Raw genomic sequence first — 112,459 nt, forward strand, 5'->3', positions numbered from 1 at the left:
GTTGATCGAAACGATCACCGCCATCTCGCCTTCGGAAGTCTGGGTGACGCATGGGCGCGAAGAGGCGCTGGTTCGCTGGTGCGAGTTGAACGGTATCCGCGCTCGCCCGTTACATCTGGTCGGATACGAAGACGAGGCTGAGTGATGATTGCCAGACTTTTAGGAACGACCGCAGTTCTGCTCGCGGCCTGCCTGCAACCGGTGTCGGCAGCGTCTCCGGACGCCTGGGCCGAATTCGCCGAGACCGTGGACGAGAAGTGCCGCGCGCTGGCCGAGGGCGAGATGGAGATCGAGGCGGTTCGGGTCGACCCGTTCGGCAGCGAAACGTACGGCCTTGCAATCGTTTCCGGCCGGGTTGGCGAGGCGGCGGTCGAACGCATCTGCGTGATGGACAAGCAGAGCGAGGAGGCCGAACTTGGCGGTGAATTGCCGATGACTGCGGCAACCGGCGACGCTCTTGGTTTTTTGGCGAGCGAGGATCGGGCCGACCTCGACACGATGCGGGCGGCTGCGGAGCGGACATTGGCCGAGATCGAGTCGAGCGGCGAGCCGCTCGATGCCGGCGCCATGGACGCTGCTGACAACGCCTTGACCGGGCTGAACGACACCTTCTCGGCGATCGCATTGGCCCCGGGCGCCTATGCCTGCACGGTCTACTGGTACGGTTTCTTGGACCAGGGCGCGCGCCGGGTTGGCGACCATCGCTGCCGGGTCACCGAAGCCGAGATCGGGACAATCGTCGAGAAGATTTCGGGTGAGCGCCTCGCCGCCAATCTCGTGGCAGATGGTGACCGGACGGTCTATGTCGGCCGCACGTTTCTCGAAGGCCAGAGCGAAAACGCTTACGACGCGGCCAACCCCGCCAATGCGGGCAATTCCAATTTCGGCAACAAGGTGGGCCTGGCGGCGCAACTCGGCGACAGCGTCTATCTGATTTCGACGCAGGCGCGGGGCATGGAGCCGAAGGACGAGACGTTCTTTGAAATCATCGCCCTGACGCCCGCGCCGTGATCCGATGAAACGCTTCGCCGAACTGCTCGACCGCCTGCTCCTGACCCCGTCGCGCAACGGCAAGCTCACGCTGCTCGTGGATTACTTCACGACAGTGCCGGATCCTGAGCGGGGGCTGGCCCTTGCCGCGATTACGCGCGACCTGTCGATCGCATCTGTAAAGCCAGCCATGCTGCGGGCGCTGGTGGAGGAGCGGATCGATCCGATCCTGTTCGGATATTCCTATGATTATGTCGGCGATCTGGCCGAGACGATCGCACTGATTTGGCCGACCGAGGCGAGCGCGCTCGACCGGCGGAACGACGTGCCGACGCTGTCGGAAGTGGTGCAGACGCTGGATGCGACGAGCCGGGCGAAGGCGCCGGCGGTCATGGCGGACTGGCTCGATCGCCTCGATGCATCAGGCCGGTATGCGCTGATCAAGCTCGCGACCGGAGGCTTGCGCATCGGCGTCTCCTCGCGGCTCGCCAAGCAGGCGCTCGCCGATTTCGGCAAGGTCGACGTGGTCGAGATCGAGGAGCTCTGGCACGGGCTGACGCTGCCCTATCTGGAGCTTTTTGCATGGTTGGAAGGTCATGCGCCGAAGCCCGAGAGCCTTGCGGCCGCGCCGTTTCGGCCGGTGATGCTGGCAACCGCCATCGAGGATGGCGATCTCGACAAGCTGGACCCTGCCGATTACGCCGCCGAATGGAAATGGGACGGCATCCGAGTACAGGCGACATCGGAGCGCGGTGTGCGCCGGCTTTATACGCGCACCGGCGACGACATCTCCGGCACATTTCCCGATATTCTCGAGGCGCTCGATTTCGAAGGCGCGATGGACGGCGAACTGCTCGTCGGCCACAGCCCCGACCTGACAGCAGGCAAGCAGGGCCCGGTCGAAATCGGCACCTTCGGCGACCTGCAGCAGCGATTGAACCGCAAGGCCGTCACCGCGAAGACGATGGAGGCCTATCCGGCCTTCATCCGCGCCTATGATCTCATGCAGGATGGCAGCGAAGACCTTCGTGCGGCGCCTTTTCGCGAGCGACGGGCGCGCCTGGAAGCTTTCGTGCTCGGGCTCGATCCGACGCGCTTCGATATCTCCCGGCTCGTCGAATTCACCGACTGGCAGCAGATCGTCGACTTCCGCACCGAGCCACCGCATCCGATCATCGAAGGGCTGATGCTGAAGCGGTGGGACAGCCCTTACGTGCCCGGCCGACCGCGCGGCCCGTGGTTCAAATGGAAGCGTGAGCCGTTCACCATCGACGCGGTGCTGATGTATGCGCAGCGCGGCCATGGAAAGCGGTCGAGCTTCTATTCCGATTACACATTCGGGGTCTGGAAGGGCGACACGCCGGAAACCGGTGAATTGGTGCCCGTTGGCAAGGCTTATTTCGGCTTTACGGATGACGAATTGAAGCTGATCGACAAATTCGTGCGCGACAACACGATCGACCGCTACGGCCCGGTCCGTTCCGTCAAGGCGACGCCCGAGGTGGGGCTGGTGTTGGAAATCGCGTTCGAGGGGCTGAACCGCTCCGCCCGGCACAAATCGGGCGTCGCGATGCGTTTTCCGCGCATATCGCGGCTGCGCTGGGACAAGCCGGCGCGCGAGGCCGATCGCCTGGAGACACTGGAACGGATGCTGGACTGACGGGGCGCCTTGCCAAAGCCGCAAAGGCTTCCTACCTCGCCAACTTTAAGACGCGCTGACAGCTTCGGAAAGGCACCAATGTCGGGCAGGGTGACACGGTTTTTGGGCGATACGCCGGGACGGACGCTGGTCAAGCTTCTCGTCGTCTCCTTCATCGTCGGCGTCGTGATGAACGTGATGGGGTGGTATCCGCTGGATATTTACTACTTCGTCCGCGACTTCGCGCTTTATCTCTGGGATTTGGGCTTCGATGCCTTCGGCAGCGTAGGCAATTACCTGATTCTCGGCGCGATGGTGGTCATTCCTGTCTTCCTCATTCTGCGCATCGTCAGCTATCGGAACTGATCCTTTCATGCAGACCAGACGTTTCGTCCTTCTCGGAAGCGGCGCGGCCGGGCTTGCGCTGATTGCAGGGTGCTCGACGCTCGGCACCCGCAGTTCGATCCCGGGCCAGGTCGTCACCATGGACGCGATCGAGCGGGTGAACGCCTTTCGCGTCGCCAATGGGAGGACGCCGCTGCGCCATGATGCGCGTGCCTCGGAAGCAGCGCTTTCTCATGCACGCACGATGGCCGAGAACCGCCGCATGGCGCACAATATCGGCGTCGGCGCCGATTTCGTGCAGCGCATGAAGGGACAGAACGTGACCTTGCCGGCCGCCGAGAACATCGCGACCGGGCAGGCGACTGTCGATCGCGCGTTGCTCGCCTGGGAAGTTTCCGCAAGCCACCGCGCCAATACGCTCGATCCCCGCTTTACCGGTCTCGGCGTCGCCATGGCACAGGACACCGGCAATGGTGGTGCGCCCTATTGGGCGATGATCCTTTCGGGCGGCTGAAGCCGTCGCCCAATCAATAGCGGCTGTTGCCGGAGCCTTCATCGACGATGGGCGTGTCGACCGCGGCATAGAGACTGGCGTCGGAATAGACGACCCTGCGCGCATCTGCGCCAAGGTGAAGGCCGACGACCAAGTTGACGTAGCGGTTGACGCCGATCCGTGTGTCCAGAACGCCTGCAGAGGCTCCATTCAGCGCGATGCCTGTCGTTCGGCCTGCCGATCTGCCGACCCGGGTCGCATCCTGGAACTTGTTGCCGTCGATCCAGCCATATTGCGAGGCGGCGTCACCCACTTCCGCAACGAGGCCGGTCCAGCTGGTATCCGGCTGCTCCACCAGCAGATCGTTGCCCGTTACGATGAAATCGCGGGCGCGCATCAGGCGCATGCCCGTTCTGAAAGTCTGAAAGTGGCAGTTGGTGATCCAGAAGAGCGGCTTGCCGGCATTGCCCCCGTCCAGCGGGTATTCGTCCGCCTCCACGAGCACGCCCTCGTCGCAGGCAACGGCAGAGTGCTTATCGATCGTGATGCCTTCGTGGGTGCCGATGAGATGCACGCCGCAGCCGGCAAAATAGGCCTGGCAATTCTCGATGGTAAAGTCGACCGGGTGGCTCTCGCCGTCGCCCTCGGCAACGATCGCGCTTCCCTGGCGCTCGCCCGGCACCATGTGGCGGACGCCGTTATGGATGCAGCCGCGCACCACACCGTGCCGCTGGTTGACGAGGCGAATGCCGGTGCGAAAGCCGCGATCGTGATCGGTCGCGCTTGTATGGACATTGGTGATGTCGAAGGTGCGGTAGACCGAACCCGTTCCGCCGCTGGCCGTGAGGGTCAGCGCCCCATGCGGCGTCCCGGCAACTCCTGACAGCAGCCCGAAATCGCGCGCAGTCAGCGCGTTGCCGGTCGAAATGCCGATCTCGCCGCAGTCGAAGTGCAGCGCGTCGCCCTCGGCGTGGTCGACGATGAAATGGTTGCGGCCAAGGCCCTGCAGCATGCTCGGCTGCTCGGTGAAGCCAGTGCCGAAGACGATCGGTTCGGTCAGCCGGTAGGTGCCGACCAGCGCCACGCCAAGCCCCGAGTGCAGGGCGCGGCGAACGGCATCCGTATCGTCGGCCACGCCGTCGCCTACCGCGCCAAAGTTTTCGGGCGCCGTCCAGCCGGGAAAAGTGGCAGCCTGACGTTCGGGAGCGCGTTGGGCCCAGGCGTGCGGCGTGCCGAGCAGCAGGGCTGTCGCCGCGCCGGCGCCTGACCAGAGGAACGTGCGGCGCGTGAATTGAGCTTTTTCGGTCATTAGGTCGTGCCGCTCCTGCCAGTCTCAGACAAATTCGCGGGCGACGCGAAAGAGTGTCGCGTGGCGCTCGGCGACCGCATCGACATCCTTGCCGTATCCTCCGCCGATGACCCCGCAAAGGGGGATGCCGCGTTGCCGGAAGAAGCCGATGACCGCGCGGTCGCGCCGCTTCAGGCCCTCGTCGGTCAGGGAGAGCCTGCCGAGCCGATCATCGGCGTGTGGATCGACGCCGGCGTTGTAGAACACGATATCAGGCCGCGGTCCAAGACATGCGCGCGCCAGTGTATCCTCGACGATTTCCAGATAGGCATCGTCGCGAACCTTGTCGGGCAGCGCGACATCCATGTCCGAGGGCACCTTGTCGTTCGGATAGTTTCGCTCGGCATGAACCGACACCGTGAAAACGCGGGGCTCGTCGCGAAAAATGTCGGCGGTTCCGTCGCCCTGGTGCACATCGAGATCGACCACCATGGCCCGGCGGATCGCTCCTTCTTCGAGAAGCTTCGAGGCCGCAACGCCGACATCGTTGAAGGTGCAAAAGCCGGCACCATGTGCGCGCCGTGCGTGGTGGCTGCCGCCGGCGGTGTTGCAAGCAAGGCCGGTTTCGAGCGCGATGCGTGCCGCCAGAAGCGTGCCGGAAGTCGCAGCGCGCGCGCGGCGCGATACGCGCTCATTGACCGGAAAGCCGATGGCCTTCTCGATCGGCTCGGGTACGGCAACGGCGAAAACCTGCGCCACATAGGCCGGATCATGGGCGAGCGCAAAGACCTCCTGCGGTTCGATCCCGGGCACCTCATGGCCCTGTTCGAGGAGGCCATCGCGTCTCAAAATCTCGATCAGCCGGGTGTATTTGCCCATGGGAAAGCGATGGTCAGCAGAAAACTGCGCATCGTAGTCGGGGGTGTGGACGATCGGGAGCACCATCAGAGACCCGATATAGTGGAAGCTGGCTGCAGGTGAAGTGCTGACGGCCTCCAATGCGCTTGAGCGGCGTCCGCCTCGCAGCCGCTTCTCTCTTTCCCTGAAACGATCTAGGGGAGGTGCGACGTTCGCTTCGCTTCGCTCAAGGTCGCTTTCTTGTCGCCCAACCCACCGATTTCCAATGTGTCCGCTGCCCGGTCGTTCGAGGTGACCAGCCGATCGGTGCTCGCGATCGCGCTGCCGATGACGCTCGCCTTCATGACGACGCCGCTGATCGGGTTGACCGACACGGCGATCGTGGGCCAGTCGGGTGAGGCCGCGCCGCTTGGCGGCCTTGCGATCGGGGCCATCATCTTCGATTTTGTGTTCGTCAGCTGCAATTTCCTGCGCGCGGCAACGACCGGGCTGGTCGCGCAATCGGCAGGGCGCGGCGATGTCGGCGAGGAACAGACGATCTTTTGGCGCGCACTGATCCTCGCGCTCGGAATCGGCATCATCTTCGTGCTGCTTGCACAATGGATCACCGGCGCGGGGCTGGCCTTCATGGAGCCCAGCGCGGACGTGCGCGCTGCGGCCGAAACCTATACGGCGATCCGCTTTCTCTCGGCGCCGGCCGCGCTTGCGAACTACACTATCCTTGGTTTTGTCCTCGGTCGCGGAGAAGCCCGGCTCGGCCTCGGTCTGCAGGTGGTGATCAACGGCGCCAACATCGCCCTCTCGCTCTATCTCGGCGTGGTGCTCGGATGGGGCATCGCAGGGGTCGCCTGGGGGACGGTTGCAGCCGAGTGCATCGGCGCCGTCTGCGGCTTCGCGATCATCGTCGGGCGCTTTTCACGCCAATCACGACAGGGCTGGTTGTCGCTCTTCGACCGGAAGGCGCTCGTTGCGCTGATGGCGCTCAATCGCGACATCATGATCCGATCGCTGTCGCTTCTCACCGCCTTCGCGCTGTTCACGCGCACAGGGGCGCAATTCGGACCGGTCACGCTGGCAGCCAATGCGGTGCTTCTCAACTTTTTCATGATCGCAGGGTTTTATCTCGACGGCTTGGCGACGGCCTCCGAGCAGATCGTCGGTCGCTCGATCGGCGCGCTGCATCGGCCGGCTTTCGACAAGGCCATCCGACTGACGGTGATGTGGGGCTTTGCCCTTTCAGGCATTGCAGCCGCGTTCTTTCTGCTGGCGGGGCCGGCGCTGATCGATATCGTCACCACCGCGCCGGAGGTGCGTGAGGCCGCTCGGATCTATCTGCCATGGGCGGCGCTGACCGGGCTAGCCGGCGTGCTGGCATTTCAGATGGACGGCGTCTTCATTGGCGCGACCTGGTCGCGCGACATGCGCAACATGATGGTTTTGTCGCTGATCGCCTTTGTCGCGATGGTCTGGTTCGTCGTGCCCATGGCCGGCAATCACGGGCTTTGGGCCGCGTTCAACCTGTTCCTCGGGCTGCGCGGCATCTCGCTTTATCTGCTCATACCGCGCCGCGCCTTGGCGACGTTCAGGCAGTGAGCGCGAGATCCGCCCAGGCATCGACTTCGGTATCACGGTAATCGGCAATGACGGCGACGCCGTCGGCATCGAGACGATCGACCAGACCTTTGGTGATGTCATGCGCGATCGCCGGGCCGCGATAGATGAGGCCCGTGTAGAGTTGCACGAGATCGGCGCCCGCCTTGATCTTCGTGAGGGCCGCTTCTGCGGAATCGACGCCGCCGACGCCGATCAGCACCAGACTGGTCCCCACACGTCGACGCAGGCGCGCCAGCATGATGGTGGAGCGTTCAAACAGCGGGCGTCCGGAAAGGCCACCCGTCTCGCGTGCCTTGTCGCTGTTGGTCAGGCCGGCGCGCGACAGGGTGGTGTTGGAAACGATCACACCTTCGATGGCATGGGCCAGCGCCATTTCGGCGACGTCGTCGAGCGCGGCTTCATCCAGATCCGGCGCGATCTTGAGAAACACCGAGAGGCGCTTGCCCGTGATGCTGGCGGCAGCTTCGCGCGCAGCGGTCACTGATTTCAGCAGTTCGGCCAGGCTTTCGCGCGCCTGCAGGTCGCGAAGGCCGGGTGTGTTCGGCGAGGAAACATTGATCGTGAAATAGTCGGCGACCGTCGCGAAGGTCTTGATGCCGGCCGCGTAATCGGCAACGCGGTCGTCGCTGTCCTTGTTGGCGCCGATGTTCACGCCGACGATACCTGCCCGGCGCGAGCGCTTCTTGAGCCTAGCTAACGCCGCCTCATGTCCGCGATTGTTGAAGCCGAGCCGGTTGATCACGGCTTCGTCCTCCGGCAGCCGGAAGATGCGGGGCTGCGGGTTTCCCGCCTGCGGCTTCGGGGTCACCGTGCCGATTTCGACGAAGCCGAAGCCGAGCTGCAGAAGCGCATTCGGCACTTCCGCGTCCTTGTCGAAACCGGCGGCCATGCCAATCGGGTTCGGCAGGATCAGATTGGCGACACGTGTTTCCAGACGCTTGTCGCGCACCGGGGGCGGGGCAGGCACCAGGCCTGCCGACAGCGCCCGAATGGCCAGTCCATGCGCCGTTTCAGGCTGCAACAGAAACAGAAGCTGGCGGCCGATATCGGCGGTGAAAGACATCAGGCGTCCAGTGCCGGAAAATTGTGGGAGCCGTCGGCGTTCAGCGGCAAAGGCTTCACCCAGAGCACGGCCGACAATTCCAGCGGCGTATAGAGATGCGGAAAGAGCTGCCCGCCGCGGGACGGTTCATAGACCAGATGATCGCCGAGCTGTTCGGAATCGATCGCGACGAGCACCAGATCGTCCTGGCCCTGGAAATGCTTGGCCGCCGTCTCGCGAACCTGATCGGCTGTGGAGAAATGGATATAACCGTCGATGAGATCGATCGGCGCACCGACGAATTGGCCCGCGGCTTCGGCTGCTTCCCAAAGCGGGCGCGGCGCGATCTTGTAGATCGGTGCTGTCATGCGAGTCCCTTCGCGTGTAACGATCCGGATATCCTATTTCGGACGCGTTTCAATGGGCATAGTGACTGTGATTAAGCAATTGGAGGCGACGATGTTGCACAAATTTCCCGCCGCCGCGCTGATCCTCGGCCTTTTGGCGGGCCCCGCGGTCGCGCAGGACGATGGGCGCTACTCCATGGAGCGTACCGAAGATGGCTTCGTGCGCATGGATCGGCAGACCGGCGAAGTCTCGGTCTGTCGCGAGCAGGGCGAGGATCTCGTGTGCCGGCTGGCGGCCGACGATCGGCAGGCCTTCGAGACGGATCTCGACGCGCTGTCTGACCGAGTCACGGCGCTCGAGGAGCGGCTTGCAGAGTTGTCCTCGGCCGATCTGCCGCCCGAGGAAGAGATCGACCGTGCGATGGGCATCATGGAAAGCTTCATGCGCCGCTTCTTCGGCATGATCCAGGAATTCCAGCAGGAGCTGGGCACGACCGAGGACGGCACCCGCACCTGATCGCTATGTGGCGAGCGCCGCATCGATCCGGCTGTTGAGGAAGGTTTCTATCCGCTCCCGGCTCGCTTCGGCCAGCTTCGTTTCGAAGCTCTGGAAGACGTGACAGCCGCCTGGCGCAATGTCGATCTCGGCCGTGTTGCCGGCAGCCAGCCAGCGGGCTGCCATAAAAAGCGTGTCGTCGATCAAAAGGTCTGCGGTTCCGCAGGAAAACAATGCCGGCGGCATGTCGGCCAAGTCGGCAAAGAGCGGTGAAACGGCGGGGTCGCGCCGGTCGATCGTTGCCGGCACGAAATTCTCGACGAATTTTTCCACGTCCCGGGTGTTGAGGATCAGCTTGTCGCTGCCCCAGTTCCGCACGCTCGGAGTAAGCGACAGATCAAAACAGCCCGCCGTGAGATTGGCGGCTGAGAATGGCGTCAGCTGGTAGCGATCGCGCAATGCCACGAGGGTGGCGACGGTGAGGTGTGCGCCGGCGGATTCGCCCCCGATGGCCAGAACGGAACGGTCAAACTCCGAGCCGCCTTCGCCGACGAGCCACAAGGCCGCGGTCAGGCAATCGTCGATGGCGGCAGGAAAGGGGTGTTCGGGAGCAAGACGGTAGTCGACCGACACAGCAGAAAAGCCGGTTACTTCGACCAGGCGCCGCAAACGCAGATCGTTCTCGCGCGCCGTTCCCATCACCCATCCACCGCCGTGAAAATGCAGATAGGTTCCGCGTGGAGCGCGTGTCAGCGGATGCAGGATGCGCAGGCCGATCGGATGTCCGTCATCGCCCACGATGGTCTGCTCGATGGCGTGGCGGTCGGGTGCCGGCAGTGGAAACGAGCCACGACCGGCAGCGCGCGCCTTCCTGATCTCCGGCAGGCTGAACGACCAGATGTCGGGTGCCGCAGCCAGCCGGGACAGGATGCTTTCGTTGAGCTCCCGGATTTCCCCGTCGATATTTTCGGGCGCGAAAATGTCGGGACCTGGCCAGTCGACTGAACTCATCACGCACGAACCTCTTCTCAAGACTGTCGTTTTGCCCGTCCTGCACCATATGGGTGCAGTCCAGGATGGCAATGGGCGCGTCGACGAGGAGATATGCAGTTGAGGATCATCATCGGACTTTTTGGGCTCGCCTTCGGGTTGCTGATCGTTTGGGCGAGCCTGACGGGCGATTTCTGGGCAACCGGCAGCTTCCTGACGTCTGATCCCTGGGGGATCGTGTCTTTGGTGGATCTCTATCTCGGCCTTTTTCTGTTCGTCGTGATCATCGCGCTCGTCGAGCGGAGGCCTCTCGCCGTCCTGTTGTGGTGCCTGCCGCTGCCATTTCTCGGCAATCTCTGGACCGCGCTCTGGTTCGTCGTTCGTTGGCACAAGATCCGGGATTGGGCCGGGCATGCGGTTGCGTCCGTTCGTGGACAAGAGCAGAAAGCGCTTTGAACGCATAGCGTTCGCGTCTAGCATGAGCGTCCAGTGTCGGCGCCCGGGCGGAGGTCTAACCGAAGCGCCGTCGGGAGGGGCATTTGACTTCGAACACCACAATCATCATCGCCGATGACCATCCGCTGTTTCGCGGTGCGTTGCGGCAGGCGCTCAACGGATTGGGCGAGGCGGTCGAGATCGTCGAATCCGGTGATTTCGATGCAACGCGGCAAGCGGTCATCGACCATCCCGATGCGGACATCATGCTGCTCGATCTCGCCATGCCCGGCGTGAGCGGCCTTTCGGGCCTGATTTCCCTGCGCGCGGAATTCGTCAGCCTGCCGGTGGTCATCGTGTCGGCTTCGGACGATGGGGCAACGATCCGCCGGGTGCTTGATCTCGGTGCATCGGGATTCATCCCGAAATCCGCAAGCATCGACGATATTCGGGCCGCCGTGCGGGCCGTGCTGGATGGCGAAGTCTGGGTTCCCGCCTCGATCGACGTTGCGGAAGAAGCCGACACCGAGGTGCAGGATCTCATTCGCCGCCTGCAGACGCTCACGCCTCAGCAGAGCCGGGTACTCGGAATGCTGGCCGAGGGCTTGCTGAACAAGCAGATCGCCTACGAGCTCAGTGTGTCGGAAGCCACCATCAAGGCCCATGTGTCCGCTGTGCTGCAGAAGCTCGGTGTCGACAGCCGAACACAGGCGGTCATCCAGCTGTCGCGCATCGGCATGGGCGGGTTGAACGCCCTGCCGGAAAGCGCCTCGAGTCACTAATACGTCACTCCGCCGCCTGACGACGCGCAGCGGCGATCCTGGTCAGAAACGCGCGCAGTGCTGCAGGCCGAACCGGCTTGTTCTGGATGGCAATTCCTTCCGCATCCGCCATGGTGCGCACCTCCACCGTTCGGTCGGCGGTGACCATCAGCGCCGGCAGGTCGGCCGCAAAGTGCTTGCGCAGGCGAATGACCGCCCCGATGCCATCGCCGTCATCCAGATGATAATCGACGATCAGCGCGTCCGGCGCCGGATGCGTGGGTGAGAGCGCGTCGATATCGGCGATCGAATGCAACCCGGTGACAGAGCAGCCCCAGCCCGTGAGCAGGGTGATCATGCCTTCGGTGATGCGTTTTTCGTTGTCCAGCACGAGGACGCGGAGACCGCCGAGGCTCGTCATCGGCCGCATGTCGTGACCGCCGATCTTCTCCGCGATCGCCACGCGGCTTGCCTTTTCCATCGGAACGGTGACGCGGAAATCGGTGCCGCGCCCGGATACGGAGCTCAGGCTGACGCGGTGATTGAGCACGCGCGCCATGCGATCGACGATGGAAAGGCCGAGACCGAGGCCGCTGGCGGTCCGCATGCCTTCCTCGAGTCTCGCGAATTCCTTGAAAACGGTGCGGAATTTCGAGGACGGTATGCCGATGCCCGTATCGACCACCTGGATCTCAACATCCTTGCCCCGCCGCCGAGCCCCGACGACGACGCCACCGCTCTTGGTGTATTTGAGCGCGTTCGAGACAAGGTTCTGGATCAGGCGGCGCAAAAGGTTTGGGTCGGTGCGCACGACGAGCGATGTCTTCATGACCTTGAAGCGCAGGTTTCCTGCGGCGGCGACCGGCGCGAAGTCCGTTTCGATCCGGCGAAAGAGCTCATCGAGCGCGACGACGGAGAAACGCGGCTTCATCGCTCCGGTGTCGAGGCGGGAAATGTCCAGCACCGCGCCGAGGATCGATTCCACGGAATCGAGCGAGGAATCGATGTTGGTGGCAAGGTCGCGGTTCGCCGTGTCGTCGAGGCGTTCAACGAGTGCTGACGAATAGAGGCGGGCGGCATTGAGCGGCTGGAGAATGTCGTGGCCGGCTGCCGCGAGGAAGCGGGTCTTGCCGATATTGGCCTCTTCGGCCGTGGCGCGGGCTTCCGCGAGCTCTTCGTTCACCCGGGTCAACTCGAAGGTGCGCTCGGCAACGCGCTGCTCCAGTGTCTCGTTGATCTGCTTGAGGGCGAGATCGGCCTTTACGCGCTGGGTGATGTCGGCATAGGTGGTAACAATGCCCTTGTCGGGCATCGGGTTCGACCGGATTTCAATGATCCGACCGAAGCTCGGAAGTTCGAGCGCGAAGGCCTTGTCCATCACCATGAAGTCGGCAAGCACCTTGTCGGCCTGCTTCGGGTCGATGTCACCGCGCTCCTTCATGATCGCGATGATCTCGCGCAGCGGAAACCCGACCTGCCCGACGGCTTCGGGCAAGCCGAGCAGGTCGCGAAAACGGGTGTTCCAGACGGTCAATCGGCTCAGATGATCGAAGACCGTTATGCCCTGGTCCATCTGGCCGAGCGCCGTCTGCAGCAGGTCGCGATTGTACTGTAGTGCCTCCGAGGCCTCGTCGAGGAGCCTCGCCGTGGCGGCCGATGTATCGTCATGCTTCTGGAACAGGAGCGAGAGCACCAGGCGCGAGGACGCGGAGCCGATCGCGCTGCCCAGAAGCTGTTCCGCAAACCGCACCAGGCCCATGTCCACCGCGGATTGGGGCTCCAGCCAACGACCAGTGGTCGTCTCGTAGGTGTGGAACGAGCGTTCCGTGCGCCGCTCGCCCAGATAACGCGCGATCGTCGCCTTCAGGTCCTTGACGGTCACCTTCGTGGACCAGCGGCCGGAAGCTGGGTTTGCCAGTGACCGCTGCGGGATGAAGACGTTCGCCTGCAGCCTTTCAAGGGGCTTCAGATCGCGCGACAGGGAGCCCACGACGTAAAGCACGATGTTGAGCCCGAGGCTCAAGACGGTTGCGTTCAGCAGCGGATCGGCCATGGCCGGCGACGTGGCGTCCATTCCCGGAAGCAGGAAACTCAGGATTTGGGCCGAAAGCATGGTCTGCTCGGGCCCACCAAGGCTCGGGATGAAGAGGAGATAGAACCAGACCAGCGTGCCGCCGATGAGGCCAGCCACGACGCCTCGCGCATTTGCACCGCGCCAGATGAGACCGCCGAACAGCGCGGGGGCGAGCTGGGCGATCGCCGCGAACGATAGGAGGCCGATCGACGCCAGGCCTCCGCTGACATCCGATGCGCGGAAGTAACAGTAGCCGAGAAAGACCGTGAAGAAGATGGCTGTGCGGCGAATGCGCAGGATGGTCAGCGAGGCGTCGCGGCCGGCGATCGAACGGCGAAACGAGCTTTGGCGCAATAGCACCGGCATCACGATGTCGTTGGAGATCATGATCGAGATCGCCACCGAGGCGACGATGACCATGGCGGTTGCGGCGGAAAACCCGCCGATGAAGGTGATGAGCGTGAGTTCCGGCACGTCGAAGGCAAGCGGCAGGGACAACAGATACAGATCAGCGTCACCGCCGCCGTCGAAGACGATGAGGCCGGCGAGCGCTACCGGCAGCACGAAGAGGTTGATGGCGATGAGATAGGCCGGAAAGAGGAAGGCTGCCGTCTTCAGCTCGTCGTGGGTGCGGTTTTCCACGACGGTGACATGGAACTGTCGCGGCAGGAGAATGATCGCAAAGGCCGAGAGCACCGTCAGCAGGAGCCATCGGCCGAGCGACGTTTCATAGGCCATGGCTTCCACGGCCTGCGCGTTCATCTGCGCCGCCTCGAAGAGGACCCCCGGGGAATCGAAGATCCAATAGACGACGAAGAGACCCACCATGGTGAAGGCGATGAGCTTGACGACGGATTCCATGGCGATGGCGAGGATCAGGCCGTCCTGGTGCTCTGTCGCATCTGTATGACGGGTCCCGAAGATCACGGCGAAGACGGCGAGCATGCCGGCGACGACCAGCGATATCTCGGTGACGAGGAAAGACTCGCGAATGCCATCGGCGCCGTTTGCATTGACGATGGCCGTCACGCTGCTGGACACGGCCTTCAGCTGAAGGGCGATATAGGGAACGGCGCTGATGACGGCGATGAGGGCGACGATGCCTGCCACAAGCGGGTTCTTGCCGTAGCGCGCCGCGATGAAATCCGCGATCGACGTGATCTTTTCGGCTTTGGCGAGGCGCACGATGCGGCGGATGACGGGAAAGCCGATCGTAAACATCAGGATCGGGCCGATATAGATCCCGAGAAATTCGAGTCCGCGCTCCGTCGCAAGGCCCACGGAACCGAAATAGGTCCAGGACGTGCAATAGATCGCCAGGCTCAGTGCGAAAATGACGGGCCGGCCGGCAAGCCGTCGCTTGGGGCGCATGCCGATCTTGTCGCCATAGGTCGCAATGGCGAAAAGCAGCAGCATGTAAAACAGCGCCGAACAGAAAATGACCCAGCCGGCGACCATTCAACCTCCCCAATCGCCCTGCCGTCATAAGACAGAAACGCCGTCCATTACGACAGGAAAGCATAGCGCGATCCGGACTTTGCGCAAATCATGCGAAAGACGGTGCGCAAGTCCTACCGCATGCGCGAAATCGTATCGTGGTGCACCATTGCTTGTGATAATCCTGCACAATGCCGGTCACAGCACGCCGGCTTGGTCGAGGGGTTACCGACCGCCAATGGAGGGTAGTCAATGCTGAACGAATTCAAGGAGTTTATTGCCCGCGGCAACGTCATGGACCTGGCAGTCGGTGTGATTATCGGCGGAGCCTTCGGTCTGATCGTTTCCTCGGTCGTCGATGATGTCGTCATGCCGCTCGTCGGAGCCGTTCTCGGCTCGGGCGTCGATTTTTCAAACTACTTCATTCCGTTGTCGTCCGACGTCACGGCCAATACGTTGGCAGCCGCCCGCGAACAGGGCGCGGTTCTCGCCTACGGCAACTTCCTGACGGTCGTGATCAATTTCGTGATCCTCGCCTTCATCATCTTCTTGATGGTCAAGGGCGTGAACCGGCTTCGTCGCAAGCAGGAAGACCCGGCGCAGGACACCGCTCCGCCCGCCGATATCCTGCTTCTGACCGAGATCAGGGACCTGCTGAAGAGGTAGGTTCGTCCATCATCAGCATCGATCCGTCGATCAGTGCTTATGACGTGTGCCCCGCCTCGAATCGCGATAGGCAGTGCCGATCAAGAGGCGGAGTACATTCATGTCCCTCATGGACCATCTGAGCCCGATTGCGCATTCCGTGCCGGAAAGCGGGATCGTCGAAGTCGTCAATCACGGGCGCAGCCGTGAAGGGCTGATTGCGCTTTGGGTCGGCGAGGGTGACCAGCCGACGCCAGCCTTCATCTCGGATGCCGCGTCGGCATCGCTGACGCGCGGCGAGACGTTCTACACCTGGCAGCGCGGCATCCCCAATCTGCGGCAGGAACTGGCCCGCTACCATACACGCCATTTCGGCGCGTCTTTCGACGCGAACGAGTTCTACGTGACGGTTTCGGGCATGCAGGCGATCCGCATCGGCCTGGAAGCGATCGTCCCGGCAGGATCAGAGGTGCTCTACCTGTCGCCGGCCTGGCCGAACTTCCCGGCCGCGGTTACCATCTGCGGCTCGCAACCGGTGCCCGTGCTGCTCGAATTCACCGAACGCGGCTGGAACCTCGATATCGGCAGGCTCGAAGCGTCCATCACGCCGCGCACAAAGGCGATCTTCGTAAACTCACCGTCCAACCCGACCGGCTGGACCGCGTCGGCCGACGATCTCAAGCAGATCCTCGATCTCGCCCGGCGCCATGGTCTTTGGATCATGGCGGATGAAATCTATTCGCGCTTTTATTATGCCGGTGGCCGTGCACCATCGTTCTTCGACATCCGGGAAGAGGGCGACCGCATTCTCTTCGTCAATTCCTTTTCCAAGAACTGGGCAATGACCGGCTGGCGGATGGGATGGATCACGGCGCCGCCGGAAATGGGCCAGGTGCTGGAGAACCTCATCCAGTACGCAACGTCGGGCGTGCCGCATTTCCTGCAGCAGGGCGCTGCGGCAGCACTCGAACACGGCGACGGTTTCGTGGACGAACAGGTCGAGCGGGCGCGTCAAGCACGGGATCTCTTCTGCGATGCGCTGCTGACAACCAACCGCGTGCGCCTCGTGAAACCAGATGGCGCCTTCTACGCGTTCTTCGCGATCGACGGCATCGACGACCCGAGACGGGCCGCACTCGACATTGTCGACAGCACGGCGGTCGGGCTTGCGCCGGGCACGGCATTCGGTGCTGGAGGCTCGCCCTTCTTCCGCGCCTGCTTCCTGCGCCGCCTTGACCAGGTGACGGAGGCTGCCGACCGGTTACAGGCGTTCATCGCCGACCGCTGACGTCTGGCGAACCTCCCTTCCAAAGCCTGTTGCAACTTCGCCACAGCGCTGAAATCGTGGAGAAGTTGAACTGGATCGTAAAGGATTGGTTCATATTTTCAGCGATAGTGGCGCCATGAAATTCAAGCGATCCACTCCCTCAATCGGGTCGCCTATGGAGAAGACAATGAAGCACATCATCGCAATCGCACTTGCCTCTACCGTCATGTCCGCATCGGCATTTGCAGCCGACGCCATCGTCTACAACGAGCCGGCTCCCGCCAGCGCTCCTTTCGTCGCTCCCGGCTTCGACTGGACCGGTCCGTATATCGGTATTCAGGCTGGTTATGCCTGGGCCGAGCTCGACACCGGTCCTGCAACGATCGACGCTGACGGCGTGCTCGGCGGCATCCATGCCGGTTACAACTACGACTTCGGCGGCTTCGTCGTCGGCGGCGAAGTCGACTACGACTTCGCAAATGTCGAGATCGATGGTGGCCTCGGTGAAATCGACGGCGTTGCACGCGCCAAGCTGCGTGCCGGCGCCGATCTCGGCCAGGTTCTCGTCTACGGTACGGCAGGTGGTGCTTATGCGACCGCCGACACCGCTCTCGGTGACCTGAATGATTTCGGCTGGCTCGTGGGCGCTGGCGTTGATTTCGCTGCTACCGACAACATCATCGTCGGTGCCGAGTACCTCTACCACGACTTCTCGAACTTCGACGACAGCGGCATCGACGTCAACGTCCACACTCTGAAGGCGAAGGCTTCCTTCAAGTTCTGATCGCCTGAGAGCGACAAAGCTAAAGCAAAGGGCGGGCGAAAGCTCGCCCTTCTGCTTTTCGGCCAGTGAGTGCGTGACCGATTCGGCTGCCGCCTCGCGCCGACACAGCGATCTCAGACCGGCTGGGCTCCGGTGCTTTCGTCGATCGCACCCTTTGCCACCAGTGCCTGGTAGTTTCTCATCTTGGCGCGACATTGCGCGATGGCGAAGCGTTTCAGGAGGGTGTTGATGCTCGTGCTGAAGGATTTGAGCTTCAGCAGGCTGTCATCTCCCCAGCCATCCACCATGAAACACGCATAACCATCACCTCGCCGTGCACAGCAGATATTCTGCGGCGTCAGATCGCTGACGACGATGGGTGCCGCCAGCACCTTGCGGAAGAAGTCTTCAACTGCCTGCTCGGCAGCGGGGGTGAACGTCTTGCGCAGGATCATCTGGCGGACATCCGGCGCCAGCGTGCCGTCGTCATCGCGCACGATGCCAACGACCAGCCCGGGTCCGAGATTGGTTTCCAGCAGGCCGCGGATCGGCGTCATGAAATCCGGGTAGCCGCCAAGCGCATAGAGTGCGAATTGCTCGCGCAATTCGTCGATCTGCATGGAATGGGCGCCGGAGCGATAGAAATACCGCTTCCAGCCCTGGAAGGGACGGGTCCAGTTCTTCAGGTCCGGGCGAACGATCTTGATGCAGCAACTGGGATCGCCGGGGTGATGAAACACCCGCCGCTTCGTGCCCTGGCCGATGAGAGGCACATCGGTCAGGTCGAGCACATCGTGATGGCTGCTGGACAAAATCGCGGTTCTCTCCGGCGGGAACAAGGTGGTGGACGAGGATTTGCCCGTCATTGAGCCAAAAAGCTCATGCGTCAAGGCAATCGCGTCGACGACGAGGCTGCATCTGTCCCGTGGGCGCTGGAAAAATTTATCGTTCTTCGTCCGTTACGCTTTGAATCATCCTGTGTCGCCGGCGCATGGCGGGCAAATTTTCCGTGGGGTGACGCAGGAGCCGGAAAAGTTCTCGGAGACCCTGTCCTCCCGGTTTGTCAAAAAGCGCCCGGGCTCATATTTAGCCTTCAAGTTTTCCTTGCTTATTGTCGGAGTTCACAATGCCCCAAGCGCGCAGCCTGCTGATCGCAGCTCTCGTTTCGCCCCTTCTCGCCAGCACGGCATTCGCCGCGCCGGATGGCTGGAAGCCGCTTCTCGAGCCGCAAGAATTGTCCGCGATCCTGGCGCAGGACGAGACTGTCCGCATCATTCGCGTCAGCGGTGACAGCGGCTTCATCCCGGGCGCTGTTTCCGCACCCTATGCCGATTGGCGTGGACCTGCGGAGAACCCCGGCGCGCTCCGCGAAGTGGAGTACTACCAGGATCTCGTCCAGAGCCTCGGCATCGAGGCCGACACGCCGGTGGTGCTGGTTCATGAAGGCGCAGACACGACCGACATGGGCACCGCAGCGCGCGTCTACTGGACGCTGAAGTCGCTCGGCGTGGAGGATCTCGCGCTGGTCAATGGTGGCTTCACGGCCTGGCGCGAGGCGGGCCTCGATGTAGAGAATGAAGCTGGCTCCGTGACGGCGAGCAGCTGGGAGCCTCAGTGGTCGGATGAGTGGCGTGTCTCCACCGAAGAAGTCGAGCAGCATGTCGCTTCCGGTGATGCCCGCCTGATCGACGCGCGCCCGCAGAGCTTCTTCGAAGGCATCATGTGGACCGTCGCCGATCCTGGCACGCTGCCGGATGCCGGTAACCTCACCTATGAAAGCTGGTTTGAGGGCAACCGCATGGTCGATGCGGCAGCTGCCCGCCAGATTGCCGAGGATTACGGCCAGACCGATGCGCCGCTTACGGTATCCTTCTGCAACACTGGCCATTGGGCGGCAATCAACTGGTTCGCGCTGAGTGAAATGGCCGGCGTCGAGAACACCCGCCTCTATGCCGAAAGCATGGCGGAATGGACCCAGGCGGACCGTCCCGTCGCCAACCAGCCGAACGCCTTCACCTATTACTGGCTTTCGACGAAGCGCTGGGTGGAAAGCCTCTTCTCCTGATCTCGGGATCGGGCCTGAAGTCCACCTTTTTAATCCAGACGTCCGCCGCGCCCTGATCGGGGCGCGGTCCGCATTGTTCAGGTAGTGATTGAAATGATCCTCAACCGTCTGTCGCTGATCGCCGCCAGCCTCGTGCTGGTCGTCGTCGTCTTCGGCCTCGCGGGTCCGCGCGCGGCTCTTCTCGTTCTGGTCGGCATCGGCTTTGGCCTTGCACTTGAGGGGCTTCGCTTCGGCTTTGCCGGCCCATGGAGGGTGATGATCACCGAAAGGGACGGGCGCGGTCTGGTCGCGCAGCTGCTGGCGATCGGGCTGACTGCGGCCGTCGCCATTCCACTACTCGCCTCTGCACCCGGTGAACTCATCGGTGCGCATGCGCCGATCGGCCTGGCGATGATCGCCGGTGCTTTCGTGTTCGGTGCGGCCATGCAACTGGTCATGGGCTGCGGATCGGGAACGCTGGTCAATGCGGGCAGCGGCAATCTCATCGGCGCCGTCGCCCTTGTCGGCTTCATCGCCGGCAGCTTTCTCGGCACCTTGCATCTCGACTGGTGGACGGGCCTCGGCGCACTGCCCACGCTCACGATCCAAGGGCTTGCCGGGACCAATGGGGGTCTGGCGCTCACGCTCGTAGGACTTGCTGCGGTTGCCGCCTTCGTGATCGCCCGTTCGGCGCCTGGTAAGAAGATGCCGCCGCGCCGGTTGTGGATCGCAGCGATCCTCATCGCGCTTCTGGCCATCGGCAACCTTATCGTCGCCGGACAACCCTGGGGCATCGTCTATGGTCTCGGGCTTTGGGGCGCCAAGATCGCCCAGGCAGTCGGCATGGATCTCGCCGCCAATGCATTCTGGTCTGGCCCGGTGCATGCGGAGCGGCTGGAGCAGAGCATTCTGACCGACTACACGTCGCTCACCAATGTCGGCCTTCTCTTCGGCGCGTTCCTCGTCATGCGGTGGCGTGCTCCCGTCGGTGAGCAGGTCAAGCGCCTCAAACTCGAAAGCTGGGCCGTCATCCTGATCGCCGGTCTCGTGCTCGGCTACAGCGCCCGCATTGCGTTCGGCTGCAATGTCGGGGCGTTTTTCAGCGGCATTTCCACCGGCAGCCTGCATGGCTGGGTGTGGTTTGCGGCAGCGTTTATAGGATCCGGTGTCGGCCTGAAGCTTCGCCCCGTGCTGCTGCGACCAATGACGCCCCCTGTCGGAGAAGGACAACCCGCATGACGAGCGAACACTACCGCTTTCCCGGCCGCACGCTCGTGGCGCTGACCACGATGCTGGTCGTTCTGGTGCTCGCTGCCTTCGATCTTCAGGCATCGGGCGGCATTGATCCCTTCAACGCTCCGAGCCCCATTGCGCTCGGCTCCGGTCAGGCACCGGGCGGGGCCCACTGCTCCGGCGCGTGAGCAGCGCGCGTCTTTTCACGCGTGGGATTTCTCGGCTAACAAGGCCGGCGGGCAGTGGCGCTCGAATGCGGCGAGTATCTCCAGCCAGGCAGGGGAGAACTTGTCGGATTCGGGATAGGGCGCGAAACGATCGATAAGTCCCTCAACGTAATCGCCGTGCTCGATCACGGTCCCCACCAGCGCTGGATCGGGCGTTGTATCGACAACCAGCAATCGTCCAGCGCTGCGGGCGCCGAATGCCTGGGCAAGCTCTATGCGCAGATCTTGCGGCACTCCCTGATTGTCCTTGACGACGAACACCACATCCGGATCTTGAAGACGCCCCCGGAACTTCTCGAGCAGATGGGCGACCTTAGCTACTTCCTCGGCATGAATTGCGCGTCTTGTGTCCTCATCGTGGAGCCATCCGACGCTGTCGGACTTCATGCGGGTGTGAAATGCGATGTCGTATGCCGCGTCGCGCACCATGCCGAAATCCGGCATCAGGTTCTCGAACAGGAAGAGACCGGCGAAATCGCGCTCGAAGAGCTTCAGCAGCGACGCAGGCGGACAGAAGGCCCAGCGCAGCAGACCGCCTGCTTCACAACCCAGTGCGCGCTGAACGAAGCCAAATTCGCAATTGATACCGACATTCTCGAAGCGCTCGACTGCCGCGATCTTCTGCATGCCTGCTTCCCCCAAAGCCTTGAAGGCAGAATGGCGGGCGAAGCGTGCGGTGGCAATCCAACTGCAACGAAAGATTGAATAGAATTCGCAGCCGTTAATCTTTCGTTAACCACTTTCACCGCAATTTCTGCGTGTACTTCTTTCGCTGCATGACGCGCGCCTTCCTCAGGATTTTCCCTCAGTGACCAGTGTTCTGACCAATCGTGCCGCCATGGCTGCGAGCGCGACCCTGCGTTCTATCGCCCTTCTCTCAAACTCTACACAGCTTCAGGCGTCCAGCGGTCTGCGCATTGGCAGCGCCAGCGACAACGCTGCATACTGGTCGATTTCGACGACGATGAAATCCGATGCAAAGGCCCTCGGCGCAGTCGGCGATGCGCTTGGCCTCGCGCGTGCCAAGATCGATGTCGCTTATCAGAGCTTGTCTTCGGTGATCGACGTGCTGAGCGAGTTTCGGGCAAAACTGGTCGCTGCGCAGGAACCGGGCGTCGATCCCGCAAAAATTCAAAAGGAACTGGATCAACTCAAAGGCCAGGTGGAGTCCATCGCCGCTTCTTCGAGCTTTAACGGCGCGAACTGGTTGAGCACCGACATTGATGACATCCACGACCGAACGCTCGATGTCACCCATGTGACATCGACGATGACCCGAAGCGCTAATGGCTTCTCGGCACTGTCCACGATGGAATTTCACCTCTCGGAGACATCGCTCTTCAACACCAGCGGCGGCGGGCTCCTGGAGCCCGACAGCCGCCTTTCTCTCACGCTCGGCGGTATTCGTAACTCCGATAACTACCGGAACCAGGACGGCGAAATCGTCATCGATCGTTTCAATACGCTAGCAGGCGAGCGGGCACGCTTTAAATTCGACTTCACCGGACCCATGACCTTCGATGATCCATCGGACGCGATCACTTTCGACCTGGTCGTCGACAAGGACAATCCGAGCGATGTGGCGCCGCCTCACGATCAAGGCCGTACCACATCGCTGCGCATCGACCGGACCGTCGTCGACGCGGTTCTGCCGTCAGCCAACGGGACGATCGGGACGTATCAGGACTACATCCGCGTGCTAAATCACGTCCTTACCCCAGCTGGTGCATACGCAACGCAGGTCTTGGACTACGATGACGATGGAAACATTTTTGTTGTCGAGGACGCAATAGGGCTCAGCACATCCGAAAATTCAGGGCTCGACGGCTCCTACCTCGAGATCAGCGGTCTGACGGCAGTCGGTGTTTCTGCAAGTGGCTTGACGGATCGGCAGGTTTTCGGAACGCGAGGCTCGGGCATGACGCTTTCGTTTTCGCCGTTCACCGTGCATCTGGACGGAAAGTCGGACGACGGCGTGAAGGTCTCATTTTCCTTCTCGGCAAATGGCGAACCTCAGCGCTTCTATGAGTTCGATCGCAGCTATGTGAACGCGCTCTTCGACCGGGATACGGGCAAGGTCGAGACGGTGGAGGAGATGCACGAACTCCTCACCTCCCTAATCGCCGCAGATTGGCCGGACGTGCTTATCGAGGTCGACGGCGCGTCCACCATATCGATACGCACCGATCCTGCCGTCGATCGGCTGGCGGGCGGGCGAACGAGGATCGGGTTCAGCAATATCGACGTCAGCATCGAGCCGCTCGCGGATCTGTCGTTTCGAGCCATCGACATCGCAACTAACCCCGCGATGAAGGGGATTTATCTCAACTACATGGACACAGTGCTGCAGAAGGCGATCGATGGCACTGCGACGCTGGGCGCATTCCGAAAGCGCATCGACATGCAGACCGACTTCAACGCGAGCCTGATCCAGTCGATCGAAAAAGGCGTTGGCAGGCTCATCGATGCCGACATGAACGATGTCTCGACGCGGCTGAAAGCGCTGCAGGTGCAGGAACAGCTGGCCGGACAGTCGCTCGCCATCGCCAACGACAATACCGATCTCGTGATGCAGCTGTTCAACTGAGCAGGACGCCCCGCGTCGGTTGAGCGGGATCTCCAAACGCACAGAAAAGCCCGGCGCGAGGCCGGGCTTTTGCTTTTGAAATGTCAGGTCCTGATCAGAAGCGGAAGTTCACGCCGACCTTGACCGCATGGAAGCTCAGATCTTCCGCGATCGACACGCCGCCGGCGTTGAAGATCTCGTCGTCACCGAGGTCGGTATAGGAATACTCCGTCTGGAAAGAGATGGTGTCCGTGACGGCGTATTCGACGCCAGCGCCAACCGCGAAGCCGTGCTTGACGTCGTTGTCGGTCGAGACGCTGCCGATGCCGGTTGCCGAAAGCGTCTGCTCGGTTTCGCCATAGGCGTAGCCGCCGTGTGCGTAAATAAGCAGATCATCCATGGCGAAGCCGGCGCGAGCGCGAACGGTGCCGAGGTACTTCAGCGTGGATTCCGCCTGAACTGCACCGAAGCCCGGAACGGCGGCAGTGATTTCGGCTTCATGGTTGGTTGCTGCAATATCGGCAACCGTGCCGAAGACGAGCTGGCCGAACTGCTGGTCGTAGCCGATCTGCGCGCCGCCGAGGAAGCCGCTGCCTGAAACGGAGAGATCCAGCGTGTCGGTGCCGTCCGTGCCGGTAAAATCGTAGTCGCCGGTCGTCACGCCACCGAAGGCGCCGACATAGAAGCCCGACCAGTTGTAGGCGGCCGCAACCGGCGCCGCTGCAGGTGCAGATGGAACCGACATGATGGCGTCGGCAGCGTATGAAGCAGTACCAAGTGCGAGAAATGCCGCCGATGCGGCAAGAACGATTTTCATGGGAGCCCCCGTTGAAGTTGATTCGCCTGCAAGAAGTACAAGCTATGAGGGCGCGGCACTGTCTCCCTAATGCAACACGATGGCGCTAAGTATTTATTATATCGGGCTAATTTTATGTTGGTGAGGTGTGTGGTGGTTCGACGGGCGCCTGCTGATGAAATCGAAAAGGATAATGTCCTAAGACGTAGTCCTAGAAAGTCTTTCGTATGGGGGAGGGCTGGTGCTGCGAGAGAGGATTGAACTCTCGACCTCTCCCTTACCAAGGGAGTGCTCTACCACTGAGCTACCGCAGCTTGATGGCCGGCGCGGGCTTGCCGCGGGCAGGGGCCTATTGCCATAGGTTCAGGGGGAGTGCAAGCCGCATCTCGCATCGTTTGAGCGGGCGATGCCGATGGCCGTATTCGCACGGCACAGGCTTTGATTGCATGGTGGGATCGGCTAAAGCGACGTGATCATGAGTGATGAAATCGGCAAGAGCGACAGCGGCCAGAGCGTCATTGGCGAGCGCGACATTGGCAAAAGCGATGAGGCCAGGTTGATCGGAACGACACTGAGCGGCGCGACGCCCAAGGATGCCGGCGGGGCCGTGGCGCGCGATGCGACTGGCAATACGCAATCGCCTAAACCAGACGCGGCCATGGCGCCAAAGGCGGTCAGTGCGGCCGAGCGCAAGAAAGAGCGGCTGGCCGCAGCGCTTCGCGACAATCTCAGGCGTCGCAAGGCGCAGATGCGCGGGCGTCGCGCTATGGGCGACGGTGCGGACGACAGCGGCAGTTCCTGAGCGTCCTGGCGCTCGGCAAACAGGCCGCGGCGTACTCCGGGAGTGGCTTTTGCGCGGCATGCTCACTTGGCGCCCTGTGGATGGTGCGAATCAGTCTTGATATCCGCATAATTGATCTCTAGCGCGCCTGTGGGGCATCGAAGATGCGGTTCATGGATGGCGCTGAAAATAGCCACCGTGCGGCCGCATCTCATCAGGCGCGTCACGCCGCTCTTGCGGTGCCGGCGCGCAGATCTGAATTCAATCGGTCGCAACGATGCGACGGGCAGCCCGCGAATGGGTTTTGTCGATCACCAGGAGAGGGCGGACTTTCAGTCCGCATAGCAAGCGCATGGATCGTATCAAAGTCATCGGCGGCAACCCTCTTTCGGGCATCATCCCGATTTCCGGCGCCAAGAACGCGGCGCTGCCTCTGATGATCGCCTCGCTCCTGACCGACGACACGCTGACGCTCGAAAACGTGCCGCATCTGGCGGATGTCGAGCAGCTTGTGCGCATTCTCGGCAATCACGGCGTCGACATCACGGTCAACGGCCGGCGTGAGCGCCAGGGCGAAAGCTATGCCCGTACCGTGCATTTCACCGCGCGCAACATCGTCGACACGACCGCGCCTTATGAACTCGTCTCCAAGATGCGGGCGAGCTTCTGGGTCATCGGTCCGCTTCTAGCCCGCATGGGCGAAGCCCGGGTTTCGCTTCCCGGTGGCTGCGCCATCGGCACGCGTCCGGTGGATCTCTTCCTCGAAGGCCTCGCGGCGCTCGGCGTCGAGATCGAAATCGACGGCGGCTATGTGAACGCCAAGGCGCCGAAGGGCATTGTCGGCGGGCGCTACGTGTTCCCGAAGGTCTCGGTCGGCGCGACACATGTGCTGATGATGGCGGCGACGCTTGGCAAAGGCGTCACCGAGATCGAGAACGCTGCACGCGAACCGGAAGTCGCCGATCTCGCCAAGTGTCTGAACGCCATGGGCGCGAAAATCTCAGGCGCCGGCACCTCGACGATCACGATCGAGGGCGTCGCCTCGCTTTCGGGCGCGCGTCATCGGGTGCTTCCGGACCGCATCGAGACGGGCACCTATGCGATGGCCGTCGCCATGACCGGTGGCGATGTCGTTCTCGAAAACACCGATATCAACCTGCTGCGCTCGGCGATGGATGCCCTTCAATCCGCCGGCGCGCAGATCAGCGAAACGGAAAGCGGTATCCGCGTCGTGCGCAATGGATCGGGAATCGCCCCGGTCGATGTGACGACCGATCCGTTTCCGGGCTTTCCGACCGATCTCCAGGCCCAGTTCATGGGGCTGATGACGATGGCCAAGGGCGAGTCGCGGATCACCGAGACGATCTTCGAGAACCGGTTCATGCATGTGCAGGAACTCGCGCGGCTTGGTGCGCGCATATCGCTTTCGGGCCAGACCGCCACCGTTAGCGGCGTCGACCGGCTGAAGGGCGCGCAGGTGATGGCTACCGATCTGCGGGCATCGGTGTCGCTCGTCATCGCCGGGCTTGCTGCCGAAGGCGAGACGGTCGTCAACCGCGTCTACCATCTGGATCGTGGGTTTGAGCGGCTTGAGGAAAAGCTCACCAACTGCGGCGCGCAGGTCGAGCGCATCTCGGGCTGATCGGCCCGGGTGCGGTAATCGAGCTGTCGCCGTTGCGAAACCGGATGGGCGTGCTTATGTTGCGCTGCACAATGAAATGCGAGCACGGCCGCTCGCGTGGCATGGCCCGCAGCGGATCGACCGCATTGCGCATCGGCGCCGTCTCCAAGAGAATGCAGTGATGGATCTGATCAAACTCATAGCCCTCGACAGCGAAGACCTCGACGTTCTTTCCGCGCATATGCAGGACGCCGTGCTGAAGGTGGGCGACATGAGCTACGACGCCAAGAGCCGGCAGTTCGTGCTCGGAGCCAACCGGTTCGTCTGGGAAGTCGCACAGGGCAAGCGGCAGAAGAGCTTCGAGCGCCGGCGCGCCGCGATGCATTTCGATCGTGTGCTTGGCGTGCGCTCCAGGGGCTTCGATCGCGGTGCGCGAGAGACGGTCTTGTCGCTGCTCGCGGTTCAGTTCGTGCCCGATGTTGCGACAGAAGGACCGGGTGGAGAGATTGAACTGATCTTCGCCGACGATATTTCCGTTCAGCTCAACGTTGAATGTATCGAGGCGCAGCTTGCCGATCTTGGACCAGCATGGGAAACCCAGCGCCGACCGCGCCATCCAGAACGTGATTGAGCGCTAAAGTATCTGTGCAGGGAGCAAGCCGCTTGGCCATTCGTCTCGATCATCAGGAACCGGATTTCGAAGAACGTTTCGCGGCGTTGCTTGCAACCAAGCGCGAAGTGTCCATCGATGTCGGCGATGCTGTCGCCAAGATCATTGCCGATGTGCGCGCGCGCGGTGATGCCGCGCTGATCGAATTGTCCAAGCAGTATGACGGTATCGACCTGGAGCATGACGGTCTGGCCGTGACCGAGGCCGAAATCGATGCGGCGATGGATCTGGTCGATGCGCGGACCTTGGATGCGTTGCGGCTTGCGGCCGAGCGGATCGAGGCGCATCACAGCCGCCAGCTCCCGCGCGATGATTTCTACGAGGATGCGCTTGGCGTGAAGCTCGGTTCGCGCTGGACGGCGATCGAGGCGGTGGGCCTCTATGTGCCGGGCGGCAAGGCGAGTTATCCGAGCTCCGTCCTGATGAACGCTGTTCCTGCCCGGGTGGCCGGTGTCGAGCGGCTGGTCATGACGGTTCCGGCACGCGCCGGTGCGCTCAATCCCGTCGTGCTTGCGGCTGCGCGCATTGCCGGCGTAACCGAGATCTACCGCATTGGCGGCGCGCAGGCCGTCGCGGCGCTGGCCTTCGGCACGGAAACAATCAAGCCGGTGGACAAGATCGTCGGACCGGGCAACGCCTATGTGGCTGCAGCCAAGCGGCAGGTGTTCGGCCATGTCGGCATCGACATGATCGCCGGCCCGTCGGAGGTCCTTGTGGTGGCCGATGGCGGCAACAGTGCCGATTGGCTTGCGGCCGATCTGTTGGCGCAGGCCGAGCATGACGAAGCGGCACAGTCGATTCTCATCACCGATGACCGCGAGCTGGCGGATGCCGTCGAGCGCGCCGTTCTCGCCCAGCTGACGACGTTGTCTGGCCGGGAGCGGGCGGAAGCCAGCTGGCGCGATCATGGCGCCGTCATCACGGTGGGCGATCTAACTGCCGCACTCCCGCTGATCAATCGGATCGCCGCCGAGCATCTGGAGCTGGCGGTCGAGCGGCCGCACGATCTTCTGCCGCATATTCGCAATGCCGGCGCCGTCTTCATGGGTCGCCACACGCCGGAAGTGATCGGCGACTATGTCGGAGGGTCCAACCACGTGCTGCCGACGGCCCGTTCGGCGCGGTTCTCGTCCGGCCTCTCGGTGCTCGACTACGTCAAGCGCACGTCGGTGCTGGAGCTCGGGCCGGATCAACTGGGCGCGCTCGGGCCGGCGGCCATCGCGCTGGCGGAAGCTGAAGGTCTCGACGCCCATGCGCGTTCCGTTTCCATCCGCATGAACATGCCGGGTTCGTGATGGGGACAACGGGCGTCTTCCGGCTCAGCGACGTCGAACTCGACGAATCGATCGGCCGATCGACGCCCGATGTCGAGCATGAGCGGGCAGTCGCCATCTTCGACCTCGTGGAAGAAAACAGCTTCGAGCCGGTGGGGCACCCGGGCGGACCGTACAAGCTAAAGCTCTCGCTGGTCGACATGCGCCTCGTCTTCGCCGTCACGACGGAAAGCGGCGATCCGGTCGTGACGCACATCCTGTCGCTGACACCGTTCCGGCGGATCGTGAAGGACTATTTCATGATCTGCGAAAGCTATTACGATGCAATCCGGTCGTCCTCGCCGGGCCAGATCGAGGCGATCGACATGGGGCGCCGCGGCATCCACAATGACGGTTCGCAAACGCTGATGGACCGGCTCGAAGGCAAGATCAAAGTCGATTTTGCCACCGCGCGCCGCTTGTTCACCCTGATCTGCGTTCTGCACTGGCGCGGTTGATGCCACCCGCCGATACCGACACGCCCGCCGAAGAGAGGCGCGATCCGGGTTCGGTTCTCTTCGTTTGCGGCATGAATTCGATCCGCTCGCCGATGGCCGAGGCAATGGCGCGTGACATTCTCGGGCCCGGCACCTATATCGCTTCGGCGGGCGTCAGGCCGGGAACGCGCGATCCGTTCGTCGATGCCGTTTTGAACGAGATCGGGCTGGATCTCGGCAAACGGCAACCGCAACTGCTCGACGATCTCGAGGATGGCTTTTTCGACGTCATCGTCACGCTCGCTCCGGAGGCGCATCACCGGGCGCTGGAGCTGACGCGGACAAATGCGGTCGACGTGATCTACTGGCCGATGCCGGATCCGACGGTCGCGACTGGGACGCGCGAGCAGATCCTGGAGAGTTATCGCGATGTGCGCGACCGGATCAGGACTGCGATTATGGCGCGGTTCAGGTCCAGACGCGACTGATCTGGCCGCGGTTGGCCCAAGTGGCATCGCAGTCGCCGGCATGATCTCGACGGTTCACAAAGGTAACCGGATTGTGTAGTTTCCGCCCAATTTCGGCCGAGGCCTCGGCCTGGGCACTTAAAAAAAGAAAGAACCGACCTGTATGGCAAAAGAAGAAGTCCTGGAGTTTCCGGGCGTCGTGACCGAACTGCTTCCGAATGCGACCTTCCGCGTGAAGCTGGAAAACGAGCACGAGATCATCGCCCACACTGCCGGACGCATGCGCAAAAACCGCATCCGCGTGCTGGCTGGTGACAAGGTGCTTGTCGAAATGACGCCCTATGACCTGACCAAGGGCCGCATCACCTATCGCTTCAAATAGCCTTCCAGACGGCCCCAGGCGGCCGGCGGAACGGCTGCGGCTCGGGCTCACCCATGGCGTTGTCCAAGAAACTCATTCTTGCATCCGGTTCGCCTCGGCGGGTCGAACTGCTTGCGCAGGCCGGCATCGAGCCTGACAAGCTGATGCCGATGGAAATCGACGAGACGCCGGCAAAGTCGGAGCACCCTCGCTCGCTTGCCCGGCGCCTGTCGAAGGAGAAGGCGGAGGCTGCGCGCGCCGCGATCGTGTCGGATCCAGCGCTCAAGGGCCATTTCATTCTCTCGGCGGACACCGTGGTTTCTGTCGGCCGGCGCAGCATCGGCAAGCCCGAGCGGGTGGATGAGGCATCGAACGCCCTCTACCTGCTCTCCGGCCGTTCGCACCGCGTGTTTACTGGTGTGTGCGTCATCACGCCGTCCGGCAAGCTGCGGCAGACGATCGTGGAGACACGGGTGCGCTTCAAGCGGCTGTCGACGGTTGAAATCGATTCCTACCTGGCATCGGGCCAGTGGCGCGGCAAGGCGGGTGGGTACGCCATCCAGGGTTTTGCCGGTGCCTTCGTGGTCAAGCTCGTTGGCTCCTATACGAACGTCGTCGGCTTGCCGCTTTATGAGACCGTAGGTCTCCTGACGGGCGAGGGTTACGACGTGCATTTGAACTGGCTGGAAGCACGCTGAGCATGATTGACGGTGTCGACGGCAAAGTGACGCCCTTGCGCAAGCCGCGGCCGTGCCCGGAATGCGGTAAACCCTCCAGCCGGGCCACGTTTCCGTTCTGCTCGACCCGCTGCAAGGAAATCGACCTCAATCGATGGCTGACGGGAGCCTATGTCATTCCGGTGCACGAAGACGATCCGGAAGAGGGCGATGGCAGCCTGCCGGACGACGATCAAACAGGCCGCGAATAGACTGACAAATTTCGGTGCCGGGTGCTGGACACCGCAATTTCGGGTGGCTATAACCCGCCCACTTCGAAGGGCCAGCCAACGGCCTTTCCCACCGCAGAAATGTCGGCGGATCAAGAAGATGCCCAGGTAGCTCAGTTGGTAGAGCATGCGACTGAAAATCGCAGTGTCGGCGGTTCGACTCCGTCCCTGGGCACCATTTCCCTGAAGCGCATCTCTTCCGTTGCAACCGACCAGAATTGACCGGCCGGCTGCCCGCAATTCGCCCAAGCGCTATTCGGCCGCTTCCGGTCTGCTCAGCACGCCGCGCCGGACCTGGTCTTCCTCGATCGATTCGAACAGCGCGCGGAAATTGCCTTCACCAAAGCCATCGTCGCCCTTGCGTTGGATGAACTCGAAGAAGATCGGGCCGATCACGGTCTTGGAGAAGATCTGCAGCAGCACGCGGGTCTCGCCGCCACCGACGACGCCTTCGCCGTCGATCAGGATGCCACGCTTCTTCAGGTGTTCCAGCGGCTCCTGGTGGCCTTCGACGCGATTGAGGGACATCTCGTAATAGACGTCCGGTGGACCGGGCATAAACTTCATGCCGGCATCAGCGATGCTGTCGGTGGCGCTGTAGATGTCATTCGTCGCGATCGCGATATGCTGGATGCCTTCGCCGCGATATTCGCGCAGATATTCTTCGATCTGGCTGTGCTCGTCGGCGCTTTCGTTGATGGGAATGCGGATCTTGCCATCGGGCGAGGTGAGGGCGCGCGACGTGAGGCCCGTCTGCTTGCCCTTGATATCGAAGAACCGGATCTCGCGGAAATTGAAGGTCTCGGCATAGAACCGGTACCAGGTGTCCATGTTGCCGCGCACGACATTGTGCGTCAGGTGGTCGAGATAGAAGAAGCCGAAGCCCTGCGGCTTAGGATCGGTCTCACCCAGCCACTCATAGTCTGCCGAATAGCAACTGCCATTCTCGCCATACTGATCGATGAAATAGAGGAGCGATCCGCCGATACCGACGACCGCGGGCGCATCGATGGACTTTCCGTCGCCGTTGTAGGGCTCGGCGCCCAGGCTGACGGCGCGGTCAAACGCGTGCTTCGCGTCGACGACGCGCCAGGCCATGGCCGGGGCGCACGGGCCGTGTTCGGCGCAAAATCGCGCGGCATGGGAGCGGGGCTCGGCGTTCAGCAGGTAATTGATATCGCCCTGGCGGTAGAGGGTGATCGCCTTGCTGCGGTGTCTGGCGACCGGGGTGAAGCCCATCTGGCGGAACAGACCATCGAGAACCTCCGGTTCGGGATGGGCGAACTCGACGAATTCGAACCCATCCGTGCCGGCCGGGTTGGCTTCAGAGATCGTGGCCTTCGGTGCGTCGTGTGGAAAGGGTCCCATGCGTATCCTCCTCGCTGCAGAACGGTCATCATTCTACTGCCGGAGGCATGCAAGCGGCTTGCAATCTCATGCGTGCATGACGACGATGATGCATCGAAATCGATAAGAAGCGAGCCTCGATGCAAGAAATTCGTATCGACCGCGTCGATGCTGCAATACTCAATGCGCTGCAGCGGGACGCAACGCTGACCAATGCCGACCTCGCGGCCGAGGTCCATTTGTCGCCGTCGCAATGCTCGCGAAGGCGGGCGGCACTTGAAGCCGGCGGACTGATCAAGGGCTACGGCGCGCTTGTGGACGCGGATGCGCTCGGCTTCGGCATGCGCGCAATCACCCGCGTCAACCTCCGTTCGCACGGCCAGGAGCAGGAGGCTGCCTTTGCCGCGTTTCTCGCACGTCATGAGGAGGTGCGGGCAGCCCACTCGGTGTCCGGCGATGCGGATTATGTGCTCGACATCCGCGTTCCCGATCTCGCCGCGTTCGCGCGCTTCGTCCACGAAAAGCTCCTGCCGCAGCCACAGGTGACGCAGGTACGGTCGGAGATCGTGTTGAAGACGCTGAAAGACGAGGTCGGCGTGAAGGCGGTTCCGACCGGCTCATGACAAACCGGCTGGCCCCTTTGTTATGGCTTTATCCGACGAGGCCGAGACGCATGGCCTTGATGACGGCGTGTAGGCGGCTCGAGACACCCATCTGCATGGCAGCCTGATCCAGCGTCTGCTCGATTTCGCCGACCGAGCGGCCTAGCTGGGCGGCGATCAATGTGGTGTCGCGGCCGTCCGCGAGCAGGCGCAGGCAATCCATCTCGTGCTGGCTGAGCGCGCTGGCGCCCAACTCGTTCATCTTGTTCATGGTCGTCTTTCGAACTCTACAATGAGAGTCTGAGGGCTGCCGACATCCATGCGGGCGGCAAAGCGCTTCGCGGCGGTCAGGGCGACCGGCGGCGATAAAAGCCTAATATACGAATTTACCTTGGCGGGTTTGACCCGCGACGCCAATCCGGATGCTGCAATGCACAAAATTTCAGTGACGAGAGGAGCTCCGCAATTCCCGACGGAGTTCGCTCGGCGATCGGCCGAACCAACGCCGCGTCGACCTGGTGAAGGCGCTTGGCTGGGAAAAGCCGAGTTCGTAGCCGATGTCGGAGATGCTGCGCTCGCTGTCACGCAGAAGACGGCGCGCCCATTCGCAGCGCGTCTGGTCGATGAGGTCGTTGTGAGATGTCCCCGCTTCAGCCAAGCGGCGCTGAAGCGTTCGCTCGCTCATGCCCATGTGGCGGGCCACATGCTCGAGCGTCGGTTCGCCAGCGGATAGGTTCTGCAGCAGAAAGAGCCGGATGCGCGTCTGGAGGTCGTCGTTTTCGACCTTCAATTCCGCCTGCTTGTTGCATTGTTCTTCCATGAGGCGATGGAGCCGCGCGTCGGCCTTCGGGTTCGGCGTCGCCATCAGGCTGGCCGGAAATTCGATGGCATTCATCGGCTCGCCGAAGCGCAGATTGGTTGCCAGCTTACGGCGATAGAGGCCAAGCGCGGCGGGCGGCGGCCTTTGCAGGAGGAAGCGCGCCGCGCGCAGGTTCAGCCCGAGCAGACCGCGGTAACGTGCCGCAAAGAGCGCAGCAAAATAATCGGTGAACTGATCGTGGCGCACGATGAGCGCGGGCAGCGACCACTCGAGCCGCGCGATCTCCCCTTTGACGACGATCGCGCAGTGCTGCGTTTCCATCAGCAGGCGATGATGACGCACGGCAAAGGAGAGCGACTCGGCGAGCGTCGGCGCACTCAACATACCGTAGCCATAGATGCCCGTGCTTCCGGGCTCTAGATGATCGGCCGCTTTCAGTCCAAAGGCGGGATCGCCGGAAATGATCGCGAGCGATTCGAACAGCCGACACAGTCGGTCCAGGCTGATGCGCGTCGAAAAATCGTTGAAGCTCGATGTGCTGAGCCCCATCGACCGCGCAATGCTGTCAATGTCAATGTCGATGTCACGATCGCGAGCCATTGCGAGCAGCGACGCGCCGAGCGACGCGGCCACTTCAAATCGGTCGGCCAGTTGAGGCGGTTTCGACATCGTTGGCGCACAAGGTTAATACTTTGGCGTCGATGGTATCGCGCCGCCCCGGCCGTGTCGAAGGGTTAAAAGGTCGTACCCGCAACATTTGTTGCTGCAACGCAATACTGGCATTATTTATCTTGCGCGGCAATGCAAAACCCCCCTGAAAGGCGAGGGGCGGCGGGACGACCACTCAGGAACTTGCTCTCGATGGTTAACCTTCGCGCAAGGACTTCGATCATAGTCTCGCCATCACGACGCAGTGGGTGTGGGGGCGCACAGCCATTCCCCTCAGGCATGATGCCGGTTCGTCGTACCGGACAGAGACCGGTATTTTCCCGACAGAGTTCAGGCATGTAAGTGACGTGGCGTTTCCGGTCTCGACCGGGGCGGATGCGCGCCTGCATGACCGGTTAGGATCACCTTGAGGCAGGATCGGCTCAACGAGCATGGTTTTCGCAGCGACCGGACCGCATTCGTCGCATCGACGATCGGCCAGGGCGAGCGCGAAGCCTTGCGGCTCGTGTTGCCCATCCTCGGGACTTCTGCAAAGAGCGGCATCGTCTCCTGCCTGGACAGCGCGCAACAAAGCGGCGCGATCGACGGGAACATGCAGGGGCGCCTGAAGCGCTCACTAGCCCAGCGCTTGGATGCGATCCTCGATAATCAGGACGATCTTGCACGCGCGGAAATCGACCCCGTATTGACCGAGGCCGGCGCGCCTATCGGGCTTGTGCTCGCGGCTTACGGGCAGGCCATCGAAGCGGCCATCACCACCATCGTCGAACAGCCACGTCAGCGGCGCTGGCCATCTCTCAGCAAACCAGAAGGCGTGGATCTGACTGCGGTCTCGGCGCTGGTGAAGAGCGTTTTTGCCGACATCGAGGCGATGGTGAGCGAACGCGCTGCGCGCCTTGAAGACACATTCAAGCGCGAAGCCGAAGCGCGCCGGCTCGATACCCGCCAGCGGATCGAAACGGTGCTTCTGCCGCCTCTGCAGCACGCCGCGCGGGGAGACACCGGCCGTCGTCTCGAGCCGGCGCGACTTCCCGACAGCCTTGCGACCGTTGCCGGCACCATCAATGCGGTGCTCGTCGAACTGGATCAGCACCGGGGCGCACTCGCCGAGGCCACGAAGACGCTGAGGTCGAGCGGCGTGCTTGCCGAGAATGCGCAGGAGCAAGTGCTCGCCCTGACCGGCGAAGCGCGTCTTGTCGTGGAGACGGCGCGCCAGAACAGCGCGCATCTTTCTGCTGCCGTCGGCACGGCAGAGGCGCGGCTTGCTGTCGTGGGAACCTCGCTCAGTGACACGCGTGCAAAAGCAAGCGAAGGCGACAGCGCCGCCGCCCACACAATGGCAGCGATGGCCGATATCGAGCGGTCGGCAGAAGAGATCAGCCGACTAATCGGCTCGGTCGACGACATTGCATTCCAGACGAACCTGCTTGCGTTAAACGCGGGCATCGAGGCGGCACGTGCCGGCGACGCCGGCCGCGGCTTTGCTGTGGTTGCTTCAGAAGTGCGGGCGCTGGCGGAGCGCTCGGCGGATGCGGCCAAGGACATCAAACGCATCGTCGCACAAACGAAATCGCATGTGGTCCAGGGCTCCGCGCGGGTCAGAGAGACCCGCGATATCCTCAAGGACGTGCTGCTGCGCATGTCGGCGGTCGACGTGGACGCTAAGACTGCAGGCGAGGACCTGATCGCTATCAAGTCCGATTGCGGCCTTCTCGGTCAGGGTTTCGGGCGCATGGCAGAGACGTTCGATGCGATCGATCGCGCCGGCCAGGCGGCCAAGGCATCGATCTCTCACATCATGTCGGTCGCGCTTCACGGTGGGTCTCACGTTGAAGATCGCGTCGGTATGCCGGTCGCGCCACACGCCTATGGGCGGCGAGAAACGGCACGATCGACAGAACCCGTCGCGAACAAGCGACATTCTCGGGACAACGATGCCTGGGGCTACCTGCGGAGCCTTGGAGCATGACGACGACGGCAACGCGGGAAGGCGGCGGGACGGCCGCACTCTTCAAGGGACAGCACGCATGAATGGAACGATGACGATGATGGACGATGCACAGATCGTCGAACTGCCGACGGTCCTGGACCTCAACGCGGCAGCGCCTCTGCGCGATCGCCTTCTTGCGCGCCGCGGCACGCCGTTGGCACTCGATGCCTCGCGGGTCGAGCGGATCGGCGGACAGTGCCTGCAGGTTCTCTTGGCGGCGCGAAATGCCTGGCAGCGCGACGGCGCCGGCTTTTCGATCGATCGTCCTTCCGACGGTTTCCTCAACGCACTCCGGCAGATGGGTTTTGCCGGTGATCTGACGCCCGCTACGGAGACGACACGATGAAGAAGACGGTGCTGACGGTCGACGATTCCCGCACGATCCGCAACATGCTGCTGATGACCCTGTCCGGGGCCGGCTACGAGACCATCCAGGCAGAGGACGGCGTCGAGGGCCTCGAAGTTCTCGCCCGTTCCAATCCGGACGTGATCGTGACCGACATCAACATGCCGCGGCTCGATGGCTTCGGATTCATCGAAGGCGTGCGGCGGGACGAGCGCACCCGCGCCATTCCGATCCTCGTGCTGACGACGGAAAGCGACCAGGAAAAGAAGAACCGCGCACGCCAGGCCGGTGCCACCGGCTGGATCGTGAAGCCCTTCGACCCTGCCAAACTTATCGACGCCATCGAGCGCGTGACGGCCTGACGGGATCGACATCATGGATATGAACGAAATCAGAGAGATTTTCTTCCAGGAGTGCGAGGAGCAACTCGCCGAACTGGAAACGGGTCTTCTCGCGCTGAATGACGGCGATACCGATCCGGAAACCGTCAATGCCGTCTTCCGGGCAGTGCACTCGATCAAGGGCGGCGCCGGTGCGTTCGCGCTCGACGATCTCGTGGCATTCGCCCATGTGTTTGAAACCACTTTGGATAAGGTGCGCTCTGGACAACTTGAGCCGACACACGATGTTTTGAAGGTGATGCTGAAGTCTGCCGACGTCTTGGCCGACCTCACCAACGCTGCCCGCCATGGCGACCAGATCGACCAGGATCGCAGCGCATCGCTCGTTGCCGACCTGGAGGCGCTGGCACGCGGCGAAGGCGTATCGAGCGGCGAGAAGCCGGCCGAAGCCGAGCCTGAGTTCACGCCGGTGCCGGTGATGCTGGAAGAACCGCAAAGTGCCGACTTCGCGCCTGTGCCGTTCTCCTTCGACGATTTCGATGACGAAGACACCGCCGCCGCAGCCTCGGGCTTCGTCGTAACCTTTCGGCCGCGCGCCGAGCTCTACGGTAAGGGCAACGACGCCTATCTGCTGTTGCGCGATGTCGCCAAGCTCGGCGCGGCGAAGATCGCGTGCGACAGCACCGATCTTCCGGACCTCGCGCAGATGGACCCGGAGGGTGCCTATCTCTCCTGGACGATCGAAGTGACCGGTCTGGCCGACGAAGCACCGATTCAGCGGGTCTTCGAATTCGCCGAGTGGGATTGCGACCTGACGATCGTGCCTTCGGGAGACGTTTCTGCGGTTCAGCCGGCTGAAGAGATCGTGCTGATGGCTCCGATAGAGACGCCTGCACCGGTCAAGGCGCCTGCTCCGAAGTTCACGCCTGCGAAACCAACTGCCTCGGTAGACGACAGCGGCATGGTTCCCGTGCCCTTCGATCTGTCCGCATTCGATAATCTGACGGTGGCCGATACGATCGCCCCGCAGCCGGTTGCTGCGCCCGTGGCTGCCACGCCTGCGGCACCTGCTCCGGTCGCCCCCGTCATCTCCATCGCGGAAGCGGCGGCCAAGCGGGGGGCCGATCCCGATGCGGCCGACCGCCGCCAGGGTGGGGATCGTCGTGCAGCGGAAACGGTCGCTCCAACCATCCGCGTCGATCTCGACCGCGTCGACCGGCTGATCAACCTCGTCGGCGAGCTGGTCATCAACCAGGCAATGCTGGCGCAGAGCGTCAATGAGAGTGCCGCCGGCACGTCGGCCATCAATATGGGCCTAGAGGAACTGCAGCAGCTGACCCGGGAAATCCAGGACAGCGTGATGGCGATCCGCGCTCAGCCGGTGAAGCCAGTCTTCCAGCGCATGTCGCGGATCGTACGCGAAATCGCCGACATGACTGGCAAGAACGTGCGTCTGGTGACGGAAGGCGAGAACACCGAGGTCGACAAGACCGTCATCGACAAGCTTGCCGAGCCGCTGACGCACATGATCCGCAATGCGGTCGACCACGGGCTCGAGACACCGGAGAAGCGGCTCGCCGCAGGCAAGCCGGAGGAAGGTACGCTGCGTCTTGCCGCCAAGCACAGGTCCGGCCGTATCGTGATCGAGATCGCCGATGACGGCGCCGGCATCAACCGCGAGCGCGTCCGCAAAAAGGCGATCGAGAACGGCCTGATCAGTGCGGACGCGAACCTGTCGGACGAGGAAATCGACAACCTGATCTTCCACGCGGGCTTCTCGACCGCCGACAAGATCTCCGACATTTCGGGCCGCGGCGTCGGCATGGATGTGGTCAAGCGCTCGATCCAGCAGTTGGGTGGTCGCATCTCGATCGTCTCCAGGCCCGGCGAAGGCTCGGTCTTCACCATGAGCCTGCCGCTGACGCTTGCGGTGCTCGATGGCATGGTCGTCTCGGTCGCCAACCAGACGCTGGTCGTGCCACTGACGGCGATCGTGGAAACGCTGCAGCCGGAAGCCTCGAAGATCCACCGCTTCGGCGCGGAACAGCGCCTGATCTCGATCCGCGACACCTTTTGTCCGCTGGTCGATGTCGGGCGGGTGCTGTCCTTCCGCCGCGAGCAGGCTGATCCGGTTCAAAGCGTGGCCGTGCTCGTCGAAACGGAAGGCGGCGGCCAGCGCGCGCTCATGGTCGATGCCATCCAGGGCCAACGCCAGGTCGTCATCAAGAGCCTCGAAGCCAACTACGATCACGTGCCGGGCATTGCCGCGGCCACCATTCTCGGTGATGGGCGTGTTGCCCTCATTCTCGACGTCGATGCCGTCGTCGCGGGTTCTCGCGGCGACCAGGCGCGGCCCGAACTTTCCCTCGCAGCAGTAGGATAGGACCATGAACGAACTTGCCAGGACACAGGCCGACGGCGTTCGCGAACTCATCGCTTTCCGTATCGGCGATCAGGAATTCTGCGTCGACATCATGTCGGTGCGGGAAATCCGGGGCTGGACCCCCGCGACCGCTTTGCCGCACTCCCCGGGCTTCGTGCTCGGCGTCATCAACCTGCGCGGCGCGGTGCTTCCCATCATCGATCTGTCGAGCCGTCTCGGCATGAAGGCAGCCGATCCGACTGCGCGGCACGTCATCATCGTGGCTCAGGTGCACAAGAAGGTCGTCGGGCTTCTGGTCGATGCAGTCTCCGACATATTGTCGGTCACGAGCCAGAACATCCAGCCGACGCCGGAAGTCTCCTCCGAGCTCGACAAGTCGTTTGCCCGCGGTGTGCTGGCGATCGAGGGTCGGATGATCTGTCTCATCGAACTCGAAGCCCTCTTCAAGTCGAGCGAAAGCGAAGCTGCATGACACGCCCACTGGCGCGCGACGGCGGAGGCCTGCCTGGCGAAGAGCTGTTGGTCAGCGGCGAATTTCCGCTGACCCGTCGTGATCTCAACGAGATCGCGGCGATGATCTACGCTGACGCAGGCATCCATCTCAACGAGACCAAGGCCTCGCTCGTCTATTCGCGGCTTTCCAAGCGCATTCGCCAACTGCGCCTGTCGAGCTTCCGTGACTATTGCGAACTCGTCTCTTCACCGGAAGGTGCGGACGAGCGGCGTGAGATGCTGTCGTTCCTGACGACGAACTTCACGCGCTTCTTTCGCGAGAACCACCATTTCGACCATCTGCGCGACACCGTTCTGCCACCGCTCCTGAAGCAGGCGAAAGCCGGGGGACGGGTGCGGATCTGGTCGGCCGGCTGCTCGGACGGCCAGGAGCCCTATTCGATCGGTTTGACCGTCCTGTCGCTGATGCCGGAGATCGCTTCCTACGATTTCCGAATTCTCGCGAGCGACATCGATCCGAAGATCATCTCGAAGGCGAAAGCGGGGCGTTACGACGACCATGCGGTAGAGACGGTGCCATCCGCGCTGCGTTCGCGCTTCATCCACGAGGCGAAAGGCGAGGCCGGGGCCCGTTGGGAAGTCTCCTCGCAGGTCAAACAACTGATCGCGTTTCGTGAGCTCAATCTTTTGCGTGAATGGCCCTTCAAAGGGACCTTCCAGGTGATCTTCTGCCGCAACGTCGTGATCTATTTCGACGAGCAGACCCAGGCTCGCGTTTGGAGCCGCTATTACCAAACGCTGGAGGAGGGCGGTCACCTTTATATCGGCCATTCCGAGCGGGTGTCTGGCCCGGCGAAGGACGGTTTCGACAACGTCGCCATCACCACTTACCGCAAGAACTCGGGCAGGCCGGCAGGCAGGAGCGGCACGTTATGAACTCTCCCATCAGGGTGATCGTCGTCGATGACTCCGCCACGATGCGGATGATGATTTCGGCCGTGCTCAATGCCGATCCGGATATCGAGGTCGTTGGCCAGGCGTCGAACGCCATGGAAGCGAGAAGCGCCATCAAGGCACTCGATCCCGACGTGGTGACGCTCGATATCGAGATGCCCAGCATGAGCGGGCTCGAGTTCCTAGAAAAGATCATGCAACTGCGGCCGATGCCGGTGATCATGGTGTCGACGCTGACGCAGCGAGGGGCCGAAGCGACGCTGGCGGCGCTTGAGATCGGCGCTTTCGACTGTATCGGAAAGCCGGTTCCAGGCGAAGGCAAGCCGTTTGCAGGACTGACGACACTGGTCAAGGAAGCGGCCGCATCGCGGCTGAAGCGGAGCTATCAGCGGCCTTCGGAAAAGGCTGCGCCGGCGCCTGTCACCTCGGACTACCGCCCGCGCAACCGCATCATCGCGATCGGTGCATCGACCGGTGGTGTTGAGGCGCTGATCCAGGTTCTCTCGCGGTTTCCAGCCAACTGCCCGCCGACGGTCATCACGCAGCATATGCCGGCATCCTTCACGCGCAGCTTCGCGGAACGGCTGGATCGCCTGTGCGCGCCGAAAGTGACCGAGGCGATCGATGGCGAGCCCTTGTCCTTCGGCCGCGTCTATCTCGCGCCAGGCGGCGAGCGTCATCTGGAAATCACCAACGGATCGGGACCGCGGTGCCGGCTGGTGGAAAGTGGAACGGTGAACGGCCACCGGCCGTCGGTCGACGTCCTGTTCCGCTCGGTTGCCGCCACGGCGGGCAAGAACGCCGTCGGCGCGATCCTGACCGGCATGGGCCGGGACGGCGCCCAGGGCCTGCTCGCCATGCGCCAGGCGGGAGCTGCAACGTTCGGTCAGGACGAACGCAGTGCTGTTGTCTATGGAATGCCTCGCGTTGCGCAGGAGATAGGAGCTGTGGCGATGCAGCTGCCCCTCGATGCCATCGGAGATGAAATTATTGCCGCAACGGCGGCCAAGAAAATCGGGGTTGTGTGATGTCGCTTGCGCAAAAAATCAAAGTACTCATCGTTGACGACCAGGTGACCAGCCGCCTGCTGCTCGGCGAAGCGCTCCAGTCATTGGGCTTTTCGCAGATCACCGTAGCAGGCGACGGTCAGCAAGGTCTCGCGATCATGCAGCAGCAGCCGCATCATCTGGTTATCTCGGATTTCAACATGCCGAAGATGGATGGCCTCGGGCTTTTGCAGGCGATCCGCTCCAATGCACAGACGAAGCGGGCGGCGTTCATCATGCTGACTGCACAGGGCGATCGCGCCCTGGTGCAGAAGGCTGCGCAGCTTGGTGCGAATAACGTGCTGTCCAAACCCTTCACGGTGGAAAAGATGCAGGCGGCGATCGAGGCCGTCTTCGGTGCCCTGAAATGACAGCCGGTGCGGTCCGGCGCGTTCATGTCATTCAGGGAGAGTATCACGTCAGCGACGATCCGAACGTCGTTCTGACCACGATCCTCGGCTCCTGCGTCGCCGCGTGCCTGCGGGATTCGGCCGCCGGAATCGGTGGGATGAACCACTTCCTGCTGCCCGGCGGACCGGGGTCCTCCGGCAACGCCGCGACCCGATACGGCGTGCATCTGATGGAACTGCTGATCAACGAGCTCTTGAAGAACGGCGCGCGCCGCGATCGGCTGCAGGCGAAGATCTTCGGCGGAGCGCAGACCATCGCGCAGTTTTCCAATGTCGGCAGGCAGAACGCGGAGTTTGCGACGCGGTTTCTGACCGACGAGCGCATTCCGATCATCAACGCCTCGACCGGGGGCGATCTCGGCCGCAAAGTCGAGTTCTGGCCGGTGAGCGGACGTGCCAGACAGCATGCGCTCGACAACACTCAGACGCAGCGCGCCGTTGAAATGGAGCGTCCTCGTCCCGTGGCGCCGGCTCCCGCGGATGGCGGCGTGGAATTCTTTTGATTGACGGCGTCGACCACGCCGAAGTGCCTTTTCTGGAGCATGACATAATGGCCGAGCACGCACGACGCCGACTGGAGCAGGACGAGGCCGGTCAACCACTGAGCCATCTTCTGGGCCGCCTGGCCAACGAGATGATCGATCTTGCCGGCGCGGTGGAGGCGATCGAGCATGATCTGACCGCCGGAGAGGCAGACCATGGCGACGACGCGCGCGTCATGCGGCTGCAAACGCTGGATCTCACGATCCAGCGCCTGCGTGGCCTCGGCCATTTCCTCGACGCGCTTTCGGTCAATGTTCCTCACGGCGTTGCGATCCACCTTCAGGACGCGCTTCGCATCATGACCTTGTCCGACGTGAAGAGCCGCCTGTCCGGCGAGGCGGACGGTCGCCGCGATGCGGTGAAGGAGAGCGGCGACATCGAGCTTTTCTAAGCCGCTGACGCCCGCTTGCAGCTGTGCCCGGCTGCGTTCAGGGCGCAACATCTTCGCGCAAGTTTCACTGCCTATTGTCGGCCCTGACAGGATCGCATGGCGTGTCACGCCGTGACGCGTCGAATTTTGCAGTTGAACGGGCACAGAATGAATCTGTTGAGCCAACTGGCACCACTTTCCAAGCGGTTCATGGCCCTCGGCCAGATGCGCATCATGGCCATGCTCGGCGGGACCGCGCTCGCCATTGCGATGATCGTGGCGGCGGGCCTCTATCTGAACAAACCGACGATGGAGACGGTCTATGTCGGCCTCGAGCCGGAGGACCTGAGCCGCGTTTCGATGGCACTTTCCGAAGCAAATATGGATTTTGCCGTCGGCACAGATGGTTCGACCCTTCTCGTCCCGGTCGGTCAAGTGGGTTCCGTGAGGGCGTTTCTTGCCGAGCGCGGCCTGCCCGACAGCGCCAATGGCGGCTATGAGCTGTTCGACAATGTCGGTTCGCTCGGCCTGACCTCATTCATGCAGGAAGTGACCCGCGTTCGCGCGCTCGAAGGTGAGATCGCTCGGACCATCCAGTCCATCAGCGGCATCTCCGCCGCCCGCGTCCACATCGTCATGCCCGATCGCGGCAACTTCCGGCGTGGCGAACAGGAGCCGTCAGCATCCGTCATGATCCGCACGTCGGGCACGAACGGACAGCGGGCCGCGGAATCGGTGCGTCATCTCGTGGCAGCATCCGTTCCGGGCCTCGGCATCGACAATGTGACAGTGCTCGACTCCACCGGCCAGTTGCTCGCTTCTGGCGACGACATGACCAACAGCGCGCTCAATCGCTCGATGAGCCTTGTGCAGCTGGTGGAGCGCGAGATCGAGACGAGCATCGAGAAGGCGCTTGCGCCATTTCTCGGCGTCGACAATTTCCGCGCCAGCGTTCGCGCCAACCTGAACACCGACAGCCAGCAGATCCGCGAGACCACCTTCGATCCGGAATCACGCGTCGAGCGTTCGGTTCGGGTGACCCGCGAGGAGGAACGCTCGAACCGTGCCGAGGGTGACACGCCTGCGACGGTCGAACAGAACCTGCCGCAGGCTGCACCGGAAGGTACCGGCGGCGGTCCTTCTTCCAACGAGTCGCTCGATCGGCGCGAAGAACAGACGAATTTCGAGATCAATTCGAAGACGATCGAGACGGTCAAGAACAGCTACACGATCGAGCAACTGTCGATTGCCGTCGTCGTCAATCGCGGCCGCATTGCTGCGATGATCGGCGAGAACGCCACCCAGGAGCAGATCGACGCCTATCTTGCAGACATGGAGAACATCGTGCGCTCGGCCGCTGGTTTCAGCCAGAACCGGGGCGACGTCGTGTCCTTGAATGCCATGGCGTTTCTTGAGAACCAGCTTCTCGAAGAAGCCGCGGTCGAAGGCTCCATTCTGGAGAACCTTTCGCGCCATGCCGGCAGCATGATCAATGCACTCGCCTTCATCGTGGTCGCGCTTCTGGTCGTCTGGTTCGGACTTCGCCCGCTGGCCAGGTCCGTCGGTACGTCCGTAGCTCCTGCTCAGGAAGCCGATGCAGCGCTTGGCGACTTCAGCCCGTCGATGGGGACAGGCGCCATGCCGATGGAAGGGTTCGGTGCGGATTTCGGCTTCGATCCGGAAACGGATCTCCTCGGCAGCGAGGAGAGCAGCGGCTACAATCGCCGGATGAAGGAAGGCCCGGAGAAGCGTCTGGCTCGCATGGTCGAACTGAACGAAGAGCGGGCAGCCAAGATCCTGCGGAAATGGGCGATTGAGAAGGCGGCCTGATCGGGGCTGCCTTCAAAGATGGCCGTAGGTGCCGCGCGAGAAGAGAAACACCCCGTAGAGCTCCTCACCGTCGGACTGGTCCTCGAGCGACCGATAAGCGCCGAAGCAATGCACGATGCGGTGGTCGTCCGACGGCTGCTTGATGGCCGCGGAAAAGTTGAACGGTCGGCTTTCAAACGCCGCATGTTCAAAGAGCTTGATGATCTTGTCGTGGATGCTGTCGTCGTAGCAGCGCACGAGTTCCAGCAGGCCGAAAGCCGTTCGGTCTTCCGGGAGGCCATGCAGGGTGCGCGCCCGATGTCCGATCTTCAGCATCGCATTGGCGAGGTTGGCGGACCAATGATCGACGATGCAAAACTCCGAGAGAAGATTGATCGTCGCCTGATCGAGAAAATCGGTCGGAGCTTGCATCTTGTCGTTCACACCACAGGTACTCGCCATTTAGAATATGTCGACCCTCCGCCCTTGGGTCGACATGAACGCCCTCCGCATTAGTTCATTCCGGTAAACGACAATACAAGTAAGCGTAGCGATTAATTGCAATTATCGCCGTTTAAGCCGTCCGGCTACCAGTTTTATTGATCCGAAATGTTGCGCGACCGCCACGCGAATCACTCCACATCGCTAGCCCGCCGTAAATGGCTAGGATTGGCAGTGGACACCCGCGGGAGCCCTGCGTAACGTTTTGTTAAGGGACGAATCACCGATCTGGCTACGTAACGTTTCGCGTTCTTGCGTATCTTCGACACCGTTTGGCGAAGGAGCCAAGAGTGATGTTTTTTTCGGGCGCTGGGCGGGCGTCCTCACTTATGCTGTGTGCGGATGAGGCAACCGCGGGCGGTCGGCGAACATGATCGACCGCAGCGTTCTCATCGGCAAGCTGGCGCAATGTGCCGAGCGCGGCGATCTGCCGGCCGGCTTTGAACTCATGAGCAGCTTCGTCGGCGCCGAGCATTACATGCTCGCCCGCCAGGACATGCTCAACGAAGATGGCTTCGACCACATCGTCTCGTCCAACTGGCCGTTCGACCTCGTGCGCACGCTCGGGCAGCATGTGATCAAGCAGCAGTCCAAGCGCAACGAACTCGAACGCTGCATGGCGATCATGGAGCCGGCTTTTATCCGCGCGCCGGCGACGTTGAGAATGCCCGAGCACCTGAGCCGCATCTACTGCGCCTTCCCGTTCTGCACGGGCCAGGCGCGGCTCTCGGTCATCTTCCTGTTTCGCAGCGATATCGTCGTTGCGCGCGAACGGGTTCACGATGTCGCCTTGCTCAGCGCGTATTTCGCAGCGCGATTCGACGAAGCCACCTACGTTCCGTCCAGCGTTCTCGATCTGACCGAGCGTGAGATCGAGTGCCTGAACTGGATCGCCGAAGGCAAGACCAGCGACGAGATCTCGATGATCATCGGCATCTCGCGGAACACGGTGAACAACTACATCACGAGCATCATGCGCAAGACGGCGACGAAGACCCGATCGGAAGCGATCGCTTACGCTGTCAGACATAGCTTGATCTAAGGAGGCCACCGCGTTGAACATTCAAATCGGTCACACCAAAACTGCCGGGCAACCGACATTTCAGGTCAAGGACAAAGAGTGCTCGGTGGTTGCGATCGACGAGCAGTTGCGCGAGATGGCCGAGGCACTTGGCGCCGAAAGCCGTTTTCTTCTTCGGCTATCGCCAAATGCCGCGCGCGCGGCGACGCACTGCGTGCTGAGCCGGTGCGCCGGCAAGGGCAGCGGCGACATCGCGACCGGCTTCAATGCGCGCTTCTCGCGGGCCGTGATCGGGCACATGGAACGTTCGCTGGCTCCGCTGATCCACGGTTTCGCCAGCTCGCCAGATTTGAACGGCTGTGCTTCGCAGATGGGCGAGGTAGGGTGCCTGCCGGTGACGGCCGAGGGGCTCGACATCATCGCGTTTCCGGTCAAGCTTGGTGGTCTCGGCAATGGCTTGACGCTGTTTGCCGGTGAGGACCTGTCCTGTGACGCGGAAATGCTGCTCAACCTTCATCGCCGCAGTTTCAAGGTGATGAAGCTTCTCCTGATGCTCGACATTCGCGAAGCAGCACCACGCCAGAAGCTCAATGAGCGGGAACTGGAATGCCTGCAACTGGCCGGTGACGGCTTGAAATCAGAAGCGATCGCCGACCGCCTGGAACTGTCGGTCCACACGGTCAACGCCTATCTCGGCACGGCGACTGCGAAGCTCGATTCCGTCAATCGCATCCAGGCGATCGCCAAGGCGATCCGTCTCGGATATCTCGCCTGATACCATCCGAAGCTGCACAGGGTAGACTGCAGCGCGCTATTGCGCTGCCAATTCAGTGCGGGAGATGGAGCGCGCCGACAGACTTGCGGAAGCGCGACTTGAGCAGGCTTTCCGACAGGAGAAGCGTGTTCACTTCAGGATCCTCGGAGGGATCGTCGAAGGCGATGTGGCTGATCTCGACGCCGCCCTGCGCATCCTCAAGCGTGAGGCGGGTATAGATCGTCACGCCTTCCGGTCGCAACTCCAGGTCGAGCACAACGCGCGGCCGCGTCGACCAGTCCAGCCAGTAATCGCCACCAATACCGAGCGACACGGTACCCGGCAGGAAATAGAGCTCTGCTGCTGAAGCGACGAGGTCGGCGAGGTCGCCGTAGCACTCGAATTTCAACATCGAGATCAGATCGCCGGCGTCGATCAGACGCAATTCGCTGGCCACCGGGCGCAGTGCCTCGGCAACGATCATTTCGCGTTCGGCGGTGCAGCTTGTCTTCATCATGGCGGTTAACTGGCCTTGACTGGTTGCGACTGTGCGGGCTTGGCGTAGACCTGATGAATCAGCTCGGCGACGGCCCGGTAAAATTCCGTGGGTATGACACTATCCACGGAGACTTGCGCAAAGATGGAGCGGGCGAGCGGTGGCTCCTCGAAAATCGGGATGCCATGCTCTTGAGCAATCTCGCGAATTTTCAACGCGATGAGATCCTGACCCTTGGCGACGACTAGCGGTGCGCCGCCTTCCTCGCGGACATAGCGAAGCGCAACGGCATAATGCGTCGGGTTGGTGATGACGAGCGTCGCGCGGGGGACCGCGGCGATCATGCGCCGGCGTGCGCGGTCACGGGCAAGCGAGCGCTGCCGTGACTTGACGATCGGGTCGCCTTCGGACTGCTTGTATTCGTCCTTCACTTCCTGTCGCGTCATGCGCAGGTCGTTGTGCCAGTCGAAGCGCGTCCACAAGACGTCGACTGCCGCGATCGCTGCAGTGGCGATCAAAACGACGATGATGACCTTGCCGACCATGGCCCTCATCATGTCGAGGATCGTTGCGGGATCGGAGAACATGGCAGCCAGAACGCCGAAATAATCGTCGCTGAGCACGACACCGATGATCGACGAGACGACCAGAATCTTGAACAGCGACTTGGCGAATTCCACCATGCCCTTGACGCTGTAGATGCGCTTGATCCCCTTCATCAGGGAAATGCGTTCCATCTTTGGCTGGACGCGGTTCAGGACCGGACGTGGCATGTTCTGGAACACGGACGCCGCGATGCCGAAAGTGATCATCAAGACGAAGGCGGGCAGCAGCACCGCGCCGGATTCCATGAAGAGGTGCTGGAACAGGAAGACGGCGTCCTGACCGGTCGCTAGCGAAAGCTCTTCCGGCTTCTCGAAGACGTCGACAAGCGAACTGGTCAGACGCGCAGCGCCGGCCGGCAGGAAGAAAACAAAGAATATGAGGATTGCAAGGGCGGAACCGAAGAGCGGCAGTTCGCGGGAGAAGGGCACGTTGCCCTTGTCCATCGCATCGCGCAATTTCTTCTCTGACGGTTCTTCTGTTTTGCTGTCTTTATCCTGATCCTCAGCCATCATGGCTCCATGGTAGGAACGTCAGGAAGACATTGCGTCCCGGCAGTACCGCATCATGCGGCCTGTGGCGTATCCCTGCGTTCCTTTAGGACGATTCGGCCTGCCGCAGCCAGACGGATCGCTTCCTGGGCGATTGAGCGGCGGGCGACTTCCGTATCGCGCGGCGACCCACCGCCACCGGCAAGGTCCGCTTCGATCATGCGGCGCTGGCGTGCACCCAGTGAGCCGAGGACCGTTTCGCGAAGTTCCGGCCGTGTGTCGCGGAGAGCCGCAGTGATGAGATCGTTGGAGATGTCGTCGAACAGCATGACGCGGCTCTTGGAGGGCATTTCCAGGATATCTTCGAACAGGAAAATCTTGGGGCGAACGCGCTCGACGGCTTTGGTGCTGATCGAGCCCAGAGCGCCGAGAAGCGCGTCGACCTGCGGTTTCTCCAGTTCGTTCATGATGTCGGCGACCTTGTTGGTGCCGGTGGAATTGCGGTCGGCTTCGAGCGCCTCGACGAGATCGACGACCCGCTTGTGAATGATCTCGGCGATCTTCGGGTTCACCTCCTTCATGTTCACGGTGCGGTGCATGATGTCCGCGCGCTTTTCGTCCGGCAGCTGCAGGAGCGTCTTGGCGGCGAAGGCGGAGGGAAGTTGCGTGACGATATAGGCCACTGTCTGCGGGTGTTCGCGCGTCAGGAAGTTGCCGATGACGACAGGATCGGCGTCCTGAAGGCGGTCCCAGATCGATGTCTCGAGCGCCTGGAAGAACGTGCGCCGGCCGAGCAGACCGTCCACTTCGTCTGGCGGCAGGCCTTCTTCCAGAATGTCTTCCATGGCACGGGCATTATCCATCAGGCCGGTGCCCTCGGTGAAGAGGTCCTCGAACTCGCTGACCAGCACCTCCAGCTCGTCGGCCGGGATCGTGCGCAGTGTCTGCGCATTGGCGATGATCAGCTGAAGCTCTGACGAGGCAAAATATTTCAGGAGCTTGCCGGCAACCGGCTTGCCCATAGCGATCAGGATTGCGGCTGCTTTCTGCGCTTTGGTCAATGCGGGCGCGGGTTCGGCCTGAGCATATTCGGTGAACGCGTTCATCGCGCTTCCCTTCTCGCTTGATGTCGGTTTACTTCGATTTCTCAGTCATGACTTCGATCAGGCGAATGCCGAAACGGTTGTCATCACCGTCCAGCACCGTGATCTCGCCGCGGCCGAAATGGCGTCCATTCACTAGGATGTCGACCGGCTCGCCGATCTGGCGATCCAGCGCAATGAGCGAGCCTTCGGAAAGGTTCATCAGGCTCGCCACCGGCAGGCGGCTGGTGCCGAGAACGATCTGCATGTCGATCGGGATGTCCATGACCAGATCGTAATTGCCGGTCTCGGCCACGTTGTTGATCGCAGAGCCCGATTTCGCGCGGTGGCTGTCGCTCGTCCGGCGCGCAGGCTTTTCAGGCTCCGGCGCGAAGAGAGCTGCGGTCGGCTCATCGTCGAACAGAGGCGTCTCAGCACCAAACATTCCGTCGAGACTTGCGCCGGCAGGGCTTGCGTCGAAGGGGCTTGGCCCGTCGTCGAAGTCGCTGCCGAAATCGGCCGGGAAGGCCTTGCTCGGTCCTGTTGCGGCATTCGTCATTTCGCTGACACTCTCCAAATCCTCAGCCGACGACACGCCGTCGGTATCCTTGCGCAGCACTCCGCGCAGACCATCGATGGCCCGGTTCAATTCCTCATCGGAGCCATCGCCGCGCTCGATTTCGCGGTTCAATTCCGGCTGACCAGCCATTCCCATGTCTCCATCGACATATGCTGCCGCATCATGCGGTCAGTTCCTTCATCAAATCTTCTTCGCTGCCATGGCGCTCCTGGAGGCGCACCATGTAGCGTTCGCCGGACTTGCCGAGTTCGCACCAGAACAGGTCCTTGCCGTTGGCACGCAGAAGAACGCGGGTGTCCTTCGTATCGGCAAACGGGATGACCGAGCCCGGCTGAAGCCTGGCGACGGTTCCGAGCGAAAGTGGCACCAGACGAATGCGGGCCTCGAGCCCGACATTGGACTTCTGAACCTTTTCGCTCAGTTGCTCGGTCCAGTGTTTCGGCCGGGTGTCGATCTTCGCGGTGGCAGGTTCGGCGATCTTCGTCTTCAGAACCACCGCCTGAGGCACCATGGCGCGCAGCTTGAAGCTGGCCTTGCCGATCGTGACGCCCAGGACGAGAACTGCCGAGAAATCAGCGGACGAGGCATCGCTTTCGCGCTTGAGCGGGCCCTGGAACGGATTGGAGCAGATCGCCCGATCGCAGTTCGGGTAAACCGCCTTGCGCAGGGTCTCGGCAAAGGTTTCGAAGAGCAGCTTGGCGACGTCCTGTTCGATCTCCGACAGAGGACGCGATGCCGGCACGCCGTCGCTCTCGCCGCCGAGCAGCCGCTCGGTCATGGCGATGACGAAGGCTGAATCGACGGCAAGCAGCAGGTCCAGCGACCAGCCTTCGATCGTGGTCTCGCACAGAACATCCTGAGCACCGAATGTCGCAGCCATGTCGGCCCGCACACCCTGCGGCGCGGTTTCGGGAACGACCGACACCGCAACGCTGGTTGCCTGCAGCAGGGCTTCCGCCAGGCGATCGGCGGTTGCCTTGCCGATGGCCGCCATCTGCGCCTCGATGACCGATGCCTCGCCGAGGCGCCCGGTCATGCGGGCCAGAAGTGCGGTATCCATGGGTTTGGTGACGGCCATGCCCATTGTCTCAGGCTGCCTTCGCGTCGCCGCCGGGGTTCATCATTTCCTGCTCAACGGCATCGATCGAAGGACGCTCGTAGGCAGAGATCGTCTTGCGGCCGTGCTCGAGCGCAACCTGAGGAACCGAGCCGTTCATGTAGGCGAGCAGGGTCTGCTTGACGATGACGTAAAGGCGGTTCTGCTTTTCGCGAACGATCTTGATGTTGGTCGCGATCGGGCCCAGCACGTTGTAGGACAGGAAGATGCCGAGGAAGGTGCCGACGAGTGCCGCGCCGATCAGACCGCCGAGGATTTCCGGAGACTGGTCGATGGCGCCCATGGCCTTGATGACGCCGAGAACGGCGGCGATGATGCCGATGGCGGGGCAGGCGTCGGAAACAGTCGTCATGGAATGGTAAGGCTTCATGCGGTCGCGCACGATCGTCTGGATTTCCTCGTCCATCAGCGCTTCGATCTCGTGGGGACGCGCATTGCCGATGATGATGAGGCGGACATAGTCGCAGATGAATGCGGTGAGGTCCTTGTTGGCCAGTACCGTCGGCGCAGCCTTAAACAGCTCGGACTCTTCCGGGTTGTCGATGTGGCTTTCGATCTCGTTGCGCGACTTGGCGCGCAGGTCGCGCATCAGCGTATAGAGCACGCCGAGCGTATCGAGATATTCGCGCTGCTTCGGAACCTTGTAGCGCAGTGCCTCGCCGATGGCCTTGCCCGTGTCCTTAATGGTCTTCACGGGGTTCGCCATGATGAAGGCGCCCAGCGCCGCACCGCCGATGATGACGAGCTCGAAGGGCTGCATCAACACCTCGAGGTGTCCACCCATGGCCATGAAGCCACCGAGGATGGAACCGAATGTGAGGATGAGGCCGATAAGGATGTTCATGAACTCTCTCGCGCAGCTGGCGTGGTATCAATCTGACTACGCACCGGGGCTTGCGTGAAGCTGGTTGCTCGGCTGTTCATTAGCAATCGATTAACACGCCAGGCGATCATCAAGCCTCGCGCAAGCCAGCCGACCTATCGCTCGCACTCAGGGTGCTGAACTGCGCGGGCCCTCTCGCGCCGACGAGCGGGGGTCTCTCAAAGAATGACCACGACATTCACCAGCTATCGACTGCTGGCTTCCGATCTGCCGCGTTCGATCGCGCGCGTTTCGGAGGAACCCCTCGTTGCGCGCGAAACCGCCTATTTCCGTGAGACTGTCGGCAACATCAAATCGATCGACGAATTCATGGCGGACGACCGTGTCTATCGCTATGCGCTGAAGGCGCACGGGCTGGAGGACATGACCTATGCCAAAGCGTTCATTCGCAAGGTTCTGACCGAAGGCGTCGCCAACGACGATAGCTTCGCCAACAAGCTGGCCGACACGCGCTACAAGGAATTTGCGCAGGCGTTCAATTTCGAGACGCATGGCGCCGCCGCAACCAGCTTCGACGCGGCGCAGCAGAAGACCATCGACAAATATATGCGCCAGACGCTCGAAGAGAGCGCTGGTGCCGACAACAACGGCGTGCGGCTCGCGCTCTACTTCGAGCGCATGGCGCCGCGGCTGGAGAACACCTACGAGATCCTGGCGGACGAAGCGCTCGCGGAAGTCGTGCGCACGTCGCTCAACCTGCCGGACGAGTTCGCCGCAACCGACATCGACAAGCAGGCGGCCTATTTCGAAGACCAGTTCAGTCTGGCGGATTTCAAGGATCCCGCAAGGCTCGGCGATTTCATCGACCGGTTCACGACCCTTTGGGAAATGAAGAACCCATCGCAGGGGACGCTCGATACGTCCGCTCTTTTCGGCACGCAGGGCGCCGCGGGCATTTCGCCCGATCTTCTCCTGTCCATCAACACACTCAAGCTCGGAGGACGGTGATCCATGGATACCGCTCTTTACGTCTCGCTGTCGTCTCAGATCGCGCTCGAGCGGCGCCTGACGACGCTCTCGGACAACGTCGCCAACTCCAACACGGTCGGCTTTCGCGCCACCGAAGTGAAGTTCGAGGAACTGGTCGACAATCGTCGCCCTGCCGACGTCACCTTCGTGTCCTCGGGCGAAAACTACCTCTCCACGCGCAATGGCGGTTTGCAGCAGACGGGCAGTGCGCTCGATTTCGCCGTGCAGGGCGATGCCTGGTTCTCCATCGAGACACCCGCCGGCCCGGCGCTGACGCGCGACGGCCGTTTCACGATGACGGAGGATGGTGCGCTCGTGACGTTGAATGGCTATCCAGTGCTCGATCCGGGCGGCGCTGCCATCCAGCTCGATGCTGCGGGCGGCGAACCGGAAGTTTCGCGCGACGGCGCGCTTCGCCAGAACGGCGTGCAGCTTGCCGCACTCGGGCTCTTCACCTTCAATCCTGCCAATGGCTACAGCCGGCACGACAACAGCGCGATCCTGCCCAATGGCGAGCCGGAAGCTGTCGTCGATCGCTTCGACGTGGGCGTCGTGCAGGGCTTCATCGAAAAGTCCAACGTCAACGCCGTTTCGGAGATGACCCAGCTCATCATGGTCACGCGTCAGTTCGAGAACGTGTCCGCGCTCGTGCGAGATGCCGAACGGATCAAGCAGGACGCTATCCGCACGCTTGGCGGCAGCAACACCTAGAGCAACTTCGCGTTTCCCGGAAACGTCCAGTCAGCGTGAGGCCGGACAGAAAGCGACATGAGCGTGCACTCCCATTCGCACCGATCCGAGAAGCTGGATGCGCTCGCCAAGGTCGCACGTAAATTCGCCGAGCCGAGCGAAGCCATTCGCTATGGCGGCTATGTCCAGTCGATCGCGGCCGGCCATTACACCGTGTCCGGCCTTTCGCGTCATGTCCGGCTTGGCGAATTCGTGGTTCACCGAAGCCAGAGCGGCGACCATCTGGGCGAAGTCGTCAAGGTGGATACGGATACGGTCGTTGTCTGCCCGATCGAGGCTGGGGAGCCGATCGGTGTCAATGAAACGGTTTTCAGCCGCGGTGCCTTCAAGGTCGCTCCGGACCAGTCCTGGTGCGGGCGCACGATCAATGCCATGGGCCAGCCGATCGATGGCGGCCCTGAACTGGTACCCGGCGCCAAGCGGCGCTCCGTCGTCAGCCAGCCGCCGCCGTCGATGAGCCGCCAGCGCGTCGAGACGCCGCTTCGCACGGGTGTGCGCGCCATCGACATCTTCTCGCCGATTTGTCTGGGTCAGCGTTTGGGCGTCTTCGCCGGATCTGGTGTCGGCAAATCGACGCTGCTCTCGATGATCGCGCGGGCGAGCGCCTTCGATCGGGTTGTCATCTCACTCGTCGGCGAGCGCGGCCGCGAAGTGCGGGAATTCATCGAAGACACGCTCGGCGACAATCTGGCAAAGAGCGTTGTCGTCGTTGCCACGAGCGATGAGTCGCCGATGCTTCGCCGGCTTGCACCGCTGACCGCCATGACTGTTGCCGAGTATTTTCGCGACGCCGGGCAGAACGTGCTGATGATCGTCGACAGCGTGACTCGTTTTGCCCATGCGGTGCGGGAAGTGGGCATCGCATCCGGCGAGGCGCCCATCGCGCGCGGCTACCCGGCCTCCGTCTTCACCGAGCTGCCGAAGCTTCTGGAACGGGCAGGGCCAGGCGGGCGGGACGCGGGTTCGATCACGGCGATCGTGTCGATCCTCGTCGATGGTGACAATCACAACGATCCGGTTGCGGATGCGACACGCGGCATTCTCGATGGCCACATCGTGCTCAGCCGTACGCTTGCGGAAGAGGGGCGCTATCCGCCAATCGATCCGCTTGCCTCCATCTCCCGTCTCGCCCGCAAGGCCTGGGCCGGTGACGAGGAAAAGCTCGTCACGCGGCTCAAGGCATTGATCCATCGTTTCGAGGAAACCCGCGACCTGCGCCTCATCGGCGGCTATCGCCCGGGAACCGACGCGGACATGGACATGGCCGTGAAGCAGGTGCCGGTCGTCTACGAGGTTCTGCGCCAGGGTCCCGACGATCCGCCAGCAGCCGACGCATTCGACGACCTGGCCCACGAAATGAAGAAGGCAGCCGGCCTCATCCAACCCGGCACTCCGCAGTCAGAGCCAAGCAAGGGACGCAAATGAGCGACGAACAGGACATCTTCTTCGACGATACCTTGCCGCGCGAGCCGCTTCTCAAGCGCCTGCTGAACGTCGATACCGCGATCGTCGGTGGCGGCATCGCTCTGGCCGTCGGCGCGGCGTTCTTCCCCTGGTACGTTTTCTTCCATCAGGAATCCTTCGGCGTGCGCCCGATGACCTATTCGACCGACCGGCCGCTGTCGGACTGGCCCGGCACCGGGATGATGAGCGCGTCGCCGATCGTGCTGGAAGGCGAGCCGGCCGGCGAGGGCGAGTTCGATATGCTGATGACGGCCACCGTGCCCGAGCCGCCGATCGAGGAAGAGCCCGCCGCAGCGGCAGCCGATCCGCTCGACCAGCCATTTCCGGGATCCAACGCCTTCCGCCTTTTGCATGTGGCGAATGGCCGGGCACTGATCGAGGATTCTGCAGGCATGTACATGGTGCAGATCGGCTCGGTGCTGCCTGACAACAGCCGGCTTGCAAGGCTCGAGCGGCGCGACGGCACCTGGGTGATCGTGACGTCGGAAGGCGCGGTGATCGAGCGCTGAGGTCTCTCACAAGTCTGACGCAAGATTGAAAGCCTAGGTTCGGTCATCCAAGCGGAACGATCCAGCGGAGACCCGGCATGGAGCCCATTCAACTTTTCGATCTTGCGTCCAGACAGGCCCACTGGCTTTCGGTCCGCCAGACCGTCGTGGCGGGAAACATCGCCAACGCCAATACACCCGGCTACGCCGCGCGCGAAGTAGCGCCCTTCGAGGACGTGCTGAAGGAGACGGGAAACCGCATGGCGGCCACGCACCCGGCCCACTTCATCGAGGACGAGATGCGCAACTCTGTCTCCTCCACGACCGTCAAGGACGGCGTCGAAGTTCAGGTTTCGGGTAATTCCGTGACCCTGGCAGACGAGCTTCGCAAGACCGGCGAGATCAAGCGGAACATGGAGCTTAGCACCAACCTCGTGCGGACGTTCCACCGCATGATGCTGCAGACGGTGCGCGCATGACGATCGATCCGCTGACCGCATCGCTTCGGATCGCAGCATCCGGGCTTGAGGCGCAGACGACGCGGCTTCGCGTGGTTTCCGAAAACCTCGCCAACGCACAGTCCACGTCCAGCCTGCCGGGTGGAGATCCCTACCGGCGCAAGATCGTCGACTTCAACGCCGAACTCGACCGCGTCTCGGGCGCATCGCTCGTGAATGTCGGCTCGGTCGACGAGGACACGAGCGATTTCACCGTGGAATACGATCCCGGCAACAAGGCCGCCGACGAGAACGGCATGGTCAAGAAGCCGAACGTCAACGTGCTGATCGAAATGGCCGACATGCGTGAGGCCAACCGGGCGTACGAATCCAATCTTCAGACGATCAAACAAACGCGAGAGCTGATTTCGATGACAATCGACCTGTTGAGAGCCTCGCAATGATCGGCGGCATCCAGAACGTTTCGGCGCTGTCGTTCACGCGCGCCATGGAAGGCGCATCGGAAACCGGCAGCAGTTCGTCCATCCTGCAGATGCCGCTTACGGGCCAGATGCAGGGCGTTGCGCCGGCCAGCGGCGATTTCGGCGCGACTCTCGCCAGCATGGCGACCGACATGGTCGGCAGCCTGCGCGGCGCCGAGCAGGCCTCCCTCGACGGAATCAACGGCCAGGCCGACATGCGCGAAGTGGTGGATGCGGTGATGACGGCGGAGCAGACGCTCCAGACGGCGATCGCCATCCGCGACAAGATCGTGACCGCCTACCTCGAAGTCAGCCGAATGCAGATTTAAGGACGTCCAGACCATGAAAGCTCTCGCCATCGCTGCGACCGGCATGAATGCCCAGCAACTGAACCTGGAAGTCATCGCCAACAACATCGCCAACATCAACACGACGGGCTTCAAGCGCTCGCGCGCTGAATTCTCCGATCTGCTTTATCAGGTCGAGCGGCAGCAGGGCGTGCCGAACCGGGCGGACTCCGCCGTGGTTCCGGAAGGTGCCTATATTGGCCTCGGCGTTCAGACCACTGCCGTGCGCAACCTGCACATCCAGGGGTCGCTGGTCACGACAGGCAACAATCTCGATCTCGCCCTGATCGGCCGCGGCTGGTTCCAGGTCGAGACTGCCGAGGGCGACACGCTCTATACGCGCTCGGGTGCCTTCAACACCAACGCCCAGGGAGAACTGGTGACAGCTGATGGTTATCGCATCCAGCCGGCAATCGTCGTGCCGCAGAATGCGAGCGAGATCGTCGTCAGCAGGTCCGGCCAGGTCTTCGCCCGTGTCGAGAACCAGGTCGACCTGCAGGAGCTTGGCCAGCTGGAGCTTTCGAACTTCGTCAACGAAGCGGGGCTTGAGCCGCTCGGTGAGAACCTGTTCCGCGAAACGCCTGCATCGGGCGCCGCCATCGTTGGCGCTCCCGACGATGCCGGCTTCGCGCGCATCCAGCAGGGATATCTCGAAGCTTCGAACGTCGATCCGGTGAAGGAGATCACCGACCTCATCTCGGCGCAGCGCGCCTATGAGATGAATTCGAAGATCATTCAGGCTGCTGACGAAATGGCGTCGGTGGTGTCGCAAGGCATCCGCTAGCGGAACTTTAGGATTGAGGCGGACGCTCATGATGGCTCTTCGCACGCACATGGTCTCGTTCAAGATGCTGACGGCGGCGCTTGCCGTTGCGGCCGGCTTAACGGTTCCCGCCAAGGCAAGCGGGCCCGTAGCCGTCGTCCCAAACGAAGTGGTCTATCCAGGCCAGGAAATCGACATCGCGCTGATGCGCGAAGTCGAGGTCACCAATCCGAACATCCGCGCCGATTACATCTCGTCGATGGCCGAACTCGAAGGCGCCGTGGCGCGCCGCACGCTTCTACCGGGCCGGGTCATCCCGACGTCAGCCGTTCGCGCATCCTATGCAGTCGAACGCGGGCAACCGGTAAAGCTGGTCTATTCCAGTGGCGGCCTCGTCATCACTGCCTCCGGCAGCCCCCTGAAATCCGCGGCGATCGGCGACTTCATTCAGGTGCGAAATCTCGAAAGCGGAAGCACCGTTTCGGGCACCGTGATGGCGAACGGGACCGTGCAGGTCATCGCGCAATGAAATCCTCGATATCCGGCCGCTTCGTCATCATGCTTGCCGCATCACTGGTGATGCTTTCGGGCGGCCTCATCGGCAGCGCTGACGCCAACTCGCGCATCAAGGACATCGCGCAGGTTCAGAGTGCGCGTGACAATCAGCTGATCGGCTATGGATTGGTCGTCGGGCTTCAGGGCACCGGCGATGGGCTGCGTGCTTCTCCCTTCACCGAACAATCGCTGCGCGCGATGCTGCAGAATCTCGGCATCTCGACCGATGGTCGTTCAACGAACGCCAATAATGTCGCGGCCGTGATGGTGACGGCAACGCTGCCGCCCTTCGCAAGCGCGGGCTCCCGAGTTGACGTCACGGTCAGTTCGCTCGGCGACGCCACCTCCCTGCGCGGCGGAACGCTGGTGATGACCTCGCTTTCCGGTGCCGATGGCCAGATCTACGCTGTGGCCCAGGGCAGCGTGGTCGTCTCCGGATTCCAGGCCGAAGGCCAGGCGCAGCAATTGACCCAGGGTGTGACGACTGCCGGTCGCGTGCCGAATGGCGCGATCATCGAGCGTGAAGTAGGCGCCCAGTTCGAGGCGGCCGATCACCTCGTGTTCCAGCTGCGCAATCCCGATTTCGGCACAGCCGTCGCTGTGGCCGATGTCGTCAATGCCTATACGAGCCAGCGCTATGGCGTCGCGACTGCCGATGCGCGCGACAGCACCGAAATCACCGTTCGCAAGCCGGCCAATGCAGGTGCGCTGACCCGCTTTCTTGCAGAGATCGAAGGCCTGACCGTCGTGCCTGACGCGCCGGCGCGCGTCGTGGTCAACGAGAAGACCGGGACGATCGTGATCGGGCACGATGTGCGCATTTCGCCGGTGGCCGTCAGCTACGGGACACTGACCGTGCGCGTCAACGAAACGCCGACGATCGTCCAGCCGCTGCCATTTTCCGACGGCGTGACGGCGGAAGAGCCGAACACTGACATCTATGCCGACGTCGAAGGCGGGCAGGTTGCCATCCTTGACGGACCGAACCTGCAGGCGCTCGTTTCCGGCCTCAACGGCATCGGCGTCAAGCCCGACGGCATCATTTCCATTCTCCAAGGCATCAAATCAGCCGGAGCACTTCAGGCGGAGCTTGTATTGCAATGAGCATGAAACGCATGGCATTCGCCTGTCTCGGCTTCAACGCCTGCGCCGTCGGCGCTTTCTTGATCGCGCTGCCGCTTTCGATGAGCGGCGCCAACGCGCAAGGCAATATCGACCCTGCAATCAGCGCGGATATCGAGGCCTATTGCACCAACATTGCGGATGCTGCCCGTGATCGTCGCTACCTGCTGCAGAAGCAGGAGCTCGACACGCTGCAGGCGGGTATCGACGAGCGCATCGGGGTGCTCGAGGAGCGCCGTGCCGAGTATGAAGACTGGCTGAAGCGTCGAAACGACTTCCTGCAGCAGGCAGAGCAGGGGCTTATCGACATCTACAAGGGCATGCGGCCTGATGCGGCTGCGGAGCGCCTCGAGAACGTCAATGCCGAGATTGCTGCGGCAATCATCATGAAGCTCAGCCCGCGCATCGCCAGCCAGATCCTCAACGAGATGGACAGCCAGGTCGCTGCCGCACTCACCTCCGTGATCGCAAGTGCTGCGGATGAAACAACGTCGAGAAACCCATCATGATGCGCCGACTGACCCTCATCGCGACGCTCGCGCTTCTCGCTGGCTGCAACTCGCAGACCTTCAACGAGATCGGTCGGGCGCCGGCCATGAGCCCGGTGGGGGCCGGCCTGAACTATGGGCAGACACCACAGATGGCGCTTTATCCAAAGCAGCCCTATACGACCAATCGAAGCTTCTCCATCTGGCAGGACAGCCAGAGCACGCTGTTCAAGGATGCACGCGCGATCAATATCGGCGACATCCTCACTGTCGACATCGCCATCAACGACCGTGCCGCATTCGATAACGAGACCGAGCGCAGCCGCACCAACCGAAGCGGCATCGGGTTCGGGGGCAGCTATAATTTGTTTGGCGGCACCGGATCGGGTGAGGCCGACGTCGATTTCGGCTCGAACACTGCCACCAATGGATCTGGTTCCACGGCGCGTTCCGAGCAACTGCGCCTCAGCGTTGCGGCCGTGGTGACGGGCATTCTCGAAAACGGAAACCTCGTCATCAGCGGCTCGCAAGAGGTGCGCGTCAATCAGGAGCTTCGCATCCTGAATATTGCGGGGATAGCGCGTCCGCGCGATGTCGACGCGTTCAACCGAATCTCATATGAAAAGATCGCCGAAGCACGCATCTCCTATGGTGGTCGTGGCCGGCTGACCGAGGTTCAGCAGCCTCCGGTCGGTCAGCAGTTCGTCGATATCTATTCGCCGATCTGACGACGGCGGGAACGGGCGGCGGGGGTGACATGACGACACCTGAAGATACGGGCAGTGCGCCTAAGAAACCTTCGGCAATCATTACGATCGCTGTGGTTCTGGCTTTGTCTGCCGTTGCAGCCGGCGGAGGCTGGTTCGTCGGCGGCATGCTCGCACCGCAGGTGGAGGCTGCCGTGCAACCTGCCGAGGCTGAAGCCCATGGCGGCGAGGCAGAGGGCGAAGCACACGCGGTACCGAAAGTGGTGGCGCTCGATGCCATCACCACAAATCTTGCCTATCCGTCCGAGAATTGGATCCGCCTCGAAGTCTCACTGGTGTTCGCCGAAATGGCGGACGAAGCGATGGCGCAGACGATCCATCAGGATATCATCGCCTATCTGCGCACGGTTTCGCTGCAGCAGATCGAAGGCGCTCGCGGTTTCCAGCATCTCAAAGAAGACCTGACCGAACGGGCAGCGTTGCGCTCGCAAGGTAAGGTCGCCAGCCTCATGTTCAGGACCTTCGTGATCGAATGAACCGATTGCTCATAGCTGGCTTCGCCATGATGGCGTTGATGGCCAGCGCCCAGGCCCAGGGGATCGATCCCGGTCTGTTCGAGACGCCCGTCGACGGGTCCGTCGCGAGCTGGATCATTCGTACCTTCGGACTTATCACCGTCCTGTCGGTCGCGCCTGGCATCCTGATCATGGTGACCAGCTTTCCGCGATTGATCATCGCCTTTGCGATCCTGCGCGCGGGCATGGGACTGCAGACGACGCCGGCGAACCTCATCCTCGTGTCACTCGCGCTCTTCATGACCTTCTACATCATGGCGCCCACCTTCGACCGCGCCTGGTCGGAAGGCGTCCAGCCGCTGATGGAGAACGAGATCGACGAGACGGAGGCCATCGCGCGCATTTCCGATCCGTTCCGCGACTTCATGATGGCAAACACGCGCGACCAGGATCTCAATCTGTTCATCGATATCGCGACGGAGCGTGGTCAGACGGTCGAAACGGATGGCGAGATCGATCTGCGCGTGCTGACGCCTGCCTTCATGATCTCGGAGATCCGCCGTGGCTTCGAGATCGGCTTCCTCATCGTGCTGCCGTTCCTCGTGATCGATCTGGTCGTCGCGACGATCACCATGTCGATGGGCATGATGATGCTGCCGCCGACGGCAATTTCGCTGCCGTTCAAAATCCTGTTCTTCGTCTTGATCGACGGCTGGAACCTGCTCGTTGGTTCCCTGGTGCGCTCTTTCGTTTGAACGCGCTGCAAGCAGATCATCTATCTTAGCTACCCCTTAACCATGATGCGGGTTATCGCCTGCTGAACGCCTGCCGAACGCGCGGTTCGGGGGGTCGATTAAGTGTTTGGAAAGCGGCCTCGGCGAAGTTGATCTCAACATGGCGGGTTCGCTTCTGACCGAGGTCTAAGCAGAGTGGCATGAAGCCTAAACCGCCATCGCCGGTAATCTCTTGCAGTCCGGTATGTCCCTGAAAAGTATCTAGTCCAAGGGATTACACCTATGTCGAGCCTTCTTACGAACACCTCTGCGATGTCTGCTCTGCAGACGCTGCGTTCGATCAATTCCGAAATGTCCACGACCCAGGGCCGCATCTCGTCGGGCATGAAAGTCGGCGAAGCTTCCGACAACGCCGCTTACTGGTCGATCGCAACCACCATGCGTTCGGACAACAAGGCACTCTCGTCGGTTCAGGACGCACTCGGCCTCGGCGCTGCCAAGATCGATACCGCTTATACTGGTATGAACGCCGCCATCGAAGTCGTTGACGAAATCAAGACCAAGCTGGTTGCAGCTTCCGAACCGGGCGTCGACAAGGCCAAGGTTCAGAAGGAAATCACGCAGCTCCAAGAGCAGCTGACCAGCCTGACCAAGTCCTCGTCGTTCAACGGCGAAAACTGGCTCTATCACGACGATAACAACACCGCTTCCACGAAGTCGGTCGTTGGTTCGTTCAACCGTGACGCCAGCAACAATGTCAGCCTGACGACACTCGACATCGACACGACCACGACGTCACTGATCGAAGTCAATGCTTCAGGCGCTTACGTTGCTTCCGGCAATGGTCTTCTGTCCAACGACCTGACTTACACCACTGCCAGCGGCGCTTCCGCATCGCTGAGCGGCGTGAACGTCATGAACCTCGACATCACAGACATGTCGGCTGGTGATCTTTCGAACGCTCTGTCGGGCGTCGACTCGGTTCTCCAGAGCATGACCGATGCCGCTGCCGATCTCGGTGCCGTAAAGAAGCGCGTCGAGATGCAAAACGACTTCGTGTCCGACCTGAAGACTTCCATCAACAGCGGTATCGGCCGCCTCGTGGATGCCGACATGAACGAAGAGTCCACCCGCCTCCGCGCTCTGCAGACACAGCAGCAGCTTGGTATCCAGGCACTCTCGATTGCCAACTCGCAGTCGCAGAACATCCTGCAGCTCTTCGGCTAAAAACAAACTTGAGGTTCCGGGCGGAGACGTCCGGAACCCACCAATCCTTCAGAGCGCCGTGGTCCAGTTGGGCCACGGCGTTTTTGCGTTTGGGCTCGTCGCTCCAATGGTAAATGTTCAGGGCCGTATGTTAGCATTGCATTAACCTAAATAGATTGTAATCCTCCTCACAGACGAAACGTCGCCGAGTCATTCGCCGACACGCATGAAGCCTTTCGTCTCGCACATGACGCGCTTTCATTTTGTATCAGTCACGCGATAAAGGGCTTTACCCACATGACGAGTCTCCTCACCAACAGCGCAGCCATGGGCGCGCTGCAGACGCTGCGCTCCATCAATTCTGACATGGAAACGACGCAGAACCGTATTTCTTCGGGCATGAAGGTTCAGACGGCCGGCGACAATGCCGCCTACTGGTCGATTGCCACGACCATGCGCTCGGACAACAAGGCGCTCTCGACCGTTCAGGATGCACTCGGCCTCGGCGCTGCCAAAGTCGATACCGCATACACGGGTCTGAACGCTGCGATCGAAGTCGTCGACGAAATCAAGGCGAAGCTGGTCGCGGCTTCGGAGCCGGGCGTCGACAAGAACAAGATCCAGAAGGAAATCACGCAGCTTCAGGATCAGCTGAAGAGCGTCGTCGGCTCAGCATCGTTCTCGGGCGAAAACTGGCTGTCGCACAGCGCTGACAACGTCGCCGGCACCAAGTCCATCGTCGGCTCGTTCAACCGCGACTCGCAAAACAACGTCTCCATTACCAAGCTCGATGTAGACACGACCGCGACTTCGCTGATCGAGACCAACGCATCGGGCGGCTACGTCGCTTCCGGCACCGGCCTTCTTTCCAACGATCTGCGCTACATCAACGCTTCGGGCGCTTCCGCTGCGATCTCTGGCGTTTCGGTCCTGTCTCTCGACATTTCCGCCATGACAGCCGGTGCTCTCAGCAACGCACTTTCGGGCGTTGACGCTGTCCTGCAGTCGATGACGGATGCCGCGGCCGACCTCGGTGCTGTCAAGAGCCGCATCGAAATGCAGGAAGACTTCGTCGCCAATCTGATGGACTCCATCGATAGCGGTATCGGCCGTCTCGTCGACGCCGACATGAACGAAGAGTCCACCCGTCTGCGGGCCCTTCAAACGCAGCAGCAGCTCGGCATTCAGTCGCTGTCGATCGCGAACTCGAACTCGCAGAACATCCTGCAGCTCTTCCAGGGCTAATAGCCGCCTCCGGTTCGCGCCGGGCGCTCCAAATAAGAACCCCGGGATCCGATGGATCCCGGGGTTTTTCCGTTGAAGGCTGAATGTGTGCGTCAAGCGCGCGGATAGGACTGGCTCCAGTCGATCTTTCGCCCGGAAATGCTCTTCTCTTCTGCCCAAGTCGCGATCGGCTCCCAATTGAACAGGATCGCCTTCATCAGTTCGATCGGTTCGTCGGGATTGGTCGGCATGTAGCGCGTTGCGGGGTGCCATGGCATGCCGTCGGTTCCAAGTCGCGTTCGGCTGTGCTCAGGGCCGAACAGCAGAGTAGGTACGCCCAGGCCAGCGGAAAGCTCGGCGGTGGCCGTCCCAGCGGAGATGACGAGGTCACAGGCGCCCGCAAGCAGGGCCGCTCCGGCAAGATCGTTCATTTGGTCGATGGAGGTAAACTGCGTGACGGGAAGGCCCAATTCCTGCATCAGCGCGACTTCATCGGCGCACTGATCGTACTGAAGACAGATGAAACCGCTTTTCCCGAGAAGCTTCAGAGCTGCGATGTGCTCGGCGCGCAGATAGTTCTTGTCCCGGTGCAGGTTGCGAAGGCTCGAGCGCCAACAAAGACCGATGACCGGCTGATCGGGTCGCGCATTCATGGCTTCGCGGACGTTGTTTTCGACTTCCGGACTGCGCTTCAGAAACGGCTTTGCCTTCGTCTTCAAGGCCTCGACAGACGGGCGAAGGAACCGCGGAAGAGAGCCGAGCGGAGTCTCGAAATCAAATTCGGCATAGAGCGCAGAGGTGCGGTTGGCCGCCGGCACGACCGGTCGAACAGTGATGTCCGGAAAGGACGGAAGGAACAGCGGGACCAGCTTGGCCGTGCATTCGAATGTCACGTCGGCGCCGATTTCGACGAGGTCCGTAAGCAGCCCGGCGAAGCGGATCTCGTCGCCAACACCTTGCTCGCGCCAGACTAGGATCTTCTTGCCTTCCAGCGCTTCGCCCTGCCACCGAGGAATGTCGAACAACCGGCGCTCGGATGGAAAGTCGCTGATTTTCCATCGAACATCGTAATTATCGAAGGCATCCGGCAGCTTGCCGGCTGCCATCTGGTGAAGGGAGAGGTGCCAGCGAGCCACGTCGCAGTTCGGATCGCGCGCCAGGATCGCTTCCTGGATCGCCATCGCCTTGTTGAAGTTCCCGCGATCTTCTTCGATGATTCCTGCGACCGTCTGAATCGAGGCCCAGATCTTCACGTCCGAATTGCGCCAGGCCGCGATCAGTTCCAGCGCCTGGTCGGGATATCCGGCGGCGACGAGGCAGTCGATCCAGATATGGTCGACCGTTGCTTTCTCTTCATCGGTCGTGGCCAGTGCCCGTATCTGGGGATAATGCTCCGCGACATAGGCATGATTGGCGGCCTTGGATGCTGCGGTAAGCCTGTTGATCAGCAGCCGGTGCGGCGGCGAGGGGAAAAGAGCGATAGCCTGATCGAAAAGGGTTTCGGCGGTTTTGTAACGCCGCTCGTGCAGTGCCTTCGTGGCTTCGGTCGTAAGCTCGACCGCCTTTTTCGTCGCCTTGCGCTCTGCCTTGGATGCCGGAGCTGCCTTGAAAGCAGACCTTGCTGCCTGGCCGTGGGTCTTCGCGGCAACCGCGGCCAGCAATGCCTGCGCGCCCTTCATTCGGGCCGTTAGCTGGTCCTCGGCGGGCTTCAATTTGCCGCTTTGGCCAAGGGCAGGCTTGGAGTTCGCCATTGTGCGATCCTCTGCTGGAATGGTTTCCGTCGAGGATGCCTTGTCGCAGGCCTATGTTGTGCGAGCCTTGTCGGCGCAAGCGCTGGTTCTGGTGGAAGGCCTAAAGGTCGTCCAGCGTCAGGCGTTCACCCTTGCCAATCGCACGCCGCGCCGGTTTCCCGAGGAGGCCAGCGAAATGGCGCGGCTCGAGGCTTGTGCCGGGGCGGCAGATCTTGAGATTGGCTCTGGAGAAGATTTCGCCCTCCTGGATGTCCTGCGACGGATAGATCGACTGGCGAAATGCCCGCGAGTTCTTCTCGTTCTCGGTGCCGCCGTAATGAACCGTGCCGCGCGAAAGCCAAGCGCGCCGGGTCTCCTCCTTGAGAAGCTTCATTTCCCATGGCTCGAGCGAGAAGGCGGAATCGACGCCCCCTTCCGCACGAGACAGTGTGAAATGCTTTTCGATCACCGTGGCTCCATGCACGACGGCGGCGACGGCGACGCCGGTGCCGGCCGTATGATCCGACAGGCCGACCTGCACGCCGAAGCGGCGGGCCATGTCCGGTATGGTCATCAGATTGGCGTCGGAGGCATCGGCGGGGTACTGGCTCGTGCATTTCAACAGGACAATGTCGTTCGCGCCTGCGCTGCGTGCCGTGGTAACGGCTTCCTCGATCTCGTCGATCGTTCCCATGCCGGTCGACATGATCAGCGGCTTGCCGGTGGCCGCGGCCTTGGCGATCAGCGGCAGGTGAGTGAGCTCGAAGCTCGCGATCTTGAACATCGGTACGCCGAGACTGTCCAGAAAGTCGACGGCTGTTTCATCGAACGGCGTGGAGAAGGCCATGACGCCATGCTCTGCGGCCGCGGCAAAGAGATCGGCATGCCATTCCCACGGCGTATGGGCTTCCTGATAGAGATCGTGCAGCCTGCGCCCATTCCAGAGGCTCTTGTCGTCGCGGATGACGAAATCGTCCAGATCGCTGTCCAGGGTCAGGGTATCGGCCGTGTAGGTCTGAAATTTCAGACAATCGACGCCGCACTGAGCCGCCGCGCGCACGATTTCCAGCGCACGCTCCTTCGACCCGTTATGATTGCCGGACATTTCGGCGATGATAAACGGCTCGGCGTCCTGGCCGATCAGGCGATCTGCAATCTTGATGCTGGACATTAGAACCTCGTGCGCAAGACAGGAGAGAACGCCGTCTAGCGCGGTGCGGTCGCGCGAAGCTTACCACTCGCTGCCGGGCGCATGCTTTTCCACTCGTGGTGAAGGATGGCGAGACGCACGACGTCGACGAATGCTTCTTCCCGCCGATGGTGTTGGCGGAAGATGCCTTCGATTGAGAAACCGAATTTCTGGTGAAGCTTTATCACCGGCTCGTTGAACGCCAGGACTTCGCAGCTGAGTTTGTGGAGGCCCAACTGCTCGAACGCAAAATCAAGCGCAGCAAACTCCATCCGCGATCCCGTTCCGCGTGGCGCATCGGTCGCCGCATAGAACGCCCAGACGGCGTTCCGGTCGCTTTGCGACACCTGTGAAAACGAGACTACCCCCAGCGGTCGTCCACTCATCTCGAAGATGAGATCATGCCGATCTCTGGTGTCGCGCATCCTCCGCCACCAAGCCCGGTGTTCCTCGGCGCTGATCTCATGGCTGGTATACATGTTCCTGCGTACGGTAGGCGCATTGCGCCACACCAGCACTTGGTCGAGATCATCGTCCGACATAGCCCTGAGGGTCCCCGGTCCGTCTTCCGTCATGGGGCATCTTCCAGCAGTGGGTGGGACACATTTGCAAGGACTGCGTCGACCACCCGTGCGGCGCCGTTTCCGTCGGTCACTTCGCGTGCCGCGAGGCTGATCGGGTGCGTGGCAGCAGGCTTCAGCAGCGGGCCTACCTTGGTTTCGGCCCATCGGTGTGGGTCGTTTTGCGGCTCGTAGGCCCCACCATCGACAGATGCCCCGCTCAGCGAAAGCGCTTGCGCCGCTTCTTTCTGGTTTTCGGCCAGGATCAGGTTGATCGCAGGCACGCCCAGGCAGCATCGTTCCCACGATGAGCTACCGGCCGCCCCGATGACGAGATCCATACGGCTGAGCAATGCCGCCATGTCGGAGACATTGTGATGGAGGGTGACGCTTCGACCGCATTGCCCCGCAAATTGCCTCAAAGCATCCTGATGGGGATAGGCAGGGCCGGTTACGACATGCAGGTCCACTTCTGGCGGCAATTGCAGTTCGCAAAGTCCGCTCAGCACCCAGCCTGTGCAGTCCGCGCTGTCGGCGCCGCCCATGAAGATGAGAATCGTCTGAATGCCCGCGCCCGCCGCAAAAGCGTCGTCGCGCCGTTGAAGCGATGCGCGACGCTCGGCTGCGAAATCGGGCCGCAGAAGCGCGTGACTAGGTCCCGTCAGAACGCGACACTGGGCTGGTACAAGATGGGCGTAGTCGTTGGCAGATTTGCCGAGCGTGGCATCGAGCACAATATCGCAATCGTGGGACCTCGAGAGATCGTCGAACGCCAGAATGAGAGGCGGCTGGCCCGTAGACGAGCGCAGGGCGCGCTCCCATGCGATGCCGAGCGCGTAATGATCCACCACGATGATCTGTGGTTGGAGTGTTTTCATGTGACCGCCAAGCGCTTCGGCATCATGCTCTTCGGTGGTCCCAAGCCAGGTGCCGTATGGTGTCGGGCCCGGCGGCGGTCCGTCTTCCGGCAGCATGACCAGTGGATGGCCTGCTTCAGCGAGCTTCTTTTTCACATCCTCGATCATGAAGCGGGCGACAAAGACGCATTCAAAGCCCTGATCGGTGAGCGCATTGGCCAGCGTCAGGCACCGCATGACATGTCCGAGCCCGATAACAGGCGATGCATCGACGCGTATCGCAACCGCGCGACAGCGTTGGTGGCCACTCATGATGCCTGTCCGGCGGAGCGGAGACGATAGAGCTCCTCGGCCATCTTCCAATCTTCGGGCGTGTCGATGTCGACCACGCGCGACCGTTCGACATGATAGAGCGCGGCATTCGGGCCGAGCACGGGGCGGTTCGCGCGCACTGCGCCGGGGCGGCACCAATAGAATTGACCCGCATCGTGGTATGCGGGTTCGAGATCCTGGGACCGCGTCGACGCCAGCTCGGGATTGAACATTTCCGGCCGACCATTGCGGAGCCGCAGGGCGCGTTGGATCGGGTAGGCATACTCGGTTGCAGCGAAGACGTAGGAGGAATTGCCTCCTTCAAGCAAACCGAAGGCAGTATCCAAATCGTGAGCCGTGACGAAGGGTGCCGTCGCGTAGAGGCAGCAAACCGCATCTACCGCCACGCCTTCCGCTTCGACACGATCGATCGCATCGGCGATGACGGCAAGCGTCGTGGCGTGATCGTCGGATAGCTTCGGCGTGCGCATGAACGGAACGTCAGCCCCGGCAGCACGGGCGACCGCAGCGATCTCTTCATCGTCGGTCGAGACGATGACGCGATCGATGGTCCTCGCAGCAAGCGCAGCCTCGATGGAGTAGGCGATGATCGGCCTGCCGAAGAACAGTCTGATGTTCTTGCGCGGGATGCGTTTCGAGCCGCCGCGGGCGGGTATGAGCCCCAGTCTCACTGCAAGACATCCTTTAGGGCTACGACAACCTGTTCCTGCTGAGACTCTGTCATCCCATGAAAGATCGGGATGGAGACGGCTCGCGCGTAATAGGCCTCGGCATTCGGGCAGTGGCCGGGCTTGAAACCAAGCGTTCGGTAATAGGGCTGCCGATAGATCGGTATGTAATGAAGGTTCACGCCGATATCGCGCTGGCGCAGGCTTTCGAAGACCTGCCGGTGCGAGAGGGCGATTTCGTCCAGCCGCAACTGTATGATGTAAAGATGGAGGCTGGACAGGCTGTCGGCGCTGCGTTGCGGCAAATCGATGGGAAGCGCGGCCAGCTCCGCATCATAGCGGTCGGCCAGCCGGTGCCTGTGGCTGACGAAATCGTTCAGCCGGGCAAGCTGCGACAGACCGAGAGCGGCTTGCATTTCGGTCATCCGGTAGTTGAAGCCGAGATCGATCTGCTCGTAGTACCACGGCCCCTCCGATGGGCCGGACATGTCGTTCTCGTCACGCGTAATTCCGTGTGACCGGAGCCGGAGCAACGCCTTGCCGAGGTCCGGGTCCTGGGTGACGCAACAGCCGCCTTCACCCGTGGTGATGATCTTGACCGGATGGAACGAGAAGACGGCGATGTCGGAATGGGTGCAGGCGCCAACCAGATCGCCGCCGTCGCGCGCGCCGATGGCGTGGCTCGCATCTTCGATGACCTTGAACCCGTAGCGGAGCGCAAGGGCACCAATTGCGGACATGTCGCAGGGCAGCCCACACAGATGAACCGGGATCACAACTTTCGGCAGGCGGCCGGCCGCCTCTGCCTTGCGCAGCTTCTCCTCCAGCACATCGACGCTCATGTTTAGCGTCACCGGATCGATGTCGACGAAATCGACCTCCGCGCCGCAGTAGAGTGCACAATTGGCCGAGGCGACGAACGAGATCGGAGACGTCCAGACGAGGTCGCCAGGCCCTACGCCGAGCGCGAGACACGCGATGTGCAAGGCAGCCGTCGCTGAGTTGACCGCCACGCAGTGAGGGGCACCGACCGTTTCGCCGAGCGCGCGCTCGAAGGCATCGACGACCGGACCTTGCGTCAGATGATCGGAGCGCAGGACATCCAGAACGGCGGCGATATCGGCATCGTCGATGGATTGGCGACCATAGGGGACGAAGGGCAAGGGCTCACCTCGGCAGGGACCGATTCGCGTGGTCCGACAGGATCAATAGGCAGAACTGGCCGCGGATTTCAAATGTGAAACATTGCTGATGAACTGCCGGAATCCAGGAGGCGCAGTGCGCGCAATTCGGCAAGTGTCGTGCTAGTCACGAAGACGGGGCGAATCAGCATCGGTGGCGGGCCGCATGCTGAATGGTCTCATCGACGGGGCAAAGGACTATTCGGGGAGCGGGCAGCAGATGTTCACGGGCAAGGCAGTTCTCATCACCGGCGGGACCGGATCTTTCGGCCGGAAATACACCGAGACCATTCTTGCGCGCTACAAGCCGTCGCGCATCGTCATCTTCTCGCGCGACGAGCTCAAGCAATACGAGATGGCGCAGACCTTCAACGATCCTGCGATGCGCTATTTCATTGGCGATGTGCGCGATCAGGCGAGGCTTCGCCAAGCCATGGACGGCATCGATTTCGTCATCCATGCCGCTGCCCTGAAGCATGTCCCGGTTGCCGAATACAACCCGATGGAATGCATCAAGACCAACATCAACGGTGCGGAGAACGTCATCTCGGCCGCGATGCAGGCGGGGGTGAGCAAGGTCATTGCGCTTTCCACCGACAAGGCGGCGAACCCGATCAATCTCTACGGAGCGACAAAGCTCGTTTCCGACAAGCTCTTCGTTGCGGCCAACAACATCACCGGCGGTCGGGGACCGACCTTCGCCGTGGTGCGCTACGGCAATGTAGTGGGCTCGCGCGGTTCGGTCGTGCCATTTTTCAAGAAGCTCATCGCCGAAGGGCGTACGCCTCTGCCGGTGACGCATGAAGACATGACGCGCTTTTGGATCACGCTGCAGGATGGCGTCGACTTCGTTCTCAAGAACTTCGAGCGAATGTATGGCGGCGAAATCTTCGTGCCGAAGATCCCGTCGGTGCGCATTCTCGATCTGGTCGAAGCCTATAGCGGCACACGCGATGCGGAGATCATCGGCATTCGGCCCGGCGAGAAGCTTCACGAGATCATGTGCCCGGCCGACGACAGCCACCTGACCTTGGAATTCGACGACCATTTCGTCCTGCGCCCGACCATCAAGTTCCATCACAGCGATCTCGATTACACGACCAATGCGCTCGGAGAGAACGGTTCACCTGTGCACACAGGGTTCGAGTATCATAGCGGCAACAATTCCGATTTTCTCGATGTCGAGCAGATCAGGCAGATGGACACACGGGCCTGACAGGCCTGCGGAGAGGTGAGCGCAACTGATCTCACCTCTCCCCTTCAACCACCCTCACGCAAGCTTCGCCTCCTAGAACAGACCCGAATGGCATACATGGCGGAGTGTGTGTCCGGCTGATTGCGTGTCTGCTCGGGCTGGTTCGAATTGATGGTTTCCATTGCTGATTATCTGCGCGATTTTGGTGCGCCGGACGAGGTTCGCGGCGTGCACGCAACCCGTCTGCGTCATGTCGAGCCGCAGCCGGTCAGCATCGATATCGCGCCGGCCGTTCCCGATCGGGACTTCGAGGCGGAACTGACAGCCGCTTTCGCGCGCGGCGAGCAGGCGGCGGCCGCCCGTGCGGAGGCGGAGCTTACGGCTGCACTCGAGGCCGAACGCGCGCGGCATCGCGAGGAAATGGACAGCGTCCGCACGTCCTACGAGCAGGATTACGCGACGATGATCGCGTCCAAGCTCGATGGCATCGCGGGCAATCTTAGCGATACGATCGGTGAGCAGGTCAGTGATGTGCTGGCGCCGTTCCTCGACTCCATCATCCGCCGCCGCGTCGTCGACGAACTGGCCCGCGCCATCCAGGCCGCGATCGCCAATGGGCCGGAAGCGAGCGTCTCGGTCTCTGGGCCGAAAGGCCTTCAAGAACAGCTGGCGCGCCACTTCGACGATGCAGGCGTCGCCTTCGCCTTCGAAGAAAGCGACGACATGGACATTATCGTGAATTTCGATGGCACGGTCTTCGCGACGCGGCTCGCGGACTGGTCTGAAGCCTTGAAGGAGGCCGTAGCGTGAGCGGAGACAGCAATCGGCCTGAAATCGAGCGGGAAATCGTTATCGTCCGACGGGGCGGGCATGGCGAGGAAGAAGGGCATCACGGCGGTGTCTGGAAGATCGCCTATGCCGACTTCATGACAGCATTGATGGCGTTCTTTCTGGTCATGTGGCTCGTCAATGCAGCCAATGAGGAAACAAAGGCGGCGGTTGCGAGCTACTTCAACCCGATCCAGCTTATGGATGAAAAGCCGGCCGATCGCAGCATCCAGGATGAAGGACAGGCCTCCGAAGGCGAGACCAACCGACCTGCTGCCGATACGCAGGGCGAAGGGACGACGGACGGTGCCAGCATCGAGCAGGGCTCCGACCGCAACGCGACGGCCGGCGAGAAAACGGAGTATTCCGAATCGGATTATTTTGAAAATCCCTATGCCGTCCTGGCGGAAATCGCCCGTGAAACGGGGCAGCAGGCCAATATTTCCGACGCGGGCGAGGGTGGAGCGCAGACGTCAGGACCTGCGACCGGCGCGTCCGGTGGCGAGGCCTATCGCGATCCCTTCGATCCGGATTTCTGGTCGCAGCAGTCGCTGAGCGAAATCAGCCTCGATCCTGCCAATGAGGAGACGGCGCTTGTGACGCCTCAGGCCATCTCCGATGATGCCGCGCTGATCGAAGAAGCCCTTTCGCCGGCCGCAGATACTGTCGATCCGGCTGCGGGAGAGGATATTGTGATCGCGCCGGCTGCGGCTCCGGAGCCGGCAGCGGCGCAAAGTCCAGCCGAGGCGGCGCCAACTTCTGAAACGCCTCCCGCTGAAATGGCAGCAGTGACTCCTGAGGCTGATACCAACGCGCAGTTGGATGCAGCGCAGGAACTGCGTACTGAGATCCAGCAGCAGATCGCCGGCGTCGGCGGCAAGCTGGCGGAGGGTCTTGAGGTGACGCCGGCCGAGGGCGGGCTTCTGATCAGCCTGACCGACCAGGTCGATGTCACCATGTTCGCCAGCGGTTCTCCGGTTCCGCAGCGCGAGCTGGTGCTGGCCATGGAGCGCATCGGCGCGTTGCTTGCGGAACGTGACGGCCAGATCGTTATCCGCGGCCATACGGACGCGCATCCCTTCCGCGGCGAAGGCAACGACAATTGGCGCCTTTCGACAGCGCGCGCGCACAGCGCCTTCTACATGCTCGTGCGTGGCGGCCTGGAGGAAGATCGCATCGTGCAGGTGTCGGGCTTTGCCGATCGCCGGCCGAAGCTGCCTGATGATCCCTTCGCCGATGCCAACCGGCGCATCGAAATACTCGTGCAGGCCGATGCCAGCGAGATCCTCCCATGACACGGCGCTGGCTCGCCATTGTCGCAGTAGCGGCTTCGGCGTTCGTGCCCGTCAAGGCACAGGCCATGGAGGCCGGTCCGACGCCGCTCTCCATGGTGCGGTCATTGCAGTTCGTGCAGGACGCGGTGATCAAGGGCGATCATTCGGCCATCGAGATGCAGCGTCACCTGCTGACGGTGATCGACGAGCGGCTGCGCGCGGCGAGCGCCGAGACGTTCTACGACCAGCACGGCATGGATGCCGCGATCATCTACGCGCTCAGCGGAGGCAACCCGGCAACGTTGCCGATGCTCGCGCGCCGGTTTCCGGAAGCGGGCTTCGATCCGCGGCTCATGCCTCTGCTTGAAGAGCATCTGCGCGGGCGCGGGCGCGGTGTCTTCGAACCCCTGCGCGATATTCTGGTGCATTATCAAGGCACGCGCATCGAGCCTTATCTGACGCTTGTCGCGGCGAATGCGGCGGCGCTTTCCAGCCCGGCGGATTCACTTCCTCTGTTCGATTGGGCCAGGCTCCTGGCTCCAGGCTCGATCATCGAGGAAGCGGCGCTTCGGCGATCCGTCGAGGTTTCCGTGAGGCTCGGCATGGTCGATGAGGGATTGAAGCGTGCCGAACGCTATGCGCGGCGCTTCCTGCACTCGCCCTATGCCGGCCAGTTCGCCGATCTCTTCGTGGAACTGGTGCTCTCGCACCCGGACGATGTGAAGAGCGAGCGGATCGCCGAAACGCTGGCGTTCATGGACGAGGCGCGGCAGCGCTCGATCTATCTGCGCATTGCCCGGCGGGCAGCCATCAACGGCAACCGGACTTTGGCCCAGGAAGCGGCCGCCGCTGCCGAAGGACTCGGGGTGCAAGACGAGAAGGCGCAGGCGCTCGCCAATCTCTATTCGGGAGCGGCAGCCATTCCCGGTGAAGATGTGAGCGGCGTCGCTGCCGCCGTTTCCAGCATCGATGATGCGGCGTTATCACCACGCGATCGAGCGCTCCGATCGGCCGCCGAATCAATTGCCGCTGCGGTCACGCGGCCGCCGATCCTCGAAGCGATTGCCGAGCCGGTAGCGGTATCGGTCGAGCCTGATGCCAGTTTTGCTCCCGACACCACGCAGCCGGCCATGATGCCGCAGGGCGAGGGCGCACCCGAAATAACCGATGCGCCGGCCGATGCCGTGAAAGACGAAGTTGACGGCTTCGTGGACGATCGCCGCGCGGTTCTGGAAAGCATCGACGCATTGCTGGAGGAAGACCGATGAGCGCACCTGTGGGAATCGGACTGCCCGCAATTGGCAACGATCCGACGATCAAGGGTCGAAGCGGAGGCCAGAAGGAACGGGACGCAGGCGATGTCTTCAGCCAGGCGATCGATCGGCTGTCCGCCAAGGATCCGAAAGGGCAACGCGGCGGCACTGGTAACGGCCAGGCCCGCGCAGAGGCATCAGCCAATGGAAAGGGCGACATCGAGGTGGATATCACCAACGCGCCGCGTGGGGGCAAGGACGTGGCAGGCCCGCGAGAAATCGGCCGCGAGGATCGCAGTTCACTGCTCGCCCTTTTCGAGAACACCGCCAAGGCCGGCAACCGGCCAGTGGATGGCTCGAAGCCGGATGATACCATTTCCCAGGAAGCGAATGGAGCACAACCTCAAACGCTTGAGTCCGCTTCGGGTGACCTGTCCGAAAGCTCGGATGCGGCTGAAGACAGTTTCGATCTGACGCAGGACGTGATGGACTTCGCGGGCACTCAAACCTCGCAGGGCGTCGGCACGAGTGTGACTTCGTCCCTGCAGCAGGCTCTTGCCAAGCCGGACACGATCAGCGCCTGGCTGCAATCGCGCAGCACGACCACGGCTTTGCCGGTGGTTCCGGCTGATGGTCAGCTTGCCGTCGACGGTCCGGACATTGCTGCATTGAAGGGCGCGGAGGTGCCGCAGAGCGCCGATGGCGAGATCGATGTCTTCCGCATGGTCGGCGGCAAGGGCGACGTGCCGTCCATAGTGGTCGATGCCGTGGCCCGCTCCATCGCGCAGGGCATGGCCAAGGGCGAAGCACGGCCAGATGGAACGAAGGCCGACCCGATCCGCCTCGATGGTGCATCTCGTGGCGCGAAGGTGGACGGGGTTGATCCCGATCGGCTCAAGACAGCACCCATGCTGGATAGCGGCCGTGGCGTGAGCGACACATCGCAGAAGACCAGCGCCACCACGCCGGCAGACCGTCTTGCCGATCTTGGTGGTCGGCAAGACCGGGCAGACAATATGCTGCGCGCCGGTGCCGATCTTTCGATCCTGGAAAGCCGCAAGTTTCTCGGTGTGGCCGCAGGCCAGACGTCCACCGCCGGCATCATCAGCACGGTAACCGAGAACGGCGAGTGGAACGCGATGCTGCGGGACGTGGCTTCCACATCCGCCACAACGCTCGACACGGCACGCAATGCCAGCAACACGCTGAAGATCCAGTTGAACCCGGTCGAACTCGGCACGGTGACAGCCACGTTCCGCATGAGCGGCGGTCATCTGACCATCGAACTGAAGGTCGAGACGATCGAGGCCTATCGGCAGTTGTCGGATGACCAGAGCGGCCTCGCCAAGGCCCTGAAGGCGCAGGGCATCGATGCTCAGAACGTCGTTGTCCAACATGTGGGCAGCGATCGCTCGGCGCAAAGCGCAAGTGCAGGCCCGACTTCGGGCAACGGTGCCGCCGGCCAGCAGGGCCAGATGGAAGGCGGCAGCAGCCAGCAATCGGCAACCGGGCAGCAGCGCGGTGAGGGCGGCAGCGACGGTCGTCGCGGTTCGGGACGGGAGCAGGGAGATGTCGATGCGCGCAGGACTGATCGCGCTGCTTCTGGCGACGTGTATCTCTAGCCAAGTGAGCCAGGCAGCGGCTGCGAGCTGCGAAGCGGAGATCACTGACGCTGCCAAGGCCTACGATATTCCTGTCGGCATTCTCTATTCCGTCGGGCTCACGGAGACCGGGATGCGCGGGTCATTGCAGCCCTTTGCGCTCAATATCGAAGGCAAGGCATACTTCGCGCGGTCGAAGAGCGAAGCGGTGCAGGTCCTGAACGATGCTTTGGCGCAGGGTAAAGTGCTGGTCGATCTTGGCTGCATGCAGATCAATCATCACTATCATCGGGACCAGTTCGCCTCGGTCGATGCCATGCTCGATCCGCATGCCAATGTTCGCTATGCCGCGCGATTTCTGCATGAGCTGAAAGGTCGGCATGATAGCTGGACGATGGCGGTGGCGCGTTATCATGCGGGGCCGAACAACGATCCGGCTCAGAAACGGTACGTGTGCCGCGTCATCAGCAATCTGGTGGCCACGGGGTACGGACAATGGACGCCCGGCGCCCGTGCATTCTGCACGTGATCCGTCACCTTTCCTCTTCAATCTCAGATTGAATTAGCGGAAGCTACGTCCAATTGTGGCCGGCAAGGCCAAATTTAGGCGTTGTTAACTTTTTCCAAAGGAAATTTGTGGCTCCGCCGCGAGGCCTCACAACATCTAGTATCAAATCGGCACGCCAAGCGGTCGCAACTGCCAAAAGGCATCAATATTTCCTGTAGTTGTTCCAGAATCTCACGATTCGTAAAACGTGGTTAACGCGATGGGTGCGGTGATTCGGGGGCGACAATGATCGTTGTGGTTGACGAGCGAGAGCTCGTGACGGAAGGCTTTAAATCGCTTTTCGGACGGGAGGGTGTGCCGTCTGCAAGCTTTGAGCCTCGTGAGTTTCAGGCGTGGGTTCACACGGCAGCGGACACGGATCTCGATGCTGTCGAGGCCTTCCTGATCGGTAAGTCGAACTCGACTTTCGAGCTTCCCCGCGCCATCCGCAGCCGCTCTGCAGCACCGGTGATCGCGGTCAACGATACGCATTCTCTGGAAGCCACGCTGGCGCTCTATGACAGCGGCGTCGACGACGTCGTTCGCAATCCGGTTCATCCGCGGGAAATCCTGGCCCGTGCGGCTGCCATTCGTCGTCGCTTGAAGTCGATGGTCAACCATACGGACATCGGCTCGATCCGCGTGTTCTCCGATGGTCGTGATCCAGAAATCGAAGGCGAGACATTCGCTCTGCCGCGCAGAGAGCGCCGAATTCTGGAATATCTTGTCGCCAATCGCGGCAAGCGTGTCACCAAGGGGCAGATCTTCAACGCCATCTACGGCATCTTCGACGAAGACGTCGAAGAGAACGTCGTCGAAAGCCACATCAGCAAGCTGCGCAAGAAACTGCGCAAGAAGCTCGGCGTCGATCCGATCGATTCCAAGCGCTTCCTTGGCTACCGCATCGACTGGGACTGAGCGATCTCTCGCCCCGGCGGCGGCCTCTGTCAGGTTCGCGCAAGCCAGGGCCCATAGCATCGTCCCCAATCAATCTACAAAGGGTCTGATCGATGAGTCTCAACGGCATGATGCGCACTGGCGTATCGGGAATGAACGCGCAGGCTAATCGGCTGAGCACGGTCGCCGAAAACATCGCGAACTCCGATACCGCAGGCTACAAGCGCGCCTCGACCGAGTTCTCGTCGCTGATCCTGCCAGGCTCCTCCGGCTCCTACAATTCAGGCGCCGTGACGACTGACGTCCGATACAACGTCAACAAGCAGGGCGAGCTAGAGTTCACCTCCTCGGCGACCGATCTTGCAATCGAAGGTCCCGGCTTCTTCATTGTCGAAAACGGCAATGGAGACCCGTTCCTCACGCGTGCAGGCTCTTTCGTGCCGAATGGCAGCGGTGAGCTGGTGAATGCGGCCGGGTTTACGCTTCTCGGCTATCCTTACAACGGAACCGGTACGCCTCAGACGGTCGTCAACGGTTTCGATGGCCTGTCGCCCGTCAATATCGGCCAGGGCAATCTGAGCGCAACGGCTTCTACCGAAGGTAATTTCGCCGGCAACCTTCCGTCCGGTGCGGCGGTTGGAGATAGGGTGAGCAGCTCGCTCGCTGTATTCGATACGGTCGGCAACACTGTCCTGGTCGATCTCGTCTATACCAAGACCCAGGTTGCCGACCCGTCGACATCGACGCCGGAAGAATGGACGCTCGAAATCGTGCGCCGTGATGATCCGACGGCGACGCCGCTCAACGCGCCCACGACGCTGTCCTTCACGAACGGCCAGCTCACAACCTCGCCGTCGCTGACGTTCAATCTTGGGACGGGCAATCCAGACATTGCGATGGATCTCAGCCGGATCACCGCACTTGGCTATCCCTATGATGTAGCGTCCGCCGGAGTGAACGGCAGCGCGCCGAGTAAGCTCGAAAGCGTGCAGATCAGCTCGAACGGCATTGTCTACGGCCAGTATGAGAACGGCGATCTGAAGCCGCTCTATCGCCTGGCGATGGCCAACGTTCAGAGCCCGGACAAGCTGCAGCCATTGGCCGGCAACGTTTACACGCAAGGCGTTGATTCCGGCGTGATCGTCACGGGCTTTGCCGAAAGCGGCAATTTCGGTTCAATCATTTCCGGCGCACTCGAAGGCTCCAACGTCGATATCGCCGAAGAGCTCACCAGCATGATTGAATCGCAGCGTAGCTACACGGCCAATTCGAAGGTCTTCCAGACGGGTTCGGACCTGATGGAAATCCTGGTCAATCTGAAGCGATAAACCGTCTTTCAAGGGTTTGGCATGTCTCTGACATCGGCACTCAATACGGCTCAATCGATCCTTTCGAACACGTCGACGCAAACGTCGACCGTGTCTCGAAACATTTCGAATGCCGGCGCAGAGAACTATGTCCGCCGATCTGCCACGCTGGCGAGCAACGGTTGGGGCGCGCAGGTCGTGAACATCTCGCGCGCCGCCAATGACGTGCTGTTCCGCGACAGTCTCGTGTCGACATCGTCGGCAAGCGGTCAGAACGCGCTTCTGGACGGCATCGACCAGATCCGTGCCTTGATCGGCGGCAATGATTTCGAAAAGGCACCGGCGGCCCTCATGGGTTCACTGCGTGACTCGCTGCAGCTTTTTGCGTCGCAGCCGAGCAACACCAGCGCAGCCCAGGGAGCGGTCGCCGACGCCATTCTGCTTGCCGACGGTATACGCCAATCATCGATCGACCTGCAGAAAATGCGCCTGCAGACCGACACTGAGATTTCGCGTCAGGTCGAGGATCTCAACAAGCTGCTCGGCGAGTTCGAAGTCGTCAACAACGACGTGCGCAATGCGACGCGTAGCGGCCAGGATGCCTCCGATGCGCTGGATACTCGCGACGGGATCCTGAAAAGCATTTCCGAAATCATCGGCGTGACGGTCGTCAAGCGGCCGAACAACGATATCGCGCTCTACACGAAAGAAGGCGCGACGCTGTTCGAAACGGTGCCGCGCGACGTGACCTTTGCGCGGACGAACGGCTTTGACGCCAACACGGTCGGCAATGCCGTGCTGGTCGACGGCGTACCGCTTGGTGCCGGCGAAGGGGGAGCGACAACCGCTTCGGGTTCGCTCGGGGCGCTTCTCCAGGTTCGCGATACGATTGCGCCGACTTACCAGTCGCAGCTCGACGAAATGGCGCGTGCTCTAGTGACGACATTCCGCGAAGTGTCGCAAACGGGCGGCACTGATCTGCCGGGTCTCTTCACCTGGAGTGGTGGCACCGTCCCTCCCGATGGGACGATCGTGCCTGGCATGGCAACCTCGCTTGCTGTGAACGCCGCTTACGTGCAGCCGTCCGGCAACGCTTTCCTGCTGCGTGATGGCGGTGCGAACGGCGCAGACTACGTCGTAAACGTCGAAGGCGGCGCCGGGTTCTCGTCACTCATCGAGGGTTTCGTGACGCAAATGTCGGAACCCGTGAACTTCGATGTGAACGCCCAGATCGGTGCGAGCGCATCGCTCTTCGATTTTGCTGCCAGTTCGGTCGGCTGGATGGAAAGCCTGCGCCAGCAGGCAAACACCGCTGCCGAAAATAAGAACGCCTCCTACTATCGCACGACCCAGGCGCTCTCGAATGCCACCGGCGTCAACATCGACGAAGAGATGGCCAAGCTCCTGGAGCTTGAACAGTCATACAAGGCGTCCGCCCGCATCATCACGGCGGTGGACGAGATGATCAATACGCTGCTGAGCGTGCGTTAGAGCCATGAAGACAACTTTCGTTTCAACCAGTGCCATGCAGAACGCGGTCCGGCTCGCCATCCAGCGGGCGCAGTCGGAAGTGACCGACCGGCAGCAGGAAGTCGTGACCAACCGCTATGCGGATGTGGGCTTGGCGCTCGGCTCGAAGTCGACACGGTCGATCTCGCTCAACCGCGAAGTCGCGCGCATCGACGCCGTGCTCGACACGAACGCGCTTGTCGGCCAGCGGTTGTCGTCTTCGCAGGTTGTTCTGGGTCAGCTGTCGGAGAGCGCGCAGCAGATGCTCGACACGCTGATCACGCTCAGCGACGGCGAAAATGCATCTCTGGTTAAAGTCGCACAGCAGACGATCAACGGCGCGCTCGGCAATTTCTCGGCTTTGGCAAATACGTCCAACAGCGGCGAGTTCTTGTTCGCCGGTGTGAACACCGATGTTCGGCCGATGAACGATTATTTCGCGCCGGGTTCGCCTGCCAAGGCCGCGTTCGACAATTTGTTCCAGTCGCGCTTCGGCTTCTCGCAGACTGATCCGCAGACGGAGACGATTTCGGCTGCAGACCTGACCAACTTCCTCGATACCGACGTCAAGCAGATGTTCGAGGGCCCGGCCTGGAACCTGAACTGGTCGAGTGCGTCTGACACGAACCTGACGAACCGCATCAATGGCTCGGAGGTCATTCAAAGCTCGACCAATGCCAACAATGCGGGCTTCCGCCAATTCGCTATGGCCGCAGTGGTCGGCAGCGAGCTGATCGGCGGCAACTGGAACAGTCAAGCACGCGCGGCACTGAGCGACGCCGTGATCAGCATGGCCGGCAGCGCGATCACCTCTGTCGACGAGCAACGGGCAGAGCTTGGCGTTGCCGAAATGCGGGTGACAAAAGCCAATGTCAGCCTGCGAACCCAGAAAGATATCGTTGCGGTTTATATTGGTGAACTCGAAGGCGTCGATCCTTACGAGGCTGCCACGCGCATGAATACACTGCTCACCCAGATGGAAGCGTCCTACTCGTTGACCGCGCGAATCCAGCAGATGAGCTTGTTGAACTTCCTCTAGCCGCTCGTGCCGTCCGGCACTGGCGCAACACATGACAAGGCGAGCTGAATGTATCAGTTTTCTTATGCCGAGATACAGCAGGATGATGTTGCTGAATCGAAGGACCGGGAGCGGCAGGTTCTCGACAAGTCCATCGGCCTTCTGGAGCGGGCCCGTGTGGCCGGTCCGAAATCGAGAGATGCCATCGAGGCACTCTACTTCACAAATCGCGTGTGGATGCGCTTCATCGAAGACCTGAATGCGCCGGACAACGAACTCGACCTTTCGCTCAAGGCAAATCTGATCTCGGTCGGTTTCTGGATCCTTCGCGAAAGCGACAAGATCCGGAAAGGTGAATCCGAGAACTTCGAAGGCATCATCGACATTTCGTCGATCATCAGGGATGGACTGAAATGAAGAGTTCGCTGCGGATTTCGCTGAAGAGCGGCGAAAGAATCTTCATCAATGGTGCCGTCCTGCGGGTCGACCGCAAGGTGTCGCTCGAGTTCCTCAACGACGTCACCTTCCTTCTGGAGAACCATGTTCTTCAGCCGGAGGACGCGACGACGCCGCTGAAGCAGCTCTACTTCATCGTGCAGATGATGCTGATCAACCCGGAAGGCGCAGATCAGTCGATGAACATGTTCAAGAAGTCGATCATGATGCTCTTGAACTGCTTCCAGAACGAGGAAATTCGCACGCAGCTGAAGCTGATCGACGAGGTCGTTTCCGGCAAGAAACCGTTCGAAGCACTCAAGATGATCCGCAAGCTCTACCCGCTCGAAGATCAGGTTCTAAACACGCCTGAGATGACGCCGGCGACGATCACTGCGATCCAGAAGGAGATTGCGCCATGGAGATAGGGGCCACCGGCAGCGCGACGACGAGCACCGCGGCGACCTCCAAATCGCAGCAGGCGTCGGAAAACGCCATGCTCGACTACGACAATTTCCTGCAGCTTCTGGTCGCACAGATGCGCAACCAGGATCCGACGGAGCCGATGGACTCGACGCAGCAGATCGCGCAGTTGGCGACCTTCTCCCAGGTCGAGCAGACGATCCAGACGAACCGCCGGCTTGAAATGCTGCTACAGTCTTCAGCGCTGTCCGAAGCCAATGCGGTTATCGGCCGCACATTGACCTCGACCGACGGATTGACCTCGGGCGTCGTCAAGGAAGTTCTTCTGCGGTCTGACGGCATCACTGCGATTCTCGAAGACGGCAAGAAGATCGATGTGACATCGGGCGTTTCCATCAGCTGAGGCAGCGTGCCATGAATGAAGCAGACGCTCTCGAACTTGTTCAGAATGCCATCTGGACGATCATCGTGGCTTCAGGGCCGGCGGTGCTTGTCGCCATGGTTGTCGGCGTGGGCATCGCCTTCATCCAGGCGTTGACGCAGGTTCAGGAAATCACGCTCACCTTCGTTCCCAAGATCGTTGCCATCCTTGTGACGGTCGCCATTTCGGCGCCGTTCGTCGGGGCACAGATCTCGCTTTTCACGAACATCGTCTTTTCGCGCATCGAGAGCGGCTTCTAGTCAGGTCTTCGCTCGCCTGTCGAAATGCTCACGCAAGCTTCGCTCGCTAGGTCTCTGTCAGGCGGTCTCCAACACCGACGCATGACGCGTCCGTGCGACCGGCCCGAAGCGGACGGCAGTGACGATGGCGCAAATCCAGGCCCTTTCCCCGGCATTTCCCAAGAAGCAAGGCCGCGACGTGGGCTTCGCGCTCGGGATCGTGGCCATCCTGGCGATCCTGTTCCTTCCGCTCCCGCCGATCCTCATCGACATGGGGCTGGCCTTCTCGATCGCGCTCTCGGTCCTGATTCTGATGGTCTCGCTGTGGATCCAGCGGCCGCTCGAGTTCTCCTCGTTTCCGACGATCCTGCTGATCGCCACGATGCTGCGGCTTGCGATGAACATCGCGACGACCCGCATCATCCTGTCCCAGGGCCATGAAGGCACTGATGCCGCCGGCAGCGTGATCCACGGTTTCGCAAACCTCGTCATGTCCGGCGACTTCGTGATCGGCCTGATCGTGTTCATGATCCTGATCGTCGTGAACTTCATCGTCATCACCAAGGGTGCAACCCGCATCGCAGAAGTGGGCGCGCGCTTTACCCTTGACGCGATCCCCGGCAAGCAGATGTCGATCGATGCAGACCTGTCGGCTGGCATCATCGACGAAAAGGAAGCACAGCGCCGCCGCAAGGAACTGGAGGAGGAAAGCTCCTTTTTCGGGTCCATGGACGGTGCGTCCAAGTTCGTGCGCGGCGATGCAATCGCGGGCCTGCTGATCACGGCCATCAACATCTTCGGTGGCATCATCATCGGCTATGCGCGCCACGACATGCCGATCGGCGAAGCAGCTGACGTGTTCGTGCGCCTGTCCGTCGGCGATGGTCTCGTTACGCAGATCCCGGCGCTGATCGTATCGCTGGCGGCCGGCCTTCTGGTGGCGCGCGGCGGCACGACGGGTTCGGCCGACCAGGCCGTCATCGGCCAGCTCAGTCACTATCCGAAGGCCCTGATCGTCGCGGCAGTGCTGATGTTCGTGCTGGCGTTCATGCCCGGCCTGCCGTTCCTGCCTTTTGTCGTACTCGGCGGCATCATGGCCTTCGGCGGCTGGATCATTCCTCGGCAGATCGAGGCAGTGAAGCTTGCGGAGGCTGAGGCCGAGCGCAGCACGAAGATGGAAGAGCAGGCGAAGGAGAAGGACTCGGTCAAGTCTGTCCTGAAGACTGCAGAGGTCGAGCTGCTGCTCGGCAAGCACGTCTCGTCGCGACTGCTCGGCGCGCACCAGGAACTGGCGTTCCGTGTCGGCAAGATGCGCAAGAAATTCGCGATGCAGTACGGCTTCGTCGTGCCGGAAATCAAGGTCAGCGACGACTACTCGGTGCCGCAGAAGGGCTACCAGATCCGCATCCACGGAACCGTGGTTGCCGCAAACGAACTGCGCGTCGGCGAAGTCATGGTCGTCAAGCAGGCCAACCGCATGCCGAGCGTGCCGGGCGACGATATTCGCGAGCCGGCCTTCGGCATGCCGGCGATCTCGATGCCGGAAAGCTTCACGGAAGATCTCAAGCGCGAAGGCTTCCAGCCCATCGACAACGTTTCCGTCGTTCTGACCCATATGAGCGAAGTCATCCGCAACAACCTGCCGCAGCTTTTGTCGTACAAGGACATGAAGGTGCTGCTGGAACGGCTCGATCCCGAGTACAAGAAGCTCGCCGACGAGATTTGTTCGTCGCACATGACCTATTCGGGCCTTCAGGCCGTGCTCAAGCTGCTGCTTGCCGAGCGCGTGTCGATCCGCAACCTGCATCTCATCATCGAAGCGGTCGCCGAACTTGCGCCGCATGTGCGCAAGACCGAGCAGATCGTCGAGCATGTGCGCATCCGCATGGCGCAGCAGCTGTGCGGTGATCTTGCCGAAAATGGGGTGTTGCGCGTTCTGCGCCTCGGCAACCGGTGGGATCTCGCCTTCCACCAGGCGCTCAAGCGGGACAACAAGGGCGAGGTGGTCGAGTTCGACATCGATCCGCGTCATCTGGAAGAGTTTAGCGAGCAGGCGACCAAGGTCATCCGCGAGGAGCTGGACAAGGGCCGACCCTTCGTGCTCGTCACCGCACCGGATGCGCGGCCTTACGTGCGCATGATCATCGAACGCCTCTTTGCGACACTGCCCGTCATTTCGCATGTGGAGATCGCCAAGGGGCTCGAGATCAAGGTTCTGGGCGCGATCTCTTGATCACGGATCCCGAAGGCTCCGTCCTCGCTCTTTTCGCGGCATTCTGCAGGATCGGCGCCTGCTTCATGCTGCTGCCGGGCTTCGGCACCATTCGCGTGCCGCTGCAGGTCAGGCTCTTCATCGCCATCGGCATCTCCTTCGCGCTCGCGCCGCTCATGTGGGACCAGATCTATCCGCGCGTTTCGGAAGGTGGTCCGGGTTATATCGGCATCGTCGGCGTCGAGCTTCTTATCGGATCAGTCATCGGCCTGCTTGCGCGCTACTACGTGGCGGCGCTGCAGTTTGCCGGTTCGGTCATCTCGATGGTCATCGGCTTCAACGGCATGCCGGGTGGCGGCATCGAGGACATGGAGCAGCACACCGACCTGTCGCGGCTGATCAGCTTCACCGGCATTCTCATGCTGTTCATGCTGGACTTCCACCACGTGGTGATCGTGTCGCTGACGAGCTCCTACGATTTCATGCCCCTCGGCCTCGCGTTCGACTCCCAGCTGGCTCTGGTATCCTTGACCGACACGCTGCTCGCGTCGTTTCGGCTGGTGCTGCAACTGTCGAGCCCGTTCATCATCTACGGTCTGGTCTTCAACCTTTCTGTCGGCCTAGTGAACAAGCTCGCGCCCCAGATACCGGTCTACTTCATCTCACTGCCTTTCCTCATCGCTGGTGGGCTGCTGCTGATCTATTTCGGCTCGAGCGATTTCTTCCGCCTGTTCGCCGCCGGCTTCGAACCGATCTTCATGGAGCGTTGACATGAGCGCCGAGCGCTACGCCAAGCTGAAGCGTCTTGCGGCCGTTCAGCGACAGATGGAGCGGGTGGCCGATGTCGAGCTCGCGGACATCATGCGGGAGCGCGCGCTTGTTGCGGACAAGATGGATGCGCTTGTGAGCGCGCTTGCTTCGCCGAAGCCGGTGCACGCCAACTTCTCCAAGCTCTACGGCGCGCAGATCGGCAAGCTCAAGGTGCGCGACCAGATCCTGACCGGCCGCATGCAGTTGCAGCAGAAGAAGGTCATGTCCGAGAAGGCGAAAGCGGACACGCTCGAGGAGTCGACGGCCATGGCGCTGGGCGAGGTGGAGCGGCAGAAGCAGGAGGCCGAACTTGAGCAACTGCTTGAATGCATTGGCGCTATCGACGCTCAAGCCTCCCGTAAGTTTCAAGGCTCATAGTCACGCCATGTTGATTTGACGGTGCGTCGATGCAGATCGCGCCGAAACGTTCCAGCACTGAAGGCTTGTCCATGAGGGACGGCGCAGTGCTTCAGCGACGGTGCATATCTTGGCCATCTCTCCCGCGAGCGACATCATTCTCGACGTCATCAACGCAGCAGATCCGTCAAGCGTGCGCGAAGCCCATCGTGCTTTGACGCAGAAGGCCGCAAATGGTGCGCAGTCGGCGTCGATCGAGTTTTCGATCGCCCGCGATGGCGGAGCGGCCGCCCGAACCGGCCGAGGCGCACTGTCGCCAGCCGACGATGCGATGAAGACCTACCGCGACTTCGAGGCGATGGTCCTGCAGACTTTCGTGAAGTCGATGCTGCCCCAGGATGCCGAGGAAATCTTTGGCGAAGGGACCGCGGGCGAAATCTGGAAAGGCATGATGGCCGAACACCTCGGCCGCATGATCTCCGAGGGTGGCGGCATCGGTATTGCCGAGCAGCTCGCGCCGGATGGCGCCCGCGTGACAGCCGAAGGACGCCTGGTATCACCCCACACACCGGACGCGGCACGCGACCGTGCGACCATGATGCTTGAAGAATTGCAGCGCACAACGTTGAACGACTGGAAAGATATTGAGGGACGGGAACGCTCTGAAGCAGCGGACAATCACGCCTAAGCTTCAGGCAGACCACTTGCTTTGCCGATAACAATGAAAAGGCCAGACATGGAAACCAACGGCACTGAACTGAGAATCTCCGGCGTACTGGGCCGGCTGGAAGCCGTGCTTGAGCGCGAGAACTCGCTTATCGGCACCGATGCTCGGTTCGACATCACCGCATCGAACGCCCAGAAGAGCCGCTGCCTTTACGAACTGAATTTGCTCATGAAGTCGATGGAGCCGTCCGATCTGCCGCGTGCGGCGGGGGATCGTCTGATCCGTCTGCGCAGCGTGGTCGAAACCAACGCGACTCGCGTCAAGGCCCATATGGAAGCCGTGCGCGACGTGACTGACCTGATCAACGAGGCTGTCCAGGCCGCTGAAGCCGATGGCACCTATTCCATGGATACCTTCAGGCCCGCAGCACAATGATCAAGCTTGCGCTCACCGCCGTCTGGATCTGCGCCGTTACACTCGGCGCGGTCTATTTCGCGATCCAGACATCGTCGACCAACGAAGCGGAAGCTGCCGTGCCTCCTCCGTTCTTCGGTGGCCTCGACTATGTGCGCGGTGAGGTGATTTCGGTTCCTGTCATTCGTGATGGCGCGGTGCAGGGCTATTTCCTGGCCCGTCTGGTTTTCACCGCCGAGCCTGAAAAACTCGCCAAGCTCTCCATCCAGCCGCAGACGCTGATCACGGATGAGCTCTACACCCACCTGATGGGCAATCCGAATATCGATTTCACGACGATGGAAACCTTCGACCTGACGCAGTTCCGCGAAGGCGTGCGTGATGCGCTGAACGCGCGGGTCGGGGAAAAGATCTTCCACGAGATCATCATCGAGCAAGTGGACTACCTGACCAAGGAAGAAATCCGCTCCAACATGCAGCGTCGGCGCCCGGCTGCGCCCGCATCGGCAGCTGCTCCCGCGCCGGCGGAACCGGCTGCGGCGGAAGAACCCGCAGCCCATTGAGCCACAAAGCCTGAATTTCTGGACTCGACGGTTGATTTTCTCGTCGCGATAGCGTCAACGCCTGCCTGACGCACAATGCGGAGAGCAGGATGACGGCGCAAATCCTCGACGGCAAAGAGATCGCCAAGGGCGTGATCGCCCGGGTGAAATCGCAAACCGAGGCGCTCGTGCACGCGACCGGCGTGACGCCCGGGCTTGCGGTCATCATCGTCGGAGACGATCCGGCAAGCCACGTCTACGTATCCTCCAAGAGCCGCATGGCAAAAGAGTGCGGCTTCCGTTCGAGCCAGTACACGCTGGAGGCGACGACCAGCCAGGAAGAGCTTGCGGCTCTCGTTGCAAAGCTCAACGCGGACACTTCGGTCCACGGCATTCTCGTCCAGCTCCCCCTGCCGGCAGGGCTCGATGCCGATGCGATCATCCAGGCGATCGATCCCGCCAAGGACGTCGACGGCTTGGGCGTCGCCAATGCCGGCAAGCTGATGACAGGCGATCTCAAGACAGGCCTGATCTCCTGCACGCCGGCGGGCGCGATGGTGTTCGTGCGTCAAGTGCACGGCAATGACCTCTCAGGCCTCGATGCCGTGGTGATCGGCCGGTCCAACCTGTTCGGCAAGCCGATGGCCGCGCTTCTTCTTGCCGCCAATGCGACGGTGACGACGGCTCATTCGCGCACCAAGGATCTCGCCGACCATTGCAGGCGTGCGGATATTCTGGTCGCTGCGGTAGGCCGCCCGCAAATGGTGCAGGGCGACTGGATCAAGCCGGGCGCGACCGTGATCGATGTCGGCATCAATCGCATCGATGCGCCGGAGCGCGGCGAGGGGAAGACGCGCCTCGTCGGCGACGTGGATTTCCAGGCGGCCGAGCAGGTAGCAGGCACCATCACGCCTGTGCCAGGTGGTGTCGGACCGATGACGATCGCCATGCTGATGGCCAATACCGTGATCTCGGCCCATCGTGCCGCGGGCCGCGAACCGCCCGTCTTCTGACAGCGCTTATGAAACTCAGCCGGCCCGTTGCTGGCGGCTGATGTCCAGTTCCGTCGGGGCAGGGCCGGTGGAGGCGCGCATGATCAGTTCCACCGGCCACACTTCCTGCTGCTGATCGAGTGTCGAGCGAGCCACGGCATCGATGAGCCGTTCTCCGATGCGCGCACCGGCAGCCCGGATCGACGACCGCGTCGTCGTCAGCGGCGTCGTGAAGTTCTCGGGCTTCAGGTAGGGGAACACGTCGTCATGCGCGATCAGCGAGATGTCGCGGCCGACCTTCAGGCCGCGCTGGTTGATGGCTCGCACGGCGCCTAGCGCAAGCAGCATGCTCGAGCACAGAACGGCAGTCGGAGGCTCCTCGGTCTCCAGGCAGCGGACCATGCCGCGATACCCATTCTCCTCGGTCATCGCGAATTCCTGGCAGTGCGCCGGGTTCAAGCTGAGATCACGGCTTTTCAGCGCTTCTTCGAGGCCTGCGCGCCTGGCGATCGCGAAGGTCAGATAGTCCGGGCCGTTCAGAAGCGCGATCCGGCGATGCCCCAGTTGCAACAGAAGATCGGCAGCGTCGCGGAAGGCACCGTGATTATCAATGTCGAGCAGCGGATAGTCGTGCGGCCCGTCGCTTGCCGCGCGCCCGTGGACGACGAAGGGCAACTTCAAGGATTTCAGAAGATCGATGCGAGTATCGTTTCGGCGCGTATAGGCGAGGAAGATGGCATCGACGCTGCCGCTCGCAGCAAGCTTGCGGAATGTGGCTTCCTCATCTTCCGGCCGGCTCGGGTGAACGACGAGGAGGATGTCTTCCGACACGCAGACTTCGCCGAGGCCCGACAGGAATTCGGAGAAATGCAGGTCGGTGTCACGCCCCGGACTGGAGGGCATAATGACGCCGATCGAGCCCGCCTTGCCTGTTGCGAGACGCTGAGCCGCGCGGTTCGGACGATAGCCGGTCGCCTGCACGGCTTGCAGAACGCGTTGACGCGTGCGCTCATTGACTTCAGGATAGCCGTTCAGGGCACGACTGACCGTCGTTTGAGAGAGGCTCAGATGCTTGGCCAGCTCTTTGAGGTTCACGGCCGTCACTCCCCAGGTTCGGCATGCTGCATTGCACCAAAGCGCTTTGACAAACGCCCTCCTGTCAGTGGCGAAGAAGCGTTTACAGATCGCTGCAATGGGTCAGATTTCAGCGTGATGATACCCGCTTATTCATCATATGCTACCGCGAACAGAGCGATAGCCGCGTAATTCAGGAGTTTATTGATTGGGAGCCTTGACTTGCCGCGCATCATCCAATCTTGTCGCTGCGACCAAAGCGCTTTGGATTTTGTGCCGCTCGTTGCAGTGGCCATTTGCTCGACGTTATGCTCTCTGAGCAGAAGCATGCGTTCAGACGATTGAATTGACTGGGAGGGAACCCGATGAAGAACTGGCTGATGATGAGCGTTGCCGCCGTGGCCTTGACCGCGGGCACGGCGAGCGCTCAGGAATTGATTTTCGCACCTGGTGAAGACGATCGTTTCAACTGGGAAAGCTTCGAGGCATTCTCTGAAGCGCACGATCTCGAAGGCGAGAGCCTGACGATCTTCGGACCATGGCGCGGGGAGGACCAGGCGCTGTTCGAAAGCGTCGCCGCCTATTTCGAGGAAGCGACCGGCGTCACCGTCAATTACTCGTCCTCCGAGAATTACGAGCAGCAGATCGTCATCGACACCGAGGCCGGCAGCCCGCCGGATGTCGCGATCCTGCCGCAGCCAGGCCTGATTGCCGATCTCGCGTCGAAAGGGCAATTGACGCCGCTTGGGGACGAAGCACGCGACTGGATCAACGAAAACTACGCCGCCGGTGAAAGCTGGGTCGATCTCGGCACCTACGAGGGCCCGGACGGCGAGGCATTCTACGCGTTTCCCTACAAGATCGATCTGAAGTCCATCGTCTGGTACATCCCCGACAATTTCGCCGATGCCGGATATGAGGTTCCCGAAACCTACGAAGATCTGAAGGCGCTGACGGAGCAGATCGCCGCCGATGGGTATACCCCCTGGTGCATCGGGCTCGGTTCAGGCGGTGCGACGGGCTGGCCCGCCACCGACTGGGTGGAAGACCTGATGCTGCGCACCCAGGCGCCTGAAGTCTACGACCAGTGGGTCACCAACGAGATCCCCTTCAACGACCCGGCGGTCATCGGCGCGATCGAGGAATTCGGCTTCTTCGCCAAGAACAACGATTTCGTGCAGGGCGGAAGCCAGGCCGTCGGCTCGACTGATTTCCGCGAAAGCCCGAACGGCATGTTCGCATCGCCGCCGGAATGCTTCATGCACCGCCAGGCATCGTTCATCTCGTCTTTCTTCCCGGAAGGCACCGAGCTTGGTCTCGATGCGGACTTCTTCTACCTGCCGGCATCGGCCGAGAACGATCTCGGCCGCCCGGTGCTCGGCGCCGGCACGCTCGCGATGCTGACACGGGATACGGAGGCTGGCCGCGCCTTCATCGAGTTCCTGCAGACGCCGATCGCACATGAGGTCTGGATGGCACAGTCGGGCTTCCTAACGCCCTACACGGGCGCCAATCTCGAAGCCTATGCCAATGATGCGCTCCGTCGTCAGGGCGAAATCCTGACGGAAGCAACGACATTCCGCTTCGATGCCTCCGACCTGATGCCGGGTGCGATCGGTGCGGGCGCTTTCTGGACGGCGATGATCGACTATGTCGGCGGCGCTTCCGCCGAGGACGTCACGACCGCAGTCCAAAATTCCTGGGACTCCATCAAGTAGCACCGTTCAAGCTGCCGGCTTCCTTTCGAGGGAGCCGGCTGGCTCGGCGCGCGGCATGATGCACACGCGCGGGGCATAGCATACCCTGACCAAAGCCATGGCAGCCGAAGGGGGCGGCCAAAGGGGAGGCTGATCGCATGGAACAGCTTGCAGATGCACTCGTCACCGTCGTCATCGGCGTCTTGGGATGCGCAGCCTATTTCTTCGGCTCCAACTTCCTGCTCGATGCGGCCTTTCCGTCGCGGGGGCGCGATCCCCTGACCGCCGCGCGCAACATGCGACGCGCCAATGCCATCCGCCCGTGGCTCTTTCTCGGGCCGGCGCTTCTCGTGCTCGGCATCTATCTCGTCTACCCGGTGTTTGAATCCCTGCGGCTTTCGCTGCACGACCGGTCCGGCCGCAACTTCGTCGGCCTCTCCAACTACGTCTGGATGGTCAACAATCCGGGCTTCCGGGAGTCCATGTTCAACAACATGCTCTGGCTGCTCTTCGTGCCGGCCTTGTCGACCTTCCTCGGGCTCGTCATCGCTGCGCTCACGGACCGCATCTGGTGGGGCAACATCGCCAAGTCGCTGATCTTCATGCCGATGGCGATCTCCTTCGTCGGCGCATCGGTGATCTGGAAATTCATCTACGACTACCGTGCCGCAGGCTCTGAGCAGATCGGCATCCTCAACGCCATCGTCGTTTATTTCGGCGGTGAGCCCCAGGCATGGATCACGATCCCCTTCTGGAACAACTTCTTTCTCATGATCATCCTTGTCTGGATCCAGACGGGTTTTGCGATGGTCATCCTTTCGGCGGCACTGCGCGGCATTCCCGACGAGACGATCGAGGCGGCGGTCATCGATGGGGCCAACGGCTTTCAGATATTCTTCAAGATCATGATCCCGCAGATCTGGGGCACGATTGCCGTCGTATGGACGACGATCACGATCCTGGTTCTCAAGGTCTTCGACATCGTGCTGGCGATGACGAACGGGCAATGGAACACGCAGGTTCTGGCCAATCTCATGTTCGACTGGATGTTCCGCGGTGGCGGCGATTTCGGGCGCGGCGCGGCGATCGCCATGGTGATCATGGTGCTGGTCATCCCGATCATGGTTTGGAACATCCGCCGTGCCAGCGCCGAAATGGAGGGCCGCTGATATGGGAGGCGCCGGTTCCGCAAAGTCACCGCTCACATGGGCGGTCCATCTCTCGGTGCTGCTGCTCGTCGTCCTCTGGACGCTGCCGACCGCAGGCCTCTTCATCTCCTCCTTCCGTGACAAGGACCAACTGGCGATCTCCGGCTGGTGGACGGCACTCGCCGGCTCCACCCAGAACCTGCAGGCCCGCACCGGAACCTCCGACGACCAGGTCGAGCGCGACGGTGTGTTCATCCTCGAAGGCAATGTCTTTGGCGAGGGGAGCGGCACCGTGTCGGCGTTCGGCACGTCGGGCCTCAACCCGACGGAATACGAGCCTGGCGCCGAAGCGGAGCTTCGCGAAGGCGGGGTGCTGACTGTCGCCGAGGATGGTGCCTATGCGATCACCTCTCCGAGCGAACTCGACCTGCCGCGCGGCGCACGGATATTCTTTACGACCACCATCCCGCCACGCTTCACGCTCGACAATTACCGCGAAGTGCTGGCGTCTGAAGGGATCGGTCGGTCCTTCATCAACTCGCTGACGGTGACCATTCCGGCGACGATCATTCCAATCCTGATTGCCGCCTTCGCAGCCTACGCGCTCGCCTGGATGAAATTTCCCGGTCGGGCACTCCTGATCGCCGTCATCGTTGGGCTGCTGGTCGTGCCGCTGCAGATGTCGCTGATCCCGCTCTTGCGCATGTATAACGGCATCGGCGCCTTCTTTGGCGTGCCGGCGAAAACCTATCTCGGGATCTGGCTTGCCCATACGGGCTTCGGGCTGCCGCTCGCGGTCTATCTCCTGCGCAACTACATTGCCGGGCTGCCGCGCGAGATCATGGAATCGGCGCGTGTCGACGGAGCGAGCGACTTCGAGATCTTCATGAAGATCGTGCTGCCGCTCTCGTTTCCGGCGCTTGCCTCCTTTGCAATCTTCCAGTTTCTCTGGACCTGGAACGACCTGCTCGTCGCCATGGTCTTCCTCGGCGCGCAGGACAGCGAACTGGTGCTCACCGGACGCCTGGTCAACCTTCTCGGATCACGCGGCGGCAACTGGGAAATCCTGACGGCTTCAGCCTTCATCACCATCCTGGTGCCGCTCGCCGTGTTCTTCACCCTCCAACGCTACCTCGTCCGCGGCCTTCTCGCGGGCTCCGTGAAAGGCGGATGATCCTCCCACTATGACAATTGCCATGAACGATTTGACCGAAAATGCGACATTGCTCACCGACAAGGCTGCCGATCACGACTGGTGGCGCGGCGCGGTGATCTACCAGATCTATCCACGCTCGTTCCAGGACACGAGCGGCGACGGCATCGGCGACCTTGCCGGTATCGCGCAGCGTATCCCCTACATCGCGTCACTCGGTGTGGATGCGATCTGGATTTCGCCATTCTTCACCTCGCCGATGAAGGATTTCGGCTACGACGTGTCGGATTATCTGAGCGTCGATCCGATGTTCGGCACTGTGCATGATTTCGACGATGTCATTGCCGCCGCACATGCCCACGGGCTGAAGGTGATGATCGACCTCGTAATTTCCCACACGGCCGACATCCATCCGTGGTTCGTCGAAAGCCGGTCCAGCAAGGACAATGCAAAAGCCGATTGGTATGTCTGGGCCGATGCCAAGGACGATGGCAGCCCGCCTAACAACTGGCTGTCGATCTTTGGTGGCACGGCCTGGGAGTGGGATTCCACGCGTTGCCAGTACTACCTGCACAACTTCCTGACGTCGCAGCCCGACCTCAACTTTCACAATGAAGAGGTGCAGGCGGCCGTGCTCGACGTGGCGCGGTTCTGGCTCGACCGCGGCGTGGACGGCTTCCGGCTCGATACGATCAATTTCTACTTCCACGACCGGCAGCTGCGCGACAATCCGAGCCTGCCGGTGGAGCGCCGCAACGCGAAGACGGCGCCCGCGGTGAACCCCTACAATTTTCAGGAGCATCTCTACTCCAAGAGCCAGCCGGAGAATGTCGAGTTCCTGCGCCGGCTGCGCGCACTGATGAACGAATATCCGGCGATCGCGGCCGTCGGCGAGATCGGCGACAGCCAGCGCGGGCTGGAGCTGATGGCCGAATATACCGGCGGCGGCGACAAGATGCAGATGTGTTACGCTTTCGACTTCCTGGCGCCGGAAGTGCCGACGGCCGAGAGCGTCGAAGAGGTGTTTACGACGCTGCGTCAGGCGTCGGAGGATGCGTGGCCGTGCTGGGCGATGTCGAACCATGACGTGGTTCGGCCGGCTAGCCGCTGGGGCGACCATGTGCGCGATCGGACGGCCTATATGAAGCTGCTGGCCGGGCTCATGGCATCGCTGCGCGGCTCACTCTGCATCTATCAGGGCGAGGAACTGGGTCTAACCGAGGCGGACATCGCTTACGATCAGCTCCAAGATCCGTATGGCATTCGCTTCTGGCCGAAGTTCAAGGGTCGTGACGGCTGCCGCACGCCGATGGTCTGGGATGGCGACGGGGTGAATGCCGGGTTCTCCAACGGCCGCCCGTGGCTTCCGATCCCGGGCGACCATCTCGGTCTCGCGGTCGACAAGCAGGACCACGTCCAAGGCTCGATGTTGAACCACTACCGAAAGATCCTGGCGTTCCGGAAGGCGCATGAGGCGCTGCGCGTCGGCACCATGTCGATCCTGAAAGCCGAAGACGGGATCCTGATCATCGAGCGCAAGGCGGGTGACGAGACGATCCTGTGCGTCTTCAACCTGTCAGATGAGCGTCGCGATGTGGCGCTCGACAGGCCCGGCATCCAGGCGATCAGCGATCATGATTTTTCTGGTCTTTACCGCGACGGCACCGTCCATCTCGGTGCTTTCGACGCGTTTTTCGGCAAGACGGACTGAAGTTCGGGAGGAACGTCGAGTGCGGACGGCCGCAGGGCCGTTCGTGCGGACAGGGGAGCGAAATGACTGCACTGCAGCTCAAGAACATCAAGAAATCCTATGGCAATGTGGATGTGATCCACGGGGTCGATCTGGACATCCAGGAAGGCGAATTCGTCGTCTTCGTCGGCCCATCCGGCTGCGGGAAGTCGACGCTTCTCAGGATGATCGCGGGTCTGGAGGAAATTTCCGGCGGCTCGCTTTCGATCGGCGGGCAGGTGGTCAACGACATCCCGCCGTCAAAGCGCGGCATTGCGATGGTGTTCCAGTCCTACGCGCTCTATCCGCACATGACGGTCTACGACAACATGGCGTTCGGCATGCGGATCGCGAAGGAAACCAAGGAAGAGATCGATCGGCGCGTGCGTGCCGCAGCCGACATCCTCCAGCTGACCCAGTATCTCGACCGTTTGCCTAAAGCGCTCTCCGGCGGTCAGCGCCAGCGCGTTGCCATCGGGCGGGCCATCTGCCGCGATCCAAAGGTGTTTCTGTTCGACGAGCCGCTGTCGAACCTTGATGCCGCATTGCGCGTGGCGACCCGCATCGAGATCGCCAAGCTGCATGAATCAATGCCGGACACGACGATGATCTACGTCACGCACGATCAGGTCGAAGCGATGACGCTTGCCGATCGGATCGTCGTGCTGTCGGCCGGCCGCATCGAGCAGGTCGGGTCGCCGATGGAGCTTTACCATCACCCGGCAAATCTCTTCGTTGCGCAGTTCATCGGATCGCCGGCGATGAACATCCTTCCTGCGCGGGTCGAAAAGGCGGGGGTGCAGACGCAGGTCGCCTTGGCCGGCGGGCGCCAGGCAGTGGTCGACATCGCGACCGACCCGTCACAGGAAGGCAAGGCCGCCAGCTTCGGCGTGCGTCCCGAGGATCTGACCGTTGCGACCGGCGAGGACTACCTTTTCGAAGGGAAGGTCGCGCTTTCGGAAGCGCTCGGCGAAGTGACGCTCTATTACATCGAGGGACTGGTCGAGGGCGAGCCGATCGTCGTGAAGGTGCCCGGAAACCAGCCGGTCAAGCGCGGGGAAACGATGCGCTTCACCGCCAAGCGCGATTGCCTGCATCTTTTCGACGAGACGGGGAAAACCTACCGTCGGTAGCCATCTGACGCAGTACGAAAACGGAAAAAGGCCGCCCTATTTGATGAAAGGGCGGCCTTTTTGTCGATATGGATAACTCGGACCAAGTGTCAGTAGAGAACGCTCGCGCCTTCACTCGCGGGACCGGCAACGGCGCGGAAGGCGGCGAACAGTTCGCGCCCCATGCCGAAGCCGTTTTCGGTCAGATCGACGGTAACCGTTTCACGCGTCTCCCATTCGCCGGCCTCGACCAGCACCGACAATTCGCCGGCGACGGCATCGACGCGCACGATATCGCCTTCGCGGATGCGGGCGATCGGGCCACCGTCGGCGGCCTCAGGCGTGACGTGGATCGCGGCGGGAACCTTGCCCGATGCACCCGACATGCGCCCATCGGTGACGAGCGCCACGCGGTAGCCGCGGTCCTGCAGCACGCCGAGCGAGGGCGTCAGCTTGTGCAGTTCCGGCATGCCGTTCGCCTTCGGCCCCTGGAAGCGGATCACGGCGACGAAGTCCTGGTTCAACTCGCCGGCCTTGAAGGCGTCGATCAGCGACTGCTGGTCGTGGAAGATCTTCGCCGGCGCCTCGATCACATGGCGATCCGGCTTTACGGCCGAGATCTTGATGACAGCGTTGCCGATATTGCCGCTGAGCATCTTGAGGCCGCCGGTCGGCTGGAAGGGCGCGTCGACCGTCGCCAGGATCTTCGGCTCTGCGCTTTCTTTCAGTGCGGGGCGCCGTTCGATCGCGCCGGCTGCGTCCATGCCGATCTCGATGGCATAGGGCTGAAGTCCCTGGCCGTAGACCGTGCGCACATCGTTGTGCAGCAGGCCTTTGGAGAGCAACTGGCCGATGAGATAACCCATGCCGCCCGCTGCATGGAAATGGTTCACGTCGGCAAGGCCGTTCGGATAGACGCGCGCAAGCAGCGGGACCACGTCCGACAGTTCGGAAATGTCTTCCCAGGTGAGCCGGATCCCGGCCGATCGGGCCATGGCGACGAGGTGCAGCGTGTGGTTGGTCGAACCGCCGGTCGCGTGGAGACCGATGACGCCGTTGACGATCGAGCGTTCGTCGATCATCTCGCCGGCGGGTGTGAATTCATTGCCAAGCGCCGTGATCGCCAGCGCGCGGCGGGTCGCTTCCTTGGTCAATGCATCGCGCAACGGCGTGTTCGGATTGACGAAGGATGCGCCCGGCAGATGGAAGCCCATGATCTCCATCAGCATCTGGTTGGAATTGGCAGTGCCGTAGAAGGTGCAGGTCCCAGGCCCGTGGTAGGATTTGGATTCCGCCTCCAGCAATTCCTCGCGGCCGACCTTGCCCTCAGCGTAAAGCTGGCGGATGCGGGCCTTTTCGTCATTTGGGAGGCCAGTCGTCATCGGGCCGGCCGGCACGAAGACAGCCGGCAGATGGCCGAATGTCATCGCCGCGATCATGAGGCCCGGCACGATCTTGTCGCAGACGCCTAGATAAAGCGCTGCGTCGAACATGTTGTGCGACAGACCGATGCCTGCCGACATCGCGATCACGTCGCGCGAGAAGAGCGAGAGCTCCATGCCCGGCTGGCCCTGCGTGACACCATCGCACATGGCCGGCACGCCGCCTGCGACCTGGGCAACCCCGCCGGCTTCGCGCGCTGCCTCGCGGATCATGTCCGGAAAGCGCTCATAAGGCTGGTGGGCCGAAAGCATGTCGTTATAGGCGGTGATGATGCCGAGGTTTGGCAGGCGATCGCCCGCCAGCGCTTCCTTGTCGCTCGGGCCGCAGGCGGCAAAGCCATGGGCGAGGTTGCCGCAGGCTAGAGCAGAGCGATGCGGCCCTTGACCGGCCGCACGGCGGACGCGGTCGATATAGGCCTCGCGCGTCGGCTTAGAGCGCTCCACGAGGCGCCGGGTGATGGTTTCGATGCGTGTATCCGCAGCCATGGTTCGCTATCCCGTTGTCAGTTCGGTTCGGCTTTCTCAAGCCGCGGCGAAGATCGGGCGTCAGGGCGCCCAGTAGAGGTGGATCGGCGCCGGCGCATTGGCGAATACGGCGCGGATCGGCATGTGGTTTGCGTCTTCTCCAGCCAGCGCCTGGTCGAGCACCTGGCGCTTCTCGCCGCCTTCGATGTGCAGCACCACAAGAGGCGCTTCGACGATGCGCGGCAGCGTCAGCGTCAATCGCGGTTCGCCGGCACCCGGCGCTTCCATCGACAGAACCGATGTCGGCATGCCGGGGTCGATCGCTTCCGCCAGCCGGTCGCCGTCGGGAAAGAAAGACGCGGTGTGGCCATCTGTTCCAAGCCCCAAGATGGCAACGTCGATCGGCCGGGGCAAGGCGTCGATCACGCCCGACGCGCGGTCGGCGGCGAGATGAACGTCTGGCGCATCGTTGAACAGCGGCACGAAACGCGCGCGTGCGGCGCGATCGACCAGCAGGTTTTCCACCACGAGCTTCTGGTTGGATCGCTCGTGCGTTTCGGGCACGAAGCGCTCGTCGATCAGCGTAACGGTGACCTGGTCCCAGGCGAGTTCCTTGCCGGACAAAGCCTTGAAGAAGGCCTTTGGCGTAGAGCCGCCCGACACCGCGAGCGTCGCGCGGCCCCGAGTGCCGATCGCAGTGTCTAAGGCTTCCGCGACTGCGTCGGCGAGTGCTTCGGCCAGTTCCGAGCGATCGGCAAATTCGTGGAATTCCGGCGACACTCCCATCGGCTCAATGCTCATGCCAGGTGCGGCCGTCGCGTTCGATGAGTGCAATCGCCTGACTGGGGCCAGACGTGCCCGCCGTATAGCCCTGAACCTGCTGGCCGGTTTCTTCCCAGGCCTTCAGGATCGGATCGACCCAGCGCCACGCCGCCTCGACCTCGTCGCGGCGCATGAACAGCGTCTGGTTGTTGCGGATGACGTCGAGGAGCAGCCGCTCGTAGGCGTCGGGGTTCCGCACATCGAAATTCTCGGCAAAGGTCATGTCCAGCGGCACGTGACGCAGGCGCATGCCGCCCGGGCCCGGATCCTTGATCATGATCCACTGCTTGACCGCTTCATCCGGCTGCAGGCGAATAACCAGCTGATTGGCGATGACGCGGCCGGCGCTCTCGTCGAAGATGGAATGCGGGATCGGTTTGAAGGCGATGACGATTTCGGACGCCCGCTCGGCCATGCGTTTGCCGGTGCGCAGATAGAACGGCACGCCGGCCCAGCGCCAGTTGCCGATTTCGGCCTTGATGGCGACGAAGGTTTCGGTGTTCGAGGTGCCGCTCTCCAGCTCGTCGAGATAGCCCTTGACCGGCCCGCCTGCCGATGCACCCGCGCGATACTGGCCGCGAACGGTCATCTGCTGAACATTGCGGCTGGTGATCGGGCGCAGTGCGCGCAGCACTTTCAGCTTTTCATCGCGCACGGCCTCTGCGTCCATGGACGACGGCGGCTCCATGGCGACGAGGCAGAGCAACTGCATGATATGGTTCTGCACCATGTCGCGCAGCGCGCCGGCGGTATCGTAATAGCCGGCCCGGCCTTCCAGCCCGACGCTTTCGGCAACCGTAATCTGCACGTGGTCGATATGCGCGGAATTCCACAGCGGCTCGTAAAGCGCGTTGGCAAAGCGCAGCGCCATCAGGTTCTGCACCGTCTCCTTGCCGAGATAGTGATCGATGCGGAAGACCTGCTCTTCGCGGAAGACGCTGCCGATCGTGTCGTTCAGCTGCCGCGCCGAGGCGAGGTCGCGCCCGATGGGCTTTTCCACGACGATGCGTGTCTTGTCGGTGATCAGCCCGTGGTCGCGGATGTGCTGGGAGATATCGCCGAAGAGAGAAGGCGACACGGCGAGATAGAAGGCGCGGATGCGATCTTCACCCTCACTCAACAGTTCCTTGAGATCATCCCATCCCTTGTCGGATTTGGCATCGACCGCGACGTAGAAGAGGCGCGCGAGGAACTTCTCGACCTCGGCTTCGTCGAGGCCGCCATTGCCGACATGTTCGACCAACGCGGCGCGCGCGAATTCGCGAAATTCGTCATGGGAAAGCTCGGATCGAGAAGCTCCGATGATGCGGGTCGGCTCGGTCAGCTGGCCCGCTTCCTGGCGGTGGTACAGCGCCGGAAGGAGCTTGCGCTCGGAAAGGTCGCCCGTACCGCCGAACACGACATAGTCGAAAGGATCGACCGGAATGATCTGGCTGCTCATCGCATCAAGTCCCTGCAATCGGTGTCGTCGAGGCTTTTAATCTAATCGATTTAAAAAGGCCATAGCATGGCGACGATTTTGGCTGGCCTCAGATGCGATCACGCAGCGAAAACCATGTCATCGCCAGAAAAAGAAGCGGTTGACGCAAGCGCGTTCCGCCGGGGAAAGCTGGGATCTTGAGGCGCTCGAATTGGGCAAGCCGGCTGCGGTCGCCGAGCACCGCATCGGCATAAAGCTTGCCGCAATAGTTCGACAGTTTCACCCCATGGCCCGAATAGCCGCCGATCGTGATGACATGCGGCATCACTTCGCGCACGAAGGGCTGGCGCGGCATGGTGATCGCGACCGACCCGCCCCAAGCATGTGTGATGTCGATATCGCCGAGCTCCGGGTAGATTTCGGCGATCTGCTTGCGGATGTGCGACTTGATGTCGGTGGGGCTTTCCGACGTATAAGCCTCGCGCCCGCCGAAGAGCAGCCGTCCATCGAGGCTTTTGCGGAAGTAGCGCACCACGAAGCGACTGTCGTCCACCGCTTCGCCACCCGGAATGATTGTCGGCGCGTCGATCGGCACGGTCGCGCCGATGAAGGAGCGGATCGGCATCACATGCGCAGCCGTCACCGGCTCGAGATCGCCGATATGAGCGTTGCAGGCGAGAAGCGCGTGGTTTGCGGTGATCGTGCCGCGGTCGGTTGTGACGGTGACGCGACCGTTGGCGCTGGCGATGCCCGTCGCGCCCGTATTCTCGTAGAGTTGCGCGCCTGCGGTATCGGTCGCGCGTGCCAGCCCTGCGACGAGCTTCATCGGGTGGATGTGGCCGGTGCCCATGTCGCGCATGCCGCCGAAGAAGCGCGTCGACCCGAGGCGCTCCGCGGTCTCGGCGGCATCCATGAAGGTCGCCTGGGTGTAACCGTAGCGCTCGGTTAGAATGTCGACATAGGAACGGAAGTCATCGATATAGCGCTTCTTGTGCGCCACCGAGAGCTGGCCTTGCCGAAACTCCATGTCGATGCCGAGGCGCTCGGCGAAGTCGATCAGATAGCGCTTGCCGTCCTCGGCGAGATCGAACAGCGCTTTGGATGTCTCAAGCCCGTATTGTGCTTCAAGCGCGGTGACGTCTTCACGCTGTCCGGTGCCGATCTGGCCGCCATTGCGCCCGGAGGCGCCGTCGCCAAAACGTGCGGCGTCGATCAGCACCACATCGACGCCGGCGATCGCCAGATTATAGGCCGCCTGCAAGCCGGTAAAACCGCCACCGACAATGACGACATCGGCCTGTCGCGAGCTATCGAGAGGTTCAAAGCTTGGCCGCTCGGCAAGCGCATCCTCGTACCAGGAGATGCCGGGCGAGATGGGGCTTTGGTAGGCGATGGGATGCTCCGTCATCATGTGGTGGCTTCGCGCCGTCTGATCAGCGCAATTTCGCTTATGCTCGAATCGCTCAATTGCCCTGCATTTTTTTTTCGCGTTTCCGAACGGTGAACCGGTCTCCACTTCACCTGGAAATGCTCAGACGTTCAGCAGGAGATATTCACGCTCCCACGGGCTGATGACCTGCATGAAGGTTTCGAATTCGCCACGCTTCAGCCCGCAATAGGTGGCGATGAAATCCGCGCCGAACACATCCTGGAATGCGGGTTCGCTTTCGAGCAGCGATACGGCTTCCAGAAGGCCGCGGGGGAGATCGACCGTCGTGCCCTCATTGGCAGTATGGGCCGTCGGTGCCGAAGGCTTCACCCCGCGCACCATGCCGAGATAGCCGCAGGCGAGCGACGCGGCGAGTGCCAGATAGGGGTTCGTATCCGAGGAGGGGAGGCGATTTTCCACGCGCCGTGCGCTTGGGTCGGAACTCGGCACGCGGAAGGCGGTGGTGCGGTTGTCGTAGCCCCACGCATTGTTGACGGGGCAGGCCATGTCCGGCGTCAGTCGGCGATAGGAGTTCACGTAAGGCGCCATCATGACCAGCGCCTTCGGCACGAAATGCTGCATGCCGCCGATGAAGGAGAAGAACTCCTGCGAGGCTTCGCCCTTCTCGTCTGCAAAGATGTTGCGCCCGGTCTGAAGATCGACCACCGATTGGTGGATATGCATCGCCGAACCCGCCTGGCCCTGCATCGGCTTGGCCATGAAGGTCGCGTACATGTTGTGGTTCAGCGCCGCCTCGCGCAGCGTGCGCTTGAAGAGAAAGACCTGATCGGCAAGCTCGATCGGATCGCCATGGCGCAGGTTGATTTCAAGCTGTGCCGGACCCTCTTCGTGGATCAGCGTATCGATCTCCAGGCCCTGCGCTTCGGAGAAATGATAGATGTCGTCGATCAGTTCGTCGAACTCGTTGACGCCGGCGATCGAATAGGACTGGCCACCGGCGATGGTGCGGCCCGATCGGCCTTTCGGCGGCTGCAGCGGGTAATCCGGATCGTCGTTCTTTGCGACCAGATAGAATTCGATCTCGGGCGCGACGACTGGCTGCCAGCCGCGCTCGCGGTAGAGACTGACCACGCGCTTCAACACATTGCGCGGCGTATAGCCGACCTCGTTCCCTTGGGTGTCGACGATGTCGCAAACGACCTGCGCCGTCGGGTCGGTTTCCCACGGAACGACGGACAGCGTCGACAGGTCCGGCACGAGCTTCAAGTCGCCATCGGTTGGGTCATAACGGAAGTCACCCGTTTCCTCTGGATACTCGCCAGAGATGGTATGTCGGAACAGGGCCGAGGGCAGCGACAGTGACGTGTTGGACGTGAATTTCGACGTCGGCATCATCTTGCCGCGTGGCACACCGGCAATGTCGGGCGTGATGCATTCGATATCTTCGATCCCACGCCACTTCAGCCATTCGCTGGCTTGCTTCCAGTCTTTCACACCACGCTTCTGGTCAATGAAGGCTGGCCGTTTGCGAGGACGTTCCGTCCGTGCTGCACCCGGATGAAGTTCGATTCTGGAAGGCATCAATCACCGTTTCAGTTTATGTCGATATGAGCATAGACCGGTGAAGTGACGGACGAAAGTCCTTGTGTCATCGCCTTCCCGATCGTTGCAGGTCGCGTCGATCGATCACGCGGCTGGATCAAATGCGGTGTTTGCGCGTTAATCCGGTCATCACGGGCAAGCAAAAGGATCACCTCCATGCTGAAATTCATCGGCGGTACTGTCGGCGTCATTTTCCTGATTGGGCTTCTGGTCGTCATCGGTCTTCTCAGCCTCATCTTCTGAGCCTTGACCAAACATCTTGCGACCCTAACGTGGGGCCGCAATGCCAAAGTCTACCGGCCCGTGTATTTTCGGGCCGGAGCCCCTAAATTTCTACTGAAAACGCGATCTCTCGCCTACACTTGTTAAGTCTTCGGCAAGCAGCGTTCCTCATCAGTTGTTGGAGGCTGCTGCGAGATTAGCTCTCGCGCCGACATGACGTCCCAGGCCGCGCCATCATGGGCATGTATAGTTGTCTGTGGGTGTGCAGTTTTCATCAATTCCACCTTGATTGATGCGCACCGGGTCAAAGGGGTGTGGGAATGTCGTTGCTCGCCATGAGCAGGGTTGCAGTGTACGCGGCGCTTTGGGGGGCTGCTTTTGCGCCCTTGTCCCAGGCATCCGCCAACGGAATTAATCACCGAGAGGCGGTCAAAGCATATTTTCAAGACAATCTGGCCGAGTGGGTCAAAAGCCCCGAGATCATCGAGGCCGTGCGCGCGCAAAATGGCGCGACAGCCGCATGGACGCAGGCTGAAATAGATGCCGCGGACGCCGAATGGCGCGTTGAAGTTGGTCAGATCCAGCGTCCTCAGATCGACGCCATGATTCAGAATTCCGTCTCGCAATTTCTGCGTCAGAAACAGTCTGCCGCCGACTGGATGATCGTCGAGATCATCGTGATGGATGGCAGGGGCCTCAATGTCGGCGTCAGCACGCCGACGTCGGATTACTGGCAAGGCGACGAAGCCAAGTTCCAGAAGACGTTTCTTCAGCCGGAAGCCGGCCTTTTCATCGACGACATCGAATACGAGCCCGATACGCACCTCGTTCTCAGTCAGGCGAACAGCGCAATTATCGATCCAGACACCGGCGAACCCATTGGAGCGCTCACGGTCTCTTTGAACCTGAACAAGCTCTGATCGCGCCAAAGGACAAACAACATGAAAGCTAACGTTTCCAAACCCGGTACGGTTGGTTTCCTCGGTCGGCTCTCGCTCACCACAAAACTTGCCGCGGTCATCATCGTTGTCAATCTCATCGGGCTCGGCGCCACGGTCTGGTGGCTTTATCAATCGGCCGAACACACGCTGCGCCAGGACGCATTCGCCAACTGGAGCCGTGAGGTGAAGGAAGTCGGCATGGTTGCAGCCGGCGGCGTGAAATGGAACGTGCCGGAAGCGATCGAAGATGCCTACAAGGGCTACACAACCTCCGACGAGCACGACCTGGTGCAGATCATCGTCTACAATGCGGCTGGTGCCGAAATGACTGCCTGGACACGCTCCGGTGCGGATGGCGCTGCAGCGCGCCGCGACATCGAAGCGATGATGGCGACACCGCCGCAAAATTCGGTCATCAACGACCTCCCGCTCGGTGACGGCAAGGTTACGATCATCGCGCCGCTGGAGCCGGACAGCGAAGGCAATCCGCGCGGTCATATCGCCACCGTCTGGAGCACGGCAAGCCTTCACGCAACGAGCGTTGCTTTCGGTCTGCAGACACTTGCCGTTCAGGGCGTCTCGATCCTCATCGTCGTCGGGCTCTTCCTGCTTGCGCTTCGGACCATCGTCACGCGTCCGCTCGGCGACCTCACGGCGCGCATCAAGCGGCTGGATGAAGGCGATCTCGAAACAGGCGTTCCGCACCGTGCCCGCACCGACACGGTCGGCGTGGTCGCCAATGCGCTGGAGTCTTTCCGCATCTCCGCCATGGAAAAGCGCGAAGCAGAGCTGGAAGCAACGCGCCAGCGCGCGGCCTTCGAGGCTGAGCGTGAACGCAACGAAACCGAGACGCTTCGCACGGCCAAGGCCCGCGAAGAGGCGATGGAAACGGTCGGTGATGCGCTGCGTCGCCTGGCACAGGGCGATCTCACCGTCCAGATCGAACAGATCGACCACGCATTTGCCTCGCTGCAGGAAGACTTCAATGCAGCGGTGAAATCGCTCGGCGAAACTTTGTCCGACATTACGGATGCCACGCAGTCGGTCAGCGGCAGCTCCGGTGAAATCGCAAAGGCGGCAGACGATCTGTCGCGTCGTACCGAGCAGCAGGCAGCGTCGCTTGAAGAAACCGCAGCGGCGCTCGACCAGATCACGCAGACGGTACGCGCCAGCGCTCAACGCGCCGAAGAAGCCGACCGCATGGTCGTTGACGCAACGACGGGAGCTCGCAATTCCCGTGCAGTGGTCGGCGATGCCATCACGGCGATGGAGCGGATCGAGACATCGTCGACGCAGATCAGCCAGATCATCGGCGTCATCGACGATATCGCCTTCCAGACCAACCTGCTGGCGCTCAACGCCGGTGTCGAGGCGGCGCGCGCCGGTGAAGCGGGCAAGGGCTTCGCCGTCGTTGCCCAGGAAGTTCGCGAGCTTGCCCAGCGTTCGGCCGCGGCCGCGAAGGAGATCAAGGACCTCATCCGCAAGTCGGGCGAGGAAGTCGGCATGGGGGTCGCGCATGTCAACAAGACCGGCGCGTCGCTCGAGCAGATCGAACGGCACGTGCACATGATCAAGGACCATATCGCAGCCATCGTCACGTCGGCGCGCGAGCAGTCCGCCGGTCTCCAGGAGATCAACACCGCCGTCAACCAGATGGACCAGGTGACCCAGCAGAACGCCGCCATGGTCGAGCAGACCAATGCCGCCTGTGTGAGCCTCGAGGAACAGGCACAGTCGCTGCGGGGTCTGGTCGGCCGCTTCGAAATGGCGGGCCGTGGATCTATGGTTTCGCAGGGCTATGAGCGCAGGGCTGCAAGTGCCGCGTCGTCGGCTCCCGTCTCGCGCCGGTCCACTGCACCTGTTCCAGTCCGGGCCAACGGCGCTACCGGCGCGACGCGGGAATCTCCCGCTAGGGCGCTTGGGCGCAAGCTGGCCGGTGCCTTCGGCGGCGGTGGTACGGCCGCAGCTGCGGCAGCATCCACGGAGGAGGATGGCTGGACCGAGTTCTGATCCCGCCACTTCGAGTGTAAATTCAAAGACGCCGGCGCCAAAATTGCGCCGGCGTCTGCCGTTTGAGGCGCGGCGGAACCGTTCAACATTCCATCCGTTCCAACGGATCGATTAGGGGCAACCATGCGACTGACAGAATTGCGTTCGGCAGTAACCTTGAAGGCTTTGTGGCCCATCGCCCTTTTGGCGGTGCTTGGCGCCGGCTTGTTTGTCTTTCTCGAGCTTGCCGAAGAGATCATGGAAGGCGAGGGGCTCGATTTCGACGAAAGCCTTCTACTGGCTTTGCGCAATCCTGCCGATACCAGCGATCCACTCGGTCCGCCCTGGCTTGAAGAGACAGCGCTGGAGCTGACTGCCTTGGGCGGCTATCCGATCATAGGGCTGCTCACACTTGCCGTTGCTGGCTATCTTGGTGTCGCAACGAGGCGCTGGGCTGCGTTCTACGTCCTCTTTTCCGTCGCCGGCGGCGCGATCCTTTCCACCGTGCTCAAGGCATTCTTCGAGCGGCCGCGGCCGGATATTGTCGAGCAACTGGATGTCATCCACACGGCGAGCTTCCCGAGCGGCCATGCGATGGTCGGGACTGTCACCTATCTCACGCTCGGCGCGCTGCTGATCCGTTATGCGCGCAGCCGTGCAGAGGTGATCTATGTCGCAACCGTCGTCTTCATCATCACCGTCACGATAGGGCTGACGCGCGTCTATCTCGGTGTCCACTGGCCGAGCGACGTTATTGCGGGATGGGCACTCGGATTGTCCTGGGCATCGATCGTCTGGTGCGCAATCGCATTGATCGAAAATCGTGCACGGCTTGCCGAACTCGGCGTTCAGGCCCGTGGCTATCTTCACCGCAACGACAAGGCCCCACTTTAATGGTATCTCCGCATCGCCACGTCTGGTTCAAGCCGTTCGCCCGAACAGGCTACGCCGCCCGTGGACTGGTCTACATCGTCATCGGTTTCTTCGCCGTCCTGGCCGCCATCGGCTCAGGCGAGCAGCAGGGTTCTCGCGACGCGCTTCGCACGATCCTCGACACGCCCTTTGGCGACGTAACCGCCATTCTGCTGATGTGCGGCATGGTTTCTTATCTCATCTGGCGCTTCATCCAGGCAATCTTCGATACCGACAAGCACGGGCTCGGCTTCAAGGGCGCGGCTATTCGCGGCGGTCTCATCGCATCGGGCGTGACCTACGGCATTCTCACAGTCTTTACATTCGGGCTATGGAACGGGTCGCAGGGCAATGACGGCGACGGTGGCGGTGGATCGCAGATCGTCGACTTCATCGTCTCCATCGTGGGCAGCCAGGCGGTGGCCTATGCATTGACGGCCGTCTTCATTGGCGTCGGCATCGCACATATCGCAAAGGCCGTGCGCAAGGGCTACGCTCGCCACTTCGAAGCACCGCAACGGGTGATGGACTTCGTGCATCCCATCGCGCGAACGGGTCTGACGGCGCGGGGCCTGTCATTTCTGGTCGTCGCGTTCCTGCTATTCTACCGGGGCCTCAATGCAGGAGGCGAAGGGTCGCCAACGCCCGGCGTCGAGGACGCGCTCAGTTTCGTTCAGGGGCTGCCATTCGGCGGCATCCTGCTGGGAGCGATGGGTGTTGGCCTCACGGCCTTTGCGGTCTACTCGATCCTCGAGGCCGTTTGGAGACGGATCAATGTCGAAGATGCCGATGCCATCGGGCGATAAGGTTGCCGATCACGACCGCACCAACGGGCCGGCGATCGCCGAGATTTTCGATAATACCCCGAAAGGTCGCGAACGGCGCGATCTCCTGCGACGGCTCGAACAGGTGGAGAAGCTGTTCGACCGCAATTTCAGCTTTTTCGGGATCCGTTTCGGCTGGGATGCGGTGCTCGGTCTCGTTCCCGTTGCGGGCGACACGGTGGCTGCCGGCGCTGCCGGCTGGATCTATTGGAAAGCGCAAAAGCTCGGCGTTCCGGGGCACATCAAACGCAAGATGGTCAGCAACATCGCGTTTGACTACATTTTCGGCTCCATCCCGGTCCTCGGCACGGTCGTCGACGTCGCCTTCAAGGCGAATACCCGCAATGTCCGCATGCTGAAGGAGCATCTTCTGGAAGAGGAAGAGCGCGAACGCGCGGCATGGGAAAAACAACGCAAAGGCCCGCCGGCCGCTTGAGCCGACGGGCTTTCGCCACGCATCGTGATGGTGGAGGTCAGCGGCTTTGCGTGACGATGACGGGGATCATCAGGTCGCCCCAATTTCCCTCTGAGTGATGACGGGCCGAGCGAACCAGTTCGACGGATACGCCGGCGTCGACGGCCTTCATGACGGACTGGTTGAGGCGGTGCAGGTCGTTGGCCAGCATGCGGATTGCGCTCTGCTGGTCGTCGCTCATGGCCGATGACTGCTCTTCAGCCCGTTCCTTGACGCGTGAGATCGATGCCATTTCGGTAATCTCCGTTTCCAGGCGCCTGAGGCGCAAATTGGTGGAAGGCTTGAGGCGTGGCGGCGGTACGTCGCCACACGGTTTCGAACTTTATTCAGCCGCCGGGCGGAACTGGGCGTGCTCGGTCGATTCACCCATGGCAGTGGTGGAGGAATTGCCGCCGGTGATCGCCATCGACACGGCGTCGAAATAGCCGGTGCCCACTTCGCGCTGGTGCTTGGTCGCCGTGTAGCCGTTTACTTCCGCCGCGAATTCCGCTTCCTGCAGCTCCGAATAGGCCGCCATCTGGCGATCCTTGTAGCCGCGGGCGAGTTCGAACATGCCGTAATTCAGCTGGTGGAAGCCGGCGAGCGTGATGAACTGGAACTTGTAGCCCATCGCGCCGAGTTCGCGCTGGAACTTGGCGATCGTCGCGTCGTCCAGATGCTTCTTCCAGTTGAACGAGGGCGAGCAATTGTAGGCGAGCATCTTGTTCGGATGCACCTTGTGCACGCCTTCGGCGAAACGACGGGCCTGATCGAGATCGGGCTTGGAGGTTTCGCACCAGATCATGTCCGCATGTTCGGCATAGGCGACTGCGCGGGCGATGCACGGCTCAAGGCCGTTCTTGACCCGGTAGAAGCCCTCCGTCGTGCGGCCCGCATCATAATCCACGAAGGGCTGGTCGCGCTCGTCGATGTCCGATGTCAGAAGCTTCGCGGCTTCCGCATCGGTGCGGGCGATGACGAGCGAGGGGACACCCAGCACGTCGGCTGCGAGACGAGCAGCATCCAGATTGCGGATGTGGGCCGCGGTCGGGATCAGGACTTTGCCGCCGAGATGGCCGCACTTCTTCTCGGATGCGAGCTGGTCTTCGAAGTGAACGCCGGCGGCGCCTGCCTCGATATAGGCCTTCATGATCTCGAAGGCGTTGAGCGGGCCGCCGAAGCCGGCTTCCGCATCGGCGACGATCGGGGCGAACCATGTGTCGACCGACAGGCCATTGCCTTCCGATGTTTCGATCTGGTCGGCGCGCTGCAGCGTCTTGTTGATCCGCTTGGCGAGCTCCGGGCCAGCATTGGCCGGGTAGAGCGACTGGTCGGGATACATGGCCGATGCCGTGTTGGCGTCTGCCGCGACCTGCCAGCCGGAGAGGTAGATGGCCTTGAGGCCAGCGCGGACCATCTGCATGGCCTGGTTGCCGGAAAGCGCGCCGAGCGCGTTGACGAAGTCATCCGAGCGGATGAGATCCCAAAGCCGGTTCGCACCGTTTTCGGCAAGCGTGTAGCGGATCTGCACCGAGCCACGCAGGCGCTTCACGTCCTCGGCCGAATAGGGGCGCTCGATGCCATCGAAGCGGCCTTCGGGAGCGGAAGGAACGAGGTTGTAAAAGTCTGTCATGGCACTTCTCCGACTGCTGGAGCGGCGATCTCTGTGCCGCTCCGTTGCGCTATGTTGATGTGACAAGGTTTACATTGCGCTGCGGTAGGTCGCCAGAAGATAAGGGCTGGCACGGTATTGAAAAGGGTCACGCTGTGCTTGAATTTACAAGTCGGTTCTGTAA

General features: G+C 61.8%; 119 protein-coding genes, 2 tRNA genes and 1 pseudogene (1 of these 122 running past the window's edge). 88 read left to right on the plus strand and 34 right to left on the minus strand.

What is annotated here, in order from left to right:
- The 5 genes from D5400_RS05445 to D5400_RS05465 all read left to right on the plus strand — a co-directional run.
- Window positions 1-145, plus strand: partial view of a ligase-associated DNA damage response exonuclease gene (locus D5400_RS05445; RefSeq protein ID WP_126008422.1) — the final stretch only. Its footprint begins 866 nt before the window's first position; the window shows 145 of its 1,011 coding nt (coding positions 867-1,011); the start codon falls outside the window, past its left edge; its stop codon occupies window positions 143-145.
- The gene (locus D5400_RS05450; RefSeq protein WP_126008424.1) at window positions 145-1,011 is read left to right on the plus strand and encodes a hypothetical protein; all 867 of its coding nucleotides are present in this window, start codon (window positions 145-147) and stop codon (window positions 1,009-1,011) included. Before D5400_RS05445 ends, D5400_RS05450 begins: the two co-directional genes overlap by 1 nt.
- A 4-nt stretch (window positions 1,012-1,015) precedes the next feature.
- Window positions 1,016-2,650, plus strand: coding sequence for a cisplatin damage response ATP-dependent DNA ligase (locus D5400_RS05455; RefSeq protein ID WP_126008426.1), 1,635 nt, complete (start codon window positions 1,016-1,018; stop codon window positions 2,648-2,650).
- A 78-nt stretch (window positions 2,651-2,728) separates the two neighbouring features.
- The gene (locus D5400_RS05460; RefSeq protein WP_126008428.1) at window positions 2,729-2,995 is read left to right on the plus strand and encodes a DUF6460 domain-containing protein; all 267 of its coding nucleotides are present in this window, start codon (window positions 2,729-2,731) and stop codon (window positions 2,993-2,995) included.
- Window positions 2,996-3,002: 7 nt separating this feature from the next.
- Complete coding sequence (locus D5400_RS05465; RefSeq protein ID WP_126008430.1) at window positions 3,003-3,488, plus strand: CAP domain-containing protein; 486 nt, start codon at window positions 3,003-3,005, stop codon at window positions 3,486-3,488.
- A 13-nt stretch (window positions 3,489-3,501) separates the two neighbouring features.
- On the opposite strand, the gene D5400_RS05470 is transcribed toward D5400_RS05465, so the two are convergent.
- Complete coding sequence (locus D5400_RS05470; RefSeq protein ID WP_126008432.1) at window positions 3,502-4,776, minus strand: hypothetical protein; 1,275 nt, start codon at window positions 4,774-4,776, stop codon at window positions 3,502-3,504.
- A 24-nt stretch (window positions 4,777-4,800) separates the two neighbouring features.
- Window positions 4,801-5,700: a histone deacetylase family protein gene (locus tag D5400_RS05475; RefSeq protein ID WP_126008435.1), complete on the minus strand. Its 900-nt coding sequence runs from the start codon at window positions 5,698-5,700 to the stop codon at window positions 4,801-4,803.
- Window positions 5,701-5,853: 153 nt separating this feature from the next.
- On the opposite strand from D5400_RS05475, the gene D5400_RS05480 reads away from it, so the two are divergent.
- Complete coding sequence (locus D5400_RS05480; protein WP_245451444.1) at window positions 5,854-7,206, plus strand: MATE family efflux transporter; 1,353 nt, start codon at window positions 5,854-5,856, stop codon at window positions 7,204-7,206.
- On the opposite strand, the gene D5400_RS05485 is transcribed toward D5400_RS05480, so the two are convergent.
- On the minus strand, window positions 7,196-8,290 hold the full coding sequence (locus tag D5400_RS05485) for a quinone-dependent dihydroorotate dehydrogenase (protein WP_126008437.1): 1,095 nt from the start codon (window positions 8,288-8,290) through the stop codon (window positions 7,196-7,198). The two genes, D5400_RS05480 and D5400_RS05485, sit on opposite strands and share 11 nt — an antisense overlap.
- The gene (locus tag D5400_RS05490) at window positions 8,290-8,637 is read right to left on the minus strand and encodes a DUF952 domain-containing protein (RefSeq protein ID WP_126008439.1); all 348 of its coding nucleotides are present in this window, start codon (window positions 8,635-8,637) and stop codon (window positions 8,290-8,292) included. The genes D5400_RS05485 and D5400_RS05490 overlap by 1 nt, the downstream gene beginning before the upstream one ends.
- 91 nt (window positions 8,638-8,728) lie before the next feature.
- Between D5400_RS05490 and D5400_RS05495 the strand changes: the two genes are divergently transcribed.
- Window positions 8,729-9,133, plus strand: a complete 405-nt coding sequence (locus D5400_RS05495; protein WP_126008441.1) for a hypothetical protein — start codon at window positions 8,729-8,731, stop codon at window positions 9,131-9,133.
- A gap of 3 nt (window positions 9,134-9,136) precedes the next feature.
- Here the strand turns inward: D5400_RS05495 and D5400_RS05500 are convergent, their stop codons facing one another.
- Entirely contained in the window at window positions 9,137-10,123 is a 987-nt protein-coding gene (locus D5400_RS05500) for an alpha/beta hydrolase (protein WP_126008443.1), read from the minus strand.
- Window positions 10,124-10,222: 99 nt separating this feature from the next.
- Here D5400_RS05500 and D5400_RS05505 point away from each other — a divergent pair, with 99 nt between their 5' ends.
- Both D5400_RS05505 and D5400_RS05510 read left to right on the plus strand, forming a co-directional pair.
- Window positions 10,223-10,558 carry a hypothetical protein gene (locus D5400_RS05505; RefSeq protein WP_205665520.1) on the plus strand — a complete coding sequence of 112 codons (336 nt, stop codon included), beginning with the start codon at window positions 10,223-10,225 and terminating at the stop codon, window positions 10,556-10,558.
- 83 nt (window positions 10,559-10,641) lie between these two features.
- Entirely contained in the window at window positions 10,642-11,319 is a 678-nt protein-coding gene (locus D5400_RS05510; protein ID WP_126008448.1) for a response regulator transcription factor, read from the plus strand.
- A 4-nt stretch (window positions 11,320-11,323) separates the two neighbouring features.
- Here the strand turns inward: D5400_RS05510 and D5400_RS05515 are convergent, their stop codons facing one another.
- On the minus strand, window positions 11,324-14,830 hold the full coding sequence (locus tag D5400_RS05515; RefSeq protein WP_126008451.1) for a PAS domain-containing hybrid sensor histidine kinase/response regulator: 3,507 nt from the start codon (window positions 14,828-14,830) through the stop codon (window positions 11,324-11,326).
- Window positions 14,831-15,061: 231 nt separating this feature from the next.
- On the opposite strand from D5400_RS05515, the gene mscL reads away from it, so the two are divergent.
- From mscL to D5400_RS05530, 3 genes are all read left to right on the plus strand, one after another.
- Window positions 15,062-15,475: a large conductance mechanosensitive channel protein MscL gene (gene mscL / locus D5400_RS05520; protein WP_126008453.1), complete on the plus strand. Its 414-nt coding sequence runs from the start codon at window positions 15,062-15,064 to the stop codon at window positions 15,473-15,475.
- Between the two features lie 100 nt (window positions 15,476-15,575).
- Window positions 15,576-16,742, plus strand: a complete 1,167-nt coding sequence (locus D5400_RS05525; RefSeq protein ID WP_126008455.1) for a pyridoxal phosphate-dependent aminotransferase — start codon at window positions 15,576-15,578, stop codon at window positions 16,740-16,742.
- A 166-nt stretch (window positions 16,743-16,908) separates the two neighbouring features.
- Complete coding sequence (locus D5400_RS05530) at window positions 16,909-17,505, plus strand: outer membrane protein (RefSeq protein ID WP_164527805.1); 597 nt, start codon at window positions 16,909-16,911, stop codon at window positions 17,503-17,505.
- Window positions 17,506-17,618: 113 nt separating this feature from the next.
- On the opposite strand, the gene D5400_RS05535 is transcribed toward D5400_RS05530, so the two are convergent.
- Window positions 17,619-18,350: a YrbL family protein gene (locus tag D5400_RS05535; protein WP_126008459.1), complete on the minus strand. Its 732-nt coding sequence runs from the start codon at window positions 18,348-18,350 to the stop codon at window positions 17,619-17,621.
- Between the two features lie 260 nt (window positions 18,351-18,610).
- Here D5400_RS05535 and D5400_RS05540 point away from each other — a divergent pair, with 260 nt between their 5' ends.
- The 3 genes from D5400_RS05540 to D5400_RS05550 all read left to right on the plus strand — a co-directional run bounded on the left by D5400_RS05540 (window position 18,611) and on the right by D5400_RS05550 (window position 20,949).
- Window positions 18,611-19,549, plus strand: a complete 939-nt coding sequence (locus D5400_RS05540; RefSeq protein WP_126008461.1) for a sulfurtransferase — start codon at window positions 18,611-18,613, stop codon at window positions 19,547-19,549.
- 93 nt (window positions 19,550-19,642) lie between these two features.
- Complete coding sequence (locus D5400_RS05545; RefSeq protein WP_126008462.1) at window positions 19,643-20,767, plus strand: YeeE/YedE family protein; 1,125 nt, start codon at window positions 19,643-19,645, stop codon at window positions 20,765-20,767.
- Window positions 20,764-20,949 (plus strand): hypothetical protein, encoded by a 186-nt coding sequence (locus tag D5400_RS05550; protein WP_126008464.1) that lies wholly within the window; start codon window positions 20,764-20,766, stop codon window positions 20,947-20,949. Before D5400_RS05545 ends, D5400_RS05550 begins: the two co-directional genes overlap by 4 nt.
- Window positions 20,950-20,964: 15 nt before the next feature.
- On the opposite strand, the gene D5400_RS05555 is transcribed toward D5400_RS05550, so the two are convergent.
- Window positions 20,965-21,615 (minus strand): hypothetical protein, encoded by a 651-nt coding sequence (locus D5400_RS05555; protein ID WP_126008466.1) that lies wholly within the window; start codon window positions 21,613-21,615, stop codon window positions 20,965-20,967.
- 181 nt (window positions 21,616-21,796) lie between these two features.
- Between D5400_RS05555 and D5400_RS05560 the strand changes: the two genes are divergently transcribed.
- Entirely contained in the window at window positions 21,797-23,575 is a 1,779-nt protein-coding gene (locus D5400_RS05560; RefSeq protein ID WP_126008468.1) for a flagellin N-terminal helical domain-containing protein, read from the plus strand.
- Between the two features lie 94 nt (window positions 23,576-23,669).
- Here D5400_RS05560 and D5400_RS05565 read toward each other — a convergent pair whose 3' ends face one another.
- Both D5400_RS05565 and D5400_RS05570 read right to left on the minus strand, forming a co-directional pair.
- Window positions 23,670-24,371: an outer membrane protein gene (locus D5400_RS05565; RefSeq protein WP_126008470.1), complete on the minus strand. Its 702-nt coding sequence runs from the start codon at window positions 24,369-24,371 to the stop codon at window positions 23,670-23,672.
- A 218-nt stretch (window positions 24,372-24,589) separates the two neighbouring features.
- Window positions 24,590-24,664: transfer RNA gene (locus tag D5400_RS05570), tRNA-Thr, on the minus strand.
- Between the two features lie 161 nt (window positions 24,665-24,825).
- On the opposite strand from D5400_RS05570, the gene D5400_RS05575 reads away from it, so the two are divergent.
- The 10 genes from D5400_RS05575 (at window position 24,826) to D5400_RS05620 (ending at window position 31,124) form a co-directional block, all read left to right on the plus strand.
- On the plus strand, window positions 24,826-25,152 hold the full coding sequence (locus D5400_RS05575) for a hypothetical protein (protein WP_126008472.1): 327 nt from the start codon (window positions 24,826-24,828) through the stop codon (window positions 25,150-25,152).
- Window positions 25,153-25,483: 331 nt separating this feature from the next.
- Window positions 25,484-26,773 carry a UDP-N-acetylglucosamine 1-carboxyvinyltransferase gene (murA, locus tag D5400_RS05580; RefSeq protein ID WP_126008474.1) on the plus strand — a complete coding sequence of 430 codons (1,290 nt, stop codon included), beginning with the start codon at window positions 25,484-25,486 and terminating at the stop codon, window positions 26,771-26,773.
- Between the two features lie 160 nt (window positions 26,774-26,933).
- Window positions 26,934-27,383, plus strand: a complete 450-nt coding sequence (locus D5400_RS05585; protein WP_126008476.1) for a DUF2948 family protein — start codon at window positions 26,934-26,936, stop codon at window positions 27,381-27,383.
- Between the two features lie 32 nt (window positions 27,384-27,415).
- Window positions 27,416-28,717, plus strand: a complete 1,302-nt coding sequence (gene hisD / locus D5400_RS05590) for a histidinol dehydrogenase (RefSeq protein WP_126008478.1) — start codon at window positions 27,416-27,418, stop codon at window positions 28,715-28,717.
- Window positions 28,717-29,193 (plus strand): UPF0262 family protein, encoded by a 477-nt coding sequence (locus D5400_RS05595; protein WP_126008480.1) that lies wholly within the window; start codon window positions 28,717-28,719, stop codon window positions 29,191-29,193. Before hisD ends, D5400_RS05595 begins: the two co-directional genes overlap by 1 nt.
- Window positions 29,193-29,660, plus strand: coding sequence for an arsenate-mycothiol transferase ArsC (locus D5400_RS05600; protein WP_126008482.1), 468 nt, complete (start codon window positions 29,193-29,195; stop codon window positions 29,658-29,660). Before D5400_RS05595 ends, D5400_RS05600 begins: the two co-directional genes overlap by 1 nt.
- Window positions 29,661-29,802: 142 nt before the next feature.
- Window positions 29,803-30,021 carry a translation initiation factor IF-1 gene (gene infA, locus D5400_RS05605; protein WP_004435948.1) on the plus strand — a complete coding sequence of 73 codons (219 nt, stop codon included), beginning with the start codon at window positions 29,803-29,805 and terminating at the stop codon, window positions 30,019-30,021.
- 53 nt (window positions 30,022-30,074) lie between these two features.
- Window positions 30,075-30,698: a Maf-like protein gene (locus D5400_RS05610; protein ID WP_126008484.1), complete on the plus strand. Its 624-nt coding sequence runs from the start codon at window positions 30,075-30,077 to the stop codon at window positions 30,696-30,698.
- Window positions 30,699-30,700: 2 nt separating this feature from the next.
- A complete protein-coding gene (gene yacG, locus D5400_RS05615) occupies window positions 30,701-30,928 on the plus strand; it encodes a DNA gyrase inhibitor YacG (RefSeq protein ID WP_126008486.1) in 228 nt (75 codons plus the stop codon).
- Between the two features lie 120 nt (window positions 30,929-31,048).
- Window positions 31,049-31,124, plus strand: a tRNA-Phe gene (locus tag D5400_RS05620).
- Window positions 31,125-31,198: 74 nt separating this feature from the next.
- Here D5400_RS05620 and hppD read toward each other — a convergent pair.
- The gene (gene hppD / locus D5400_RS05625) at window positions 31,199-32,314 is read right to left on the minus strand and encodes a 4-hydroxyphenylpyruvate dioxygenase (RefSeq protein ID WP_126008488.1); all 1,116 of its coding nucleotides are present in this window, start codon (window positions 32,312-32,314) and stop codon (window positions 31,199-31,201) included.
- Between the two features lie 119 nt (window positions 32,315-32,433).
- On the opposite strand from hppD, the gene D5400_RS05630 reads away from it, so the two are divergent.
- The gene (locus D5400_RS05630) at window positions 32,434-32,916 is read left to right on the plus strand and encodes an Lrp/AsnC family transcriptional regulator (protein WP_126008491.1); all 483 of its coding nucleotides are present in this window, start codon (window positions 32,434-32,436) and stop codon (window positions 32,914-32,916) included.
- A 28-nt stretch (window positions 32,917-32,944) separates the two neighbouring features.
- On the opposite strand, the gene D5400_RS05635 is transcribed toward D5400_RS05630, so the two are convergent.
- Both D5400_RS05635 and D5400_RS05640 read right to left on the minus strand, forming a co-directional pair.
- Window positions 32,945-33,166, minus strand: a complete 222-nt coding sequence (locus D5400_RS05635) for a helix-turn-helix domain-containing protein (RefSeq protein WP_126008492.1) — start codon at window positions 33,164-33,166, stop codon at window positions 32,945-32,947.
- Window positions 33,167-33,337: 171 nt separating this feature from the next.
- Complete coding sequence (locus D5400_RS05640; RefSeq protein WP_126008494.1) at window positions 33,338-34,384, minus strand: AraC family transcriptional regulator; 1,047 nt, start codon at window positions 34,382-34,384, stop codon at window positions 33,338-33,340.
- 406 nt (window positions 34,385-34,790) lie between these two features.
- On the opposite strand from D5400_RS05640, the gene D5400_RS21930 reads away from it, so the two are divergent.
- The 11 genes from D5400_RS21930 (at window position 34,791) to fliF (ending at window position 45,050) form a co-directional block, all read left to right on the plus strand.
- Entirely contained in the window at window positions 34,791-36,353 is a 1,563-nt protein-coding gene (locus D5400_RS21930) for a methyl-accepting chemotaxis protein (RefSeq protein WP_126008496.1), read from the plus strand.
- Between the two features lie 58 nt (window positions 36,354-36,411).
- Entirely contained in the window at window positions 36,412-36,720 is a 309-nt protein-coding gene (locus tag D5400_RS05650; RefSeq protein WP_245451445.1) for an STAS domain-containing protein, read from the plus strand.
- Window positions 36,717-37,082 (plus strand): response regulator, encoded by a 366-nt coding sequence (locus D5400_RS05655; protein ID WP_126008498.1) that lies wholly within the window; start codon window positions 36,717-36,719, stop codon window positions 37,080-37,082. Before D5400_RS05650 ends, D5400_RS05655 begins: the two co-directional genes overlap by 4 nt.
- A gap of 13 nt (window positions 37,083-37,095) precedes the next feature.
- Complete coding sequence (locus D5400_RS05660) at window positions 37,096-39,444, plus strand: chemotaxis protein CheA (protein ID WP_126008499.1); 2,349 nt, start codon at window positions 37,096-37,098, stop codon at window positions 39,442-39,444.
- 4 nt (window positions 39,445-39,448) lie between these two features.
- Window positions 39,449-39,916: a chemotaxis protein CheW gene (locus D5400_RS05665; RefSeq protein ID WP_126008502.1), complete on the plus strand. Its 468-nt coding sequence runs from the start codon at window positions 39,449-39,451 to the stop codon at window positions 39,914-39,916.
- Complete coding sequence (locus tag D5400_RS05670; protein WP_126008503.1) at window positions 39,913-40,833, plus strand: protein-glutamate O-methyltransferase; 921 nt, start codon at window positions 39,913-39,915, stop codon at window positions 40,831-40,833. The genes D5400_RS05665 and D5400_RS05670 overlap by 4 nt, the downstream gene beginning before the upstream one ends.
- Window positions 40,830-41,879 (plus strand): protein-glutamate methylesterase/protein-glutamine glutaminase, encoded by a 1,050-nt coding sequence (locus D5400_RS05675; protein ID WP_126008504.1) that lies wholly within the window; start codon window positions 40,830-40,832, stop codon window positions 41,877-41,879. The genes D5400_RS05670 and D5400_RS05675 overlap by 4 nt, the downstream gene beginning before the upstream one ends.
- Window positions 41,879-42,268 (plus strand): response regulator, encoded by a 390-nt coding sequence (locus D5400_RS05680; RefSeq protein ID WP_126012811.1) that lies wholly within the window; start codon window positions 41,879-41,881, stop codon window positions 42,266-42,268. The genes D5400_RS05675 and D5400_RS05680 overlap by 1 nt, the downstream gene beginning before the upstream one ends.
- Window positions 42,265-42,810 (plus strand): chemotaxis protein CheD, encoded by a 546-nt coding sequence (locus tag D5400_RS05685; RefSeq protein WP_126008505.1) that lies wholly within the window; start codon window positions 42,265-42,267, stop codon window positions 42,808-42,810. Before D5400_RS05680 ends, D5400_RS05685 begins: the two co-directional genes overlap by 4 nt.
- 47 nt (window positions 42,811-42,857) lie before the next feature.
- Entirely contained in the window at window positions 42,858-43,241 is a 384-nt protein-coding gene (locus tag D5400_RS05690) for a hypothetical protein (RefSeq protein WP_126008506.1), read from the plus strand.
- A gap of 147 nt (window positions 43,242-43,388) precedes the next feature.
- A complete protein-coding gene (fliF, locus tag D5400_RS05695; RefSeq protein WP_126008507.1) occupies window positions 43,389-45,050 on the plus strand; it encodes a flagellar basal-body MS-ring/collar protein FliF in 1,662 nt (553 codons plus the stop codon).
- Window positions 45,051-45,062: 12 nt separating this feature from the next.
- Here fliF and D5400_RS05700 read toward each other — a convergent pair whose 3' ends face one another.
- Entirely contained in the window at window positions 45,063-45,491 is a 429-nt protein-coding gene (locus tag D5400_RS05700) for a hypothetical protein (protein WP_126008508.1), read from the minus strand.
- Window positions 45,492-45,900: 409 nt separating this feature from the next.
- Here D5400_RS05700 and visN point away from each other — a divergent pair, with 409 nt between their 5' ends.
- Window positions 45,901-46,572: a transcriptional regulator VisN gene (gene visN, locus D5400_RS05705; RefSeq protein ID WP_126008510.1), complete on the plus strand. Its 672-nt coding sequence runs from the start codon at window positions 45,901-45,903 to the stop codon at window positions 46,570-46,572.
- Between the two features lie 13 nt (window positions 46,573-46,585).
- Window positions 46,586-47,326 carry a helix-turn-helix transcriptional regulator gene (locus D5400_RS05710; protein WP_245451446.1) on the plus strand — a complete coding sequence of 247 codons (741 nt, stop codon included), beginning with the start codon at window positions 46,586-46,588 and terminating at the stop codon, window positions 47,324-47,326.
- Window positions 47,327-47,378: 52 nt separating this feature from the next.
- Here D5400_RS05710 and D5400_RS05715 read toward each other — a convergent pair whose 3' ends face one another.
- The 6 genes from D5400_RS05715 to motA are packed head-to-tail and all read right to left on the minus strand — an operon-like array spanning window position 47,379 to window position 52,518.
- Complete coding sequence (locus tag D5400_RS05715; RefSeq protein ID WP_126008512.1) at window positions 47,379-47,822, minus strand: hypothetical protein; 444 nt, start codon at window positions 47,820-47,822, stop codon at window positions 47,379-47,381.
- Window positions 47,823-47,827: 5 nt separating this feature from the next.
- Complete coding sequence (gene flhB / locus D5400_RS05720; RefSeq protein WP_126008514.1) at window positions 47,828-48,916, minus strand: flagellar biosynthesis protein FlhB; 1,089 nt, start codon at window positions 48,914-48,916, stop codon at window positions 47,828-47,830.
- Between the two features lie 53 nt (window positions 48,917-48,969).
- Window positions 48,970-50,001 carry a flagellar motor switch protein FliG gene (locus tag D5400_RS05725; protein WP_126008516.1) on the minus strand — a complete coding sequence of 344 codons (1,032 nt, stop codon included), beginning with the start codon at window positions 49,999-50,001 and terminating at the stop codon, window positions 48,970-48,972.
- A 28-nt stretch (window positions 50,002-50,029) separates the two neighbouring features.
- Entirely contained in the window at window positions 50,030-50,686 is a 657-nt protein-coding gene (fliN, locus tag D5400_RS05730; RefSeq protein ID WP_126008518.1) for a flagellar motor switch protein FliN, read from the minus strand.
- Window positions 50,687-50,717: 31 nt separating this feature from the next.
- A complete protein-coding gene (locus tag D5400_RS05735; protein ID WP_164527806.1) occupies window positions 50,718-51,635 on the minus strand; it encodes a FliM/FliN family flagellar motor switch protein in 918 nt (305 codons plus the stop codon).
- 10 nt (window positions 51,636-51,645) lie between these two features.
- Entirely contained in the window at window positions 51,646-52,518 is an 873-nt protein-coding gene (gene motA / locus D5400_RS05740) for a flagellar motor stator protein MotA (RefSeq protein WP_126008522.1), read from the minus strand.
- A 204-nt stretch (window positions 52,519-52,722) separates the two neighbouring features.
- Between motA and D5400_RS05745 the strand changes: the two genes are divergently transcribed.
- The 16 genes from D5400_RS05745 to D5400_RS05820 all read left to right on the plus strand — a co-directional run bounded on the left by D5400_RS05745 (window position 52,723) and on the right by D5400_RS05820 (window position 64,829).
- Window positions 52,723-53,505: a DUF1217 domain-containing protein gene (locus D5400_RS05745; protein WP_126008523.1), complete on the plus strand. Its 783-nt coding sequence runs from the start codon at window positions 52,723-52,725 to the stop codon at window positions 53,503-53,505.
- Between the two features lie 3 nt (window positions 53,506-53,508).
- Complete coding sequence (gene flgF / locus D5400_RS05750; RefSeq protein ID WP_126008525.1) at window positions 53,509-54,237, plus strand: flagellar basal-body rod protein FlgF; 729 nt, start codon at window positions 53,509-53,511, stop codon at window positions 54,235-54,237.
- Window positions 54,238-54,294: 57 nt separating this feature from the next.
- Window positions 54,295-55,701 carry a flagellar protein export ATPase FliI gene (gene fliI / locus D5400_RS05755; RefSeq protein WP_126008527.1) on the plus strand — a complete coding sequence of 469 codons (1,407 nt, stop codon included), beginning with the start codon at window positions 54,295-54,297 and terminating at the stop codon, window positions 55,699-55,701.
- Window positions 55,698-56,249: a flagellar protein gene (locus tag D5400_RS05760; RefSeq protein WP_126008529.1), complete on the plus strand. Its 552-nt coding sequence runs from the start codon at window positions 55,698-55,700 to the stop codon at window positions 56,247-56,249. The genes fliI and D5400_RS05760 overlap by 4 nt, the downstream gene beginning before the upstream one ends.
- Window positions 56,250-56,326: 77 nt before the next feature.
- The gene (gene flgB / locus D5400_RS05765; RefSeq protein ID WP_126008531.1) at window positions 56,327-56,707 is read left to right on the plus strand and encodes a flagellar basal body rod protein FlgB; all 381 of its coding nucleotides are present in this window, start codon (window positions 56,327-56,329) and stop codon (window positions 56,705-56,707) included.
- A gap of 2 nt (window positions 56,708-56,709) precedes the next feature.
- Window positions 56,710-57,129, plus strand: coding sequence for a flagellar basal body rod protein FlgC (flgC, locus tag D5400_RS05770; protein ID WP_126012816.1), 420 nt, complete (start codon window positions 56,710-56,712; stop codon window positions 57,127-57,129).
- Entirely contained in the window at window positions 57,126-57,476 is a 351-nt protein-coding gene (gene fliE / locus D5400_RS05775) for a flagellar hook-basal body complex protein FliE (RefSeq protein WP_126008533.1), read from the plus strand. The genes flgC and fliE overlap by 4 nt, the downstream gene beginning before the upstream one ends.
- A 13-nt stretch (window positions 57,477-57,489) precedes the next feature.
- Window positions 57,490-58,278: a flagellar basal-body rod protein FlgG gene (flgG, locus tag D5400_RS05780; RefSeq protein WP_126008535.1), complete on the plus strand. Its 789-nt coding sequence runs from the start codon at window positions 57,490-57,492 to the stop codon at window positions 58,276-58,278.
- A gap of 28 nt (window positions 58,279-58,306) precedes the next feature.
- Window positions 58,307-58,786, plus strand: a complete 480-nt coding sequence (flgA, locus tag D5400_RS05785) for a flagellar basal body P-ring formation chaperone FlgA (RefSeq protein WP_126008537.1) — start codon at window positions 58,307-58,309, stop codon at window positions 58,784-58,786.
- A gap of 29 nt (window positions 58,787-58,815) precedes the next feature.
- Entirely contained in the window at window positions 58,816-59,916 is a 1,101-nt protein-coding gene (locus tag D5400_RS05790; protein ID WP_126012819.1) for a flagellar basal body P-ring protein FlgI, read from the plus strand.
- An 11-nt stretch (window positions 59,917-59,927) separates the two neighbouring features.
- Window positions 59,928-60,443, plus strand: coding sequence for a MotE family protein (locus D5400_RS05795; RefSeq protein ID WP_425364911.1), 516 nt, complete (start codon window positions 59,928-59,930; stop codon window positions 60,441-60,443).
- Entirely contained in the window at window positions 60,440-61,150 is a 711-nt protein-coding gene (gene flgH / locus D5400_RS05800) for a flagellar basal body L-ring protein FlgH (RefSeq protein WP_126008539.1), read from the plus strand. Before D5400_RS05795 ends, flgH begins: the two co-directional genes overlap by 4 nt.
- Before the next feature lie 29 nt (window positions 61,151-61,179).
- Window positions 61,180-61,665, plus strand: coding sequence for a flagellar basal body-associated FliL family protein (locus D5400_RS05805; RefSeq protein WP_126008541.1), 486 nt, complete (start codon window positions 61,180-61,182; stop codon window positions 61,663-61,665).
- Complete coding sequence (gene fliP, locus D5400_RS05810; RefSeq protein ID WP_126008543.1) at window positions 61,662-62,399, plus strand: flagellar type III secretion system pore protein FliP; 738 nt, start codon at window positions 61,662-61,664, stop codon at window positions 62,397-62,399. The genes D5400_RS05805 and fliP overlap by 4 nt, the downstream gene beginning before the upstream one ends.
- Window positions 62,400-62,660: 261 nt before the next feature.
- A complete protein-coding gene (locus tag D5400_RS05815; protein ID WP_126008545.1) occupies window positions 62,661-63,605 on the plus strand; it encodes a flagellin N-terminal helical domain-containing protein in 945 nt (314 codons plus the stop codon).
- A 276-nt stretch (window positions 63,606-63,881) separates the two neighbouring features.
- The gene (locus D5400_RS05820; RefSeq protein ID WP_126008547.1) at window positions 63,882-64,829 is read left to right on the plus strand and encodes a flagellin N-terminal helical domain-containing protein; all 948 of its coding nucleotides are present in this window, start codon (window positions 63,882-63,884) and stop codon (window positions 64,827-64,829) included.
- A 92-nt stretch (window positions 64,830-64,921) separates the two neighbouring features.
- Here the strand turns inward: D5400_RS05820 and D5400_RS05825 are convergent, their stop codons facing one another.
- The 6 genes from D5400_RS05825 to pseC all read right to left on the minus strand — a co-directional run bounded on the left by D5400_RS05825 (window position 64,922) and on the right by pseC (window position 71,308).
- Window positions 64,922-66,559, minus strand: a complete 1,638-nt coding sequence (locus D5400_RS05825; protein ID WP_126008549.1) for a tetratricopeptide repeat protein — start codon at window positions 66,557-66,559, stop codon at window positions 64,922-64,924.
- 100 nt (window positions 66,560-66,659) lie between these two features.
- On the minus strand, window positions 66,660-67,709 hold the full coding sequence (gene pseI, locus D5400_RS05830; protein ID WP_126008551.1) for a pseudaminic acid synthase: 1,050 nt from the start codon (window positions 67,707-67,709) through the stop codon (window positions 66,660-66,662).
- Window positions 67,710-67,744: 35 nt separating this feature from the next.
- Window positions 67,745-68,245: a UDP-4-amino-4,6-dideoxy-N-acetyl-beta-L-altrosamine N-acetyltransferase gene (gene pseH, locus D5400_RS05835; RefSeq protein ID WP_245451447.1), complete on the minus strand. Its 501-nt coding sequence runs from the start codon at window positions 68,243-68,245 to the stop codon at window positions 67,745-67,747.
- A gap of 53 nt (window positions 68,246-68,298) precedes the next feature.
- Entirely contained in the window at window positions 68,299-69,456 is a 1,158-nt protein-coding gene (pseG, locus tag D5400_RS05840) for a UDP-2,4-diacetamido-2,4,6-trideoxy-beta-L-altropyranose hydrolase (protein ID WP_126008555.1), read from the minus strand.
- A complete protein-coding gene (gene pseF, locus D5400_RS05845; protein ID WP_126008558.1) occupies window positions 69,453-70,148 on the minus strand; it encodes a pseudaminic acid cytidylyltransferase in 696 nt (231 codons plus the stop codon). Before pseF ends, pseG begins: the two co-directional genes overlap by 4 nt.
- Window positions 70,145-71,308, minus strand: coding sequence for a UDP-4-amino-4,6-dideoxy-N-acetyl-beta-L-altrosamine transaminase (gene pseC, locus D5400_RS05850; protein ID WP_126008560.1), 1,164 nt, complete (start codon window positions 71,306-71,308; stop codon window positions 70,145-70,147). The genes pseF and pseC overlap by 4 nt, the downstream gene beginning before the upstream one ends.
- Before the next feature lie 238 nt (window positions 71,309-71,546).
- Between pseC and pseB the strand changes: the two genes are divergently transcribed.
- The 21 genes from pseB to folD all read left to right on the plus strand — a co-directional run bounded on the left by pseB (window position 71,547) and on the right by folD (window position 90,288).
- Window positions 71,547-72,542: a UDP-N-acetylglucosamine 4,6-dehydratase (inverting) gene (gene pseB / locus D5400_RS05855; RefSeq protein ID WP_126012825.1), complete on the plus strand. Its 996-nt coding sequence runs from the start codon at window positions 71,547-71,549 to the stop codon at window positions 72,540-72,542.
- A gap of 150 nt (window positions 72,543-72,692) precedes the next feature.
- Window positions 72,693-73,331 (plus strand): hypothetical protein, encoded by a 639-nt coding sequence (locus D5400_RS05860; protein WP_126008562.1) that lies wholly within the window; start codon window positions 72,693-72,695, stop codon window positions 73,329-73,331.
- Window positions 73,328-74,644, plus strand: coding sequence for a MotB family protein (locus D5400_RS05865; protein WP_126008564.1), 1,317 nt, complete (start codon window positions 73,328-73,330; stop codon window positions 74,642-74,644). The genes D5400_RS05860 and D5400_RS05865 overlap by 4 nt, the downstream gene beginning before the upstream one ends.
- On the plus strand, window positions 74,641-75,891 hold the full coding sequence (locus D5400_RS05870) for a chemotaxis protein (RefSeq protein ID WP_126008566.1): 1,251 nt from the start codon (window positions 74,641-74,643) through the stop codon (window positions 75,889-75,891). The genes D5400_RS05865 and D5400_RS05870 overlap by 4 nt, the downstream gene beginning before the upstream one ends.
- Window positions 75,888-77,498 carry a flagellar hook-length control protein FliK gene (gene fliK, locus D5400_RS05875; protein WP_126008568.1) on the plus strand — a complete coding sequence of 537 codons (1,611 nt, stop codon included), beginning with the start codon at window positions 75,888-75,890 and terminating at the stop codon, window positions 77,496-77,498. The genes D5400_RS05870 and fliK overlap by 4 nt, the downstream gene beginning before the upstream one ends.
- A complete protein-coding gene (locus tag D5400_RS05880) occupies window positions 77,452-78,006 on the plus strand; it encodes a transglycosylase SLT domain-containing protein (RefSeq protein WP_404863853.1) in 555 nt (184 codons plus the stop codon). Before fliK ends, D5400_RS05880 begins: the two co-directional genes overlap by 47 nt.
- 264 nt (window positions 78,007-78,270) lie before the next feature.
- Window positions 78,271-78,942 (plus strand): response regulator transcription factor, encoded by a 672-nt coding sequence (locus tag D5400_RS05885; RefSeq protein ID WP_126008572.1) that lies wholly within the window; start codon window positions 78,271-78,273, stop codon window positions 78,940-78,942.
- Window positions 78,943-79,034: 92 nt separating this feature from the next.
- Window positions 79,035-80,249 (plus strand): flagellar hook protein FlgE, encoded by a 1,215-nt coding sequence (locus D5400_RS05890; RefSeq protein WP_126008574.1) that lies wholly within the window; start codon window positions 79,035-79,037, stop codon window positions 80,247-80,249.
- A gap of 21 nt (window positions 80,250-80,270) precedes the next feature.
- Entirely contained in the window at window positions 80,271-81,719 is a 1,449-nt protein-coding gene (gene flgK / locus D5400_RS05895; protein WP_126008576.1) for a flagellar hook-associated protein FlgK, read from the plus strand.
- A gap of 4 nt (window positions 81,720-81,723) precedes the next feature.
- Complete coding sequence (locus D5400_RS05900) at window positions 81,724-82,776, plus strand: flagellar hook-associated family protein (RefSeq protein WP_126008578.1); 1,053 nt, start codon at window positions 81,724-81,726, stop codon at window positions 82,774-82,776.
- A gap of 48 nt (window positions 82,777-82,824) precedes the next feature.
- Complete coding sequence (flaF, locus tag D5400_RS05905) at window positions 82,825-83,172, plus strand: flagellar biosynthesis regulator FlaF (RefSeq protein WP_126008580.1); 348 nt, start codon at window positions 82,825-82,827, stop codon at window positions 83,170-83,172.
- Window positions 83,169-83,618 carry a flagellar biosynthesis repressor FlbT gene (gene flbT, locus D5400_RS05910; protein WP_126008582.1) on the plus strand — a complete coding sequence of 150 codons (450 nt, stop codon included), beginning with the start codon at window positions 83,169-83,171 and terminating at the stop codon, window positions 83,616-83,618. Before flaF ends, flbT begins: the two co-directional genes overlap by 4 nt.
- Window positions 83,609-84,016 carry a flagellar hook assembly protein FlgD gene (gene flgD / locus D5400_RS05915; RefSeq protein WP_126008584.1) on the plus strand — a complete coding sequence of 136 codons (408 nt, stop codon included), beginning with the start codon at window positions 83,609-83,611 and terminating at the stop codon, window positions 84,014-84,016. Before flbT ends, flgD begins: the two co-directional genes overlap by 10 nt.
- 11 nt (window positions 84,017-84,027) lie before the next feature.
- Window positions 84,028-84,294 (plus strand): flagellar biosynthesis protein FliQ, encoded by a 267-nt coding sequence (fliQ, locus tag D5400_RS05920; RefSeq protein ID WP_126008586.1) that lies wholly within the window; start codon window positions 84,028-84,030, stop codon window positions 84,292-84,294.
- 124 nt (window positions 84,295-84,418) lie between these two features.
- Complete coding sequence (flhA, locus tag D5400_RS05925) at window positions 84,419-86,506, plus strand: flagellar biosynthesis protein FlhA (RefSeq protein WP_126008588.1); 2,088 nt, start codon at window positions 84,419-84,421, stop codon at window positions 86,504-86,506.
- Window positions 86,503-87,255 (plus strand): flagellar biosynthetic protein FliR, encoded by a 753-nt coding sequence (gene fliR / locus D5400_RS05930; RefSeq protein WP_126008590.1) that lies wholly within the window; start codon window positions 86,503-86,505, stop codon window positions 87,253-87,255. Before flhA ends, fliR begins: the two co-directional genes overlap by 4 nt.
- Window position 87,256: 1 nt before the next feature.
- Window positions 87,257-87,673, plus strand: a complete 417-nt coding sequence (locus D5400_RS05935; protein ID WP_126008592.1) for a hypothetical protein — start codon at window positions 87,257-87,259, stop codon at window positions 87,671-87,673.
- Between the two features lie 109 nt (window positions 87,674-87,782).
- Window positions 87,783-88,340 (plus strand): rod-binding protein, encoded by a 558-nt coding sequence (locus D5400_RS05940; protein WP_126008594.1) that lies wholly within the window; start codon window positions 87,783-87,785, stop codon window positions 88,338-88,340.
- Window positions 88,341-88,388: 48 nt separating this feature from the next.
- Entirely contained in the window at window positions 88,389-88,754 is a 366-nt protein-coding gene (locus D5400_RS05945; RefSeq protein WP_126008596.1) for a hypothetical protein, read from the plus strand.
- On the plus strand, window positions 88,751-89,296 hold the full coding sequence (locus D5400_RS05950; protein WP_126008598.1) for a hypothetical protein: 546 nt from the start codon (window positions 88,751-88,753) through the stop codon (window positions 89,294-89,296). The genes D5400_RS05945 and D5400_RS05950 overlap by 4 nt, the downstream gene beginning before the upstream one ends.
- Before the next feature lie 89 nt (window positions 89,297-89,385).
- Window positions 89,386-90,288 carry a bifunctional methylenetetrahydrofolate dehydrogenase/methenyltetrahydrofolate cyclohydrolase FolD gene (gene folD, locus D5400_RS05955; RefSeq protein WP_126008600.1) on the plus strand — a complete coding sequence of 301 codons (903 nt, stop codon included), beginning with the start codon at window positions 89,386-89,388 and terminating at the stop codon, window positions 90,286-90,288.
- Between the two features lie 15 nt (window positions 90,289-90,303).
- On the opposite strand, the gene D5400_RS05960 is transcribed toward folD, so the two are convergent.
- Entirely contained in the window at window positions 90,304-91,362 is a 1,059-nt protein-coding gene (locus D5400_RS05960) for a substrate-binding domain-containing protein (RefSeq protein WP_126008602.1), read from the minus strand.
- Window positions 91,363-91,706: 344 nt separating this feature from the next.
- Between D5400_RS05960 and D5400_RS05965 the strand changes: the two genes are divergently transcribed.
- The 5 genes from D5400_RS05965 (at window position 91,707) to D5400_RS05985 (ending at window position 98,201) form a co-directional block, all read left to right on the plus strand.
- Window positions 91,707-93,059, plus strand: coding sequence for an ABC transporter substrate-binding protein (locus D5400_RS05965; RefSeq protein ID WP_126008604.1), 1,353 nt, complete (start codon window positions 91,707-91,709; stop codon window positions 93,057-93,059).
- Window positions 93,060-93,196: 137 nt separating this feature from the next.
- The gene (locus D5400_RS05970; RefSeq protein ID WP_126008606.1) at window positions 93,197-94,207 is read left to right on the plus strand and encodes a carbohydrate ABC transporter permease; all 1,011 of its coding nucleotides are present in this window, start codon (window positions 93,197-93,199) and stop codon (window positions 94,205-94,207) included.
- 1 nt (window position 94,208) lies between these two features.
- Entirely contained in the window at window positions 94,209-95,360 is a 1,152-nt protein-coding gene (locus D5400_RS05975; RefSeq protein WP_126008608.1) for a carbohydrate ABC transporter permease, read from the plus strand.
- A gap of 22 nt (window positions 95,361-95,382) precedes the next feature.
- The gene (bglA, locus tag D5400_RS05980; RefSeq protein ID WP_126008610.1) at window positions 95,383-97,050 is read left to right on the plus strand and encodes a beta-galactosidase BglA; all 1,668 of its coding nucleotides are present in this window, start codon (window positions 95,383-95,385) and stop codon (window positions 97,048-97,050) included.
- A 62-nt stretch (window positions 97,051-97,112) separates the two neighbouring features.
- Complete coding sequence (locus tag D5400_RS05985; RefSeq protein WP_126008612.1) at window positions 97,113-98,201, plus strand: ABC transporter ATP-binding protein; 1,089 nt, start codon at window positions 97,113-97,115, stop codon at window positions 98,199-98,201.
- Between the two features lie 89 nt (window positions 98,202-98,290).
- Here D5400_RS05985 and edd read toward each other — a convergent pair whose 3' ends face one another.
- From edd to D5400_RS06010, 5 genes and pseudogenes are all read right to left on the minus strand, one after another.
- Window positions 98,291-100,108 carry a phosphogluconate dehydratase gene (edd, locus tag D5400_RS05990; RefSeq protein ID WP_126008614.1) on the minus strand — a complete coding sequence of 606 codons (1,818 nt, stop codon included), beginning with the start codon at window positions 100,106-100,108 and terminating at the stop codon, window positions 98,291-98,293.
- A gap of 60 nt (window positions 100,109-100,168) precedes the next feature.
- Window positions 100,169-100,867 carry a 6-phosphogluconolactonase gene (gene pgl, locus D5400_RS05995; protein ID WP_126012828.1) on the minus strand — a complete coding sequence of 233 codons (699 nt, stop codon included), beginning with the start codon at window positions 100,865-100,867 and terminating at the stop codon, window positions 100,169-100,171.
- 10 nt (window positions 100,868-100,877) lie between these two features.
- Entirely contained in the window at window positions 100,878-102,350 is a 1,473-nt protein-coding gene (gene zwf, locus D5400_RS06000) for a glucose-6-phosphate dehydrogenase (protein ID WP_126008616.1), read from the minus strand.
- Window positions 102,351-102,438: 88 nt separating this feature from the next.
- Window positions 102,439-103,722, minus strand: coding sequence for an NAD(P)/FAD-dependent oxidoreductase (locus tag D5400_RS06005; protein ID WP_164527997.1), 1,284 nt, complete (start codon window positions 103,720-103,722; stop codon window positions 102,439-102,441).
- Between the two features lie 138 nt (window positions 103,723-103,860).
- Window positions 103,861-105,222 (minus strand): annotated as a pseudogene (locus D5400_RS06010) (glutamine synthetase family protein); the annotation flags it as partial.
- 255 nt (window positions 105,223-105,477) lie between these two features.
- On the opposite strand from D5400_RS06010, the gene D5400_RS21935 reads away from it, so the two are divergent.
- The 6 genes from D5400_RS21935 to D5400_RS06040 all read left to right on the plus strand — a co-directional run bounded on the left by D5400_RS21935 (window position 105,478) and on the right by D5400_RS06040 (window position 110,645).
- Window positions 105,478-105,564 carry a small membrane protein YohP gene (locus tag D5400_RS21935; protein ID WP_126012834.1) on the plus strand — a complete coding sequence of 29 codons (87 nt, stop codon included), beginning with the start codon at window positions 105,478-105,480 and terminating at the stop codon, window positions 105,562-105,564.
- Window positions 105,565-105,863: 299 nt separating this feature from the next.
- Window positions 105,864-106,463 (plus strand): hypothetical protein, encoded by a 600-nt coding sequence (locus D5400_RS06020; RefSeq protein WP_126008620.1) that lies wholly within the window; start codon window positions 105,864-105,866, stop codon window positions 106,461-106,463.
- A gap of 21 nt (window positions 106,464-106,484) precedes the next feature.
- Complete coding sequence (locus tag D5400_RS06025; RefSeq protein WP_126008622.1) at window positions 106,485-108,494, plus strand: methyl-accepting chemotaxis protein; 2,010 nt, start codon at window positions 106,485-106,487, stop codon at window positions 108,492-108,494.
- 123 nt (window positions 108,495-108,617) lie between these two features.
- Window positions 108,618-109,367, plus strand: a complete 750-nt coding sequence (locus D5400_RS06030; RefSeq protein ID WP_126008624.1) for a phosphatase PAP2 family protein — start codon at window positions 108,618-108,620, stop codon at window positions 109,365-109,367.
- Window positions 109,367-110,191, plus strand: a complete 825-nt coding sequence (locus D5400_RS06035) for a DUF1206 domain-containing protein (protein WP_164527808.1) — start codon at window positions 109,367-109,369, stop codon at window positions 110,189-110,191. The genes D5400_RS06030 and D5400_RS06035 overlap by 1 nt, the downstream gene beginning before the upstream one ends.
- On the plus strand, window positions 110,160-110,645 hold the full coding sequence (locus D5400_RS06040; protein ID WP_126008628.1) for a DUF4112 domain-containing protein: 486 nt from the start codon (window positions 110,160-110,162) through the stop codon (window positions 110,643-110,645). Before D5400_RS06035 ends, D5400_RS06040 begins: the two co-directional genes overlap by 32 nt.
- A gap of 37 nt (window positions 110,646-110,682) precedes the next feature.
- Here the strand turns inward: D5400_RS06040 and D5400_RS06045 are convergent, their stop codons facing one another.
- Both D5400_RS06045 and aceA read right to left on the minus strand, forming a co-directional pair.
- Entirely contained in the window at window positions 110,683-110,916 is a 234-nt protein-coding gene (locus tag D5400_RS06045; protein ID WP_126008630.1) for an SMc00767 family acetate metabolism repressor, read from the minus strand.
- A gap of 90 nt (window positions 110,917-111,006) precedes the next feature.
- Window positions 111,007-112,296 carry an isocitrate lyase gene (gene aceA / locus D5400_RS06050; RefSeq protein ID WP_126008632.1) on the minus strand — a complete coding sequence of 430 codons (1,290 nt, stop codon included), beginning with the start codon at window positions 112,294-112,296 and terminating at the stop codon, window positions 111,007-111,009.
- Between the last annotated feature and the right edge of the window lie 163 nt (window positions 112,297-112,459).

It is taken from the genome of Georhizobium profundi, from assembly GCF_003952725.1.
Classification (GTDB): Bacteria; Pseudomonadota; Alphaproteobacteria; order Rhizobiales; family Rhizobiaceae; genus Georhizobium; species Georhizobium profundi.

Coding starts and splice junctions, on each gene's coding strand:
- D5400_RS05450 (WP_126008424.1), top strand. CDS start 145: ATGATTGCCAGACTTTTAGGAACGACCGCAGTTCTGCTCGCGGCCTGC.
- D5400_RS05455 (WP_126008426.1), top strand. CDS start 1,016: ATGAAACGCTTCGCCGAACTGCTCGACCGCCTGCTCCTGACCCCGTCG.
- D5400_RS05460 (WP_126008428.1), top strand. CDS start 2,729: ATGTCGGGCAGGGTGACACGGTTTTTGGGCGATACGCCGGGACGGACG.
- D5400_RS05465 (WP_126008430.1), top strand. CDS start 3,003: ATGCAGACCAGACGTTTCGTCCTTCTCGGAAGCGGCGCGGCCGGGCTT.
- D5400_RS05470 (WP_126008432.1), bottom strand. CDS start 4,776: ATGACCGAAAAAGCTCAATTCACGCGCCGCACGTTCCTCTGGTCAGGC.
- D5400_RS05475 (WP_126008435.1), bottom strand. CDS start 5,700: ATGGTGCTCCCGATCGTCCACACCCCCGACTACGATGCGCAGTTTTCT.
- D5400_RS05485 (WP_126008437.1), bottom strand. CDS start 8,290: ATGTCTTTCACCGCCGATATCGGCCGCCAGCTTCTGTTTCTGTTGCAG.
- D5400_RS05490 (WP_126008439.1), bottom strand. CDS start 8,637: ATGACAGCACCGATCTACAAGATCGCGCCGCGCCCGCTTTGGGAAGCA.
- D5400_RS05495 (WP_126008441.1), top strand. CDS start 8,729: ATGTTGCACAAATTTCCCGCCGCCGCGCTGATCCTCGGCCTTTTGGCG.
- D5400_RS05500 (WP_126008443.1), bottom strand. CDS start 10,123: ATGAGTTCAGTCGACTGGCCAGGTCCCGACATTTTCGCGCCCGAAAAT.
- D5400_RS05515 (WP_126008451.1), bottom strand. CDS start 14,830: ATGGTCGCCGGCTGGGTCATTTTCTGTTCGGCGCTGTTTTACATGCTG.
- mscL (WP_126008453.1), top strand. CDS start 15,062: ATGCTGAACGAATTCAAGGAGTTTATTGCCCGCGGCAACGTCATGGAC.
- D5400_RS05525 (WP_126008455.1), top strand. CDS start 15,576: ATGTCCCTCATGGACCATCTGAGCCCGATTGCGCATTCCGTGCCGGAA.
- D5400_RS05530 (WP_164527805.1), top strand. CDS start 16,909: ATGAAGCACATCATCGCAATCGCACTTGCCTCTACCGTCATGTCCGCA.
- D5400_RS05535 (WP_126008459.1), bottom strand. CDS start 18,350: ATGACGGGCAAATCCTCGTCCACCACCTTGTTCCCGCCGGAGAGAACC.
- D5400_RS05540 (WP_126008461.1), top strand. CDS start 18,611: ATGCCCCAAGCGCGCAGCCTGCTGATCGCAGCTCTCGTTTCGCCCCTT.
- D5400_RS05545 (WP_126008462.1), top strand. CDS start 19,643: ATGATCCTCAACCGTCTGTCGCTGATCGCCGCCAGCCTCGTGCTGGTC.
- D5400_RS05550 (WP_126008464.1), top strand. CDS start 20,764: ATGACGAGCGAACACTACCGCTTTCCCGGCCGCACGCTCGTGGCGCTG.
- D5400_RS05555 (WP_126008466.1), bottom strand. CDS start 21,615: ATGCAGAAGATCGCGGCAGTCGAGCGCTTCGAGAATGTCGGTATCAAT.
- D5400_RS05565 (WP_126008470.1), bottom strand. CDS start 24,371: ATGAAAATCGTTCTTGCCGCATCGGCGGCATTTCTCGCACTTGGTACT.
- D5400_RS05575 (WP_126008472.1), top strand. CDS start 24,826: ATGAGTGATGAAATCGGCAAGAGCGACAGCGGCCAGAGCGTCATTGGC.
- murA (WP_126008474.1), top strand. CDS start 25,484: ATGGATCGTATCAAAGTCATCGGCGGCAACCCTCTTTCGGGCATCATC.
- D5400_RS05585 (WP_126008476.1), top strand. CDS start 26,934: ATGGATCTGATCAAACTCATAGCCCTCGACAGCGAAGACCTCGACGTT.
- D5400_RS05595 (WP_126008480.1), top strand. CDS start 28,717: ATGGGGACAACGGGCGTCTTCCGGCTCAGCGACGTCGAACTCGACGAA.
- D5400_RS05600 (WP_126008482.1), top strand. CDS start 29,193: ATGCCACCCGCCGATACCGACACGCCCGCCGAAGAGAGGCGCGATCCG.
- infA (WP_004435948.1), top strand. CDS start 29,803: ATGGCAAAAGAAGAAGTCCTGGAGTTTCCGGGCGTCGTGACCGAACTG.
- D5400_RS05610 (WP_126008484.1), top strand. CDS start 30,075: ATGGCGTTGTCCAAGAAACTCATTCTTGCATCCGGTTCGCCTCGGCGG.
- yacG (WP_126008486.1), top strand. CDS start 30,701: ATGATTGACGGTGTCGACGGCAAAGTGACGCCCTTGCGCAAGCCGCGG.
- hppD (WP_126008488.1), bottom strand. CDS start 32,314: ATGGGACCCTTTCCACACGACGCACCGAAGGCCACGATCTCTGAAGCC.
- D5400_RS05630 (WP_126008491.1), top strand. CDS start 32,434: ATGCAAGAAATTCGTATCGACCGCGTCGATGCTGCAATACTCAATGCG.
- D5400_RS05635 (WP_126008492.1), bottom strand. CDS start 33,166: ATGAACAAGATGAACGAGTTGGGCGCCAGCGCGCTCAGCCAGCACGAG.
- D5400_RS05640 (WP_126008494.1), bottom strand. CDS start 34,384: ATGTCGAAACCGCCTCAACTGGCCGACCGATTTGAAGTGGCCGCGTCG.
- D5400_RS05650 (WP_245451445.1), top strand. CDS start 36,412: ATGAATGGAACGATGACGATGATGGACGATGCACAGATCGTCGAACTG.
- D5400_RS05655 (WP_126008498.1), top strand. CDS start 36,717: ATGAAGAAGACGGTGCTGACGGTCGACGATTCCCGCACGATCCGCAAC.
- D5400_RS05660 (WP_126008499.1), top strand. CDS start 37,096: ATGGATATGAACGAAATCAGAGAGATTTTCTTCCAGGAGTGCGAGGAG.
- D5400_RS05665 (WP_126008502.1), top strand. CDS start 39,449: ATGAACGAACTTGCCAGGACACAGGCCGACGGCGTTCGCGAACTCATC.
- D5400_RS05670 (WP_126008503.1), top strand. CDS start 39,913: ATGACACGCCCACTGGCGCGCGACGGCGGAGGCCTGCCTGGCGAAGAG.
- D5400_RS05675 (WP_126008504.1), top strand. CDS start 40,830: ATGAACTCTCCCATCAGGGTGATCGTCGTCGATGACTCCGCCACGATG.
- D5400_RS05680 (WP_126012811.1), top strand. CDS start 41,879: ATGTCGCTTGCGCAAAAAATCAAAGTACTCATCGTTGACGACCAGGTG.
- D5400_RS05685 (WP_126008505.1), top strand. CDS start 42,265: ATGACAGCCGGTGCGGTCCGGCGCGTTCATGTCATTCAGGGAGAGTAT.
- D5400_RS05690 (WP_126008506.1), top strand. CDS start 42,858: ATGGCCGAGCACGCACGACGCCGACTGGAGCAGGACGAGGCCGGTCAA.
- fliF (WP_126008507.1), top strand. CDS start 43,389: ATGAATCTGTTGAGCCAACTGGCACCACTTTCCAAGCGGTTCATGGCC.
- D5400_RS05700 (WP_126008508.1), bottom strand. CDS start 45,491: ATGGCGAGTACCTGTGGTGTGAACGACAAGATGCAAGCTCCGACCGAT.
- visN (WP_126008510.1), top strand. CDS start 45,901: ATGATCGACCGCAGCGTTCTCATCGGCAAGCTGGCGCAATGTGCCGAG.
- D5400_RS05715 (WP_126008512.1), bottom strand. CDS start 47,822: ATGATGAAGACAAGCTGCACCGCCGAACGCGAAATGATCGTTGCCGAG.
- flhB (WP_126008514.1), bottom strand. CDS start 48,916: ATGGCTGAGGATCAGGATAAAGACAGCAAAACAGAAGAACCGTCAGAG.
- D5400_RS05725 (WP_126008516.1), bottom strand. CDS start 50,001: ATGAACGCGTTCACCGAATATGCTCAGGCCGAACCCGCGCCCGCATTG.
- fliN (WP_126008518.1), bottom strand. CDS start 50,686: ATGGCTGGTCAGCCGGAATTGAACCGCGAAATCGAGCGCGGCGATGGC.
- D5400_RS05735 (WP_164527806.1), bottom strand. CDS start 51,635: ATGGCCGTCACCAAACCCATGGATACCGCACTTCTGGCCCGCATGACC.
- motA (WP_126008522.1), bottom strand. CDS start 52,518: ATGAACATCCTTATCGGCCTCATCCTCACATTCGGTTCCATCCTCGGT.
- D5400_RS05745 (WP_126008523.1), top strand. CDS start 52,723: ATGACCACGACATTCACCAGCTATCGACTGCTGGCTTCCGATCTGCCG.
- flgF (WP_126008525.1), top strand. CDS start 53,509: ATGGATACCGCTCTTTACGTCTCGCTGTCGTCTCAGATCGCGCTCGAG.
- fliI (WP_126008527.1), top strand. CDS start 54,295: ATGAGCGTGCACTCCCATTCGCACCGATCCGAGAAGCTGGATGCGCTC.
- D5400_RS05760 (WP_126008529.1), top strand. CDS start 55,698: ATGAGCGACGAACAGGACATCTTCTTCGACGATACCTTGCCGCGCGAG.
- flgB (WP_126008531.1), top strand. CDS start 56,327: ATGGAGCCCATTCAACTTTTCGATCTTGCGTCCAGACAGGCCCACTGG.
- fliE (WP_126008533.1), top strand. CDS start 57,126: ATGATCGGCGGCATCCAGAACGTTTCGGCGCTGTCGTTCACGCGCGCC.
- flgG (WP_126008535.1), top strand. CDS start 57,490: ATGAAAGCTCTCGCCATCGCTGCGACCGGCATGAATGCCCAGCAACTG.
- flgA (WP_126008537.1), top strand. CDS start 58,307: ATGATGGCTCTTCGCACGCACATGGTCTCGTTCAAGATGCTGACGGCG.
- D5400_RS05790 (WP_126012819.1), top strand. CDS start 58,816: ATGCTTGCCGCATCACTGGTGATGCTTTCGGGCGGCCTCATCGGCAGC.
- D5400_RS05795 (WP_425364911.1), top strand. CDS start 59,928: ATGGCATTCGCCTGTCTCGGCTTCAACGCCTGCGCCGTCGGCGCTTTC.
- flgH (WP_126008539.1), top strand. CDS start 60,440: ATGATGCGCCGACTGACCCTCATCGCGACGCTCGCGCTTCTCGCTGGC.
- D5400_RS05805 (WP_126008541.1), top strand. CDS start 61,180: ATGACGACACCTGAAGATACGGGCAGTGCGCCTAAGAAACCTTCGGCA.
- fliP (WP_126008543.1), top strand. CDS start 61,662: ATGAACCGATTGCTCATAGCTGGCTTCGCCATGATGGCGTTGATGGCC.
- D5400_RS05815 (WP_126008545.1), top strand. CDS start 62,661: ATGTCGAGCCTTCTTACGAACACCTCTGCGATGTCTGCTCTGCAGACG.
- D5400_RS05820 (WP_126008547.1), top strand. CDS start 63,882: ATGACGAGTCTCCTCACCAACAGCGCAGCCATGGGCGCGCTGCAGACG.
- D5400_RS05825 (WP_126008549.1), bottom strand. CDS start 66,559: ATGGCGAACTCCAAGCCTGCCCTTGGCCAAAGCGGCAAATTGAAGCCC.
- pseI (WP_126008551.1), bottom strand. CDS start 67,709: ATGTCCAGCATCAAGATTGCAGATCGCCTGATCGGCCAGGACGCCGAG.
- pseG (WP_126008555.1), bottom strand. CDS start 69,456: ATGAGTGGCCACCAACGCTGTCGCGCGGTTGCGATACGCGTCGATGCA.
- pseB (WP_126012825.1), top strand. CDS start 71,547: ATGTTCACGGGCAAGGCAGTTCTCATCACCGGCGGGACCGGATCTTTC.
- D5400_RS05860 (WP_126008562.1), top strand. CDS start 72,693: ATGGTTTCCATTGCTGATTATCTGCGCGATTTTGGTGCGCCGGACGAG.
- D5400_RS05870 (WP_126008566.1), top strand. CDS start 74,641: ATGACACGGCGCTGGCTCGCCATTGTCGCAGTAGCGGCTTCGGCGTTC.
- fliK (WP_126008568.1), top strand. CDS start 75,888: ATGAGCGCACCTGTGGGAATCGGACTGCCCGCAATTGGCAACGATCCG.
- D5400_RS05880 (WP_404863853.1), top strand. CDS start 77,452: ATGCGCGCAGGACTGATCGCGCTGCTTCTGGCGACGTGTATCTCTAGC.
- D5400_RS05885 (WP_126008572.1), top strand. CDS start 78,271: ATGATCGTTGTGGTTGACGAGCGAGAGCTCGTGACGGAAGGCTTTAAA.
- D5400_RS05890 (WP_126008574.1), top strand. CDS start 79,035: ATGAGTCTCAACGGCATGATGCGCACTGGCGTATCGGGAATGAACGCG.
- flgK (WP_126008576.1), top strand. CDS start 80,271: ATGTCTCTGACATCGGCACTCAATACGGCTCAATCGATCCTTTCGAAC.
- D5400_RS05900 (WP_126008578.1), top strand. CDS start 81,724: ATGAAGACAACTTTCGTTTCAACCAGTGCCATGCAGAACGCGGTCCGG.
- flaF (WP_126008580.1), top strand. CDS start 82,825: ATGTATCAGTTTTCTTATGCCGAGATACAGCAGGATGATGTTGCTGAA.
- flbT (WP_126008582.1), top strand. CDS start 83,169: ATGAAGAGTTCGCTGCGGATTTCGCTGAAGAGCGGCGAAAGAATCTTC.
- flgD (WP_126008584.1), top strand. CDS start 83,609: ATGGAGATAGGGGCCACCGGCAGCGCGACGACGAGCACCGCGGCGACC.
- fliQ (WP_126008586.1), top strand. CDS start 84,028: ATGAATGAAGCAGACGCTCTCGAACTTGTTCAGAATGCCATCTGGACG.
- flhA (WP_126008588.1), top strand. CDS start 84,419: ATGGCGCAAATCCAGGCCCTTTCCCCGGCATTTCCCAAGAAGCAAGGC.
- D5400_RS05935 (WP_126008592.1), top strand. CDS start 87,257: ATGAGCGCCGAGCGCTACGCCAAGCTGAAGCGTCTTGCGGCCGTTCAG.
- D5400_RS05945 (WP_126008596.1), top strand. CDS start 88,389: ATGGAAACCAACGGCACTGAACTGAGAATCTCCGGCGTACTGGGCCGG.
- D5400_RS05950 (WP_126008598.1), top strand. CDS start 88,751: ATGATCAAGCTTGCGCTCACCGCCGTCTGGATCTGCGCCGTTACACTC.
- folD (WP_126008600.1), top strand. CDS start 89,386: ATGACGGCGCAAATCCTCGACGGCAAAGAGATCGCCAAGGGCGTGATC.
- D5400_RS05965 (WP_126008604.1), top strand. CDS start 91,707: ATGAAGAACTGGCTGATGATGAGCGTTGCCGCCGTGGCCTTGACCGCG.
- D5400_RS05970 (WP_126008606.1), top strand. CDS start 93,197: ATGGAACAGCTTGCAGATGCACTCGTCACCGTCGTCATCGGCGTCTTG.
- D5400_RS05975 (WP_126008608.1), top strand. CDS start 94,209: ATGGGAGGCGCCGGTTCCGCAAAGTCACCGCTCACATGGGCGGTCCAT.
- bglA (WP_126008610.1), top strand. CDS start 95,383: ATGAACGATTTGACCGAAAATGCGACATTGCTCACCGACAAGGCTGCC.
- D5400_RS05985 (WP_126008612.1), top strand. CDS start 97,113: ATGACTGCACTGCAGCTCAAGAACATCAAGAAATCCTATGGCAATGTG.
- edd (WP_126008614.1), bottom strand. CDS start 100,108: ATGGCTGCGGATACACGCATCGAAACCATCACCCGGCGCCTCGTGGAG.
- zwf (WP_126008616.1), bottom strand. CDS start 102,350: ATGAGCAGCCAGATCATTCCGGTCGATCCTTTCGACTATGTCGTGTTC.
- D5400_RS21935 (WP_126012834.1), top strand. CDS start 105,478: ATGCTGAAATTCATCGGCGGTACTGTCGGCGTCATTTTCCTGATTGGG.
- D5400_RS06020 (WP_126008620.1), top strand. CDS start 105,864: ATGTCGTTGCTCGCCATGAGCAGGGTTGCAGTGTACGCGGCGCTTTGG.
- D5400_RS06025 (WP_126008622.1), top strand. CDS start 106,485: ATGAAAGCTAACGTTTCCAAACCCGGTACGGTTGGTTTCCTCGGTCGG.
- D5400_RS06030 (WP_126008624.1), top strand. CDS start 108,618: ATGCGACTGACAGAATTGCGTTCGGCAGTAACCTTGAAGGCTTTGTGG.
- D5400_RS06035 (WP_164527808.1), top strand. CDS start 109,367: ATGGTATCTCCGCATCGCCACGTCTGGTTCAAGCCGTTCGCCCGAACA.
- D5400_RS06040 (WP_126008628.1), top strand. CDS start 110,160: ATGTCGAAGATGCCGATGCCATCGGGCGATAAGGTTGCCGATCACGAC.
- D5400_RS06045 (WP_126008630.1), bottom strand. CDS start 110,916: ATGGCATCGATCTCACGCGTCAAGGAACGGGCTGAAGAGCAGTCATCG.
- aceA (WP_126008632.1), bottom strand. CDS start 112,296: ATGACAGACTTTTACAACCTCGTTCCTTCCGCTCCCGAAGGCCGCTTC.